Genomic DNA, 114498 nt, shown 5'->3' with positions numbered 1-114498 from the left:
CCGATCATGATGGCGTCGGCGCCGGTGGCGGCGAGCACCTCGCGGGCTTTTTGCGGCGACGTAATGTCGCCGTTGGCGACCACCGGAATGCGCACCGCCGCTTTGACGGCAGCGATGGTCTCGTATTCGGCGTCGCCGTGATACAGGTCGGCGCGGGTGCGGCCGTGCACGGTCAGCATGGAAATGCCGGCGGCCTCGGCTAGACGCGCGACCGTCAAAGCATTTTTGTTCGCGCGATCCCAGCCGGTGCGGATCTTCAGCGTGACGGGCACGGCATCAGGGCCGACGCCCACCGCGCCCACCACCGCCTCGACGATGCGCTGCACCAGCGGTTCGTTCTGCAGCAAGGCGGAACCCGCGGCCACGTTGCACACCTTCTTGGCTGGGCAGCCCATGTTGATGTCGATGATCTGCGCGCCGTTCGCCACGTTGTAGCGAGCGGCTTCGGCCATCATGGCAGGATCGGCGCCGGCGATCTGCACGGCGATCGGCTCGACCTCGCCCGTGTGGTTGGCACGGCGCATGGTTTTTTCGCTTTTCCACAACTGCGCATTCGAGGCGACCATTTCCGACACCGCATAGCCCGCGCCCAGCCGTTTGCACAATTGCCGGAACGGCCGGTCGGTCACGCCGGCCATGGGGGCGACGAACAAGTTGTTACGCAGATTGTGGGAGCCGAGAGTAGGCATGACTTGGACGCGCCTGCGACCGATTGTTCCAGTGTCTTTTCAGATTCTGTCAATCGGAGCGTTCGCGAAATGCGAGGGAAAACCGCTATTTTAGCGTTAACAGATAGCCGACACCTGACTTGCGTCTGCCGTAACTCATTAAATCTTCTATGAAAGTGCCCGATTCATAGAACCGGCACCGCTTGCGCGGCGCCGCTTATGTGCCCAACTACGGCGCCTAAAAAGCCTGCAGCGGCCGTGCAGCCGCGAGCGGGTGGCGCGCTCAACGGCGTTGACCGAACATCATTTGCCGCGCCAGCGCGGTTTTCACCGGCGGCACGAATTCGAGCGCGGTGAGAGCGAGGCCGCGCAGGGCGGCGAGCGGCGGGAAGTCGACGGTGAACAGGCGTGCGAGCGTATCGGTCGCGCCGATCGTCAGGCGCCGGTCGAGCGCGCGGCGTTGCGCGAACGTTGCCAAGGCCAGTGGGGTGGGGCCTTCCGCCGACAAGGCATCGACGAGCGCATGCGCGTCACGTAGGCCGAGATTGAGGCCTTGACCCGCCACCGGATGCAGCGTCTGCGCCGCATTACCGATTGCGACGACATGGCCCTTCACCAGCGTATCGACCGCGTTCAGCCCCAACGGGAACGACGCGCGCCCCTTGATTTGCGTGAAGCGGCCCATGCGGCTGCCGAATGCGGCGCCGAGTTCGCGCAGGAATTCGTCGTCCGTGAGCTGGGCGCGCCGCGCGGCTTCTTCGGGTGCGCAGCACCAGACCAGTGCGTAATTCGCGCCGCGCACGCCGCCCATCGGCAGCAGCGCGATCGGTCCTTGCGACGTGAAGCGTTCCCACGCTACATGCGGCTGCGGCGCCGACACGCTGACCGTGCCGACCAGCGCGGTCTGCCCGTAATCGCGTGTGCCGCCGCCGGCGCTGCTACCCGCGCTCCTGGCGGTTTTCTGGTCGCCGAACAGGCCGCCTTCGGCATTGACCAGAATCCGCGTGCGCAGGTGGCGTGTGATACCCGCGGTTTCGATCGGCAGCGTGACGCCGTCGAGTTCCTGAGTCGGCGCCGCGGCGGAGGTGGAGCGGAACCAGTGCACGGAGGTCGCGTGAACCGCCTCGGCGAGACCGTGCACGATTGCGCCATAACGCAGCACGTAGCCGAGCGCCGGCAAGCCGTGCTCGCCGTGGTCGATCAGCGTGCGGCCGAAATGGCCGCGCTGCGACACGTGGATGCGCTGGATCGCGGTGGCGTCGGCGGGCCAGCGCAGCGGTTCGAGAATCATCCGACTGCCGTGCGACACGGCGATCGCGCGCGGATCGGCAATCGAATCTTCCGGCTCGCGCGCGTCGATCAGTGCGATCTTCAGCGCCTGCGTCGCGCTGCGGCGCGCCAGCCAGCCGGCAAGCGCCAGCCCGACCGGCCCGGCGCCGACGATCGTCACGTCGAAATCGAAGGGGCGGTCGGACACGGCGGGTTTCAGAATCACCGTCGACTGGGGGACGTCGTTCATGGCGGGTTGTTTCCTTGGGTTACTGCCTGGCTTACCGTTTTGTTTGCTGGGCCGCGCGGGCCTGTTGCATCAGCGCCTCGATCTCGTCGGCGGCCACCGGGACGTCGCGCGTGATCAGTTCGCAGCCGGCCGGCGTGACGATCGCGTCGTCTTCGATGCGGATACCGATGTTCCAGTAGCGCTCGGGCACGCCTTCGGCCGGACGGATATACAGACCGGGCTCGATGGTCAGTGTCATTCCTGCCTGCAGCGTGCGCCATGGCAGCGCGCCCGCTTCGTCACGCGGCGCGCCGCGTTCGCGGTAGTCGCCGACATCGTGCACGTCCATGCCGATCCAGTGGCCGGTACGGTGCATGTAGAACGGCGCGTAGGCGCGCTCGGCGATCACCGCGTCGACCGAGGCGAACTTCGTGCGGTCGATGATGCCGGTGTCGAGCAGACCTTGCGACAGCACACGCAGGGCGGCCTGGTGCGGATCGTCGAAGGTGGCGCCGACGCGGGTGGCGTCGACGGCTGCCTGCTGCGCGGCCAGCACGACGTCGTACAACTCGCGCTGCGCCGCGGTGAAGCGGCCGCTCGCCGGGAAGGTGCGGGTGATGTCGGAAGCGTAGCCGTCGAGTTCGCAGGCGGCGTCGATCAGGATCAGGTCGCCGTCCTGGGCAATCGCGTTGCCGGCTGGGTAGTGCAGCACGCAGGCGTTGGCGCCCGCGGCGACGATCGACGTGTAAGCCGGCGCCTGCGCGCCGAATTTGCGGAATGTGTAAAGCAACTCGGCTTCGAGTTCGTATTCGCGCACGCCGGGGTGGCAGGCGGCCATCGCGCGGCGATGCGCTTGCGCCGAAATCTGTCCGGCGCGGCGCATGATGGCGAGTTCGTGGGGATCCTTGATGAGCCGCATCTCGTCGAGCAACGGAATCAGATCACGCGCGACGGTGGGGGCGGCGACGCCGCTGCGGCCTTGCGCACGCACGGCGTCGAGCCAGCCGCGCACCTGTTCGTCCAGTTCCGCCGACGTGCCGAGCGCGTAATGCAGCGCCGGCTTGTCAGCGAGAATGTGCGGCAGTTGCGTATCGACTTCGCCCACGGCGAAGGCGGCGTCGAAGCCGAACGCCTCGCGCGCGCCGTCCGGCCCGAAACGGAAACCGTCCCACGTCTCGCGCTCGACATTCTTCTCGCGGCAGAACAGGATCGAAGCCGGCTCGCCAGGCGCGGCGCTTGCATCGAGCACGAGGCACGCCTCGGGTTCGGTAAAGCCCGTCAGATAGTAGAAGTAGCTATCGTGCCGGTAGGGGTAGTCGGCGTCCCGGTTGCGCAGCTTTTCCGGCGCGGTGGGGACGATGGCGACGCCCGCGCCCGCTGCGCGCAGTGCCGCGAGTACGCGCTCGCGACGCGTGCGATAGACGTCGATGGCGATGGTGGGTTCGGTCGGCTGGTTCATTTTGCGATTGTAGCGCCCAATGCGGAGACTTATTTTGCGCGGATACTGGCGGGGAGGGGGCGCCCCAGCCGCGTTAGCCATTTGGCCGGGTAGACGGCGCGCGGGCGTCGCGGCAATGTTGCAATCCATGCACGGCGAGCATCCGTGCGGCTTGCGAAGTGGCTGCTCTGCGCTCGGGAATGGCGCCAACCACTTATACTTTCGCCGAATTCAAGAAAAGGCAGATGGTCATGATGAAACTCATCGGTTCGCTCGCCAGCCCGTTCGTGCGCAAAGCGCGGATCGTTCTGGCCGACAAGAAGATCGACTACGAACTCGTGCCCGAGAACGTCTGGGCGCCGGATACCGCGATTCACACCTTCAATCCGCTCGGCAAGGTGCCGTGTCTCGTGATGGAAGACGGCGAAGCGGTGTTCGACTCGCGAGTGATTTGCGAATACGTGGATACGCTGTCGCCGGTCGGCAAGCTGATTCCGCCGTCTGGGCGCGAACGCGTCGAAGTGCGCTGCTGGGAAGCACTTGCCGATGGCATCCTCGACGCCGCGGTGCTGATTCGCCTCGAAGGCACCCAGCGCACGCCCGAACAGCGCGTGGACGCGTGGGTCGCGCGGCAGCAACGCAAGATCGACGAAGGCCTGATCGCGATGTCGCAAGGCTTGGGCAGCAAGCCGTGGTGCACGGGCAATCACTACACACTCGCGGACATCGCGGTGGGCTGCGCGCTGGGCTACCTCGATTTCCGCATGCCCGAATTGAACTGGCGCGAAGGGTATCCGAATCTGGATAAGCATTTCCAGAAACTGTCACTGCGCCAGTCGTTTATCGATACGGTGCCGGCCTGAGTCAAGGTCACTGAACGGCGTGTCGCGGCTGCTTGTGTCGTGCAATCGACATCGATCAGCCGGGTTGCTTTCGAATAAAAAACGCGCGCTCGGTTTTTCCCGAAGCGCGCGTTTTTTATGGTGGTTTTTTCGGCCGTGATTGAACAGGGTTTCCGTGTAGAAGCGGCCAGATCGCTTCATCGACGCTTATTGGCAGCTCATTTCTTGCCGTTTTGACGCCGTACGATCCCCGGCCCGAACGCAAACCCGAACGCCAGCAGCAGCAACGAAACAGCCAGCACCGTGTTATTCCCACTCGTCACATAGGGCGTGCTGCCTGAGGTACCCTGCACCGTCACATCGAGCGAGCCGATCGTGTACGGCATCAGGCGTCCGATCACCTTACCGTTGGCGTCGATCGCGGCCGTCATGCCCGTGTTGGTGGCGCGCAGCATCGGGCGCCCAGTTTCCAGTGAACGCATGCGTGCAATCTGCAAGTGCTGATCCAGCGCGATGGTGTCGCCGAACCAGGCGAGATTGGTCGAGTTGACCAGCACACCCGCCGGCGTATCGCTCTCGCGAATGTTCCGCGCAATCTCCTCGCCAAAAATATCCTCGTAGCAGATATCGACCGAGACCGGCTGGTTGTGCACGACGAACGGCTTTTGCACCGGCGCGCCGCGTGCGAAATCGCCGAGCGGAATGTTCATCAGATTCACAAACCAGCGGAAGCCCCACGGCACGAATTCGCCGAAGGGCACGAGATGGTGTTTGTCGTAGCGATACACGTCGCGCGCGCCCGGCGTGACGCCGAACAGGCTGTTCGTATAGTCGACCACCTGGCCTTCCGGCGTGATGGTGCCGCCGATCGCGCCGAACACGATCGCGGTACCCGTGCTATCCGAGAAGTTGCGCACTGCCGAGGCGAACTGCGGCGGCAATTGCTGCGCGAGCACCGGAATGGCGGTTTCCGGCGTGACGATCAGGTCGGCCGGCTTCGACGTAATCATCTGCTGATACTGGTCGATCGCGGCGCGCATGCCGGCTTCTTCGAACTTCATTTCCTGTTTGACGTTGCCTTGCAGGAGGCGCACCGTCAGCGGCGCGTTGGCCGGCAGGGTCCATTGCGCGAGCGGCAGCAACAGGCCGGCCGCGATCAGCGCAACCGCGATTCCCCCTGGCGCCGCGACGCGCGCGATACGGCGTTTAGTCCCACTGCCGGCATTTCCAGCATTTCCAGCATTGCCGACTGCAGCGGCATCGCGTTGCCCGCGCGAGGGCAGCAGCGACAACAGCGCCTGCACGATCAACGCCGCCACCAGCGCCAGCATCCAGCCGACGCCGTACACGCCCGCCACGGGCGCAAACCCGGCGAACGGGCCGTCCACCTGCGCATAACCGCTCGCAAGCCACGGAAAGCCGGTGAACACGGTGCCGCGCAACCATTCGCCGATCGCCCACGCGCTCGCAAAAGCCAGCGCGCCGTGCCAGGTCGGCGAGAACGGTTGGTCGGTATCGGACGCGCCATTGCTCGCGTGCCCCGCGCAGAACGACCAGATGCCAGCAGCGAGCGCCGGATACACCGCCAGATACAGCGAGAACAGCGCGACCGCCGCGCCCGCGAGCGGCGCGGCCATACCGCCGTAGTCGTGCATGCTGACGTACAGCCACCACACACCGGTGACGAAGTTGCCGAAGCCGAAAGCGCCGCCCGTCAGCGCTGCGCTTTTCCAGCCGGTGGTGCGCGTCAGCCACCCAAAGAAGAAGGCGAAGATCACGAGTTCGAGCCAGCCGCCGTGCGGCGTCGGTGCGAACGACAGCGTATTGGCCGCACCGGCGGCCAACGCGACGAGGTAATGCCAGCGGGGCAGTGCGCGGCCGCGCGCTTCTCGGGCGGCAGGGACACTCACGCCGCGGCGCGAACGGGATGTAATCGGGGCGGCCATTGTTGCGCGGTCGGCGTGAGGAGTTGGAGAAGCGAAGAAAGGAAGCGGATCAGGTCTGCACGTGCTGCGCTTCGCGCTCGCGCTGGCCGGCGAGCGGGTCGCGGCGCACCAGCAGCATGTGAATCTGGCGGGCGTCGCCGCGCAGAATCTCGAAGATCAGATCGTCGATGCGGACTTTTTCGCCGCGATGCGGCACCCGTCCGAAATGATGCGTGACGAGGCCGCCGATCGTATCGACTTCGTCGTCCGAGTAATGCGTGTCGAAGACCTCGTTGAACTGCTCGATTTCCGTGAGCGCGCGCACGCGGAAGCGCCCGTCCGGCGAGGCGATGATGTTGCCGCTTTCCTCGTCGAAATCGTATTCGTCTTCGATATCGCCGACGATCTGTTCCAGCACGTCTTCGATCGTAATCAGGCCGGCCACGCCGCCGTATTCGTCGACCACCACCGCGAGATGATTGCGATTCACGCGGAAGTCGTGCAGCAGCACGTTCAGGCGCTTCGACTCCGGGATGAAGACGGCGGGGCGCAGCATGCCGCGCACGTCGAATTCCTCTTCGGCGTAGTAGCGCAGCAGATCTTTCGCGAGCAGCACGCCGATGATGTTGTCGCGATTGCCCTCGTAGACCGGATAGCGCGAGTGCGCTTTTTCCAGCACGTAGGGGATGAATTCGGCGGGATTGTCCGCGATGTTGATCGCGTCCATTTGTGCGCGCGGCACCATGATGTCGCGGGCGCTGAGTTCGGACACCTGGAACACGCCCTCGATCATCGACAGCGAGTCGGCGTCGATCAGGTTGCGCTCGTGCGCGTCCTGCAGGATTTCCAGGAGTTCTGCGCGCGAGTCGGGCTCGGGCGAGATGAAGTCGGTCAGACGCTCGAGGAGTGAGCGTTTTTCCTGTGGTTTGTCGCTAGTTCGGTGTCGACTGGGATACGTGTCGTTCATGGTAGTGCGCCCGGCGAAACTGAGCGCGCTGTTGCAGAGCATTAAGGATACACCAGGCACATGGCAGGACCGTGTCCCGCCTGGCTTGGGCGATGAGTGATGTGACGAAACCGCCCACCCGCGTGCGGCAGGGCGTGGGTCCATCCTAACTGATTACGCGGGGAAAAGCGTTTTCGACCAAAAAAACGCGATTGCCCTCGCGGTTGAAAAACCTCGCGTTTGGCCTCGCGTTTGCCCTCGCGTTTGCCCTATTTCTGCCCGGCCTCGCGGCTTTCCTCACGGCAACGCTCAAGCAGTGCCTCCAGCGCGCGGTCGGGCATGCCGCTTTCGCGCAGCGCATGGACGGTGCGGGTGACATAGTCGAGCGTGGTGCCGTAGCGGCCGCACGCGCAGCCGAGCACGGCTTTGACGACCTCGTCGCGCAGCTTGCCGGTGTAGCTCGGCACGTCGCGGCGCATCACGAACGCGAGCGCGTCGACGCGCCGGCCGTCGGCGAGCACGCAGGGCAGCCAAGCGGGGCGGTACGAACCCATCGGCATTTCACGGCGCCACAACGCTTCCAGATGCGGCATCGCACCCTCCGCGGCGAGGCGGAAGGCGATGCCGGAGCACGAGCCGCCGCGATCGAGCGCGAGTACGAGGCCCGGCTGCTCGGGCGTGCCGCGATTCACGCGCGACCATAGATATAGCCCGCGGTGATAGCCGTGCACTTTCGAACGGGCGGCTTCGACGGTGGGCAGGCCGGGATTCCAGATCAGCGATCCATAGCCGAACAGCCACAGATCGCTTTTGCGGTCCCAGTCGCGCAAGGTGCATTCAAGCGACGCGCGCAACTCCTCGTCCGTCAGCAGCCGCGATTCGCCGAGCGCGGGCGGATAGTCCGTGTAGCGCGTGTTGCGCGTATCGGCTTCAGGGGAGGACGTGCTCACTGTGGTTTCTGACGGAGATGGTAAAGACGTTGGGAAAGATTATTGGTAAGGATCCGGGAAACCGAGCTTGCCGAGGATTTCGGTTTCGATCGCTTCCATCTCCTCGGCTTCTTCCTCGACCTCGTGGTCGTAGCCTTGCGCGTGCAAGGTGCCGTGCACCAGTAGATGCGCGTAGTGCGCGAGCAGCGGCTTGCCCTGTTCGGCGGCTTCTTTTTCCACCACGGGGCAGCACAGGATCAGGTCGCCGGTCACCGGATCGTCTTCCGATTCGGCGTACGCGAACGTCAGCACGTTGGTCGAATAGTCTTTGCCCCGGTAGGTGCGGTTAAGCAGGCGGCCTTCTTCGGCGTCGACGAAACGCACGGTCAGTTCGCCGTCTGCGAAGAGCGCCGCCTTGATCCAGCCGGCCACGGTGGCGCGCGGCAGCAGCGCCTTGTGTTCCGGCCAGGCCTTGGCGGCGGGGAATTGCAGATTCAACGTCAGTTTCGGGGCGCGGCTCATGCGGTGTCGACTTGTTGCTTGGGTTGCTGCGGCATATTCAGTGCGATTTGGCGCTAATTCGCGCCGCAAATCAGCGCCGGAAATTAGCGTGAATCCGCCGGACTGGCGGTTTTCTGCGAATGCGCATCGTACGCCTCCACAATTCGCGCGACCAGCGGATGCCGCACCACGTCGGCGCTCGTGAAGCGCGTGAGCGCAATGCCGCGCACGTCCGCCAGCACCTGCTGTGCCTCGATCAGCCCGCTTCTCGCGCCGCGCGGCAAGTCGACCTGGGTCGTGTCGCCGGTGACCACGGCCTTCGAGCCGAAGCCGATCCGCGTGAGGAACATCTTCATCTGTTCGGGCGTGGTGTTCTGCGCCTCGTCGAGGATGATGAACGCGTGATTCAACGTGCGGCCGCGCATGTACGCGAGCGGCGCAATTTCGATCATTTGCCGCTCGAACATCTTGGCGGTCTTGTCGAAGCCAAGCAGGTCGTACAGCGCGTCGTACAGCGGACGCAGATACGGATCGACCTTTTGCGCCAGATCGCCCGGCAGGAAGCCGAGGCGTTCGCCCGCTTCGACGGCCGGACGCGTCAGCACGATGCGTTTGACCTGGTCACGCTCCAGCGCGTCCACCGCGCAAGCCACGGCGAGATACGTCTTGCCCGTCCCCGCCGGGCCGACGCCGAACGTCACATCGTGCGAAATGATCTGCTTCAGATACTCGCGTTGCGCCGGTGTGCGGCCGCGCAGGTCGGCGCGCCGCGTGTACAGCTTCGGGCCGAGTTCTTCGAGGTCGTCTTCGCCGGCGTCGGCGGGTTGATCGAACGGATGATCCGGGTTGCCGGGGAAACGCGCGTCTGCCGCGTCCGCGCCGTGGCCGTTGCCGTTCGCACGATGGCGCGCCGGGTGGCGCACTTCGACGAGCGCGAGCTGGATGTCGTCGACCGACAGCGGCTCGCGCGCGTTGTTGTAGAAGTTTTCAAGCGCGGTGAGCGCGAGTTTCGCGCCGCGCCCGCGAATCGTGATGCGGTGGCCACGGCGTTGCAGCGTCACGTCGAGCGCCTGCTCGATCTGCCGCAGATTCTCGTCGAGCGGTCCGCAGAGGTTGGCGAGCCGCGCGTTGTCGTCGCGCGGTGCGGTGAATTCCAGATGCTGCTGAGTGGTCTTCAAGGCGGTGGATCGATCCTGTCGGGTTCGTGACGCCGGGCGGGCGTAGCTCAATGAGTGGTCGCGTGTGCGTCGTCGTGCACCAGCACGAGCTCGCCACGTAACGAATGTGGGTACGCATGGACGATTTTCACGTCCACCATCTGGCCGATCAGCCGCGCGTGCGATGCGACAGGCGCCGGGAAATTCACCACGCGGTTGTTCTCGGTGCGGCCTGCGAGTTCGTTCGGGTCCTTGCGTGCCGGGCGCTCGACCAGAATCCGCTCGACCTTGCCGACCATCGAGTCGCTGATGCGCTGCACGTTTTCTTCGATCGTAGCCTGCAGATGTTGCAGACGCTTGAGCTTCACTTCCCGCGGTGTGTCGTCGTGCAGATTCGCGGCTGGCGTGCCCGGACGTGGGCTGTAGATGAACGAGAAGCTGGTGTCGTACTTCATCTCGTGAATCAACGCCATCATCTTGTCGAAGTCTTCTTCCGTCTCGCCGGGGAAGCCGACGATCATGTCGGTCGACAAAGACAGGTCAGGACGGATCGCGCGCAGCTTGCGGATCACCGACTTGTATTCGAGCACCGTGTAGCCACGCTTCATCGCCATCAGGATGCGGTCGGAGCCGTGCTGCACCGGCAGGTGCAGATGGCTGACGAGCTTCGGCACCTTGGCGTAGGTGTCGATCAGGCGCTGCGTGAATTCCTTCGGATGCGACGTGGTGTAGCGAATCCGTTCGATGCCTGGAATATCGGCGACGTATTCGATCAGCTGTGCGAAATCGACGATTTCCGACGAACCGAGCGTGATGCCGGCGCGGTAAGCATTCACGTTCTGGCCGAGCAGCGTGACTTCGCGCACGCCCTGGTCGGCAAGGCCGGCGATTTCGGTCAGCACGTCGTCCAGCGGACGCGACACTTCTTCGCCGCGCGTGTACGGCACGACGCAGTAGCTGCAGTACTTGCTGCAGCCTTCCATGATCGACACGAACGCGCTCGGACCGTCGACGCGCGCCGGTGGCAGGTGATCGAACTTTTCGATTTCCGGGAACGAGATGTCGACCTGGGCGCGGCCGCTTTCGCGGCGCTTGTCGATCATTTGCGGCAGACGGTGCAGGGTTTGCGGACCGAATACCAGATCGACATACGGCGCGCGCGCCACGATCGACGCGCCTTCCTGGCTCGCCACGCAGCCGCCGACGCCGATGATCAGATTCGGATTCGCTTCCTTCAGCTCGCGCACGCGGCCGAGGTCGGAGAAGACCTTTTCCTGGGCTTTTTCGCGCACCGAGCAGGTGTTGAACAGAATGACGTCCGCGTCTTCCGGCGTGTCGGTCTTGACGAGCCCTTCAGCCGCACCGAGTACGTCGACCATTTTGTCGGAGTCGTACTCGTTCATCTGGCAGCCAAAGGTCTTTACATAAACTTTCTTGGTCATCGATTTTCGCCGGTCGCAGTGGTTAACCTGGGGGCGTCGTTTAAAAGGTGAAGAGGGGTCGAACGTACCGGTAGCGTGTGGACGGGCCACGGGGGGGCGGTTGGGCTTGCTTGAGTCCGCCAGGGCCGATTTCGGTCCGCTTTCAATGCACGTTCGCAGCGTAACTAAACATTATAGCCCCTCATCGGATGCGGTTTCTGCCGCGGCCCTTGGCTGCAGCCGCTCCCGAATGGCACCTTGAAGTGCTGCACCGAGGTTATCCATCGCGATATTTCAAAAATATTTGAAAATGCTTCAAATGCTACGCCAATTATCAAATCGACCCGTTCCGCTCACAATGCACTCCTCGTAAACCCTTTGTGCTCCGTGCAGCCCCGCCATGCAACTCGATCACGCAACGATCGTCACCGCTGACCTCGAGACCGCGCGTCGTTTTTTCGTCGACGTCGCCGGACTGACGCAAGGCAAGCGTCCGCCGTTTTCGATCGACGGCTACTGGCTGTGTGCAAGCGGCCGCCCGGCGATTCATCTGATTGACGCGACGGTGCCTGCACAGACGGGAAGGGCTGCGCCACGCATCGACCATATCGCCTTCCGGCTGGAGAGCGCCGACGAATGGCAGGCGTTCTTGCACCGCCTGCACGCGGCGGACATGCCTTACCAGCTCGCCGAAGTGCCCCAGATAGGTCCGCAGCAAGCCGAATTGCAACTGTTCGTCGCGCTCGCGCCGGGAGTGGTCATCGAATTCGTGACGGCGCTGCGTCACGTTCACCGTAGCTAACACGTTTAACTTTAGAACCTGGAGTAGAAAAATGCCCATTCCATTACTGGCGCTAGCGATCAGCGCTTTCGCGATCGGCACGACCGAGTTCGTGATCATGGGCTTGCTGCCCGAGGTTGCGCGCGATCTGGCCGTGTCGATTCCGTCGGCCGGTTTGCTGGTGAGCGGCTATGCGCTTGGTGTCGCGGTCGGTGCGCCGCTGCTCGCGGTGGTCACCAGCAAGATGCCGCGCAAGCTCGCGTTGCAGTTGCTGATGGGGCTGTTCATCGTCGGCAATACGCTGTGCGCGATCGCGTCCAGCTATTCCGTGCTGATGGTCGCGCGCGTGGTGACGTCGTTCGCGCATGGGTCGTTCTTTGGCATTGGCGCGGTAGTGGCCGCTTCGCTCGTGCCGGCTGAAAAGCGGGCGAGCGCCATTGCGCTGATGTTCACCGGCTTGACGCTCGCAAATGTGCTCGGCGTGCCGTTCGGCACTTTCGTCGGCCAGGAGGTCGGCTGGCGTGCGGCGTTCTGGATCGTCAGCGCGTTTGGGGTGCTGTCGCTGGCGGGCGTGTCGTTGCTGGTGCCAAATCGTCACGATTCCGGCCCGGTCGGTTTGGGCCATGAGGTGCGCGTGCTGAAAGACCCGCAAGTCTGGACCGCGCTCGCGATGACGGTGCTCGGCTTTGGCGGCGTGTTCGTCGTGTTCACCTATATCGCGCCGATTCTCGAGCAGGTCAGCGGCTTCTCGCCGCGTGGCGTGACGCTGATTCTGGTGCTGTTCGGTATGGGCCTCACTATCGGCAATACCGTGGGCGGCAAGCTCGCGGACCGCGCGCTGATGCCTTCGTTGATGGGCATTCTGGTGGCGCTTGCGGTCGTGATGGCGATCTTCGCGCGCACCAGTCATTCGCAGGTGGCCGCGGCGATTACCATTTTCGTGTGGGGCATTGCTGCGTTCGCCACGGTGCCTCCGTTGCAGATGCGCGTGGTCGAGAAGGCCGCTGCGGCGCCGAATCTGGCTTCGACGCTGAACATCGGTGCGTTCAACATGGGCAACGCGGCCGGCGCGTGGCTCGGCGGTCTGGTAATCAATCACGGCCATTCGCTCGATACGTTGCCGTGGGTCGCGGCGGCGGTCAGCGTGGCGGCATTGCTGCTCACGTGGTTCGCGGCGCGGATGGATGCGCCGGCATCGGCAGTCGCGCAGCGCGCGTGAGTGTCGGTGCGGCGCATCCGATATCCCGAGATGTGCTTGAGTGTGTGTACGTGCTTGAGCGCATCTGAGGCTGGACACGTCCATTTGAATAATTCGCACAAGCTTTGCGAGAATCGTCATCCGCAATGCTGATAACAGTGTGAAGATAACTTCGTTGGGCGTGGCAGGGCGCGATGCTATCTTGCTTCCACTAACCGCTTGCCCGCCGTCCGGCGGCGCTTCTGGAGGCAATCATGCATTCCCCGCTGGCACTGGTTCGCGATCCCGCGGCTGATATCGATGCATCGCCGCGTGCCGCTGAACCCTTCGATGCTCTTGAACATCTGGTCGGCGTGAATCTCGCCCGTTTGCGCGCCGAGCGCCAACTTTCGCTCGACGCCTTGGCCCGTGCTTCGGGCGTTTCGCGGGCGATGCTCGCGCAGATCGAGTCAGCGCGCAGCGTGCCGTCGATCAAGGTGCTGTGCAAGGTGGCATCGGCGTTGAAGGTCTCGGTGGCCGCGTTCTTGCGGCGTCATGCGATCAACGGCTTCGAGCATTTGCCGGCGGAGCGTTCGTCGCGGCTCGTCAGTTCGAATGGGCGCTTTTCAGCCCGGCCGCTGTATCCGGATGCCGAGCCGACCGCCGCCGAGTTCCACGAGCTGCGTATCGCGCCGCTGCATACCGAGGCCGGTACGCGCCGCGCGCCGGGCACCACGGTGAATCTGGTGGTGAGCGAAGGCACGCTGGAAGTCAGCGTGCACGACCAGCGCCAATTGCTGGCAACCGGCGACGCGATCGTGTTCGACGCCGACCAGCCGCACAGCTTGCGCAATCCCGGTGACACCGAAGCACGCGCGTTTCGCGTGACGCTGAAGGCGGAAACGCCGCCGCGCTGGGACGTGCCTGCGCCGCATGATTTGACGCGCCAGGCAGCGCCGGTTTGACGAATGAGGTTTTTCAGGCGGATGTGCTGTGAGGATCGGCTGTGAAGCAATGTCCGTCTAATCAGTGGGGTTGCGCTGCAGGTTTCGCGCGACTGTTGTATTCTTTGCCAGCCGGTCGATCCGGCAATCAGTGCGTCTTCAGGGCGGGGCGAAATTCCCCACCGGCGGTATGCCGGCAGCGCGAAAGCGTGAGCCGGTGAGCCCGCGAGCGCCCGCGTCGTCAATGTGTTTGGAACTGTGCAACTACGTTGCATGGGACCAGAGTAAGTGCTTTGCATGGGACCAGAGTAAGCGCTAAAGCGCTAACTCTGATCGGCAGCTAAAGCGCTAACTCTGGTCGACAGCACTTGCATGGGACCAGAGTAAGAGCTTTGCATGGGATCAGAGTAAGCGCTAAAGCGCTAACTCTGATCGACAGCTAAAGCGCTAACTCTGGTCGACACGGGGTCAGCAGATCTGGTGAGAAGCCAGAGCCGACGGTTAGAGTCCGGACGGAAGAAGATGTGCAGATAGTCATGTTCGTTTCCGTGGCGCCGCTAGAGGCTGGAGCGGTGCACGAGCGCCGCTTTGCGCGGCGTTCAACGGCGCGTCTTTGTCTATTTGCAATGCCCTGAAACGTTTCTCGCCCAACTTTTGCGATGAGCGTTTCAACTATGTCTTTTGCAACTTTTCCTGCACCGTCGACGATTGCGGACGATGCATTCCTCGATCTTCCCCTGCTCGCCACCGAGCCCGTTCCGCCACGTATCGCCGCCGCCTTGCAAGCCATGCGCGATGGCCGCGCAGTCGTCCTGCAAGACGATCACGACCGCGAGAACGAAGCCGATCTGATCGTTTCCGCCGAGCGTCTTTCCGTCGAAACCATGGCCTTGCTGATCCGCGAATGCAGCGGCATCGTCTGCCTGTGCCTGCCCGACGACAAAATCCGCGCACTCGAACTGCCGCCGATGGCCGTCAATAACGAAAGCCGTCATGGCACCGCATTCACGGTCTCGATCGAAGCTCGCGATGGCGTGACCACCGGCGTGTCCGCACTCGATCGCGTGACGACAATCCGCGCAGCCATCAGCGATACGGCGAAGCCTGCCGATATCGTGCGTCCGGGCCACGTGTTCCCGCTGCGTGCGCAGCCGGGCGGCGTGCTGGCACGTCGCGGCCACACCGAAGGCACGGTCGATCTGGCGATTCTCGCGGGTCTGAAGCCGGCCGGCGTGCTGTGCGAGCTGATGAACGCGGACGGCACGATGACGCGCGGCGCGGATGTGGAGCGCTTCGCTCAACAACACAATCTGCCGATGCTGACGATCGCCGAGCTGGTGGAATTCCGCCAGGCGCTGGCGACGGCGCGCGAATGCGTGGCCGATGAGGCTTGATGCGTTAAGGGTGTGCCGCGTGCGGCGAGGTGATCCGGTTGGCGATTGATCGCGAACGCTTTGTCGCGCTGGACGACGGCGCCGATCAGCGCGAACTCGACGCACTCTCGCGCGCGTTTGAAAAAAACAAAACCCCACCTCGGAAAAGACGTGGGGTTAGTCAGCGGTCTGAAGCCTGAAGCCTGAAGCCTGAAGCCGGCTATTGCAGCCGGCTTTTCTCTTCTCTCACCCGTTAAGACTGCACGTCGCCAAACTCCCCCCGCACGCCGGCTTCGACCAGCGCGGGCAGCTCATCCATATGCTTCATGATGCGTGTCATACCCATCTTGCGCAGCGCATCCGCGTAACCGTCAGGGATATGGCTCGCACCGACGAAGGCAATCGTCTTCATGCCCGCCGCACGCGCGGCATTCAAACCGGCCACGCTATCTTCCACGACGACGCATCGCGCCGGTTCCACACCGAGCGCTTTCGCAGCGAACAGATACACATCCGGAAAAGGCTTCGGGCGCGCCACCTGTTCGGCGCTGAAAATCCGCTCGCCAAAAATCTGCTGCAAACCCGCGCGCCGCACTGAAGCATTCACGCGCGCCATCCGGCTGTTCGACACGACCGCGGCCGGCAGCGTCACGCGTTGCAATGCGTCGCGCACGCCGTTGATCGGGCTCAGCGATGCCGCGAGCGCGAGCTCGACGTTGTGTTCGATCGTATTGAAGAAATCAGCCGGCAGCGTGATGTCGAACGACTTCTCGATACCTTCGAGAAAGCGCGAGGTCTGCTGGCCGAACGCCGTTTTGACAACGGGTTCGAAGTCGAGGCCGGGGAAGGTGGCGGACAGCGTTTCGAGCATTACGCGGTCAGCGATGATTTCGCTGTCGACGAGCACGCCGTCGCAGTCACAGATGAGGTGGTCGATCATGCTTTAAAGCGGAAAGCGAGAGGCGCGCGGGCAAGACAATGGCAAGCTCTTACGCGGAGATTGAAAGCGTCATGATACGTGCTTTGGCGCCACGTGCGCGGCGCCATCGCTTTCCGTCGGCGCTTATTTGCGCCTTGAGCGTGCGCGTAGTGCGGCTCGTGCGCGCGCTATATGCACCCTATATGTGCCCTGTGTGCGCTGCAGGATCAGTGCGCGTGCAAATACAGATACAGCCCCGTTGCCAGCGCGCCGCCAAGCAGCGGGCCGCACACCGGAATCCATGAATAATGCCAATCGCTGTCGCGCTTGCCCGGAATCGGCAGCAGCGCGTGCATCAGACGCGGCGACAGGTCGCGCGCCGGGCTCATCGCGTAACCGGTCGGGCCACCGAGCGAAATACCGATGCCGAGCACCAGCAGGCCGACCGGCAATGCGTCGAGCGCGCCCAGGCCGACTTGCGGCGAAGCCAGGTACAGCACGCCGAGAATCAGCACGAACGTCGCGATCATTTCGGTGAGCAGGTTATGCGGCACGCTGCGAATCGCGGGCGACGTGCAGAACACGCCGAGCTTCACGTCGGCATCGCCTTCTTTCGCGAAGTGTTGACGATACGCGATCCACACGAACAGCGCGCCCGCCATGCCGCCGAGCATCTGCGCCGCGATGTAGCCCGGCGCTTTGGCCCATGCGAATTTGCCGGCCAGCGCGAGGCTGATCGTCACGACAGGATTCAGGTGCGCGCCGCTGTACGATGCCGTGACGTACACGGCGATGAACACGGCCATCGCCCAGCCCATCACGATCACGATCAGGTCCGCACCTTTGCCTTTGGTGCGGGCGAGCAGCACGTTGGCGACTGCGCCGTTGCCGAGCAGCACCAGGAGCGCGGTGCCGATGAATTCCGCAATGTAAGGAGACATGGTTTGTTATCCGAAATATAGTTGTTAGGGAAGCCGCGGGATAAGCGGCTTCGTTATGTCGAAAGGTATTGTGTGAAAGCTGGGATCAGGGCGTGTCGGCCCAGGCCTTCGCGGCGCGAATCGCGCGCTTCCAGCCGTCGAGGCATTCCTTGACGTCGGCGTGCGGCAGGGCAGGCGTGAAACGGCGATCGAGCGCCCATTGGCTCTTCAGTTCGTTCACGTCTTTCCAGTAGCCGACCGCGAGACCGGCCAGATATGCCGCGCCCAATGCGGTCGTCTCCGATACCTTCGGCCGTACTGCGTCGACGCCGAGAATGTCCGCCTGGAACTGCATCAGCAGATTGTTCGCGCAGGCGCCGCCGTCCACGCGCAATTCGCCGATGCGAATGCCGGAATCGGCTTCCATCGCTTTGAGCACGTCGAGCGATTGATAGGCGATCGAGTCGAGCGCGGCGCGGGCGATATGCGCCGCGCTCGTGCCGCGCGTCACGCCGAACAGCGTGCCGCGCGCACGGGCGTTCCAGTGCGGCGCGCCGAGGCCGGCAAACGCGGGCACCAGATACACGCCGTCGCTATGCGCCACGCTGCGCGCCATCGTTTCGATTTCCGCGGCGTTCTTGATGATGCCGAGGCCGTCGCGCAGCCATTGCACCACCGCGCCGCCGATGAAGATACTGCCTTCGAGCGCGTAATTGATCTGATCGCCGATTTGCCAGGCGATCGTGGTGACGAGATTGTTCTTCGATTCGATCGGCTTTTCACCGGTGTTCATCACGAGGAAGCAGCCGGTACCGTAGGTGTTCTTCACGATGCCCGACTCCGTGCACATCTGGCCGAACAGGGCCGCGTGCTGGTCGCCGGCGATGCCCGCGAGCGGAATCCTGGAAGCGAACACGGTGGTCTTGGTCGGCCCGTACACTTCCGAGGACGCACGCACTTCCGGCAGCATGTTGCGCGGAATGTCGAGCGCTTCGAGCAGTTCGTCGTCCCACTTCAGCGTGTGGATGTTGAACAGCATCGTGCGCGACGCGTTGGTCACGTCGGTGACGTGCAGGCCGCCCTTGGTGAAATTCCACACCAGCCAGCTATCCACGGTGCCGAAGGCGAGGCGGCCTTGCCTGGCCTTTTCGCGTGCGCCTTCGACGTTGTCGAGAATCCAGCGGATTTTGGTCGCGGAGAAGTACGAATCGATCGGCAGGCCGGTTTTGGCGCGGACTTTTTCTTCGAGACCCTGCTCTTTGAGCTGATCGCAGAAGTCGGCGGTGCGGCGGTCTTGCCAGACGATCGCGTTATAGATCGGATGGCCGGTTTCGCGGTCCCACACGATGGTGGTCTCACGCTGATTGGTAATGCCGATCGCGGCGATCGAGGTGCCGTTCATGCCGGCCCGAGTGACGGCTTCTGCGGCGACGCCGGCCTGGGTCGACCAGATTTCCTGCGGATCGTGTTCGACCCAACCCGGACGCGGATAGATTTGCTGGAATTCTTTCTGTGCGGTCGACACGATGTTGCCGAGCCGGTCGAACAGCATCGCGCGGGAGCTGGTGGTGCCTTGGTCAAGCGCGAGGATGTACTGATCCTGCATTGTCTCTTCTCCATGCGTTTTATGAATCGCCGGATTGCTGACCGGCGACGGGAACGGCTTGTTGTTTTAAGCGGGCTGCAACAGTTTGAGGTGGTGCGTCCCGGCTTTGTCAGTAGCCGGGGGGGTGAAAATCGATTCGGTTCATGCGGGTTTATCCACGGAGCCGGGCCGCGTTGCTATAGCCTCGTTAAGCGGTCTGGCTAGGTGGCGTAACTAAATGGCCTGGCTAAATGGCCTGACTGAGTGGACCAACCAAGTGCCTTAACTAGGCTAGGCGCTCTGTCGGACCGGCTCGCGGGCAAACCACGCGTCAATCTCGTGTGTGATCGAATCGAGCGTGCCCGGTTCGACGTGCAGGCCGAGTTTCGAGCGGCGCCACAGCACGTCCTGCGCGCTGCGCGCCCATTCGGTGTCGCGCAGATAGGTGAGTTCGGCTTCATAGAGACCTGGCGCGAAAGCGCGGCCGAGGTCGGCCACCGAGCGCGCATTGCCAATGACGTCCTTCACGCGCGTGCCGTACGCACGAGCGAGGCGGTGAGCCAGATCGGCGGGCAGCCACGCGTTCTGCTGCCTGAAGCCGGTGAGGAAGCGCTCGAAATTGGCTTGCGGAATATCGCCGCCGGGCAACGGCGCACCGGCCGTCCACGAAGGCGTGCCCTTATCCAGCGCGTGTGCGAGTTTGCCGACGGCCTCTTCCGCCAGCTTGCGGAACGTCGTGATCTTGCCGCCGAACACAGACAGAAGCGGTGCTTCGCCCGCGGGCGCGTCGAGTTCGAGCGAGTAATCGCGCGTGACCGCCGACGGGTTGTCCGCGCCTTCTTCCTCGAGCAGCGGACGTACGCCCGAGTAGGTCCAGCGCACGTCCTGCGGCGAGATTTTCTGCTTGAAGTAGCGGTTGATCGAGTCGCACAGGTACTGGATTTCGTCGGCGTCGATCGCTACTTGCGACGGATCGCCGCGATATTCGAGGTCGGTTGTGCCGATCAGCGTGTAATCGTGTTCGTACGGAATCGCAAAGATGATCCGCTTGTCCGGATTCTGGAAGATGTACGCGTGATCGTGTTCGAACAGGCGGCGCGTGACGATATGGCTGCCCTTCACGAGGCGCACGCTGTGCGTCGCCTCGCGGCCAAGCGCGCCATGCAGCAGTTCGCCGACCCACGGACCGGCCGCGTTTGCGATCGAGGCAGCGCGCACGTCGAGGATCGTGCCGTCCGCGCGCTTGAGTTGCGCGCGCCATTCGCCGCCGGCGCGCACCGCGCTCAGCAGTTTGGTGCGCGTGAGAATCGTTGCGCCGCGTTCCTGCGCATCCAGCGCGTTCAGCACGACCAGACGCGCGTCATTCACCCAACCGTCCGAATACACGAAACCGCGCTTGATCGAGTCGATCAGCGGTGCGCCGGCAGGATGGTTGCGCATGACGATGCCGCGCGAACCGGGCAGGAGTTCGCGTCTGGCGAGGTGATCGTAAAGGAACAGGCCGGCGCGAATCATCCAGGCCGGGCGCAGATCGGGCATGTGCGGCATCACGAAGCGCAGCGGCCACATGATGTGAGGCGCCGCGCGCAGCAGCGTCTCGCGCTCCTGGAGGGCCTTGCGCACCAGCCTGAACTCGCGGTACTCGAGGTAGCGCAGGCCGCCGTGAATCAGCTTGGTGCTGGCCGACGACGTATGGGCCGCCAGATCGTCCTGTTCGCAGAGCAGCACCGACAGGCCGCGGCCCGCCGCATCGCGTGCGATGCCTGCGCCGTTGATCCCGCCGCCCACGACGAGCAAATCGTATCTCGAGCCTTGCGTCACCTGCTGTGTCCCCTGCGTTGTATCCGGAATGCTGTTTGGAAAGACTATCGAACCGATAGTGTTCGTTTGCGAACTTTAATGAACATATTCGAAAAAGTAAAGTTCGGTTTTCGTAGGCGCCCCTCTAGTGGTTGGCTAAGGTGGTGGCGTAACGCGCGGCCACGGACGATACTCTCGGCAGCAGCCATTGCGAGGTGAATTCATGCGTGGACTTTGGATGATCGGCGCCGCTGCGGTCCTGACGGGATGCGTCAGCTCGCCGAGCTTGAACGGGACGATGGGTGCGCCCTCGTTCGCATCGTTGCAACAGATGTGCAATGCCCAGACAGTCGACTACGGCAACGACGCGCAAGGCGTCTACGCGACGCTGTTCGATGCGTACGTGGCGAACCGGCGCGGCAAGTTGCCGAAGGACGATTACTGCGCGTTCCAGGCGTCGCTTGCGCAGCGCTATACGAGCCAAGGGCTGAGTGCCGATCCGCAGGTGCGTAATCAATGGGTTGTGTTCTTCACCGACCAGCGGGCCAAGGCGTTGAGCTGGCGCGCGGCGGTCGACCCGACGTTGCGCGCGGGCTGAACTTCGCACCAGCTTTTCTCCACCCGGTCCTTCCCGCTGGCTATTCGCGTTGAGTGAGCTGGCGGGCTAACGCGGGGCTAACGCCGGGCTAGCCGCGCTGCGGCTGGGCGCCGCGCCACAACATCTTGCGAATCTGCGCGAACACGGCCTCGCGCGTCGGCGCCTTGCTCCCGGCGGGTTGTTGCGCTTGTGGCAAAGGCAGCTGATTGGCGAGCGCCAGCATAGTGAAGCCGTGCAGGCTTGCCCAGTAGGCGTAGCCGATCAATTGTGGATCGCCTTCCAGAATGCCCGCGGCAACGAGCTGCTCGAAGTGCGCCCCGAGCATGCTCCAGGCGCGGTGCGACGCAGCGCCGAGTGCCGGGTAGGCGCCTTCCTGCTGGGTCATATCGAACATCAGGCGGTAGGCATGCGGCTCGTCGAGTGCGAATGCCACGTAGGCGTCGCTGACGGCGGAGCGGTCGGTGGCGGGAGCCTGTTTCGCCGCCGCTTCGAGTCGCGCCGCGAAGCGGTTGAACGCCGCGGCGCGGACCATCGCCAGAATCTCGTCCTTGTCGCGGAAGTAGCGATAGGGCGTCATTGCGCTGCAACCCAGCTCCTTCGCCAGTTCGCGCATCGTCACGCCTTGCGCCCCGCGCGTGGCGAACGCGTTTTCGGCCACGCGCCGCATGGTTTCGCGGAATTGCTGGATGTCGTTGGCGGAGAGCGTTTTTGGCATGCGCGAAGGCTGAAGGTCCGTCGCGTCAATTTACTGTGTAAATGAATTGGGCACAACACAGTGGCCGTCGGTTACGCGGCAGCTTGGTTTGAGGCAAAAAGAATTTGCGGCAGCTTTACAAAGACGAGGCCGCGCGCGATGTCACCGCGGCGCAACCGCCGTCATGCTGCCGGTCGTCGGCTTCAGACTCTGACGTATTACTAGGAAAAACGTTTGATGGCCCGGAGTGCGCTGTCGCCGGTTTCGGTCACGCGCCATTGTTCGTCGCCCGATGCGAGCCGTTCGAGTTGCACAAGCTGGCGTTCCAGCAGGGCGTCGAGTTCTTCTCGCGCCATATCGACTTGAGTGGGGGCGTCCTTGACGAGCAACAACGTGGCGAATTCATGCGGACTCAGCATCGTTCTCTCCATGTCAAACTAACGCGGACGGCCTTGCTGGCGACTGGCCGAATGCCAGTGAAGTCCGCTAGAGGATCAGGCGGGAGGTGCGGCTATCACGACAGGTTCACGCTGCCGGCGCTCCGCGTAACGCGGAACGGACGCCGGGGAACTGGAGTGTAGTCAACCGCCGGGCAAACGCCAAAGGGACCCCAGTAAATATTCCCTTTGACAATTGGGACCCGCAGAGGCGGTTTGGAGCAGCGGCCAGATCCTTGATTTCACTCGAAGTTTCGCGTGCACTGCAACATGGCCGAAGACGCCTGGATTACTCGGCGATATACACCTGGCAATTGGCGGCAGCGAGCGTTTCGTTCATCTCGGCGGGCGGTGCGGCGTCGGTGAAAAGCGCGTCGATCTGGTCGAGATGACCTTGGCGGACGAGCGCCGGGCGGCCGAATTTGGAGTTGTCGGCGGCGAGAAACACCGTGCGCGCATGCTGGATGATCGCCTCGGCCACACGCACTTCGCGGGTGTCGAAATCGCGCAGCGTGCCGTCCGTTTCAATGCTCGACGTACCGATGATCGCGAAGTCCACCTTGAACTGCCGGATGAAGTCGATCGCCAGTTCGCCGACGATGCCCTTGTCCCATGGCCGCACGATGCCGCCTGTCACCAGCACCTCGCAATCCGGATAGCCGCTCATCATGCTGGCGACGTTCAGATTGTTGGTGATGACGCGCAGGCCGCGATGCCGGTTGAGCGCCCGCGCGACTTCCTCGGTGGTCGTGCCGAGGTTGATGAAGAGGGACGCCTGGTCGGGAATGTGAGTGGCCACTAGCGTCGCGATGCGCCGTTTCTCTTCGTGGAACATCCGCTGACGCGCTGTGTACGAAACGTTCTCGGAGCTGGTCGGCAGACTGGCGCCACCGTGATAGCGGCGCAGCAGGTTCATGTCGGCGAGCCAGTTGACGTCGCGGCGGATCGTCTGCGGGGTCACGTCGAAGTGCGCCGCGAGGTCGTCCACGGTCACGAAGCCGTCGCGTTGCACCCACTCCAGCAGTTCCTGTTGCCGGGCGTTGAGAGTCAGGCGGGGGTCTCGGGTCATGTGTCTCGGGTCGTGGGTTTTTATCGGCGCTGCCTGCTACCGGTGCAATATGCCGAGCCGGAAAACGGGTCATGCGTGAACGAGGGTGTGCGTATTGTAAGACCATCGAACGTCTTGCCTGCCAACTCGTGCGTCATGGTTCGGACTCAGGGCGACCCTGCAGCGGCCCATTCAGGTGATTTATGCATTTATTCATTTGATAAATGAATTTGTTTTTTGTGCCGGATCGCGCTGCAATCCAAGGCTCCGCGTTTTACCCGCGTGTTACTTGTTTCCCCATGGTTTCCGGCGTTCGAGAACGCGCCGGGCCGTGCTATCGAGAGTGTTCGACATGACTGGCTTCAACTGGCAAAACCCCTACCCGACGCCGCGTCTGCCTGTATTCGCGCGCAACATCGTTTCGACTTCGCATCCGCTCGCCGCGCAAGCCGGCCTGCGGATGTTGTGGAAAGGCGGCAATGCCGTCGACGCGGCGATCGCGGCGGCTGCCGCCATCACCGTGGTCGAGCCGGTGTCGTGCGGCCTTGGCGGCGACGCCTTCGCGCTGGTGTGGGACGGCAAGAAGCTGCATGGCCTGAATGCGTCGGGCGTCTCGCCGGCGGCGTGGAATGTCGATTACTTCAAGCGCAAATACGGCGAGGAAAATGGTCTCGCGAAGCAACCCAAGCGCGGTTGGGACGCGGTAACGGTGCCCGGCGTGATCGCGGGCTGGGAAGCATTGCATCAGAAATTCGGCTCGCTGCCGTTCGCCGATCTGATGGAGCCGGCGATCGAGATCGCCGAGCGTGGCCATGCGGTGGCGAGCATCGTGGCCTACAAGTGGGCGGCGGCCGTGCCTGAACTGAAGGACCTGCCGGGCTTCGCGCAAACCTTCATGCCGCGCGGCCGCGCGCCGGACGTCAGCGAACTGGTGCGCTTTCCCGGCCACGCGAAGACGCTGCGCAAGTTGGCAGAACAAGGTCCGCGTGCGTACTACGAAGGCGAGATCGCTGAACAGATCGCGGCGTTTGCGCGTGAAGGCGGCGGCGCGTTGACCCTCGACGATCTGCGCAACTACCGTGCGGATTGGGTCGAGCCGATCGGCAAGGATTATCGTGGCTACACCGTGCATGAAATTCCGCCGAACGGCCAGGGCATCGCGGCGCTGATCGCGCTGGGCATCCTCGAAAAGTTTGACGTGAGAGAACTCGCCGTCGACAACGTCGAGTCGCAGCATGTGCAGATCGAAGCCATGAAGCTGGCGTTCGCCGACGTCTACCGTTACGTTGCCGATCCGCGTTCGATGGAAGTCACGCCCGAACAGATGCTCGGCGACGCGTACCTCACGTCGCGCGCGAAGCTGATCGACCCCAGGCGCGCCATGCGGTTCGACTTCGGCATGCCGAAGGCCGGCGGCACGATCTACATGTCGGTGGCGGACGAGCGCGGCATGATGGTCAGCTTCATCCAGTCGAACTACATGGGCTTCGGCTCGGGCATCGTGGTGCCGGACAGCGGCATCGCGATGCAGAACCGCGGCTGCGGTTTCTCGATGGACCCGAAGTCGCCGAACGTGGTGGAAGGCGGCAAGCGGCCGTTCCACACGATCATCCCGTCGTTCCTGACGCAGCAGGTGGACGGCCGGCAGGAAGCGGTGATGAGCTTCGGCGTGATGGGCGGCGATATGCAGCCGCAAGGCCATTTGCAATCGATCGTGCGGATGCTCGACTACGGTCAGCAACCCCAGGCCGCCTGCGACGCGCCGCGCTGGAAGGTCAACCGCGATTTCACGATCGACATCGAATCGACGCTCGATCCGAAGACCGCCGCGGCGCTGCAGAAGCTGGGCCACACGATCAAGTCGGTCGACGATCCATACATGGATTTCGGCTCCGGCCAGTACATCTGGAAGCTCGACCGTAACGATCCGGAGCGCGGCTACGTGGCGGCGAGCGACAGCCGTCGCGACGGACTGGCAGCGGGGTTTTGAATGAACATCCCCGCGTCGCAACCCGCGACAGCTTCCGCCTATTCCACGCCCGCGCCGTAGCCCGCGACAGCTTCGCTCCATTCCACGCCTGACCGGCACCCTTTTCAAGTCAAAGCCAGCTCGCCGAGCTGGCTTTTTTTGCGCAGTGCGTGCACCGCATGTAACCAACCGAAGCATTCGATTACCGTGAAATTGGAACTGCGGCGGTCCGGCATGGTCTGTGCTGGGTTATCTGCAGAGTTGCTAAACACCGGCTAAGATGCAAGATACAAGGGGTTAACTCTAATTCAAAGCGTTGTATCTGACACGGCGGACCGTCCTTGCGATAGCGGGCGGTTTCGAGCGGGCTCCGCGAGTCGATACAGCTTTCGGAGCAAAGACACAATGCACACTGAGCTGAACCATGTGATGCCCTGGCGGATCGAGGATATCGACCTCACCCGCATAGATCGCCAGAAGGCAGCCGCAAACGAAGACCTGCTGCTTCTGTTGTGCGCCGCTTCGTTTATCGAAAGCGGCACTGATCTTTACACCAGCAATCTGAGCACCTTCTTCAACGGTGACCCCGAAGTCTCGGCTTGGCTCAACCAGGAATGGGAGCCGGAAGAGATGCAGCACGGCCGGGCTCTCAAGACGTATGTCGCCTACGTCTGGCCTGAGTTCGATTGGGACACTGCGTTCCGCAATTTCATGGAAGAGTATTCGCTGACCTGCTCGGTCGAAGACTTCGAAAAGACCCGCGCGCTCGAAATGGTTGCTCGCTGCGTGGTGGAGACGGGCACCGCAACGTTGTATCGAGCGATTGGCGAATGTTCTGACGAGCCGGTGCTCAAGCAGATCACCGACAACATTCGCACTGACGAAGTCCGTCACTACAAACACTTTTTCAGGTTCTTCAAGAAGTACAACAAGATCGAAGGCAATGGCCGTCTTGCGGTTCTCGGTGCGTTGATGCGCCGCGTGCTGGAAATCAAGAACGAAGACTCGGAGATCGCGCTGCGGCATGTCTTCGCGATTCGTTATCCGGAACGCGTGCACGATTCGGCCTATAACCGCGAACGCGCGGCCCGCATCAATGCGCTGGTGCGGCGCAATCTGTCGGCGGACATGTGCGTGAAGATGCTGCTCAAGCCGCTCGATCTGCCGGCCAAGATCCAGCCGGGCGTGCATTACCCGCTCGCCAAGATCACGCAACATGTGTTCTTTCGCTGAAGTTTTGCCGCGGAGTCCACGGCGTACAGATGAAAACGAATGGCCCGCTTGTGCGGGCCATTCGTTTTCCGAGGCATGATTGATCCTGGCGACCCTCGCAACCTGTTTCTGACCGGATCGATACGATGAGCGATTTTCCTTCACCCGAGCGTGCGCTCGAACAGAACGTGTTCGACGAATGGCCTGACGCCGTCCGCACGTTATTCGACGGTTCGTCGCTGGCGAGCAAGACGGGGTTCACCGCGTCGCTGCTCACTGTCGATGCGAACGGCCACGTGCGCACGTCGCTGCTCGGCGTCGGCGAGTTGTACGCGCCTGACTCGCGCTCGCTGTGCATAGCATTGTGGCCGCAGGCCCGGGCGGCGCGCGTGATCGCGCAAAACGGACGGGCCGCACTGACGTTCGTCTGCGAGGAGACGTTCTATCAGGTGCAGTTGCGCTGGACGCCGCTAGCGGGCGTGACAGGCGATGACAGCGGCCTCGTGTACCTGATCGGCTCGATCGACACAGGGGAGGCGCAGAGCGTGCGTTATGCGCGCCTGACAAGCGGCATTACGTTTGAGCTGGAAGCGGAAGGGGAGGCGGTGCTCGATCGATGGGAACGGCAGATCGAGCACCTGAAGCAGGCTGCCGCTGCGGCTAGCCATTAGTCTGGGACTACGGCCAGCGAGCAGGCAGCGCTTAACGCTTAACGGCCGCGCTGGCCGCTGCGCGTCGGCTGGCCGCCACGCGGCGCGTCGTTGCGCGTCTTCGCGCCGCCCAGCAAGGCCCCCGGATTGCCGCCTTGCGGCTTTGCACCCTGCGGCTTGCGCGGCGCATGCTGCGCGGCGCTGCCTTCGTGCGCCGCTGCACGCGGCTGACCGTCATGACGCTGGCCGTCGCGGCGCGGCTGGCCGCCGTTGCCGGCCGGTTTTGCACCTTGCGGCTTCGGCTGCTGCTGACCATTCGCCGGACGCTGACCCGAACGCTGCGCCGGCTTTGCAGACGACGCCCCATCGCGGCGGCCGCCGTCACGCTGGCCACCCTCGCGCTTCGGCGCACCCTGGCTTTGGCGCGGCTGACGATTGCCACCGCCGCCACCACCCTGGCCACGGCGCAGAATCGGTTCCGGCTTCGCAGTCGGATCCGGCTCGAAACCGGCGATCACTTCCTGCGGCACCTGACGCTTGATCAGCTTCTCGATGTCCTTCAGCAGTTGCAGTTCGTCGACGCACACCAGCGAAATCGCTTCGCCCGATGCGCCTGCACGACCGGTGCGGCCGATGCGGTGCACGTAATCTTCCGGCACGTTCGGCAAATCGTAGTTGACCACGTGCGGCAGCTGATCGATATCGATGCCGCGTGCGGCGATGTCGGTCGCGACCAGCACTTGCAGCGTGGCGTCCTTGAACTCGGCGAGCGCACGGGTACGGGCCGACTGGCTCTTGTTGCCGTGAATCGCCAGTGCGCTGATGCCGTCTTTCGTCAGCTGTTCGGCAAGGCGGTTCGCGCCGTGCTTCGTGCGCGTGAACACCAGTACCTGGAACCAGTTGTGTTGCTTGATGAGGTGCGTGAGCAGCTCACGCTTCTTATCGCGGTCAACCGGGTGAATCTTTTGCGCGACCAGTTCAGCCGTCGTGTTGCGGCGGGCGACTTCGATCAGCGCCGGCGAGTCGAGCAGGTTGTCGGCGAGCGTCTTGATCTCGTCGGAGAAGGTGGCCGAGAACAGCAGGTTCTGACGCTTCGGCGGCAACTTCGCGAGCACGCGCTTGATGTCGTGGATGAAGCCCATGTCGAGCATGCGGTCGGCTTCGTCCAGCACGAGAATCTCGAGATGCGACAGGTCGATGGTCTTCTGCTGCATGTGGTCGAGCAAACGGCCCGGCGTTGCGACGACGATGTCCACGCCGCTGCGCAGCGCGCCGATCTGCGGATTGATGCCGACGCCGCCGAACATCACGGTCGACTTCAGCTTCAGATACTTGCCGTAGGCGCGCACGCTTTCTTCGACCTGGGCGGCCAGCTCGCGCGTCGGCGTGAGGATCAGCGCGCGCACGACGCGCTTGCCCGACGCCGTGGTGACAGCGGGCATGGTGTTCAGACGCTGCAGGATCGGTAGCGTGAAGCCGGCGGTCTTGCCGGTGCCAGTCTGCGCGCCGGCCAGCAGGTCGCCGCCGTTGAGCACGGCGGGGATCGCTTGCGTCTGGATCGGAGTCGGGGTGGTGTAGCCGAGTTCGTGTACGGCGCGGACCAACGGTTCGGACAAGCCGAGGGAATCAAAAGACATAAATGCTCTTTGCAATGCAGTTTCGCGGACGGCGCCAGGCGGCACCAATTGGGTCCAAAGCGGGCCCAGGCGGGTACAAGCTGGTACAAGCACGGCATGAACACACCCGCATGGCGCATTCGAGGCCAAAGCCCAGTTCCGTTCGCAGAGAAATCGGCGGCACGCTCAAATGCGTGCCGAATGCTTCAACGCGCTATGCAGACACGTTGACTGGCCTTAAGTTGCATTTCGCCGCCGTGGGATGTCACGCGACGTAGCGCGCAACACTGACGAATTGACACAGACTGCCCGCCAGTACGAACAGGTGCCAGATACCATGTCCGTGCCGGATGCGCTCGTCGTTGATGAAGAAGTAGATACCGGCGCTGTAGATGATCCCGCCGGCCACGAGCCAGGCGGTACCCGCTGCTGGTAAAGCTTGAACCAGCGGGCGGACGGCAACGAGCGCGAGCCATCCCATCAATACATACAGCACCATCGAAACGCTGCGGGTGCGTCGCCCGAGCGTCAGTTCCTGCACGATGCCGAGAGCGGCGAGCCCCCAGCTTACGCCGAATAGCGACCAGCCCCACGGTCCGCGCAAAGTGACAAGCGCGAACGGGGTGTAGCTGCCGGCGATCAACAGGTAGATCGCCGAATGGTCGCATTTTTGCAGAACCGCTTTGACACGCGGGTTGCGCACGCTGTGGTAAAGCGTCGAGATAGCATACAGCACGAACAGCATCGCGCCGTAGACACTGAAACTCACCACCTTGTACGCGTCGCCGTCGAGCGCGCCCATTGTCACGAGCGTAGCCAGCCCCGCCACCGACAGCACGGCGCCGACGAGGTGGGTAATGCTGTTGAAACGCTCGCCGACATGCACGGCTCTTTCCTCCTGCGCGGTTTCATTAGGGTTTATACCACCCACATGATACCGGTCCTGAAAAAACGAAGGGCGCGGCCGCGTTATTTCGCAGGCCGCGCCCCAGGTGCGTCTGACGCTGCTTAGTCGAGCGGCGCCGAACGCAGATCGGACACTTGCTGCGGCGACACAGCCGTACCGTGGTTGCCCCAGGACATACGAATGTACGTCACGACGGCTGCCACTTCCGTGTTCGACAGTGCCTGGGCAAACGGCGGCATGCCGTACGGATGCGGATTGGAGTCGGTGCTCGGCGGGTAACCGCCGTTCAGCACCATACGGATCGGATTGACCGCCGACGGCATCTGGATCGACTGGTTGTTCGCCAGCGGCGGGAAGGACGGCGGCATGCCGAGGCCATTTTCCGCGTGACACTTCGCGCAGTTGTCAGCGTAGATCTTCTGACCTTGCTTCAACAGTTCGCCGCCGAACTTTTCCGAGGTTTCGAGCTGCAGCGGTTCCGGCGCTTCGCTCTTCTGCGGAATCGTCTTCAGGTACGTGGCCATTGCGTTGATGTCTTCGTCCGACATGTACTGCAGGCTGTTGTGAACCACTTCAGCCATCGGACCGAACACCGCGCCGCGGTTCGACACACCGGTCTTCAGCAGATCGGCGATATCTTTGGTTTCCCAGTCGCCGAGGCCGGCTTCCTTGTTCGACGTCAACGACGGCGCATACCAGTTTTGCAGCGGGATCAAGCCGCCGGCGAATGCCGCCGAGCTGACCGGGCCACCCATGGCGTTGATCGACGTGTGGCACATGCCGCAGTGGCCGAGGCCTTCGATCAGGTACGCGCCACGGTTCCATTCGACCGACTTGGTCGGATCAGCCTTGTACTCGCCTTCGCGGAAGAACAGCGTGCGCCAGCCGATCAGCATGTTGCGCTGATTGAACGGGAATTTCAGTTCGTGCGGGCGGCTCGGCACATTGACCGGCGTAACCGAGCGCAGGTACGCGTAGATCGCGTCCGAGTCGGCGCGCGTGACCTTCGTGTAGCTCGTGAACGGGAAGCCCGGGTACAGCAGGCTGCCGTCTTTCGAGCGGCCCGTGTGCATCGCGCGGTAGAAGTCGTCCTGCGTCCACTTGCCGATACCGTACTGGTCGTCAGGCGTGATGTTCGGCGTGAACATCGTGCCGAACGGCGTAGCCATCGGCAGGCCGCCGGCGAACTGCTTGCCGCCGCGCACCGTGTGGCAGGCGATACAGTCGCCGGCGCGGGCGAGGTACTCGCCCTTCTTGATCAGCGCGGCCTCGTCGGCGGGCGTTGCCGCCATAGCCGTGCCGTTATGCAGGTTGTCGCCGCCCGACCACAGGACGGGAACGAGTGCGGCTGCCGCAACGACCACGACTGCCGAGAGGGCGAACAAAGACTTGCGTTTCATTTGAGTGTCTCTCCCGGTGCCTTATTGCGGTTCGCTGCCGCAGGCAAGCGGAGTCTTCATCGAGCGGGCCGGAGCCGGCACGGGGTTTTGTGGGGCCGTTTGCGTGGAAAGCCATGCAGCGACGGCGTTCACATCGTCATCAGTCAGACGCGTGGCGATGGTGTGCATGCAATCCGGTGCGATGGCATGACGCGAGCCCGAACGCCATGCGCCCAACTGCGCGCTGATGTAATCAGCATGCAAACCGACCAGACCCGGGATAGCGGGTTCCATGCCGGTCAGCGCCTTGCCGTGGCAGGCCGCGCAAGCCGGAATCTGTTTCGATGCGTCGCCGTGCAGCACGATCTGCTCGCCGCGCGCAACGATGGCCGCCGACACGGTCGGCTTGGCCGGCGTGGGGTACGGCGGGCGTTGCTGCGAGAAGTACGTGGCGATTTGATGAAGGTAGTCGTCAGAAAGATACGTGACGAGGTAGTTCATCGGCGGGTACTTGCGGCGCCCCTCGCGGAAGTTCTGTAGCTGGTTGTACAGATAGTCGGCCGGCTTGCCCGCCAGACGCGGGAAGTAGTCGTTGTCGGTACCTTGGCCATGCGAGCCGTGACAGGCCGTACAGCCTTGCACGCGCGCTTCCATCGTATCGGGGGCCTTCGGTTGAGTCTGCGCTTTCGCAGCGCTATAGACACCCGCGGAGCCGATCAGCAGAAGGGCGAGCAACGGGCGGAAAATGCGTCTTGAAGACACGCGTAACTCCATCAAAATCGGGGACCTGACCGAACTTCGGGCGGCTCGGTGTGAAGGGCAGCCGGCGCTGCGACGACGCGGAATTCTATCATCGAAGGGTGATGGTGACTATTTGCCACATTAGAGAAGGTTCCGTGTGTCACAGCTATGCGACAGTTTGTCGCGCGCCGCCGCCTGGCAAGTGGGCCGGCCATCCCGATTTTGTCCGAGGAATCGCGGGCGCAAGTGCTGCTCTTGCAGGCTTGCATGACAAAGCGGGTTGAACCGACGCGCACGCCGACCATCGAAGCGTACACTTCCGGGCGCGCTGGCGTCTGTCCGATGCCCACGCCCCTGGCTCAATGTCCACCGTTCTATTTTCCATAAGCTATCGGCCTTACATGAAGCTATTCAATTTTTCCCGTCCGGCGCTGCGTGCGTTGACGTTCGGCGCCGCCGCGCTGGTCATGACGTCCACGGCGTTTGCGCATGCGCATCTGGTGTCGAGCGAGCCGGCGGCGAACGCCGAAGTGGCCGCCGTCACCGAAGTGACGATCCATTTCACTGAGCCGCTCGAGCCGGCTTTCAGCAAGCTTGAACTGAGCGACGCGAGCGGCAAGCCCGCCGCGCTGGCCGCGTCGCAAGTCGACAAAAGTGATGCAAAAGTGATGCATCTGGCGTTGCCGCAGTTGGCGGCCGGCCGCTACGGGGTGCACTGGACGGCGGTTGCCACGGACGGCCACCGTACGCAAGGCGACTTCGCGTTCATCGTCAAATGACCATGGACGGACTGTGGATCGGGCAGGTCGCCATGGCCGCGCTCATGAATGTCGCGTTCGCGTTTGCCGTCGGTTCGGCCTTGCTCGGCGCGTGGCTCGCTAAGGATGCGCAGGCCAAGATCAACCCTGCGCGGCCCGCCTGGCTGCGCGCGCAACGGTCGATGCTGACGGCTAGCGTCGTGCTGGTGCTCGCGGATCTCGGCTGGCTGCTGTATCAGGCGGCGTCGATGAGCGGCGTGGCGTTGCCGGCGGCTATCGGCGTGGTGCCGTCCGTATTGACGCAAACCCATGTCGGTTATGGCTGGAGCGTGGCGTTCGCCGGCGCGCTGGTGTTGCTGGGCACGGCCATGGCCGGTCATACGGGCATGCTGCGCAATGCGCTGCTGTGGCTCGCGGTGATCGCGATTGCGGCGGGCAAGGCGTCGCTCGGCCACGCGGCAGATGCCGGCCCGGTCTCGGCGGCGCTCGGCATGCAGACGCTGCACGTGCTGGTCACGGGCGTCTGGGGCGGCCTGGCGATGGCGGCGGGGCTCGCGGTATTGCCCGCGCTGGGCACGTCGACCGCTCGTGGGATGCTGATCCGCACGGCGACGCAGGTGTCGAACGTATCGCTGGTGGCGGTCGGGCTGGTATTGCTGACGGGCGTCTTCAATGCCGTGCGTGGTTCGGGCGGCTCGTTCGAAGCGATCGAGACGAGCACGTGGGGCCACGTGCTGACGCTGAAGCTTACGCTGATCGCACTCGCACTGGTGCTCGGCGGACTCAACCGTTTCTCGGCGCTGCCGCGCTTGCGCCGCACGGCCTCGACGATGGACGCGCATACCTTCGTCAACGTGCTGTATCTGGAAGCTCTGGCGATGATTGGCGTGTTCGTCGCAGCGGCCGTGTTGTCGCACAGCGTGCCGGCATTTGCCGCGTTGGGCTGAGAAAAAAGCGCCGCACAGTAAAAACGTGCGGCGCAACACACACGGTCGCCCGGCGGTCGCCGGCTGATCCGTTACTGCCCTCTAGGCCGCGAGCGCGTTGCGCGCCCGTTCCAGTGTCTCTTCCGGAAACATCTCCTGCTGCAGTTCGCCGTCGTTGCCGAACCACTGGCAGATCAGCCAGTTGCCCGGCGCAAACAGCACCGGCCCGGTCCAGGTGGCCGTCATTGGACGTCCGCCGGACTTGAGCGTCAGGACGTCGCCGGCGCAGTAGGCGGGTTTCGTGGGCCTCGCAGGTTTCTTTCCCAGTCGCATGGTGAGCATCCGTTCGATGAGCCCGATCATTCGAGGCCGAGCCGATGTCCGAGAATCGGCGCGCAGAAGAGCGCGATCGCGCAGCCCGCTGCTTTGCCTTCCAGTTCCGCGCCTGCGGCATGCGAGCCGACCATATGCGTCAGCAGATCGGAGAGCTGCGGCAGGCAGTACAGTACCGCGGCCGCGACAAAGCACTTTTCGACCACGGAGATGCGCCAGCCGCGTTCATAGGCGAGCATCGCGCCGATGATGCGAAGCACGCCGAACACCACCAGCGCGCCGACGGCGGCCTGTTCGCGGAGCAGATAGTCTGGCAGGAATTCGCCCATGATGTTCCCCGATGCATGTGTCGTTTGCATGCATTTGAGCAAGGAGCGGGCCATGCGTATGTCCGGTGCCGAACCAACGGCGTGAAAGCCTTTCTGGATAAAGTTTTGCGGGCGATGTCGCAGGGCTGGGAAAGCGCCGCGAAGCGCGTGTTCCGGCAGTTTCGGTCCGCGGTGTAACGTAACTGAGACGGCGCGTGCTACGTCTGGCGTAACGTGCGCGCCGGTCAGCCGTGACACATCAAGCTGTCACGCAATTACCACTCCGCGACGCTGCCATCCTCATGGCGCCACACCGGGTTGCGCCAGCGGTGGCCGATCTTCGCCATCTCGCGCACCTTATCTTCGTTCACTTCGATACCGAGCCCCGGGCCTTGTGGAATCGACACGAAGCCGTCTTCGTATTTGAAGACTTCGGGGTTCTTGATGTAGTCGAGCAGGTCGTTGCCCTGGTTGTAGTGAATGCCAAGGCTCTGTTCCTGGATGAACGCGTTGTAGCTCACCGCGTCGATCTGCAGGCAGGTGGCCAAAGCGATCGGGCCAAGCGGGCAGTGCAGGGCGAGCGCGACGTCGTACGCCTCGGCCATCGCCGCGATCTTGCGGCACTCGGTAATCCCGCCCGCGTGCGATGCGTCCGGCTGGATGATGTCGACGTAGCCGCCCGACAGGATGTGCTTGAAGTCCCAGCGCGAATACAGGCGTTCGCCCAAGGCGATCGGCGTGTTGGTCTGGTTGACGATGTCGCGCAAGGCTTCCGCGTTTTCCGACAGCACTGGCTCTTCGATGAAGAGCAGCTTGTACGGGTCGAGCTCCTTGGCCAGCACCTTTGCCATCGGCTTATGCACGCGGCCGTGGAAGTCCACGCCGATGCCGATGTTCGGCCCAACCGCTTCGCGCACGGCGGCGACGTTGTCGATGACGCCTTGCACCTTGTCGAAGGTGTCGATGATCTGCAACTCTTCCGAGCCGTTCATCTTCACCGCCTTGAAGCCGCGTTCGACCACGGCGCGCGCATTGTTCGCAACATCGCTCGGACGGTCGCCGCCGATCCACGAATACACCTTGATCTTGTCGCGCACCTGGCCGCCCAGCAGCGCATGAACCGGCACGCCGTGATGCTTGCCCAAGATGTCCCACAGCGCCTGGTCGACGCCTGCGATCGCGCTCATCGTGATCGGGCCGCCGCGGTAGAAGCCCGCGCGATACATCACCTGCCAGTGATCTTCGATCAGTAGCGGGTTTTTGCCGATCAGATAGTCGGATAGTTCCTCGACGGCAGCCGCCACGGTATGCGCGCGGCCTTCCACCACGGGTTCGCCCCACCCGACGATGCCTGCGTCGGTCTCGATCTTCAGGAAGCACCAGCGCGGTGGAACGATGAAGGTTTCGAGCTTCGTGATTTTCATGGCGTGCGTCTCCTTGCGGCTTGAGTGCCTGCGTGTGCGGGCGATTTCGAGGATTCACATGCTACAACAAAAGCGCGATTAAGTACTATTAATAGTACTATTCGTCAAATAGTGGCCGGGTGTTGGTCCAGATGTTGGCCGGGGCTGCTGGATACTCGCCGGGCGCCGGGCGCCGGGCAACGGGCAACGGGCAACGGGCAACGGGCGACGGGCGACGGGCGACGGGCGACGGGCGACGGCGACGGCGACGGCAACGGCGAGGTCGCGGCCGAGCATGACCAACGCCGGAACGGTGCCGAAGCCATAGGTCGGCAGGTCGGGATGCCGGATAATCGCGGTCGTTCCGATATCAATAGCGCCGAGAGGCTGCTGGGAGAAAGCTATTCAGCACGATCTGCATGGGCGCGTCGCCCATCTGCTGGCGACCGCGATTCTGCGCGGCGACTACGCGCCCGACTCGATCCTGCCGCGCGAGGCGGAGTTGATGGATACCTTCGGCGTGAGCCGGACGGTGTTGCGCGAGGCGCTGCGTACGCTGACGTCGAAAGGGCTGATCGAATCGCGTCCGCGGGTCGGCACCCGCGTACGGCCGAAGCACGCGTGGAATCTGCTCGATGCCGACGTGCTCGACTGGTACTCGCGCGTCGCGGAGCCGATGGCGTTCGCGCTCAAGCTGCAGGAAATGCGCGAGATGATCGAGCCGTACGCCGCAGGTCTGGCAGCGGCCTCGCACACGGACGACACCTTCAATGCGCTGGCGGCAGCCCATGCGTCGATGGTCGCGGCGCGCAATGTCGATGAATGGGTCCGCGCCGATCTGCAGTTCCATCTGAGCGTGCTGACGGCCTGCAGCAACGAATTGCTGATTCCGCTCGGTACGCTGATCGAGCGCACGCTGGAAGCACAGCTACGCCTGAATGCGAAACGCGCGGACGTGTTCAACGCATCGCTGGCCGAGCACACGGCGGTGTTCGAAGCGATCCGCGACCGTGACGCGGTGGCGGCGCGAGAAGCGATGGCAGGCTTGCTGAGCGTGACGCGCGGAAGAATCGAAGGGTGAGTGTGACGCGAGTGCGCCGCCGCTCCTGCTTGACCCATCCATCATCGTGCTCAATCCATCGCCGCATGCGCCATTGACGCATCCGGCGCCTGGCGCGCCGGGCGGATCAACAGCACCAGCGGAATGACCAGCAGCGTGGCCAGGAACATCAGCTTGAAGTCGTTCAGATAGGCGATCATCGAAGCCTGCTGCGTAATCGACGCGTTCAGCGCCGCCAGGTCGTAATTCGAACCGCTGTTGAGCATGGGCTGGATCGCCGGATTGAAGGGCGTGATATTCGCGGCAAGGTCAGCATGCGAAACCTGCGTGTTGCGCGTTATCAGCGTCTGCACGATCGAAATGCCGATACTGCTGCCGATATTGCGCATCAGGCTGTACGTCGCAGTGCCGTCTGCACGCAGTTCAGGCGTCAACGTGGAGAAGGTCAGCGCGCTCAATGGCACAAACACAAGGCCTAGGCCAAAGCCCTGGATTACGCCAGGCCAGACGATATCCGACGCCGACAGCACGATCGTGTAATGCATCATCTGCCACAGCGCGAACGCGGAGATCAGGAAGCCGGCGAGCAGCAACAGCCGCGCGTCGACCCGCTTCGACAGCCGCCCCGCAAACAGCATCGCGACCATGGTCCCCGCGCCGCTCGGCGCCGTGACGAGACCCGTCGTCGCGACCGGATAGTTCATCAGGTTCTGCAGCATCGGTGGCAGCAAGGCGCGCGTCGCATACATCACCGCGCCGATCACGAAAATAAAGAACGTGCCGGTGGCGAAGTTCGGGTCCTTCAGCAACTCATATTTGAAGAACGATTGCTTGCCGACCGTCGCGGTATGCACGAGGAAGAACGCGAAGCTGAGCGCCGCGACCATCGCTTCGATGACGATCTCATGCGAGCCGAACCAGTCGAGCTGCTCGCCGCGGTCGAGCATCGCCTGCAGCGCGCCGATGGCAAGACCCAGGGTGGCAAAGCCGAATGCGTCAAACTTGGCGTCGTGTTTCGGTTCACGCGCCGGCAGGAAGGTGGCCACGCCGAACAGCGCAAACGCGCCGATCGGCACGTTGATGAAAAACACCCAGCGCCAGTTATAGCTATCGGTGAGCCAGCCGCCGAGCGTCGGCCCGAGAATCGGCCCGACCATCACGCCCATGCCCCACACCGCCATCGCCTGGCCCTGCTTTTCGCGCGGATTGATGTCGAGCAGGATCGACTGCGACAGGGGCACCAGCGAGGCCCCGAAAATCCCCTGCAGCAAACGCGACGCGACGATCTGCGTCAGCGTTTCCGACAACCCGCACAGCGCCGAGGCCACCGTGAAGCCGCCGATCGCAAAGATCAGCAACCGCTTGACGCTCAGCCGGTCGGACAGCCAGCCGGTCAAAGGCGTGGCGATCGCGGCCGCGACGATATACGAGGTCAGCACCCACGTGATCTCATCCTGCGACGCGGACAGCGTGCCCTGCATGTGCGGCAGCGCGACATTGGCGATGGTGCTGTCGAGCGTCTGGATCAGCGTCGCGAGCATGATCGAGACGGTGATCATCGGCCGGTTGAGCGGGACGGCGGCGCTCGTCGGCGGGGAGTCGGAGGACATGGGCGAGCGGGATCTTCGATATAGTAAGCATGCTTAGTATATCGGCTGCATGCGCATGCGCCCACCAGGAATTATGCGGAGCCTGAATTGCGCTTGCTTACACCCATTCCGACGACGACAAACGAAGGCCTTTCGTATAATCCGCGCATGAGCATCCAACTCGAAGAGCGTTTCGGCTTTCTGATTTCCGACGTCGGCCGCCTGACAGGCAAGCGTTTCGACGATCTAGCGAAGTCATCGGTCGATCTGACGCGCGCGCAGTGCCGCGTGCTGGCCAACCTTGCCCATTACGGCGACATCAACCAGGCGCGGCTCGCGGACCTGCTCGAAGTCGCGCCGATTTCGGCGGGACGTCTGCTGGACCGCATGGAAGAGGGCGGCTGGATCGAGCGCACGGCCAATCCGCAGGATCGCCGCGAGCGCCAGGTGCGTATGACGCCGAAGGCCGAGCGCACGCTTGGCAAGGCCCGCAAAGTGGGCGATGAAATCGCGCTCGAAGCGCTGAACGGCTTTACCGACGAAGAAGCGAAGCAGCTCATCGCACTGCTGCAACGGGTGCGCGGTAATCTCAGCCGGCTGGTGGATCGCTGAACCCGCTGACATCGCGCTGATGTTCGTATTTACCCGTGGTTGCGGCATTGGACCACGCTGAAGACCGTCCTTGACCTGCCAACATGAGTAGGCAGGGTGTCAGTCGATCTTTCACTCCCTGCAGTTCCTGCCGGGCAGGTGCTACTTCCGCTCAGCCGGGACGCTCAGTCACCACAGGCAGTTGCGCGCGGTGCAGACGGCCTGCAAGCCGACCGACCTGGTCGGGGGGAGTTGGGGATGAAAATCATCTCGGCAAAAACGATCTCGCTCACCTTCGCCGCTGCCTTGGCCGGCTGCGGTGGCGGGGAATCTGGGCAGTGACCCGGCGGCGACACGGCAATTGTTTGACGCGTTGCCACCGGCATTACAGGCAGCGACCTCATTCGCACTCGGCGAGTCGAGGGTATTGACGATGCCGGGCTACATCGACGAGGGGGTGTCTGTATTTGTGGCGGCGAAAGGCGTTCACCAGATACTCGAGCAAAGCCCAGGCGGACGCTCAGCATGCGCAGCAGAGTGCGCTGGTACGACTTCACGCTTGCCGAGGCAGGTGGTTTCTCGCGGCGTTTTGCAGGCCGTGTCGAAACGGGTAAGGACAGCGTCAGCGATCCGGCAATGGGCATAGCGGGTTAGTCAGGGCAATAGCGTTATTCGATCCGTTTCAGAAGATTGGATTTACCGGGCGGGGGGCGCGCAGAGCGTTGCCACTCTGATATAGCGGTTCCGCATACCGGTAACGGAAGTTATGTAATGCGACGATTTACCATCGTTCGTCTTGTGACAAAAAACTACACAATGGACTCGTCGATGATTTTCGTCGATAGAGGTTGTTATGAAATTAATTAGGTCTATAAAATATTTTAAATGTAGTAGAAGGCAACCGTAGAGAGCAACCATGAATCAGGAAGCAATGCAGAAGCCGTCCGTCAACGCGCCGTCCAAGGGACGCAAGCGGCAGCAATCCGTTTCGGCACTGCATGATGCGGAAAGCATCGCACTTTGGTATGACACGCGTGCACTCGAAAACCTGACCGACGTGCAACGCGAAGAGATCATCGGCAAGATCATTGAGAGCGGTTTCAATGGCGTAGTCCTTTATCCGAATAACTGGAGCACGTTTGCCGATCGCTTTCCGCCGACCACGACGCGCGTCGTCGCTTGTGCCGACGCGGCCGATTGGCAGTTGGCGCAGGCGGCCGGTTTCTTCGCTGAGGCGCAAGAGGGCGAAGCCAGGAGCATCGTGTCGAGCGCCGATATCCAGCTATTGGCACAAGCCGCCGATTCGGGCTGGTCGACCTGCTTCCGTACGCATGTCAACGATGCGCGCTCGCTGGGCGACTCGTTCCGCCATGGTGTCCATCACGATTGCGTGATGGTGTCGTTTAAAGATCCGACCAACATTCCACTCGAACTGGTGATCGCCGAGTTGCACACCCAACCGGCGCGTCTCCTCAAGGAAGTCGGCGCGGATGTCGACGACGCGGTGATCGCGCTTGGGGTGCTGGAACTCGGAAGCGACGGCGTAGTGGCGAGTTTCACCGACGTGGCGCAGTTCGACGCCTTCGTCGCAAAGCTCGATGCGGTCCGCAACCCGCCCATGCGTGTTCAGACGGGTGTGGTGAGGGCGACGCGTCATCTCGGCCTTGGCTATCGGGCTTGTATTGACACAACGCACATGTTCGAACCCGACGAGGGCCTGTTGGTAGGGTCCACGTCGACGGGCGGACTGTTGTGCTGCCCGGAAGTCTTCCATCTTCCCTATATGGAACTCCGTCCGTTCCGCATCAACGCAGCTTCAGTACACAGCTACGTCTTTCATGCAAGCGACCGGACCAGCTATATCAGCGAACTCAAGGCAGGCTCGCAGATCACCGCGGTCAATGCGTCGGGCCGCACGCGGCAGATTTACGTGGGACGCGTCAAGACGGAGATCCGTCCGCTGATCCTGATAGAAGTGACGTTCGACGGCGGCGAGAACGTCAACATCGTCATGCAGGACGACTGGCATGTGCGCGTCTTTTCAGATCAGGCGTTACCCCGCCACGTGACCGAACTGCGCCCCGGCGATTGCGTGCTGGGATTCACGACGCAGCCGGGTCGCCATGTCGGCGTCAAGGTCGACGAGCACATCATCGAAGTCTGATTGTTTCGCCGACTTGCTCGCTGGACATCGCATACATATCTTGGTGCGCCGTTAATGTAGGAATGCAGAATGAATAAGATAATTTTGACTGGTGCCACCGGCTTTGTCGGCAGCGCACTTGCTGCGACCTTGTTATCCCGCGGCGCGACCGTGCTCGCGGTGTCCCGCAATGATCAGGATGGCTGCCGCACCGAAACGGCCGTGCGTGAAGCGGCCGCCGGCTGCGGACTTGACCTTGGTGCTGCTATCCGCGATCGCTTGGTAACGTTCGACGCGGGGCAGGGTCCGCTCGCTGACGCGCTCGACGCCGACTCGCTGCAAGCGGCCGACGCCGTCTGGCATTGCGCTGCAGAGATGAGCTATTCGGCGAACAAGCTTGCGCATGCGTATCAAACCAACGTGTGCGGCACCGTGGACCTATATCGGAAGGTCGCTGCGCACGCGCCCGCTTGCAAGCGCTTCTACTACGTGTCGACCGCATACACTGCGGGCATCCGGGGCGGTAATACAGACGAGACATTGCACGTCGGCAATCCTTGCGTGAACAGCTATCAGGTTACGAAATGGTGCGCGGAGCAGTCGCTGTCCGTGCTGCACCAGGAGGGAGCGCTGCCGGTCGCCATTTTCCGGCCGACGATCGTTGTCGGTCACGCGCAGACTGGATGGGCCCGACGCAATGGTTTTGGTTTCTACATGTTCGTCGATGCAATCGAAGCCGTGCGCCGCGCAGGGGCATCCCACGCGCGGCTGAATCTGCCGGGCGACGTCAAGCCCGATCTCGTGACGGTTGATCGCGTCGTCGACGACATGGCGGGACTGACGTCGCGTGAGGATCAGGGTGCCGCTTTTGAGGTGTTCCATTGCTCCGGTGGCCGCGAACTGAACAATCGGCAGCTCCTGTCGATCATCAGCGAGACGACTGGCGTACGCGCGACGCATGGACCGCCGATGACACTGCTCGATCAGCGTATTGATCGTGCGATTGATGCGAATCGCCTGTTTGCGAGCACCGATTGGACGTTCAACCGCACGAGCCTCGATGCGGCACTGAAGCGGGAATCGCGTTCGACGCCTGTTGACAAGGACCTGCTCGCGCGCCTGGTCGATTGGTACCGGTCGGAGGTGCCGCTCAAGATACCTCCGGTCGCAGGGCAGTTGGAAACGCAAGCGTGAGTGTCCTCATGTCTTCGCCGCCTCCCGTCGCCGCGCCGCAGTTTAGCGGCAACCGTGTCGATGCGCTGACCGAAGCATTTGCGGAATTGGTTCGCTACGACAATACCAATACCAACCAGATTCTCGTTCTAGACGGCACGTTGTGCGCAGCACGCCTCGCTGGCGCCGTCACGCGTGCTGCACGGGCCTTCCCGTTGCTTCACGCCGGCTACCCGCCTGATCCTGGCGCGGCGCACGATGTGGACGCGGGGAGCGTCGCGCTGCGTGTCCATCGCTGGAACGGTCGATGCGATTTCGGCGACGCGGGATTTCGCGCGCTGCTCATGAGATTGAACGAGCTCAACAGGCTCGATTGGAAGCGGCGCGCGCCATTTCAGTTGTATCTCGTGCTGGGCCGTGATGCTTCGACGTCGTGCGTCTACCTAAGCAGCGCACACGCTGTCGCCGATGCTCACAGCGATTGTTTGCTGCTCGAACGCATCATGGACGAATATGTGTGCGCCAACGCCAACGCCAACGCCAACGCCAACGCCAACGCCAACGCCAACGCCAACGCCAACGCGCATGCACATGCACATGCACATGCACATGCACATGCACATGCACATGCACATGCACATGCACATGCAGATGCAGATGTCCCAGCCGCGCCGCCAGCTATCCATGACTTCGAGCCGCTTCACCGTATTCGTCCCGAGTGGTATTCGCCGCGTGCCCGTGCAATCCGGCTGGCGCGCGCGGCGCTCAACATCGCGGGCGATCTGCTTCGCCGCAATCGGAATTTCACGAGTCGACGTGCGGCGCTCACTGGTGCGCCAATGCCACAAATCGATTTCTATCACAGCGTGGTGGACAGCGAACTCGAAACGACGGCGAAGCGGATTGCGAAGCACATGGGCGTTACGCTCAATACGCTCTTGACGACGGCACTGGTGCGGTTGACTGAGCGTGGCGGCACGGGCCTCGGCTTCACGCGTGTGACTTGCGCGATCAGCTTGCGGCTAACGCTGGATCCGCGTTACTCGGACACGTTTCGCAACTACCTCGTCCCCGCCGGTCTACGCATTCGCACTGGTCTGCCCGATAGGGTGTTGCTTGCGCACGTGCATGGTGCTGTGCAACGCGCGCGCGAACAGGCGGCCTTGCAACTGGAACTGGGCCGGCTCGAATGGCTTGTGCTGCTGCTCAAGATTCCCGTCCTCTATCCTCTGACACGCGCCATAGTGCGCCGCGCACAGGGGACTAACGCGTGCGTTTCAAACCCCGGCCTGATTCGCGCGGATATGAGGAAACTGGACGCGTGCGTCGAAGGCCCCGCACGCGCGCGTGCGCCTTCCAGCTACGTCGGCTTTGGATGTCTGGTAGAGCCATACGACTTCATTCTTTATACGCCGACTGTGAACGGACGACTGCAGTTTGACGCAGTCTTCCGGCGCTCCGCATTCGACGATTTCAGTACTCAGTTCATGGGGCCGTACTGCGCCGAACTCAGACGCCTGCTGGATAGCCTCGACGGTGCCGAACCTGCAGTGTTGCCTGGCTCAGCCCGCGAGGCACGGGGTGTCGAACGCCGCGGGTAGCGCCGGTTGGCCGTGCATTGGTGGCGCGCGGCGGCAGTTGAACGGCCCGTGGACGTGTCGCCACGACTGATCTTTCACATTGGAATTACCAGGTAAGGAACACGGATGACCTACATTGCACGCAAGCGACGCTGGTCGCGGTTTGTCGATCCGCAAAGCGGATCCGCACTGATCGTGCCGATCGACCACGGTCTGACGATCGGCCCCGTACGCGGTATCGCACGTCTCGAAGACATGGTTGGCTGGGTGTCGCGGGGCTTGCAAACGGGGGTCGTCGTGCACAAGGGACTCGCGGAACGCCTGGGGCTTGTGACCAGCGGCGGAATGATGATTCATCTGAACGGTGCGCTGTCCCTCGACGAACAGCCTGACCGGAAGCGTCTGCTGACATCAGTTGAGGCGTCAATGCGGCTGGGTGCCGATGCGGTTTCGGTGCAAACCAATTTTTTGCCTGCGAACACGGGCTCCAACCTGCGACTGCTCGGCCGCGTGATCGACGATGCGCATCAGTTCGGGCTGCCGGTGCTCGCGATGCTCTATGACAAGACGGGTACCGGTAACGCGAGCGAGCGTATGAGACGGATGCGCCATTTCGTGCGTGCGGCGGTCGAAATGGGAGTCGATGCAATCAAGCTCGGCGTTCCCGATGACCTCTCCGCGATCGCCGAGTTGATTGACGGCGTGCAATCGCACACGAGCGTCGTGTTCGCAGGTGGCGAGCGCAAGTCGGATGAACAGTTGGTCGAACTGGCGCGCGCGATCGTGCAGTACGGCGGGGCGGGTTTGTGCGTCGGCCGTAATGTGTTCCAGCACGACGATCCGTGCAGCATTCTGGCGGAACTGCGCGACGCGTTGCGTACTGCGCGTACCGCATGCGGTGAGCCCGACGGGGCGCGGAGATTTCCGGGCGAGTCGCGACCGCATTTCGAACCGCACGGGCTGTGCAAGCCGGTTAAGGACCCGGCCTGCGTCATAACGACGTAACGAGCCGCGCTAGCCAGCGTCGATGAAGGTAGCGTATTTCGACACGAATAAGGAGACTGTCATGGTATTACCGCTGCTGCAGCGGGCAGGTTGCGTCGAGTCGCTGGTCGACCGGCATGTGCGGGCGGGACGCGGCGAGCGTACCGCGCTAATTGAGTGTTCCAGCGAGGGCCGGCGCAGCCTCAGCTATGCGCAATTGGCCGCCGCTACCATTCGGCTCGCGGGTGAGCTCGACGTGGAGTTGGGCGGATGCCGTGCGCAGCAGCGCATTGCCATCGTCGGAAGCTCGACGCTCGAAACGCTCTGCATCTGGCTTGCGGCGATGCGCGCGGGACACTTGCCGTTTCTTGTCCATCCGGACCTCGGCGACGATGCATACGACCTCCTCTTCAGCGATTTCGATCCCGCACGCGTTTTTCGCGACCGCACCGCGCGGGTACGGCACGGCCTCGATTTGCGGCCGGTCGACGAGGCTGGACTTGAGCGCCGCGAGGTCGCCGCCGCGTGCATGGCCATCCGGCGCGAGCCGGGGGCTGACACCGATACCGGGCCGGACTTGCGTGCCGCATTCTGCCTTGCATCGTCTGGATCGACGGGACGCCCGAAGATCTGCGTGCATTCCCATCACGCGGTGGCTTCATTTGAACGGCACGTGACAGGACCCATGTGGCGGTTGAGAGATGACGATATCGTGTTGGGGACGAGCGGGCCGTACTTTTCGTTTGGGCTGCAAGGCATCCATCCGGCGCTGTCGATCGGCGCCACGTCCGTACTGCTGCCCGGCTGGCAAAGCCACGACGAATTTCTCGCGGCCATCGAAGCGGAGCGAGTCAGTGTGTTCCTCGCGGTGCCGACGCTGTATCACCTGTTGATGGCGCGCGCGAAGCGGCCGTTCAGGCTCGACTCGCTGCGCTTGTGTCTTGCTGCGGGTGAACGGCTGCCGGCTGTAGTGCGTGAGCGTTGGGAGGCGTTCTCGCGCGCACCGATGCTCGATTCAATCGGCACGACGGAAACTTTTCTACCCTATCTGTCTGAAGTCGCTGGTGTTGCGTCCGGTCTGCGCGAGGTCGCGGCATTTGGCTATGAATGGACTGCGGCAGGGGGAGACCCCGACACCGGCGCATACGGGAGCGCAGGCGCGCTCGACGATGCATCGGTGTTGCGCGTCACCGGTGACGCGCTGATGCTAGGGTGTTTCCGACCCGGGGAGAGCGCAGCTTACCAGCCGCAAGGCCCCACTTTCGACCCCGGCGATCTGTTTGCGCGCGCTGGCGACGGCTGGCGCTTCCTGTCACGTCGCTCTGAGCGAACGAAGGTTGCGGGGCATTGGGTGTCACCACAAGATCTGGAAGAGTTCCTGCTCGCCGATCCACGCGTGGTGAAGGCCGCGGCGCTGCCGGTCGAGACGCCCGAAGGGCTGGTGCGGCTACGCGCATTTATCGTGCTGGACGTTCCGGAGTACTGCGCGGCGCATATCGTCGACGATATGATCCGGCGCATCCAGCGTGAACTCAAACCGGGCGCCCTGCGTCCGGACCGAATCGAGGTCGTGCGGGACCTGCAGAGCACGCCGAGCGGCAAACTCAGGCGCGAGGCGTTGCACGTAGCACCGCAGAACGGTACGGGGTGTGTACTGTCTGGCCCGCGGCGTTGAGGGAAATGGATCGCGCCCGGGTATCGGGTTGCATACCGGATAGACAAACCCGTAAACGGACAAAGGGTTACAAGCCAATGACCTGTAACCCTTTGATAACACTGGTGGCGAATCAGGGACTCGAACCCCGGACCTGCGGATTATGATTCCGTCGCTCTAACCAACTGAGCTAATTCGCCGAAAGAAGCGAGATTATGCGGATAGGGCCGGAGGCTGTCAACCCCCGGCGCGCAATTTTTTCAAGTTGCCCCGTCCGCCAGGCGTTTCAGTCCTTCGCGTAAATATCCGAGTCCTTGGTTTCCCTGACGAACAGCACGCCGATCACGAGCGTGACGAGCGCGATCACAATCGGATACCACAGCCCCGAGTAGATGTTGCCCTTGGCCGCCACGATCGCGAAGGCGGTCGCCGGCAGGAAGCCGCCGAACCAGCCATTGCCGATGTGATACGGCAGCGACATCGAGGTATAGCGGATGCGAGTCGGGAACATCTCCACCAGCATCGCCGCAATCGGCCCGTAGACCATCGTCACGTAGATCATCATGATCGTCAGGATCACCACGCTCATCGGCCAGTTGATCTGCGATGGATCGGCCTTCGGCGGATAGCCGGCGGTCTTCAGCGTGGTCGCCAGGGTCTTGTCGAACGCCTTGCCCTGGTCCTTGGCGTCGGCGGCCTTGCCGTCATACGTGTTGATCACCGTATCGCCGACCTTGATCTCCGCCAGCGTGCCCGCCGGCGCCGCGACGTTCTCGTAGTTCAAGCCGGCTTTCGAGAGCGCGCTCTTGGCGATGTCGCAGGAACTCGTGAACTTCGCCGTGCCGACCGGGTTGAACTGGAACGAGCACTCGTCCGGGTTTGCGATCACGACGATCGGAGACTTCGCCGTAGCCGCTTCCAGCGCCGGGTTCGTATAGTGAGCCAGCGCCTTGAACAGCGGGAAGTACGTGCAGGCAGCAATCAGCAGGCCGGCCATGATGATCGGCTTGCGGCCAATGCGGTCCGACAGCGAGCCGAAGAACAGGAAGAACGGCGTGCCGATCAGGAGCGCGATCGCGATCAGGATGTTGGACGTCGCGCCATCGACCTTCAGCGTCTGCGTCAGGAAGAACAGCGTGTAGAACTGGCCGGTGTACCAAACCACGGCCTGGCCGGCGGTCACGCCGATCAGCGCGAGAATCACGACCTTCAGGTTTTTCCACTGACCGAATGCTTCCGACAGCGGCGCCTTCGACGTCTTGCCTTCTGCCTTGATGCGCTCGAACACCGGCGATTCATGCAGTTGCAGGCGGATCCACACCGACACGCCGAGCAGGATGATCGACGCGATGAACGGGATACGCCAGCCCCACGCGCCGAACGCGTCTTCGCCCATGGCCGTGCGCACGCCGAGAATCACCAGCAGCGACAGGAACAGGCCGAGCGTGGCAGTCGTCTGGATCCACGCGGTGTAGAACCCGCGGCGTCCCTGAGGCGCATGTTCCGCGACATAGGTTGCCGCGCCGCCGTATTCGCCGCCGAGTGCGAGGCCCTGCAGCAAGCGCATCGCGATGAAGATCACCGGCGACGCCATGCCGATCGACGCGTAGCCGGGCAGGAAGCCGACCAGGAAGGTCGACAGGCCCATAATCACGATCGTGATGAGGAACGTGTATTTGCGCCCGACCATATCGCCGAGGCGTCCGAATACGATCGCGCCGAATGGCCGCACCGCGAATCCCGCGGCGAAGCTGAGGAGCGTGAAGATGAACGCGGCAGTCGGATTGACGCCGGAGAAGAAGCTCTTGCTGATGAAAATCGCAAGTGAGCCGGCCAGATAGAAGTCGTACCACTCGAAAACCGTACCCAGCGACGATGCGAAGATTACCCGCTTCTCATCGCGCGTCATCGGCACGTGCGAGATTTGCCCGCCAACGGTAGCCATATGTCGTCTCCAATATTGATATGTGCACGCGGTTCGCCGGCAAAGGCGTTCCCGTGCAACCGATTATTGGAGTGGAAACTTACGGCGTACTGACGTGACGGGGTGAAATGGCAGCTTCGGGCGTGTAGGGGAAAATTCAATCAAAAAACGGTAACGTACCGCTAAATTCTTATAAGATTTGCCAAAATTATCTCAATATGGCGGCAGCGCCATGTGCGGGCCGTTGCGCCCTTAGGGTAAGTCCCGTGCCCGTTCGAGTACCTGCAAGCTGACACGCACAAGCGTTCCGGCCAGCCGCGGCGAGGTTTGATAGACGTTATCGTCGATCGTCATTTCTCCGCCGTGCATCGTCGCGATCTCGCGGACGATCGCGAGCCCAAGGCCGCTGCCGTCGCCTTCGCGGCCGAGAATCCGGTAAAAACGCTCGACCACCCGCGAGCGCTCGGCCACCGGAATGCCGAGTCCGGTGTCTTCCACTTCCAGATGCACGCGCCGCGCCGTCGCGTCGTGCCGCACCCGTACGGTGATCCGCCCGCCAGCCGGCGTGTAGCGGATCGCGTTGTCGATCAGATTCGACAACATTTCCCGCAACATGACCGGGTTGCCGTCGACTTCGACGGGTTCTTCGGGCGCTTCGTAGCCGAGGTCCATCTGCTTGGCGAGCGCGGCCTGAACCCAGTCGCGCACGGCGTTGCGGGCCACCTCGGTCACCTCGACCGGCGTGAAAATCTGGCCCGACATGCGGTTTTCCGCGCGCGCCAGCGCCAGCAACTGGGTGACGAGACGCGCCGCATGCTCCGAACTCGTGGCGATCTGTTCGAGCGAGCGGTGAACTTCCGCGGAGGCGTCCTGGCGCAGCGCAAGCTCGGCCTGGGTGCGCAGACCGGCAAGCGGCGTTTTCATCTGATGCGCGGCGTCGGCGATAAAGCGCTTCTGCAACTCCATGTTCTGTTCGAGGCGTGTCAGCAGATCGTTGAACGACGTCACCAGCGGCTCGATTTCCGGCGGCGCGCGGCGGGCTTCGAGCGGCGACAGATCGTCCGGGCGGCGCGCGCGAATATGCGCCTGCAGGGCGTGCAGAGGCGCGAGTCCGCGCGACAGGCCGAACCACACCAGCAGGATCGCCAGCGGCAGGATCACGAACTGCGGCAGGATCACGCCTTTGATGATGTCGTTGGCAAGCTGGCTGCGTTTGTCGAGCGTCTCGGCGACCTGCACCAGCACGGGTTGAGCGCCGCGCGTCTGCGGAAACTCGACGGTCGTATAGGCGACGCGGATATCGTTGCCGCGCAGCACGTCGTCGCGGAATTCGACGAGGCCGGGCGGCGGCCGGTCTTCCTCGTGCGGCAGCGGCATGTCGCGCTCGCCGCCCACCAGTTCGCCGCGCGTGCCGAGCACCTGATAGAACACGCTGTCGACGTTGTCGGCGCGCAGAAAGTCGCGGGTGGAGTCGGGTAGCGACAGCTCCGCCACGCCGTTGATCGGGTGGATCTGGCGGGCGAGCACGTAGGCGTCGGTTTCGAGCGCACGGTCGAACGGGCCGTTGGCGATCGACTTGGCGACCAGGTAGGTGACCGCAAGGCTCATCGGCCAAAGCAGCAGCAGCGGCGCCAGCATCCAGTCGAGAATCTCGCCGAACAGCGAGCGCGGGCGTGCTTCGGCGGCGGCTTCGGTCTCGTCGGGCGGGGCGAACGGATTGGCGTAGCGCTCGTCGCGCGCCTCGTCGAGGTCCGCCGCGTGCGCCGTAGCGCGGTCTGCGCGTGCGGACATGGGCGTCCTCTATTTGTAGTGATGGCTCGCCGGCATCGCGGCCGACGAGGGCGATGCCGGCGGTTCTGGCTCGGCCGGAGCATGCGGCGCGGGCGCGTTGGCGCTCACGTTCGTGTTCGAGGGTAGGGCGGCTTTCTCGAGGCAGTACCCGAGGCCCCGCACGGTGATGATGCGCACGCCGCTCGGCTCGATCTTCTTGCGCAGCCGGTGCACGTAGACTTCGATCGCGTTATTGCTGACTTCCTCGCCCCATTCGCACAGATGGTCGACGAGCTGTTCCTTCGATACCAGCCGCCCGATCCGTTGCAGCAGCACTTCGAGCAGACCGAGTTCGCGCGCCGACAGGTCGATCACCTGCTCGTTGACATAGGCGATCCGGCCGACCTGATCGAACGACAGCGAACCGTGCCGCACCACCGTCGGGCCACCGCCCGCGCCGCGCCGGGTCAGCGCGCGCACGCGCGCCTCGAGCTCGTTCAGTGCGAAGGGTTTGGCCATGTAGTCGTCGGCGCCCAGGTCGAGGCCTTTGACGCGTTCGTCGACGCTGTCCGCGGCGGTGAGGATCAGCACCGGCACGTTCGAATTGCGGGCGCGCAGGCGGCGCAGCACCTCGAGCCCGGACATGCGCGGCAGGCCCAGATCGAGGATCAGCAAGTCGAAAGTTTGCATCGACAGGGCGGTGTCGGCCTCGACGCCGTTCTTCACGTGATCGACGGCATAGGCCGATTGGCGGAGTGATCGAACCAGACCGTCCGCGAGTATGCTGTCGTCTTCGGCAATCAGAATTCGCATGGTGCGCCAACCTGGCGTTGCCGGCGCCGTGGGGTGTCCCCGGCGCACAGCGGTCTCCGAAAATTATTGTGGGTAGTTGGGCAGCGCGACGGTAAAAATGCGCGTTCGCATGAGAATCGCGCTTGCCAAAACTACTGTTTTTTTATACAGTGTCTGGGTTTCGTGTGCTGTCCTTCAAGAATCTTGAAAAGGCGGGCCGCACATCTGCCTCAGACGCCGTTCATCATAGCAAAGGACGATTCATGGAAGAAAGCAAGAAAGGCTCGGCTGGACTGACTGCTGAAAAGAGCAAGGCACTCGCTGCCGCGCTTGCGCAGATCGAAAAGCAGTTCGGCAAAGGGTCGGTCATGCGGCTCGGCGCAGGTGAGGTAGTCGAAGACATCCAGGTGGTCTCAACCGGATCGCTCGGCCTCGACATCGCGCTGGGCGTCGGCGGTTTGCCGCGTGGCCGTGTGGTCGAAATTTATGGCCCGGAATCGTCCGGTAAAACCACGCTGACGCTGCAAGTCATCGCCGAAATGCAGAAGATCGGCGGCACGGCAGCGTTTATCGACGCGGAACACGCGCTGGATATCCAGTACGCGGGCAAGCTCGGCGTGAACGTGAACGACCTGCTGGTTTCGCAGCCGGACACCGGCGAACAGGCGCTCGAAATCGCCGACGCACTGGTGCGCTCGGGCTCGATCGACATGATCGTGATCGACTCGGTCGCGGCACTCGTGCCGAAGGCTGAAATCGAAGGCGAAATGGGCGACTCGCTGCCGGGTCTGCAAGCGCGTCTGATGTCGCAAGCGCTGCGCAAGCTCACCGGCACGATCAAGCGCACGAACTGCCTCGTGATCTTCATCAACCAGATCCGTATGAAGATCGGCGTGATGTTCGGCAACCCGGAAACCACCACGGGTGGTAACGCGCTGAAGTTCTACGCGTCGGTGCGTCTGGACATTCGCCGGATCGGTTCGATCAAGAAGAACGACGAAGTGATCGGCAACGAAACGCGCGTGAAGGTCGTGAAGAACAAGGTGTCGCCACCGTTCCGGGAAGCGATTTTCGACATCCTGTACGGCGAAGGCATTTCGCGTCAGGGTGAAGTCATCGACCTCGGCGTGCAAGCGAAGATCGTCGACAAGGCCGGCGCCTGGTATAGCTACAACGGCGAACGGATCGGTCAGGGTAAGGACAACGCGCGTGAATTCCTGCGCGAAAATCCGGACATCGCCCGTGAGATCGAAAACCGCATTCGTGAATCGCTGGGCGTGAATGCCATGGCAGAAGCGGCGACGGGCGTAAGCGCCGAAGTCGCGGGCGAAGAAGAGTAACCAGCACGTGATACGCAAGGGCCGGCCGCTGTCCAGCGCTGCCAACGCAGGACGCAACGCGGACGGCCCGCGTGACGACGACGCCGATCCTTTCGAGTCGTTCGATGCGCACGATCGCGCCGAAGGTCGTCAGCCGCAGTCTGATTCTTCTGCAGAAGCTGCAGCGGATCCATCCGAAACCACTTACACCCGCTCGCGCCGCACACCTGGCGAGGCGAAGCCGGGGCAGGACGATGCAAAAAAATCCCAACGCCCGGCCCGTTCGCTCAAAGGACGTGCGCTCGGCTATTTGTCGCGGCGTGAATACAGCCGCTCCGAACTGGCGCGCAAGCTGAAGCCGTTCGTCGAAGAAACCGATTCGCTCGACACCTTGCTCGATTCGCTGGAGGCCGAAAACTGGCTGTCCGATTCGCGTTTTGCTGAAAGCCTGGTCCATCGGCGCTCGTCGCGGTTGGGCGCGAGCCGGATTGTCGGCGAATTGAAGCAGCACGCGGTGGACCAAACGCTGGTCGAAGAAGCCAGTGCGCAACTGCGCGAAACCGAACTCGCGCGAGCCCAAGCCGTCTGGCGGAAGAAATTCAGCCAACTGCCCGAAACGCCCGCCGAGCGGGCCAGGCAGGCGCGCTTTCTGGCATCGCGCGGTTTCTCGGGCGCCACGATCGGCAAAATTCTCAAAGGGTTCGACGAGGAATGAAGCGGCGAGTCGCTGCGAGGCCGCGGCAGAACCCCGCCGCCAGCCGCACTTTGAGATAAGGCCGTCCGCGCTGAACCGCCCGCCGGGCGGCCCTGCGCATTCCCACCTGTCTCAAATACCCAGTATGCTAAAATTCGGGGGTTTTCCAAACCGGCCTTCCCTTTCCGCATGCCGCTCTCCCCGCCAGTGTCCCGTCAGTTGCGCCACCGTCGCGCAATCAGAGCGGAAGCCTATGAGCGAGCCGATGGCCTGTGGGATGTGGAAGCGTGCTTGACCGACGAAAAACCGCGCGATGTGGTGCTTGCGTCGGGCGTCCGGCCCAATGGTCAGCCGATCCATGAACTCTGGCTTCGCATCACCATCGATCGCAAGCTCAACGTCGTCGACGCCGAAGCGTCGTCCGACTGGGTGCCCTATCCAGGGTTGTGCCAAGCCAGCAATCCCGCCTACCGTGCCCTCATCGGGCTCAATCTGTTCCGCAACTTCCGTCGCGATGCTGCCCGTTTGCTGGCCGGCACGGCTGGCTGCACGCATCTCACCGAGTTGTGCGCGCTTTTGCCGACCGCTGCAATCCAGGCGTTCGCCGGCGACGTGTGGAACACCAATGAAGACACGCCGGGCGCGACGGCAAAGTCAGGGACCGAGCAGGCCACAAGTGCAGACAGCACAGACGAGCATTCCAACAACAAACCGCCATTCCAGTTGGGACGCTGCCACGCGCTGCGTTTCGACGGCGAGGCGGTGCAACAGTTTTATCCGCGCTGGTATGGCCGCGCTCCGTATACAGCGGATCGCGCGGCATCGTCAGGCGACGGGGCAGTCCGCCAGACAGGTGAGGGCGGCAACGCGTCCGGCATGAACGACGGCAGCGGAAACGATGTTCAATCCAACTCTCAGACTGAAGGGAATCACGCATGAAGATTCACGAGTACCAGGGTAAGGAAATCCTGCGGAAATTCGGCGTCGCGGTACCGCGCGGCAAGCCGGTCTTCTCGGTGGATGATGCGGTCAAGGCCGCGGAAGAGCTTGGCGGCCCGGTATGGGTCGTGAAGGCTCAGATCCACGCGGGTGGCCGTGGCAAGGGCGGCGGCGTGAAGGTCGCCAAGTCGCTGGATCAGGTTCGCGAGTATTCGCAACAGATCCTCGGCATGCAGCTCGTCACGCACCAGACCGGTCCGGAAGGCCAGAAGGTGAATCGTCTGCTGATCGAAGAAGGCGCTGACATCAAGAAGGAACTGTATGTCGGCCTGGTGATCGATCGCGTTTCGCAGAAGATCGTCGTGATGGCATCGAGCGAAGGCGGCATGGACGTCGAAGAAGTCGCGGAAAAGACGCCTGAGCTGATCCACAAGATCGCCGTCGATCCGTCGACCGGTCTGAAAGACGCCGAAGCCGACGAGCTCGCCACGAAGATCGGCGTGCCCGCCGCTTCGCTGCCGCAAGCACGCGCGATCCTGCAAGGCCTGTACAAGGCATTCTGGGAAACCGACGCATCGCTGGCCGAAATCAACCCGCTGATCCTGACCGGCGACGGCAAGGTCATCGCGTTGGACGCCAAGTTCAACTTCGATTCGAACGCACTGTTCCGTCACCCGGAAATCGTCGCGTATCGCGATCTGGACGAAGAAGATCCGGCTGAAGTCGAAGCGTCGAAGTTCGACCTCGCTTACATCTCGCTCGACGGCAACATCGGCTGCCTCGTGAACGGCGCTGGCCTCGCAATGGCAACGATGGACACCATCAAGCTGTTCGGCGGCGAACCGGCGAACTTCCTGGACGTGGGCGGTGGCGCCACGACCGAGAAGGTCACGGAAGCGTTCAAGATCATGCTGAAGAACCCGAACCTGACCGCGATTCTGGTCAACATTTTCGGCGGCATCATGCGCTGCGACGTGATCGCGGAAGGCGTGATCGCGGCGTCGAAGGCCGTGTCGCTGAAGGTGCCGCTCGTGGTCCGCATGAAGGGCACGAACGAAGACCTGGGCAAGAAGATGCTCGCTGAATCCGGCCTGCCGATCATTGCGGCAGACAGCATGGAAGAAGCGGCTCAGAAGGTTGTCGCGGCTGCCTCGGGCAAGGCGTAAGCCGAGCTGGGCGTTTATGAGGCGGCTGTAGCCAGGCCGCTTTTGCCTGGCTGTTTTTACCAGACTGCTTCTACCAGGATTAACCAGGATTACGAATGGCGGCGCGTGAGCGACGCGGGCGGAGAACATCCCGCCTCTCGCGGCGCCATCGCGCGACGCCAAACGAACAGAGGTCAATACATGTCGATTCTGATTAACAAAGACACCAAGGTCATCACGCAGGGCATCACCGGCAAGACCGGTCAGTTCCACACGCGTGCTTGCCGTGAATACGCAAACGGCCGCGAAGCGTTCGTTGCGGGCGTGAACCCGAAGCGCGCCGGCGAAGACTTCGAAGGCATTCCTATCTACGCTAGCGTCGCTGAAGCCAAGGCTGAAACGGGCGCGACCGTGTCGGTGATTTACGTTCCGCCGGCAGGCGCTGCTGCTGCGATCTGGGAAGCGGTCGAAGCCGACCTGGATCTCGCAATCTGTATCACGGAAGGCATCCCTGTCCGCGACATGATCGAGCTCAAGGCCCGCATGCGTGCCGAAAACCGCAAGACGCTGCTGCTCGGACCGAACTGCCCGGGCACGATCACGCCGGACGAGCTGAAGATCGGCATCATGCCGGGTCACATCCACCGCAAGGGCCGCATCGGCGTCGTGTCGCGTTCGGGCACGCTGACCTATGAAGCAGTCGGCCAATTGACGGCGATCGGCCTTGGCCAATCGTCGGCAGTCGGTATCGGCGGCGACCCGATCAACGGTCTGAAGCACATTGACGTGATGAAGATGTTCAACGACGATCCGGAAACGGACGCCGTCATCATGATCGGCGAGATCGGCGGTCCGGACGAAGCGAATGCTGCTGAGTGGATCAAGGACAACATGAAGAAGCCGGTGGTTGGCTTTATCGCTGGTGTTACGGCACCTCCGGGCAAGCGCATGGGCCACGCCGGCGCGCTGATCTCGGGCGGTGCGGACACGGCTGAAGCCAAGCTGGAAATCATGGAAGCTTGCGGCATCAAGGTCACGAAGAACCCGTCGGAAATGGCGCGTCTTCTGAAGGCGATGCTGTAAAAACGAAATTCGCGCGCAGTCATGGCGCGTTTTTGATACGCTTACGAAATCCTTTCGTGAGTGGGCAGTCTTAAAAGCGGGGGAGTGTAGACTCCCCCGCTTTTTTATTGCCCGCGCGTCCGATTCCTTCTTGCTCTTTCACTCATGCTCGAGTTTTTCGCCACGCTCCATTGGGGCGCAGTCGTTCAGATCATCGTCATCGACATCCTGCTGGGTGGCGACAACGCCGTGGTGATCGCGCTTGCCTGCCGCAACCTCCCGGCCGAGCAGCGTACCAAGGGCGTGCTGTGGGGCACGGCCGGTGCGATTTTGCTGCGCGTGGCGCTGATTGCGTTTGCCGTGGCGCTGCTCGACGTGCCGTTGCTGAAATTCACCGGCGGCCTGTTGCTGCTGTGGATCGGCGTGCGCCTGATGGCGCCTGCGCATGACGTCCACGAGAATATCAAGCCGGCCGATAAGCTGATGTCGGCGATCAAGACCATCATCATCGCGGATGCGGTGATGAGCCTCGACAACGTGATCGCAATTGCTGGCGCGGCTGAGGCGGCCGACCCCGAACATCGCCTCGCGCTAGTGATTTTCGGCCTGGTGGTGAGTATTCCGCTGATCGTGTGGGGCAGCCAGTTGGTGCTGAAGCTGCTCGACCGTTTTCCGATCGTCATCACGCTCGGCGCTGCGCTGCTCGGCTGGATCGCGGGTGGCCTGATTATCAACGACCCGGCCGGCGACCGTTGGCCGATCCTCGATGCGCCGGTGGCCGAGTACGGCATGAGCATCGCGGGCGCGCTGTTCGTCGTGATCCTCGGTTATCTGCTCAAGCGCCGCAACGCGAAGCGAGCGGCGGCTTAAGCTGACCTCAGCCGGAACCCTGGCCGATGCGCCACGGCAACGGTGCGGTGGCCTGAACATGGAACCGCACCAGCACCGACTTCCGCTGCACTAGCGCAACGTTAGCCATTCGGCTGACTGTGTGGAACGCGCACCGCTGGCTACGATTGAAACGCCTGTCCCCGATTCGAGGGGCAGGCGTTTTTCGTTTCAGGAGCCTGCCGATGATCGTTACTTTGCCTTACTGCCCTTATTCACAGTCCACGCTTTCTCCGCGGAACGCGTTCGAACGAGCGCGCTGGACCGAGCGGCTCGCACGTGCCTGCCGCTGCTTTAGTTTCGGCTTCACGCTGATCGAGTTGATGATCGTGCTGGCGATTGTCGGCGTAATCGCCGCCTATGCGATTCCGGCATATCAGGACTATCTGGCCCGCAGCCGCGTAGGGGAGGGTCTCTCGTTAGCTGCATCCGCGCGGCTCGCGGTGTCCGAAAACGCCGCTAGCGGGAATGCGTTCGGCGGCGGTTATGCGTCACCGCCTGCTACCCGCAACGTCGAATCTGTTCATGTCGACGACGACACCGGCCAGATCACCGTTGCTTTCACGACGCGCGTCGCGTCTTCCGGTTCGAACACGCTGACCCTGGTACCCTCGGTGCCGGACAATGCCGACGCACCGACTGCGCGGATCGCCTTGAGCAAGGGCGCCGTGCAGGCGGGTGCGGTCACCTGGGAGTGCTTCGCCGGCGGCAAAACGGCTTCGTCGTTGCCTGCGCCAGGCGCCGGGCCCGCACCGGCCGATGCGCCGTCCTTGCCGTCGAATCTTGCGCCGCCGGAGTGCCGTTCGTAAGCCACGGTGCGGGTGATCGGATGAGTTGTTATCCGGACGTAAAACACTGATTTTCGGGATATTTCAGCCCAGCCGGCGCACAGCAGGAGAATTTTTTTGTATAGTGCGCCGGTTGCTGACGCCCTCCGGTTACTCGATGCCCACCCCATTTGCGCGCTACCTGTCTCTCATTCTGTTGGCTCTCGCGTTGGTGCTGCCTTATGCAGTTGCCAACCACACGTATCCGATTCCGACCTTCTACGCTGAATTCACGGCGCTCGCGTTGTATTTGCTGACGGGCGCGGGTGTCGTGCTGCTAGTGGGGACGGCCAGGCCGCGCGTGGTCTTCGCGTCGCCGGTTGTCGCGCTGGTGCCCTTGCTGTTCGGGCTGGTGCTGGTGGCGCAGTCGGTGCTGCTGCCGGTCTCGCAGCCCTCGATGAACTGGCTCGGCGGCGGTTACCTGCTCGCCGCGTTCATGGCGACACACGCCGGCTACGGTTTCACACGCGCCAAGCTGAACGAAACGGCGCTGCGCTGGGCGGCTGGGGCGTTGATCGTCGGTGGCCTGTTCGCGGTGTTCTGCCAGGTGATCCAGTTGTTTCACCTCGAAACGCGCGTGTCGCCGCTGGTCGTCGCCTATAACGTGACCGTCGAGCGGCGGCCGTTCGGCAATATGGCGCAGGCGAATCACCTCGCCACCTATATCGCCTTCGCGATGGCCGGTGCGCTGTTCCTCGTGCAGACACGGCGCATTGCCGTCAGCATCTGGCTGCTCGTGTCGACGATTTTCGCCATTGGACTGGCGTTGACCGTGTCGCGCGGCCCCTGGCTGCAGATGGGCGTGATCGTGTTGGCGGGTCTCTGGATGGCCTTCGCGCAGACGCGCAGTCACCCGCATCTGCGCCGCGGCAATCGCGAATGGCTGATCCCGATTGCGTTGGCGATGCTGTTCTTCGTCGTTAATGCATTGATCCGCTGGGCTAATGTGCACTATCACCTGGAACTTGGGCAGTCGGCGGCTGAGCGTTTCAAGGACGCTGGCCAGATCGCGCCGCGCCTCGCGCTGTGGAAATACGGCTGGACGATGTTCAAGACGCATCCGCTGCTGGGTGTCGGCTGGGGCGAGTTTCCGAGCTACCAGTTCGAGTATGCGAAGTCGCTGGGCGGCGTCGAGATTGCCAATAATTCTCACGACATCTTCATCGATCTGCTCGCGAAGACCGGCTTGATCGGCCTCGCAATCGTGCTGTTCGGCCTGATCACGTGGCTGGTGCGCGTGGTCCGCGCGCCGCAGAGCGCCGCGCGCGTGTTCGGCATCGCGCTGATCGGCGTGCTGGTCATGCATGCGCTGGTCGAGTATCCGCAGCAGTACATGTTCTTCCTGCTGCCGGCAATGTTCGTGTTCGGCTTGCTCGAGACACGGCCGCTGCGCCTCGTGCCTGGACGCCTTTCATTTGGCGCGTTCGTGGTGGTGGTGTTCGGCGGGTTGGCCGCGCTGTATCCGGTGTACAAGGATTACACGCGCTCCGAGGTGCTGTATTACGGCTCGCGTCCGGCAGAGCAATATCGGGCGGATCCGTCGTTCCTGTTCCAGGCGTGGGGCGAGTATGGTCTTGCGACGTTGGAGCCCATGAATTCGATGAACCTGCAGCACAAGCTCGCCATGCACAAGCAGGCGATGGCGCTGCTGCCCGGCGAAACCGTGCTGCGCCGGTACGCGGTGCTGCAGGCGCTGAGCGGCGATACGGCGGGGGCGTTCGACACTGTCGAGCGTCTGAAGATCTTTGCTCAGGAGTTGAAGGACTGGCCGTCGCAGTTGGCCTATGTGTATGAGCTGTGCGACGAGCAGAAGACGCTGGCCGGTTTCAAGGCGGAACTGCTCAAGCGCTATGGCATGCCGGCGGCCGACGTCAATCAGGACGACGACAGCGACGAGGATTGACCGGCAATGCCGCTGTCCGGGCGCGTTGATGCGCCTGGACAGAGGCGCCATCGGGTCAACCGGCGGCGACGTTCTGGGTAAACTGCAGGATGATAAATTCGGCCGGGCGGACCGCCGCCATGCCCACCTTGACAATCATTTTTCCTTGGGCGATGTCGTCAGCTGTCATCGAGGTGCCTTCGCCGATCGCCACGAAATAGGCATCTTTCTCGGTTGTGCCGACCAGCGCGCCCTGTCGCCAGAGGCTATGTAAATAATTGGTGACGGCGCTGCGCACTTTCTCCCAGGTCGGCGAATTATTGGGCTCGAATACCATCGGCTGCATTGCGTTTTTTATATCCCGTTCCGCACTATTGAACAGGCGCCGTACGGAGATATAGCGCCAGTCGTCACTATCTTCCAGTGTGCGTGCACCCCATATCACAGGACCCCGTCCGTCGAGATCCCGGATCATGTTGATCGCCTTGCCCTGGTTGTATTGCCCCTGTAAATCGTCGCTGACTTTAAATAAAGGCTTGTAATTGCCTGCGATCGAGATATTTGCAGGCGCTTTCCATACGCCGCGTGTGCGGTCTGATTGGCAGTAAAGGCCGGCCGCCACTGCGCTGGGAGGAATTCCACCCGTGGTCCAGTCTACTGACAACCAAGGGTAATAAACCGCTGCATGCGGAGTGGAAGGAAAGTTACTTGCCGCATTGCCATCAGTAATTTCTGCTTGTGGGCCGTCGAATATCGCAAACAATCCTGAGCCTGATGTGCAAAGGGCGGTGACGGCTGAGTTGATATCCCGGCCCGCAGCGACAATCAGTGTAATGTCGCTATATTTCGGTACTTCAGTTGCTAAATTGCCATAATTGACTACATAGCAGGGGCCGCCTCCGCTTTCAAAATAGGCCCTTACGGATAGCAGATTCATGTCGGTGGTACCTGAACCCCACGAACCTATCGATGATATAAATTCAAGATAACTATTGAATTTTACTGCTGCGCTTTTCCAACTATTTACGGCAATTATCGGGACCGCGGTTGCGCTGGCGCTGACGGAAAGCGACGGCGATGCATCTTCCTCGATGTAGATGCCCGGATAGCTGACGGTAGTCGGCATAATCTTTCCTCATCATTGAATAGGGAATAACTTGCTTTACCAAACACCAAGGCCGTGCAAATCACTGTTCGTCGGCTTACCTCGTGTTGAAAGCATTCGGCGAACGTGGCGTGCAGTCAGATAAGTGAAGCACTCGAGCGGATATCGGGGAGGGCGAAGCGTAACGTTCACCCTGAGGGGAGTATTGGACAGATCAATGGCGCTTGTCAGCGTGGTGAAACGCCACAGATCAGACAGTTGTCGTCGCGGTGCCCGACAAGCCGCGGGAATTGAGCGTGTCGTCGTCGCTCAATCGTGGGCGCCGCGCCACGTTAAAACGGTGTAACAGCATTTAGCTGTATTAGCCCGCCACCCAATCCCCCGACTTCCCGCCGTGCTTCTCCAGCACCTTCACATCGGTGATCGTCATGCCGCGATCCACCGCCTTGCACATGTCTGGATGCCGTTCGTAGCCTTATGTGACGGTCTTATAAATCAATGACTTACGAGCGCCGCAGCATTCGATCTCGACCAATCCAGTTGGTTGAGTGGAGCGGCGTTGGAGCAGACTTGGAACAAGAAAATCTGCGCTTCCAACGCCAGCCGTAAGTTTACGCGATCCGCCGTATCCTTGGACATGCGCCGAAGCGTGGCGACATGCTGCACAGGCACTATGTGAGTCTCGATGCGCAAGATGTCGGCGGTCCGCTCGCTGAGATTCAGGCAACCTTGTGCTCATTTGCGTCTTCATAGCTTCATAAGGGACGCGTCAGAAGGGAAGGCTTGATGCGTTGATTTACTTGCTCATTTGGTAGGCGTGAGCAAGAATCGCGTAGCACATAAACAATCAGAAATTTGCATCGGGGAAGGTTATGCTCAAACGCTCATTGCTGTGCCTTGTCGTCCCGCTGGCACTCGCTGGCTGCGCCAATCCATACGCGCAGTATTACAACGATAGGACCGGCGGCATCGACATCACGAAAGCGCCGGGAATTATTGTCAGCCACAACCCACCAGTTGTACTGCGCGGTAGCGATCCCGAGACGGACTATCAGGCAATGTTTGGTGATGGCTTCAGGCTGTTAGGTTACTCATCCTTCAACGGCAAGGAAGCATCTGAACGTCAAGTGAAGCAGCAAGCCGAAACAGTGAAGGCGGACCGGGTTCTTGTGTATGCGAAATACTCGGGCACCGAGCAGGGTGCCGTGCCGCTGACGCTGCCTAATACCGCAACGGCGATAACCAACTATTATGGTTCGGGCGGCTATGGCAGCGCGACGACAACCGTGAATGGTACTACGACCACGATGGTACCGATTTCGGTTCGGCGATACGACCAAATGGCTACATTTTGGATTCGTGCAATCCCAAATCCAATTCTTGGGATTGACATTCGTGACTTGACCCCGCAGCAACGGGCCACCTTTCAGACAAACAAAGGCGTAACTGTAAATGCAGTGCAGAAAGACACGCCTGCCTACGACGCCGACTTGCTAAAGGGGGATGTGCTGAAATCCGTGGGGTCAGTTGAGGTTACTGACGGACACGAACTACAGAAATTGCTTCAGAAATTCGCCGGTCAGCAAGTGAAGATCGAATTTATTCGAGACGGGAAGTTACTCAGCAAGGAAGTAAAACTTAATCCAATTCCGTAATTGGCATGGGGTGAAAATGGACCGTTGCACAGTATCATGGACCTGATGGCGACGCCGTTGATACCCATGTTACTGTTGCAATCTTCGTGACGGTTGGGCGACTGATCGTTGCACTGTCCCGGCTGTCGCGGTCGGTGGGTGAATCATACTGCAACATCGACTTTTCTGAATTATCTTTGTGACGGGTTGGGATATGAGGCTATACAAGGCTGCATTAGCATGCATTCTTTTTGTTTTTTCGATCAATTCTTTCTCAGAGTCCACATACAAATGGATCGAACTCTGGAAACCAAGGCGTGGCGAATTCAAGTTTGAATTCAAATCAAACTCATTCGAAAAAATGGAAAACATCCTTGGCTCAAACACAATATCAATATTGATGAGGATAACCACGACCAACGGAAAGGTTTCGTTTGTTAAGTATTCGGTGGTGGAGCCTGACTGCGCAAAGGGTTATGGAAATTTGGTGTCAGATTCTATGGATGGCAGTCCGCAAGATAGCGTTCCATTTGTCATCGGTGGTGGAAACGGGGATTCTATTATTGCAGAAGAGATTTGCAGTCTAGATAAGAGCGCATCTCCGGCCCAATAGATAAAGTGAAGCACTAAATTTTCCGGGTAGGCGTTTGATGAGTAATTATTTCGATTTTATAAGCCAAGAGTTGCTTGGCAAACTTCGGCAGGTAAAAGTCTACATCAAAAAGCACAACCCAACTATTGGGCTTTTAACTGAGGAAATATTAAGAGATTTCCTGCGAAAACATCTACCAAAGGTTGTTAGTGTTGAGCAAGGCTTCATCATCGGCAACAATAATGAAATGTCTAGGCAATGCGACATCATAATTTACGATTCGCAAGCCTACGCGCCATTTTACAGAATTAACGATGTGGTTGTTGTGCCTGCCGAATCGGTGCTTGCGGTAATTGAGGTAAAAACATCGATCACCAAGAAAATATTCCATGATGCTATAAATTACTTCTTTGAGCTTCGAAATTTTGGAAGCGCGAGAACATATCTCTTCATATTCAATTCGCTGAATATAAGAAAAATCGGCGATTTTTTGAATTCGTACAAACATCCCGGGGATTATCATGAATTCGATTGGGATACTTTCCAGTGGTTGCCAGACGAAATAACGGGGGTTAACAGTTCATTCCATCTTAAAAAAGATATGGTCATTGATGATCGTGATATGATGGGGTATACGTCCATCTACTACGAAGGGTTAGATGGAGATGAAATAAGTGCCCTAGAAAACTTTTTCCTATCAATATATGGTGTCGTCGAAAATCACATCAAAACAAATTATTTCAGAAGCGAAAACATGAAAAAAAGGGAGGATTATAATAAAAGAAAACTCCATTCCATTTTAGCGATACCACTTTTCCATATGTAATGCTGGTGATTTCAATAAAGTCTTGAACACCTTAAAGCCTTCTGGGAGCTTTGACTGATACTGATTGTTAGCGATTCTGGGCATACGGATTAGACCGAACATTCGCTACAGTCGGCACCAATGGACCTGCGATGGCGCGACGGTTGGTGGCGGACGGCGACAATCTTCAGGTGCAATCGTATGCAGCGGCGACCATTGGTACTGCTTCTACCGTTGCATTGGTGGAAGCAGTCGGACCGTCGCCACCATTGCACTGTAAGACTGGTAGGTTCTCGGTGCTGACTGTTGCTGTCTGGGATGACCAATGCATTTCTATTGTTCGACTGTCAGCGACCATAGCCACTGTCACTGTGGGTGACTGTTAGGGCCGTTGGTGATCCGTTCGCATTGTGCGTTCACTGTTACACAGCCGGGTCCGACTGGTAGCAGCGGGCTGAATGGTGCCGCTGACCAGTGAGTTCAATTGGCCGACTGCATGCAATTGGCGCTGACTACTGGCCCACTAGACTGTGGGCCACTATCAGTCCTGTGCCGATGCTAGGCCGACTGTTCGCCAACTGTAGCAACGATTGCAGCGGCACCCAATTGCACCGCCCTGACTATTGCAGGCTGGCGACTGCAATGACGGCGCACTGTCGATGGATGCCGCCGACTGTAGCAATGGATTAGACCGGACCCACAGTCGCAGCAGTGCATTGCAATGGGCCAGTGGTCGGTGGTGGGCTACAACGACATTCGGAATGTCAGTCACATTGGCGCGGACTGTCATGCACCATTGTTCGACGCAATTCGCATTGAAGGTTGCATCACGAATGGTGCCGACTGTAGCCACCGCGACTGTAGGCAAAGACCGAACCCACAGTCGCTACAGTCGTCCAATGGTTTAGTGCCACGGTGGCACTGTTGGTGGCCGACTGTTTCAGTCATCGAATGCTGACCGTCAGTCGGTCAGACACTCTTCGGAAGTGATGGCATCGACTGCAATGATTCGTGTGCCTTTTTCGTCAAGGTGGCGTTCCAGTGCGGTCATATCGAACACTAGGTAAGTCTGCGTCGAGATTTTACCTTTCTCGAACTTGACTGTTGCTTCGATCCAGTCAGCACCATTGCTGACCAGTTCGTCCGCGATCTGTTTCTGCCGTTCGGAACCCTTTACCTGATGGCCGGTCAGTCCCAACTGTTCTGTCAGGTCCTTCGGCATCAACTGTACGAAGCCGCGTTCCCGGACGCATGCAAGGGCTTCTGGCGTGACGAGTGTTACCGATTGCTTGAAATACTGTTCGAACGGGAAGAATCCCGCCACTTCGGTATTGATTGAAAGATTCTCATTCGCGAATACGTAAATGTCCTTTTTCGGCCCATGAACCGGGCGTGCGCGACCGATGGCCTGAAGGGTTTCGGACTGCGACGTGTGTTCATAGACAACCTGATGCCAAGGGTCTTTCGCGATCTGGCTGTTCAGGCGGAACGTGCCGCCGTCCTTCATGCGAACTGGCAAATCGGCATAAATCCGTTTCTCCGGGGGTGCATCGGTTCCAAAAAGGGCGCGGGCATAGTCCTGTATCGATTTCGGTGGGAGTGCATGTCGGCCCACCACCAGCAGACAGTCCACGTCTTTCATCGCGTCGATGCCACGCAGGTCGCCGAAATGTGCGCAGACCGTTGCGCCGATTTTCCCTGCGAGCGTCCCCGCGAACTGGTCGTCGTCGCCGATCCGCTTATAGGTAATCAAGCCGACATTCGTGTACGGCTTCGCGATTTCCATCAGACTATCAACTAGTGTTGCGATGTTCGCGGGCTTTTCCGCCAACCATCCCTTCGTGATCGTTTTGTTCGATAACTGGAACAGACAAACGTCGTCATGCTGGCGGACGGCTATGGCGTGAAACTGAACGTCCGGAAGCAGACGTTGAACGACAGCCGGGTGTGCAGTCGCATCGAGATACAGCGTAGGAATGCCTTCGTACCGTTCAGCCGGTGCCGGTAACGGCAACCACTTGATCTCATTGTCTTCGACCCACATGCCGTCAAGCAGCTTGGGATCATCGGATCGGATGTAGCTTTCAAGTCGCGCTACGATTTCCGAATATTGGCTATCGGCTTGGTTTTTCAGATAGACCTTGCGGTATTTAGCGAGCGGCAGAGTCAGTGGCGGCGTTTCGGGCTTTGCGTTGTTCGCGGCGTCACGTAAGACATGTTCGTAGTGAATCCAGATGGTATCTTGCAACGCGCTTCCGGCGTGGACACTGGCGATGATCCGAGCTATCGAAGGGAACCGTTGCGATGCGGGTTCTTTCTGTACGTTGCCAAGTCTTAGGATGTCTTCGTCAATGACGATGTAGTCTGGCACCCACGGGGACCGATTGCCGTTGGGTTCGGTGCCGCCCTTGTCTGTCATCCGGCTACCGTTGAACCACGCCGACTGTTCGTTGATCCATTCGTTGTGCGTCATCACGCGGATGTTGGCGGTCGTGCCGAACTGCGCGGTGTATTCGCAGTTGCCTTGGAACGGGCACTGGGACAGGCAGTATTTAAGAGGAATGCTGACGCCGTATTCTTCAAGGTTCTCGCGGGCTTGCTCATTCTCGCAGAGCGTTTTCCGTGAGTAAAACTGGACGATGGTCGGACGTTGCAACTTGCCGCGCAGCATATCTGCACTGGCAATGTCAGCGGCACGGATTTCGTTGTATGTCTGGATGATCTGGTCGATTAGATCGTGCGTCGGAACGAGAAACAGAATCTTCGCGTTGTGGCCGACTTCTCGCGACAATGCTTCAAGCACGGTGCGGGTCTTTCCGGCACCAGTCGTGACCTTGACGAAGTGTGACGCCTTGCCGGTAACGAACTCACGGATGATCGACTGTAGTTTGGCCGTGGCTTCTTGGGGCGTGGAAAGGGGTTCAAGGGCATAGTCGCACGGCATCGGTTGGACTTTGCGTCGTGCCGTGCCACCTGTGGACGGCGTGTAGTTGCCGTACTCTGTTGCATACGACTGCAACAGGTAGAGATTGCCGAATGTCGCGCCACGCAAGGCGTCGTCAAGGTCGCGTGCCAGTTTCGCTAGATCATCTGTCTGCCAGTGGTCCTTCAGCAGTTGAATGCCTGAACGGCCAAGCATGAACAGGACGCAAGCGTTAACCTTGAAGCGGTCGTCATAGGGCAGATCACGCGGGATGTGGTCAAGCAAAATCTGGACGGACGTGATGTCTGCCATCGTCTCGGTGATCGGTGCAGGCGGCAATACGTGGCACTGGTCGTTCACGGCCAAGGGCGTGCAGTCAGCGCGGAAGAACGCGTGGGGGTCGTGAGACAAGAAGCATGACTGGCGAATCCTAGATACGGCGTCATCGTCGTTGAACCGGATGCGGCAATACTGCCGAATGAGTCGCAGGCAATGACTGTATGCGATCTTGAACCGCTGTTTCGTGATGTCGATGGCTTCGCCGGATGCGCGGGCAAAGTCGGTCAACAGGCCGAACTTCAGTCCGCCTGATGGCGACGAGAACGCATACATGCACGCCGGGTGCTGTATTACCGCATCTTGTAACGTCTGAAGGTCAACTCCGGAATTGTCTTTCTTGTCGATGTCGAACTGGACGATGCCGGTCGGTTGGCTATCTTCGGCGAGACGGGTATCGCTACCCGGTTGCACGGACGGATAGAAGACCGGCAGTGTGTCTTGTTTCAGTTTCTTGCGTTTGGCTTCGTCTTTTGTGGCGCGAATACGGCTGACGACTTCATGGTAGCTTCCGTCACGGACGGATTCGATGATTTCTTCGATGGATTGTCGTGCCGATTCCTGCGTCGGACGCATGGACGGCGCAACGCACGTATAAATAGTTGCACTCATGGGGTTGGTCGCTTTGTGGGTATCGTGGCCCCACTGGATGCGTGTCCAGTGGGGTCTTTTCTTTGGTGCTGCCGTTTACTTATGCGTCGTCGGAGAGACCGACAGCGGCGCACCTTTGGACGATAGAAAGGGGGTGAACTATTCCCACTAATGGGTGTTTCTTCTATTAATTATTATATAGAAATGACGCCCATTTGTGGGGTATGACTGATGACATGCGAACCTGTGATCCGCGAAGCGACGCGACCGAAGGGAGCGTTACATGATGTTCAACTGGTGCAGTTGGGTATGCATCAAGCGAACTGCTGCATCGCTGCGGCAGACTGATGCGATATATGGCCTTAGCCAACCGAAACACTGATGCCTTGCGAATCATTCATCCGAAGCGACGGTACTGATTCATATGCATCGCTGCCAACTTGTTCAGAAACCGGATCAGGCTGTTGGCGCACACTCCGCACAAGCCCGTTTAACAGTGGCAGTGCCGACGCTGAACTGTTCCGCCGTCTGCCTGATGCTCGCGCCATGTTCGGCACGCCATGCCCGGATAGCGCCGTAGTCGTCAGACCGTTCACGTCCGGTGTACTTGCCCGCAGCCTTGACGATAGCCACGCCACGCCGTTGCATTTCTGCTCGATTCTTATAGTCCGCTTCACCTTGTGCCGCCGTGCAAATCAAAAAAACAACGCGGTCGTCTGCCTTACACCGCATCGCCTTCAAAGTAATCGGAATCGACCTTCTTTACATGGAAGGTGCTGACGGTCGAAACGCCGACGTTGTGATCGACCATCAGTTTGACCAGTTGATCGCCGTCCACAAGGATAATCTTCGATGAGATGACGCCCGTATATTCTTTCGCTTCGCGGGTAAATGTGGACGTGGTAATGAAGACCCCCTTGTTTGCACGCTGACCTTGCAAGGCACCGGCGAACTTCTGTATTTCTGGACGGCCCACCGTGTCTCCCCATCTCTTCGCCTGAACGTAGATCACATCCAGACCGAGTTTGTCTTCCTTGATAGTGCCGTCGATGCCGCCATCGCCGCTACGCCCGATGACGCTGCCCGCGTCTTGCCGAGAACCACCGTATCCCATTGCGACTAGCAGGTCGATCACCAGCCTTTCGAAGAAGCCAGGCGTTGACGATTTGACTTGGTCCAGCAACTCGGCTTCGAGACTGCTCCGAAGGCGCATATATGCTTCGGCGAAAGACTCTTCAGGCGTTGATTCATCAATCTCCGCTGCAATCTGTCCGGCTTGCGACAGTGCCACGACAGGAGTCTGCGCTTCACTGGCTTTCTTCTGCCTGAACGCGACGAACTCTGGGTACTGATTGAGCGTGGCGTTATCAATCCGCGCCGGACCTTTCGATAGCAAGGATTTTCCGCGTTCCGTGATGTTCAGATAACCGCGTTTCCTTGATTCGATCACGCCCGCTTGTTTCAAGTAAGTGCGCGCCCAGCCCACCCGATTGGAGAATAACGGCCCCCCACTAGGTATGAGCGTGTTCCGTTCTTCGTCGCTGAGTTGGTATTCGTCGGCGAGCTTCTCGACCACGTTGCGAAAGCGATGTTCCTGATCGTCGTTGACAGCACGAAGGACCGGCAGCATTAGAGTTTGGTAATCGGGTATCGGCATGTGTTCTTTGCTCTTCTCTGGTTCGTGCTAGATGCTACCGGACCGTGGTTTGAATTTCATCACCGATGGCACACCGTTCGCGCCTGTCCGAAAACGAGCGATTACGGACTGCCGTGATGAAGATGTCCAAAAGTGTGCTTGTAAACCTATTGGACACCTGGTAACATTCGTACATCTGTTTCGGACACATGGGGTGTGGATGTCACGACTATTCGCGTACTGCCGGGTCTCAACGACGGACCAGACGACCGACAATCAGATCAAGGAAATTGAAGCTGCGGGATTCTCCGTCGCGAAGCAACGTATCGTTGCTGAGACCGTCTCCGGTTCGGTTGCCGCGTTCGAACGCAAGGGCTTTGCCAAGCTTCTCGACAAGCTTGAAGATGGCGATGTCCTGATTGTCACCAAGCTGGATCGTCTCGGACGGAACGCGATGGATGTGCGGGCAACTGTCGAACGTCTGGAAGCCATCGGGGTTCGCGTCCACTGTCTCGCGCTTGGTGGCGTTGACCTGACCAGTCCAGCAGGGAAGATGACAATGCAGGTCATCAATGCCGTCGCCGAGTTCGAGCGCGACTTGCTGATCGAACGGACACATGCCGGTATCCGCAGGGCGAAAGCGGAAGGCAAGGCATTTGGCAGACCTGCGGCGTTGACGGACGCGCAGCGTGCTGTCGTGGTGGAGAGCCTGAATGCTGGCATTCCCATTGCGCAGATTGCACGCGAGATGAAAACCAGCCGTCAGACCATCATGCGCGTTCGTGAAGGTCGATTGATGGCAAGTCCCGAGTTGGATGTCAGCGTCGGCGTTCCGCATCGGGATCAGGAAGACGAATCTATCGAGCAGGGCCAACTTGGCCCGGACGGTGTGCCTTGTGCGTTGATCGACTGGTCGGACCTTCGCGCATCCCGCAAGAAGGCAGCAAACACGCCTGAATGACGAATCGGCAGTGCTGTATCGCGCAGCTTGTTATTTTTTACGATAGTCTTTGCTTAACGGTTGGTCCGCCGCACTTCGTGGAATGGACTGGGGAGATTTGAGCCTGCTTGCCGTCCCCGACGACCTGTCGAATTCGGCTAAAACGGAGATCAATATGCCTGACAGCAACGGCACCGCACGCGTGTCCATACCGCGTGGCACCAGCATCTCGATGGTCACTGACGAAGCCTTGATTAAGCACGGCTTCGACCTAATTCACTTCCCGTCTTATCTCGCGAGAAAGGTCGCACCGCGTGTTCGCGTCGAAATCTCAACTGAATGCCATGACGATCATGATCTGACGGGCTGGTATCAGGATGACCAGAAGACTCGGAGTTGGAAGTGCGCGAAGCTGATTGCCGATGAAAATGGCTGCGTGACTGACAGCGATGCTTTTTATCACCTGGCCCATGCGGCATTCAGCGCAAATGCAGACGCATTGACGTACATCGGATTCGTCCGCAGCGGACGACCGCCAGATGCACCACTTTTTGCGCTGGCGATGATGTACCAGAAGTACGGTCGCGGCATCTACTTGGCCGGTGAGTTGCTGCCTGACCTGTGGCCGCAATCTTCGTCTGCATGGCTGTTTTCGTTGCGATGATGAAACGGACGATACGTGGGAGATCGGTGCGCCAAGTTGCAAGGCAGCCGTCCAACGCAGCGGCCCCATATCATAGCTTTGCTTCATCCATCAACGACGCCATGCTGATCTGTAGGGCGTCGGCGATCCGCTTCAGGGTGAGTAGGGCTGCTGCGTTGTCACCCCGTTCGACTCTTCCCAAATAACTCACGTCAACTTCCGCCGATAGGGCAAGTTGTTCTTGCGAAAGACCGCGTTCTCGCCGAACGCGGCGGATCGCTGCCCCAAGGGCGACAAGCGTTGGATTCTGGCGGTGGCTGCTTAGGTTTGGCACCCCCGCATCATTCCGATATGATGCTGTGGGCACTAGGGTACATGTACCTTGTTTCTTGATTACAAAGATTTTTCGCATCTGTGGCGATGTCTTCGGCATCGCTGCTTTGACCAAGCTAAGGGGTTGACTGATGGATGACCAAATCAGGCGGTACGAAGAAGATCGGCTTCGTAGGGAAAAGCTGGCGTATTTTCAGGCGGCACGAAATGACCGGGAGCGCAGGGGACAAGAGCAAGCTGCGCAACAAACCGTCGAGTTGGGCGGATTGATAGCGCTTGGTATAGTCGGCGCGGTGGGTGGTGTGCTGTGGGGGCTTTTGGGCACGAAGATTGGCCGGGTTATCACTCTACTTCTGTTGCTTGCCGGTGGCACCCTATTCGGGCTTTACTGGCTGCAAAATGATGCCGCAGTGCGTGCGCAAGCACAGCGGACACAACAGCCGCAGAACATCGCGACGCCACAAGCCGGTGTTGACACGTCATCGGGTTCGGAGAAGGCGGCTCAGCAGCTTGCCGCGACAAACATCGGCCCTGACGCGGCAGCATCACCGGCCACGTCAGGACTTGATACTGCGGTACTGGCGGCAAACACCTTGGCAAGTGAGACGGCCATTGCGGTGTCCGGTCAAGCGGGTTCGTCGGACCTTGCAAGCGCCGCACCGGTTCCGTCTCTGGCCGCAAGTGCGCCGACCGAAGGCACTGCTGTCCGTTCCGATGTCGGTATTGTGGCTGCCGCGTCGGCGTCAGTTGTCGTGCCAATCGTCGCAAGCTTCGACTGCGCTAAAGCGGCATCGGACATCGAGAAGCTAATATGCTCGTCTCCCGAGACTGCTGATTCAGATCGGCGGCTGGCTGCTGCTTATGCCGCAGCGCGGTCCAAGGCGAGCGATCAAACGGCACTGAAGCAGGGCCAACGAGCGTGGATGAAGCAGGAGCGCGATGTCTGCACCGACGCCGCTTGCCTTCTGCGAGTGACTGATGCTCGCATTCAGACGCTCGCGGGTATTTGACGAATCTCTTGCCGCTGTATCGAAGCTCAATACCTTGCTGAAGCTGTCGTGCAGACACTGCGCGGCGTGTGTTGGTGGGCCGTCGCTTGTTTGGACGGCCTTTTTTTATTTGCGTGGTCAGTGCGGTTGCGCCGTCGCAACGTGCGGCGATCAAATGTTCCGCGACGTTACACGTCGGACACCACCATCGAAAGCCAACTACATCGCATCGCATGCGACTCGGAAAAAAACAAATGGAACAAGAAACAGGCTTCGTAGGGTTGCGCGACGTGGCAGATGCACGGATCGCGGGGTTAATTGGTCTCCTTTGCGGCGACGCGCTCGGCGTGGGGTTTGAATTCAAGAAGCCCGAACAGATTCGGTCACGCGAGCAGATTGAAATGACCACGGCTGTTGGCTTCAGGCGCTCACATGCCGGTGTGCCGGTCGGTACGTGGTCCGACGATGGCGCACAAGCACTCTGCCTGTTTGACAGCCTGCTTCTATGTGGCCGCTTCAAGTTAACCGACTTCGCGAGCAGACTGCTGAGATGGCTGGACGACGGCTATTTTGCGGTCGATGGGGATGTGTTCGATGTTGGCATTCAAACCGCCGACGCGTTGGGCAGGTTGCGCGACGGTATCCCGCCGCGTGAATCGGGCGGCGCGTCAGTGATGGATAACGGTAACGGGTCACTGATGCGGGTCCTACCGTTGGCACTGTGGCACACCGGAACTGATGATGCGCTGGTCCGTGACGCACACCTGCAATCGATGCCAACACACGCACACCCGCGTTCACTTGTTGCCTGCGCGTTCTACTGCCTTGTCGCACGCGGATACTTGGGAAATCTTGCCGACCCTTGGTCATCAGCGGACCAACGTCTCGAAGAAATTTATGCTGTGTGGTCCGACCAACCGACACAGAAGGCGCTTCTGGTCGAACTGGACGTGCTGAGACGATTCCCGAAAACAGACCAGCCGCGTGGCACTGGATACGTGCTTGATACGATCTGGTCTGCCCGTCAGGCAATGGAAGAAGGCTCGTTTGAGGATGTGATTCGAACGGCGATTAGCTTCGGGCACGACACTGATACAACAGCCGCCGTTGCCGGTGGTCTCGCGGGCATTCGGTTTGGGCTTGCAGGAATTCCTATAAGCTGGCTACAGCAATTGCGCGGCTACGATCTTGTTGAACCATTGATTAGCTTGATTGCAGCGGACAATAAAGCCAATACGGCGCATGGGACCTGACGAACGACTGCGATGAAGATCGACGCAACTCGCCAGCCGATGACGATTCGACGTGGCTGCTGCGGAAGGCATCGCGGTTATTGAATAATGGCGTGTTGCGCATCGGGGTTTATTGAACGCGTTTTAGGCGATATTGTGTACCCGAGCAAATGGTGCCAACATGTCTGCATAAATTTTACGGGAGTGGTTGTGAAAGGAAAAACGATAGCAATTGGAATCGTTGGTTTTGTTGTTGCGCTATTTTTAAGTGGAATCATCCACAACACTGTTTACCCGGAAAAAACGGCGTTACCGTCTCCAACGCCCGATAGCGTTCGAAAGGAAATGCAGGCGCAGGTTGATACTGATGCTGCTGCTACCAAAGCAATAGAGCGATCAAAAGCAGAAAAGATGGTCGCCCTTGGCGTGGTCAGTAAGACCTATGATGCTATGCGCGATCAACAATCGATGACCGTATCAAGTTTGGGGGTGATTGATAAGCCTGAAGCTATGACCGCTTGCTTGGCTTATGCGGCTAAAAATGGATTTGGTGGAATTGATCGTGGAACAGCCGTTTGGCAACTTAAAAAAGGTGGAGTATTCAAATTCGCAATCGACAACAATGCATTGTGGAATAAAGAGTGCGGCAACAAAGAGTCTGACGATTACACAAGTGTAGGTCGTTACGTGTTGGAAGAATTGCAGAAAAAGGGTTAGGGCTGCCGGTCGCCTTATAAAGCAGCAACGCCGCTTCTGTGAACTACAGTTCAGTCACATTCAGCTTTGCCAACTTCACCCTGTGGTTCGCACGGCCATCTGACGCACTGGCTTCAACGGCTTCGGGGCTTCGACCTTGTCGAACCGCTGGTCGCGCAGTTCACGGCAAAGTTGTACGAGAAGCGGGCCGGTTAAACAGATCGGTTGATGGTAGCTGTCTCTGTCCCCGATCTGTTGCAGGATTAAATTCGCGGGCCGCGCAGTAAGGGAATTCTTCGTCAGTACGCGGCATCATCCTGACGGGTTCAGCCAAGCTTTCGCGCCAAATCGGCGGCAGACGGATGGTAGTACCGCTTCAGCATCCCTAAGTTCCTGTGTCCCGACACCGCCGCGAGTTCGATCAAATTTGGCAACTTTTGCGCCAGTCGTGTGATGGCCGTATGCCGCAGGTCGTGCCAGTGGAAGTCCGTGATCCCTGCACGTTTGCACGCCTTCCTGAAGGCCGCGTGTAGCGTGTTGCCTTTGACCGGAATTACCGTGCCATCAATGGAACGGGGTAGGTCGGCCAAGATGCTGACTGCCTTCTTGGACAACGGGACGGTTCGCGCTGTCCCGTTCTTCGTGATCGGCAAGTACGCGGTCTGGGCTTCGAGATTGACGTTCGACCACCGCAATTCAATCAACTCGCCGCGTCTCATGGCCGTTTCCAAGCTCAGGATTGTTGCCGGAAGCAGCCATATGCTCCGCCTTTCGGTCGGAATCATTGCAGCAAGAAGGAGCGTTTCTTCGTCGGTGGTGAGCACACGATCTCGACCTTGGGGCGAAGGCGGTTTACGAACCAGTGTGACCGGGTTCGCAATGTTGATGTCCCACTCACGACGGGCGTGATTGATGATCGCCGATAGGTACGCCAGTTCCCGAATTACCGTGGCTGGCTTCACTTTTTTCAGCCGTTCGTCCCGATAAGCCGCAACTGCCTTCGGGGTCAACGCGGCCATGCTGAGTTTCGCGAGTCTGGTGCGGCAGGTAGCGCGAAGCCGCGATATTTCGTCCGCACCGCTGCGTCTTGTGGGGCAAACGTCGGTGATGTAGTGCTCAATGATGTCTTCGAGCGTGTTCGCTTCGGCTTCACTGCGACTAACGAAACTCCCACGATCCATCTCGGTTTCGACGGATCGCGCCCACTGTTCTGCATCGGCGCGGGTATTGAAGGTCTTTACTTCGACCGGAAACCCCTTCCGGCGAATGCGTACCTGCCATTTGTCCTTTCTGCGGTGTATAGCGGCCATTCCTGTTCCTAAGTGGAGCAGGATTGGAGCAAGATCGATTTTTCGTATGCCAGCAGTCAGACTTGTAGCGATTCTGTCAGGCGATGGCTTCGTTGCAGCATCAAGCGCAGCGTTGAATTAAGACTTATAAAACAGTGCCTTAACTCTCCGCCACCCAGTCGCCCGACTTCCCGCCATGCTTCTCCAGCACCTTCACATCGGTGATCGTCATGCCGCGATCCACCGCCTTGCACATGTCGTACACCGTCAGCAGTCCGACCTGCACGGCGGTCAGCGCTTCCATTTCCACACCCGTGCGTCCCAGCGTTTCCACCTGCACAGTGCAATGCACGCCGGGCAGTTTTTCATCCAGGTCGAAGTCCACTTTGACGCGCGTCAGCGCCAGCGGATGACATAGCGGGATCAGATCGGCGGTGCGCTTCGAACCTTGAATCGCAGCGATGCGTGCGATCCCGATCACGTCGCCCTTCTTGGCGTTGCCGTCGCGGATCAGCACGAATGTCTCCGGCAGCATGCGAATCGAGCCACGCGCGACCGCGATGCGCCTGGTCTCCTGCTTACCGCCGACGTCCACCATATGCGCCTGGCCGGCGGCGTCGAAATGAGTGAGTTCAGGCATGGTTGGGCTCCTTCAGAGGGCGCCTATCATAGCAGTGTGGTTCGACGGGCCGGGATGATTACAATTGGCCCATGCCCGCTATCTTAGTCCGAGCGGCGGGCGTCGCTTTTCGACTTCGTCATATCGACCTCGCGATGCGTTCGAAACGGTTTCTTGCTGCGTTATTGTCTGTCGTGCTCGCGGCGCCGCCGGGCGCGTTTGCGCAATCGCGCACGGCTTCGAGCACGAACCTCGCGCTCAACATGCCGTCCGCGGAACCGCCGCTGGTAAGCGGTCCGGTTGAAGCTTTCGCCGACCCCATCGTGCCGCCGGGACTCGCCCAAGGCGTGTTCGGCGTCTATGGCGGCGCACAGAGCCGCTTTTCCGGTAGCGCTGGCGCGAGCACCAGTTGGCGCGCCCCGATCGTCACGCAGCAACTGCCCGACCTCGGCAACGGCGGCTCCGGCTCGCTCACGCCGCAAGCCGAGCGCAAGCTCGGCGAGCGCGTGATGCGCGAGGTGCGCCGCGACCCCGACTATCTCGACGACTGGCTGGTGCGCGACTACCTGAACTCGGTCGCCGCGAAACTCTCTGCGGCGGCGAGTGCGCTATACATTGGCGGCTATCGTCCGGACTTCGAGCTGTTCGCGGTGCGCGACGCGCAGATCAACGCGTTCTCGCTGCCGGGCGGTTTTATCGGCGTGAACACCGGTTTGATCGTGACGACGCAAACCGAGTCCGAACTCGCCTCCGTGCTCGGCCACGAGATGGGGCACGTCTTGCAGCGGCATATTTCGCGCATGATCACCGCCGGCGAACGCGGCTCCTATGCCGCGCTCGCCGGCCTGTTGTTCGGCATTCTGGCGGGCGTGCTCGCGCACAGCGGCGACCTTGGCAGCGCGATTGCGATTGGCGGCCAGGCCTATGCGGTCGACAACCAGTTGCGTTTCTCGCGCTCCGCCGAGCAGGAAGCGGATCGCGTCGGTTTTTTGCTGCTGGCCGGCGCCGGCTACGACCCCTACGCGATGACCACGTTTTTTGGCCGTCTCGATCGCGCGGCAATGAACGACACAGGCATACCGGCCTACGCGCGCACTCATCCGCTGACTGGCGAACGGATTGCCGACATGGAAGACCGTGCGCGCCGAGCGCCTTACCGGCAGCCGCATCAGACGTCCGAATACGGTTTTGTGCGGGCGCGGGCGCGCTTGCTGCAGGACCGCTCGCGCAGCGAATACGCCGATGAGATTTCGCGCCTGCGCTCCGAAATCGAGGACCGTACCGCAGTGAACGTCGCGGCGAACTGGTACGGGATTGCGTATGGGCAGATGCTGCTCGAACGTTACGACGATGCGGCGGCATCGCTGGCTGCGTCGCGCGCTGCGTTTGCAGCCGGCGAACGCGGTGAAGGTGAGCCCATGCGCAGTTCGCCGAGTCTCGATGTGCTGGCGGCCGACATCGCGCGCCGCGCCGGGCGCGATGACGAGGCGGCTCGTCTGGCCGAGTTCGCACAGAAGCGCTGGCCGCAGTCGAACGCCGCGATCGACATGCATATCCAGACCTTGCTGACCTTGAAGCGATTCGCCGACGCGCAGGCTTTGGCTTTGAAGGAAACGCGTGCACAACCCGATCAGCCTGCCTGGTGGATGTATCTCGCGCAGTCAAGCGCCGGCAGTGGCGATGCGTTGACGCAGCATCGGGCTTTGGCCGAAAAATTCGCGCTGGAGGGGGCTTGGCCGTCGGCCATCCGGCAACTGAAGGAAGCGCGGGATCTGAAGACGATCGGCTACTACGATCTCGCGACCGTCGATGCCCGGTTACATGAAATGGAGAGCCGCTATAAAGAGGAGCGGCTTGACGAGAAGAGTTAGGGGCTGCCGGCTTGCGCTATCTGACACGGAACGTGGGCTGCGCAAAAAACCAGGCGATAAGTAAGCCGGCAAATAAGCCGGCAAACGACCTAGACATTCGCCGCCGGACTATCGACAAACCCGAACCGCGCGGCAACCTCATTTCGCTGCACCCCCTGCAAGGGCAACACAACTCCATTGTTCCAGCGGAACGCCCCGCTCATCGAGTCATCGCCCAGCGCTGCGTGGTCGGAAAAAACCTCGAGGTCATGATCGTGCAAAACAGCGACTCGCAGTGGCGCGGAGGCATCGACAAACAGAACCCCACCTTCGTCGTCGACAAACACAGCCGAAGGCTCGAAAGCCCCACCGGCCTGGTCAGTCAAAGCAAGCACCCCAGCGGCATCGGCTGACAACCGCACCACCCACGGCGTATAACCCAACTCGATATAGACCCGCTGCGGTCCATTCTGAAAAAACCACTGCCCGCGTTCATCGGCGTCGTAATTCCGATTGATGAATCCGAGCAACGCCTCATGCCGAATCGGCGTACCGGGCGCACCGCTGGCCTGAGCGGCTTCATCCCGCATGCGCCAGTTGCCGCGCCGGTCCAGCATCAGCCATCCCGTGCAACTCGGCACGTTCGGCCATTTGGCCAAAGCCTGCTTGACGACGTCATCCATGATCGACGTACCGCTCCAGATAACCGAACACGCGCCGCGACAACCAGTCGATGCGGCCCGGGAAGGGGCCGGTCATAAAGCCAGCGTGGCCGCCGTGCCGGGGTTGATCGAGTTCTACAAATTCCGACACCTCGTGCGGCGCCGGTAACGCCTCGGCCGGCAGGAACGGGTCGTTGCGCGCGTTCAGCACCAGTGTCGGCACGGCAATGCCAGGCAACAACGGCCGTGTGGTCGCGCTGCTCCAGTAGTCGTCGGTATCGCGGAAGCCGTGCAGCGGCGCCGTCACCACGTTGTCGAAGTCGTACATCGTGCGGCTCGCCAGCATGGCGTCGCGGTCGAACAGTCCGGGAAACTGCGCCAGCTTCTGTTCGGCCTTCTGTTTCAGCGTCTTCAGGAAACTGCGCGTGTAGACCATGCCGAAGCCCTGCGACAACGCGCGGCCGCCGGCATGCACGTCGATCGGCGTCGAAATTGCCGCGGCGGCCGAGAGCACCGGCGACGCATCTTCGCGCCGTTCGCCGAGCCAGCGCAGCAGTACATTGCCGCCGAGCGACACGCCCGCCGCCACGATCGGCCCCCGATGCGTGGCGCGCAGGCGGCGGAGGATCCAGTCGACTTCGTTGCTGTCGGCGAGATGATAGAAGCGCGGCAACAGATTCAGCGGTCCGCTGCAACTGCGAAAGTGCGGCACGACGCCGTGCCAGCCGTACTCGCGCGCGGCCGCCATCAACGTGGCGGCATAGTGCGACGTGGAACCGCCTTCGAGGCCGTGAAACAGGACGAACAGCGGAGCGTTGTCGGCGGGAAGGCTAAACGAGGAGGCGGGGGCGAGCGCAGAGGCGGCTCCGCCGTCATGCACCACCCAATCGAGATCGATGAAATCGCCGTCCGGCGTATCCCAGCGTTCGCGCCGGAACGTGATGGCCGGGCGGCGCCCGAACAGCGCAGGGACGATGGTCTGCACGTGCCGGTTCGGCAGCCAGAGGGGCGCACGGTAGAACAGATCCACGGTGGCCGTGGCGCGTGCCGCGCCGGTGGAAGCGGATTGATTGTGTGCCGTCCCCCAATCCCCCGATCCCCTATGGGGACTTCCGTCGGGACGGTGGACTTCCTGCGGGGCGAGGGACTTCCTGCGGGGCGTGCTCATGCCAGTGTCGAAGCAAAAAGGTAAAACCGGTATAACAGATGAGAAACGCAGATGAAACGCCCGTCAGGCATCAGTGCAACGACCCCTGGCCATGTCGCATCTTCGTGGCGAACTGACTGGCGGCCTCATTCGGCATCGGACTCGCGTGAATATGAGCGATCCGCCACTCGCCGCGTTCGTGGACCATGACGTAAGTGGTGAACACCATGGTGGGGGGAGCCTTTGGATCGGCCGGGCGGTGCGCTTCGGCGATCGCATAGACAACTGTGCCGAGGCTGTCGTAGACGCGAATATCGAGCGGTTCAATCGAAACGGGCGCGGTTTCGAGCTGGATCTGCAAGCCGGCGCGAATGCTGTCGAGGCCGTGCAGGTGGGAGCCGTCGGCGCAGATGCAGCTAACGAACTCCTCATCGATCCACAGGCCCATCAAACTATCGATATTGACCTCGGCGATGGCCTGGTAATAGGCGTTCAGCGTATCGGCGGCGGCTTCGAAGATATGGGCAAAACGTGGCATGGCTCGTCAGTCTCTTGTGCGTGGCGCGCGGTTGCGGGGCGGCGGTCAGCGGGACAGTCCGGAGCACCGGACAATCGCACCCAAGCGCGAGGATGCCCGCGCCGCAAGGCGCGAACATGACGCGACGCGCTCAGAGGCGTGCGGTGTTGCGTGCAAGTATCAGTCGAATCAGTTTGGCTCAACGTTGCGCCAGCAACATGCCGCGCAAATCGCCGAATACCTGCTCGGCGCTCAACTGCTTCAGGCAGTTCAGATGCCCGAGCGGACACTCGCGCTGAAAACAGGGGCTGCATTCGAGATGAAGCCATTGTACCTTCGCAAGCTCGGACAAGGGCGGCGTGTGGCGCGGATCGGTCGAACCATACACGGCCACCAGCGGACGGCGCAGCGCGGCGGCCACGTGCATCAAGCCTGAATCGTTGGTGACGACTGCGTTGGCCCGCGAGATCAGCGCGCAAGCCTCACCCAGCGCGGTTTGGCCGCACAGGTTACGCACGTTTGGCGCTCTCTCGGCGATGGCCTGAGCAAGCGCCGCGTCTCTGGGCGAGCCGAGCGCGATGATCTGCGTGTACGGGAACGACTGACCGACGATCTGCGCGAGCGCTGCGAAATGCTCCGGCGGCCAGCGCTTGGCCGGACCGTACTCGGCGCCAGGGCAGAACACCAGCAGTGGCACGCGCGTGTCCAGATTGAAGCGTGCCGATACGCGCGACGCTTCGTTCAGGTCAGCATCGAGCCGCGGCATCGGCAGGTCGTCGGGGATCCTGGCGCCTGGCGCGTAGGCGAGGGCGGCGTAGTGGCCGACCATCGGCGGCCGCTCGTCCTTGCGCGGATTCGCGTGGCGCACGTTCAGCAAGCCATAGCGGCTTTCGCCGGTATAGCCGATGCGTAGCGGAATGCCCGCCATCCACGGAATCAGCGCCGACTTGAGCGAATTCGGCAGGACATAGGCCGCGTCGTAGCCGACATCGCGCAAGTCGCTCGCCAGTTGCCAGCGGCGCAGCATCTGCAGCTTGCCGTGCGCGAGGTCCGTTGCGTAGACGTCGCGGATCTCGGGCATGCGTTCGAGCACAGGTGCAACCCACGAGGGCGCGACCGCGTCGATCACGATGCGCGGATGCAATTTCACGAGGCGCGCAAACAGCGGCTGCGCCATCAATGCGTCACCGATCCAGTTCGGTGCGATAACCAACGCGCGACGCATCAGAGTGAGTGTCCGGTATCGAAATGAAGCGCCGCGCGCGCTATGCGCGTGGCGTTCGATTGTGTCAAAAGGGAAAAGCCGCGAGCTTGCAATGCGGATCAGGTAAGGCCGGCCCCGCCGCGGCTGCGGCTTTGCTGCGAAGCGCTCGCCTGACCGCCACCTGCTGCAATAGCAAAGCCGGCCCGTCACGTGACGAACCGGGCAGCGGGTGGCCCGGCAAAGAGCGTAGCAAGCGATCAGCGCTCAGTGCGCAATGATCAAGGTTAGTGACCCTTGACCACCTCGCCGTCACGCAGCTTGTAGCGCGTGCTGCAATACGGGCATTTGGCTTCGCCGTGCGTGACGTCGATAAAGACGCGCGGATGCGCGCTCCAGCGCGGCATGGCCGGATTCGGGCAATACGCCGGCAGGTCTTTTGCCGACAGTTCGACCAGCGGCATTTCCTTGATTTCGCTCATGGGGACTTTCTCAATTTATACAGGGTCGTGCATCGCACCGCCCAAAGGCCGAGGACTCAAGGGCGGGGCAGCGCGCGTTAGATCTTGGTCAGCCAGTGCGCGTACTTCTCGCTCTTGCCGTTCACGATGTCGAAGAAGCCCGATTGCAGCTTCTCGGTGATCGGGCCGCGTGCGCCCGAGCCGATCGTGCGGTTGTCGAGTTCGCGGATCGGCGTGACTTCGGCGGCGGTGCCGGTGAAGAACGCTTCGTCGCAGGTATAGACTTCGTCGCGCGTGATGCGCTTTTCGATTACCTGGATGCCCGCGTCGCGCGCCAGCGTGATGACCGTGTCGCGCGTGATGCCGTCGAGGCACGACGACAGATCCGGCGTGTACAGCTTGCCGTTGTTCACGAGGAAGAAGTTTTCGCCGGAGCCTTCCGACACGTAGCCGTCCACGTCCAGCAGCAGCGCTTCGTCGTAACCGTCGGCAATTGCTTCCTGGTTGGCGAGGATCGAGTTCACGTACCAGCCCGAGGCCTTGGCGCGGACCATCGACACGTTCACGTGATGGCGCGTGAACGACGAGGTCTTCACGCGGATGCCCTTGGCAATACCGTCTTCACCGAGGTAAGCGCCCCACGGCCAGGCGGCGATCGCCACGTGGATCGTGTTGCCCTTGGCCGACACGCCAAGCTTTTCCGAGCCGACCCAGATGATCGGGCGCAGGTAGCAGGATTCCAGCTTGTTTGCACGGACCACTTCGCACTGCGCGGCGGCCAGCGTTTCGTGGTCGAACGGCACGTCCATCTGGAAGATCTTGGCCGAGTTCAAGAGGCGCTTGGTGTGCTCCTGGAGGCGGAAAATCGCCGTGCCGCCGTCCGCCGTCTTGTAGGCGCGCACGCCTTCGAAAACGCCCATGCCGTAATGCAGCGTGTGGGTGAGCACGTGGATCTTGGCGTCGCGCCAGTCGATGAGCTTGCCATCCATCCAGATCTTGCCGTCGCGGTCGGCCATTGACATACGATTCTCCAGCAGTGCGGTGAAAGAGCGTCATTTTAGCGTCTTTTGCACACGAAACGGGCATTTGGCCGCACACCGGGCGCTATAATTCGGCGCACGCATAATTCAAATCCGGATGCGCCAGCGGGTGCTTGACGACCTGGCGCCGACTTCCCTTCGTTGCGGCGCCGCCCGGCGCCCGCGTTTCGCCTCATGCTCGCTCGCCTGTCAGATACCGATCGCCGTGCCTTCCGTGAGGGCGCGCGCGACTATTCGCCCACGCTAATGGCAATTTTCTCCTGGGGCCTCGTCACCGGCATTGCAATGAGCAAGTCGGTGCTCACGCTGCCGCAGGCGCTCACCATGTCGCTGCTGTGCTACGCCGGATCGTCGCAACTGGCCGTGCTGCCGCTGCTGGCCGCCAAGCTGCCGATCTGGACCGTGCTGCTCACCGCCGCCATGGTCAATACGCGTTTCGTGATCTTCAGCGCCGGTCTTGCGCCGCATTTTTCCTATCTGCCAATGTGGCGGCGCATCGTGTTGGGCTACTTCAACGGGGACGTGATCTATCTGCTGTTCCAGAAGAAGAGTTTCCAGAGCGGCTACGTGCCGGGCAAAGAGGCGTACTTCTGGGGCATGGCGGTGTGCAGCTGGCTGTCGTGGCAGGTGTCGTCGATCGTCGGCATCCTGCTGGCGAGCCTGATTCCGGACAACTGGGGCCTCGCGCTCGCGGGCACGCTGGCGCTCTTGCCGATCATGGTGTCGGCGATCGCCACGCGTTCCACGCTGGTTGCCGTCAGCATCGCGGGCCTGGTGTCGCTGCTCGCTTTCGACCTGCCGTACCGGCTTGCGCTGCCGCTCGCGGTGATCGCGGCGATTGTCGCGGGCAGTGCCGCCGACCTGATGGTCGAGCGCGCCGACTTGCGCCGCATCCGTAACAGCGCCGGAGGTACCCAATGACATCCACGCAGATCTGGCTGGCCATTATCGGCATGACCTTCGTCACCGCCGTGACACGCGCCATGTTTCTAATCGGCGGCGAGCGCACGGTTTTGCCGGCGCGCGTGCAGCGGATGTTGCGCTATGCGCCGGCCGCGGCGCTTGCCGCCGTCGTGCTGCCCGATGTGCTGGCGACGCCGGACGGGCTCTCGTTTGCGCTGTCGAACCACGAGTTTTACGCGGCGCTGGCCGGTCTTGCGTGGTTTTTGTGGCGGCGCACCATGCTCGGCACGATTGTGGTGGGAATGGTCGTGTTCACGCTCTTGCGCCTCGTTATGTAATTGATCGAGGCGGGAATGCTGCATTGCGACATGCGCGGCGCATTCTTCAAATACGGGACATTCGCCGGTTGCGGGTTAGAAGGTCGTGTGGATCAGTTAAAATGGCCGTTTCCGGGATAAGCGCGCCGGTGCATGGCGCGACAGCCGCGGCCATGCCGCCGGCGCCCGATTCAGTGGAACCGCTGCCGTGCCAAAGCGCTGGAGTTTGCCGCGCCTGGATGCCAGCGCGTCATCCGCCACCGCCTTCTCATCAACTCGCACATACACGCCCATGAACAAGGTATTGCGTCTCTCCGATCTGATCGCCGAAGGCAAGCTAGCCGGCAAACGCGTGTTTATCCGCGCCGATCTGAACGTGCCGCAGGACGATCACGGCAACATCACCGAAGACACCCGCATCCGCGCCTCTGTGCCGGCGATCAAGGCAGCGCTGGACGCAGGCGCCGCCGTGATGGTCACGTCGCACCTGGGCCGCCCCACTGAAGGCGAATTCAAGCCGGAAGACTCGCTTGCGCCGGTTGCGAAGCGTCTGGCCGAGCTGCTCGGCCGTGACGTGCCGCTGCTCGCCAACTGGGTCGAAAACGGCGTGAACGTCGCGCCGGGCCAGGTCGTGCTGCTGGAAAACTGCCGCGTCAACAAGGGCGAAAAGAAGGATTCAGACGAGCTCGCGCAAAAAATGGCGAAGCTCTGCGACGTCTACGTGAACGACGCGTTCGGCACCGCGCACCGCGCCGAAGCCACCACGCACGGCATCGCCAGATATGCGCCGATCGCCTGCGCCGGCCCGCTGCTGGCCGCTGAACTCGAAGCGCTCGGCAAGGCGCTGGGCGCGCCGAAGCGTCCGCTGGTGGCGATCGTCGCCGGCTCGAAGGTGTCCACCAAGCTGACCATTCTGAAATCGCTGGCCGACAAGGTCGACCAGCTGATCGTCGGCGGCGGCATTGCCAATACGTTCATGCTGGCGGCTGGCCTGAAGATCGGCAAGTCGCTCGCCGAAGCCGATCTGGTCAACGAGGCCAAGGCCATCATCGACGCAGCGAAAGCCCGCGGCGCCTCGGTGCCGATCCCGACCGACGTGGTCACGGCCAAAGAGTTCTCGCCGACCGCCAAGGCTGAAGTCAAGGCAGTGGCCGACGTGCAGGACGACGACCTGATCCTCGACATCGGACCGGAAACCGCCAAGGTGCTCGCCGCACAGCTGGAAAAAGCCGGCACGATCGTGTGGAACGGGCCGGTCGGCGTATTCGAATTCGATCAGTTCGGCAACGGCACCAAGACCCTGGCTGAGGCGATCGCCAACTCGGCGGCTTTCTCGATTGCAGGCGGCGGCGACACGCTCGCGGCGATTGCCAAGTACGGCATCCACGACAAAGTCAGCTACATCTCGACGGGCGGCGGCGCCTTCCTCGAGTTCCTCGAGGGCAAGACACTGCCCGCTGTCGCAGTTCTGGAATCGCGGGCTTAACGTGGTGACGCGCTCCCCCTCAGCGAAGTCTGCAAAAGCGCAGGGCGGTCAGCGCGGCAGCAAGTCGCCGCGCAACGCCGCAGCAGCAACGGCAGGGGAGCGCGAAGCGCGCTCCGCCGCCACCACGGCCGCAGCCGGATCTGTTGAATCTGTGATTGCGCAGCAGGAAGAATCCGGGTCGCCCCCAGCGCTCGCGGAGTTGACCACTGCCAACGAGACCGCGGAATTGTCCAACGGACAAGCCGCCCACTCGCCGGCGGAACTCCCGGACGAAGAGGTCGCGCTCGCACCCCCACCGGCCCCCCCCGTGCTGGTGTCGAATACCGCTTCACCCCATAAAGCGACGCTGGTTTCAATCGGCGCGCAGCCCCCCGTAGCACCCTTCGGTGCGCAGCCTCCGCATCCGACTCGCAGCGCTCATTCCAGCGATCCCATCCAGACGAGGAGACTCATGCATCGCGCTACCAAGATTGTCGCTACCATCGGACCGGCTTCCAGTACGCCGGAAATTCTGCTGCAAATGATTCGAGCAGGGTTGGACGTGGTGCGGCTCAATTTCTCGCACGGCACCGCCGACGACCACCGCCAGCGCGCCGAATTCGTGCGCGAGGCGGCCCGCCAGGCCGGCCGTGAAGTCGCCATCATGGCCGATCTGCAAGGACCGAAGATCCGGGTCGGCAAATTCGAAAACGGCAAGATCATGCTGGCCGCCGGCGAGCCGTTCGTGCTCGACGCCGACTGCGAACTCGGCAACCAACAACGCGCCGGTCTCGACTACAAAGACCTGCCGCGCGACCTGAAGCCGGGCGACGTGCTGTTGCTCAACGACGGCCTGATCGTGCTGGACGTCGAGCGCGTGATCGGCAGCGAAATCCACACCACCGTGAAGATCGGCGGCGAGCTGTCGAACAACAAGGGGATCAACCGCCAGGGCGGTGGCCTGTCGGCGCCGGCGCTGACCGCGAAAGACATGGAAGACATTCGCACGGCGATGTCCCTCGGCGTGGATTTCGTCGCGGTATCGTTCCCCAAGAACGCCACCGACATGGAAATGGCCCGCCAGCTCGCGAACATCGCGGGTGCGCCGTACGGGATCAAGCCGAAGATGATCGCGAAGATCGAGCGGGCGGAAGCGATTCCGGCGCTGCAAGGCATCCTCGACGCATCGGACGGCATCATGGTCGCGCGCGGCGATCTGGCCGTGGAAGTGGGGAATGCGGCAGTTCCCGCGCTGCAAAAGCGCATGATTCGGATGGCGCGCGAATCGAACAAGTTCGTGATCACCGCGACCCAGATGATGGAGTCGATGATCTACGCGCCGGTGCCGACGCGCGCCGAAGTGTCGGACGTCGCCAACGCGGTGCTCGACGGCACGGACGCGGTGATGCTGTCGGCCGAATCCGCAGCGGGCAAGTACCCGGTGCAGACCATCGAGACGATGGCGGCGATTTGCCTCGAAGCCGAGAAGTCGGAGCAGTCGGAGCTGGACAAGGATTTCCTCGACCGCACGTTCACGCGAATCGACCAGTCCATCGCCATGGGCGCGCTGTTCACGGCTTATCACCTGGGTGCGAAGGCGATCGTCGCGTTGACCGAATCGGGTTCGACCGCGCTGTGGATGTCGCGTCACTGGACGCATGTGCCGATTTTCGCGCTCACGCCGCGCGTGGGCAGCGAACGGGCGATGGCGATCTACCGCAACGTCACGTCGCTGCATCTGGACACCAGCAGCGACCGCGATACCGCGTTGCAGCAGGCGCTGGAGACCGTGGTCGGCAAGGGCTACGCGTCGCGCGGCGACATGGTGGTGCTCAGCGTCGGCGAGCCGATGGGCCAGGCAGGCGGCACGAACACGCTGAAGATCGTGCGCGTCGGCGAGCCGTATTGATTTGGCGGCAAGCATCCTGCGTGGGATCGGAGTAAGAGCTATGGGACCTGAGTAAGAGCTTTGCTTGGGATCAGAGTAAGAGCTTTGCATGGGATCAGAGTAAGCGCTGAAGCGCTAACTCTGATCGACAGCTAAAGCGCTAACTCTGATCGACAGCTTTGCATGGGACCTGAGTAAGCGCTAAAGCGCTAACTCAGGTCGACACAGGCTTGGCCCAAGCGAAGCAGGTTGTCATGTCCCGCGAGAGGCGGCGCACAGACTCCAATCGCGCGTGAAGGAAAACGCGCTTTAGGGAATGTGTGAACGGGTATGCAGCTTGCTTCGCGATAAAATCGCCAAAAAAAGATGCCGACGGCACAGAATTCGTTTCAATCTAAGGAGTTACAGCATGCCTCTCGTATCAATGCGTCAATTGCTGGATCATGCCGCCGAAAACGGTTATGGCATTCCAGCCTTCAACGTGAACAACCTGGAGCAGGTGCAGGCGATCATGGCCGCGGCCGACAAGGTCAACGCCCCGGTCATCATGCAGGCATCGGCCGGCGCGCGTAAATACGCGGGCGAGCCGTTCCTGCGTCATCTGATCGAAGCCGCGGTCGAGTCGTACCCGCATATTCCGGTCGTGATGCACCAGGATCACGGCCAGTCGCCGGCGGTCTGTATGGCGGCGATCCGCAGCGGTTTCACCAGTGTGATGATGGACGGTTCGCTCGAAGCCGACGGCAAGACGGTGGCTTCGTACGAATACAACGTCGAAGTCTCGCGCAAGGTGGTTGAAGCGGCGCACTCGATCGGCATCACGGTGGAAGCGGAACTGGGCGTGCTCGGTTCGCTGGAAACCATGAAGGGCGACAAGGAAGACGGCCACGGCGCGGAAGGCACGATGACCCGCGAACAACTGCTGACCGACCCGGAGCAGGCCGCCGACTTCGTCAAGCTGACCCAATGCGACGCACTGGCGATCGCGATCGGTACGTCGCACGGCGCGTACAAATTCAGCAAGAAGCCCACGGGCGACATCCTGTCGATCCAGCGCATCAAGGAAATTCACCAGCGCATTCCGAACACGCACCTGGTGATGCACGGTTCGTCGTCGGTGCCGCAGGAACTGCTCGCGGAAATCCGCGAATTCGGCGGCGACATGAAGGAAACCTACGGCGTGCCGGTCGAGGAAATTCAGGAAGGCATCAAGAACGGCGTGCGCAAGGTCAATATCGACACCGACCTGCGTCTGGCGATCACCGGTGCGATCCGCCGCTACATGGCGACCAATCCCGGCAAGTTCGACCCGCGCGATTACCTGAAGCCGGCGCGCGAAGCGGCGATGAAGATCTGTCTCGAGCGCTTCACGCAATTTGGCTGCGAAGGCCAGGCTGGCAAGATCAAGCCGGTTTCGCTTGATAAAATCGCGGAGAAGTACAAATCGGGCGAACTCGCGCAAGTCGTCCGCTAAGCTATAACCAAGCTCTACATCTGGCTGATTGGCCAGGTTGTCGTTCGATCGCCGTTCCCGCATCATCCGGGGAACGGCGTTTCCCTTTTGTTCCGGTCACACTTTTTGCCCCACTTTTAGCGAACCACGACGATGTCTACCCTTTACGAATCCACGCTCCACTCGCTGCCGCTGCTTGGCCGCGGTAAAGTCCGCGACAATTATGCGGTGGGCAACGACCAGTTGCTGATCGTCACGACCGACCGTCTGTCGGCGTTCGACGTCATCATGGGCGAGCCGATTCCGAATAAGGGCCGCGTGCTCAACGAAATGGCGAACTTCTGGTTCGAGAAGCTGAAGCATGTGGTGCCGAACCACCTCACGGGCGTGGCGCCCGAATCCGTGGTGGCGGCTGACGAAGTCGAGCAGGTCAAGGGCCGTGCAGTGGTGGTGAAGCGCCTCGAGCCGATCCTGGTCGAAGCGGTGGTGCGCGGCTATCTGGCCGGCAGCGGCTGGAAAGACTACCAGGCAACCGGTTCGGTGTGCGGTGTCGAACTGCCGCCGGGCCTGCAAAACGCGCAAAAGCTGCCTGAGCCGATTTTCACGCCGGCAGCCAAGGCCGAAATGGGCCACCACGACGAAAACATCACGTACAACGAGATGGAACGCCGCATCGGCACCGAACTGTCGGCCACGATCCGCGACATCTCGATCAAGCTGTACAAGGAAGCTGCTGACTATGCCGCAACGCGCGGCATCATCATCGCGGATACGAAGTTCGAATTCGGTCTGGACAATCACGGCCAGCTGTACCTGATGGACGAGGCGCTGACTGCCGACTCGTCGCGCTTCTGGCCGGCTGACCAGTATCAGGTCGGCACCAACCCGCCGTCGTTCGACAAGCAGTTCGTGCGCGACTGGCTCGAAACCCAGCCGTGGAAGAAAGAGCCGCCCGCGCCGAAGCTGCCGGACGACGTGGTCACGAAGACGGGCGAGAAGTACCAGGAAGCGCTCGAACGCCTGACTGGACACAAGCTCGCCTGATTGCGCGTAGCTGGGTACACCCGCGCTGCGTGAGAAAACGCAGGACCACCCCAAGTTGTCCGCTCAGGAGGAAGTCCCCTTGGGGGATCACCCCCCTCGGGGAGCCTGGCGCGAAGCGACAGGTCTGCGGGCGCTCTCAAGAAACAAGGAAGCCGTAAGATGAGTGAAGTCCAGACTGCCCATACGCATGCCGCGCCGGTTGTTGGCGTGCTGATGGGGTCCAGTTCCGACTGGGAAGTGATGAAGAACGCGGTTGCGATTCTGCAAGAGTTCGGCGTGCCGTACGAAGCCAAGGTCGTGTCGGCGCACCGGATGCCCGACGAGATGTTTGCGTATGCCGAACGCGCGCGCGAGCGCGGCATTCGCGCGATCATCGCGGGTGCGGGCGGCGCGGCGCATCTGCCGGGCATGCTGGCCGCCAAGACCACGGTGCCGGTGCTCGGCGTGCCGGTGGCGAGCAAGTATCTGAAGGGCGTCGATTCGTTGCACTCCATCGTGCAGATGCCCAAGGGGGTGCCGGTCGCCACGTTTGCAATCGGCGAAGCGGGCGCGGCGAATGCGGCGCTGTTCGCGGTGTCGATTCTGAGCGGCACGAGCCCCGAGTATGCGGAAAAGCTGGCTGCGTTCCGCGTGCGCCAGAACGAAGCGGCCCACGCAATGGTGCTGCCGGCGCTGTAAGCGCCAAGGCTGATTGTTTTTAGACGTCCCCTCATGTCCGACCCCCGGCCGGATGCCGCTAATGCACGTTTTGCATGCGCATCCGGCCGTGACCGACCACTAAGATGAACCCTGACAACACACCGGTTTCACCGATTCTGCCCGGCGCATGGCTTGGCATGGTCGGTGGCGGCCAACTCGGCCGCATGTTCTGCTTTGCCGCTCAGGCGATGGGCTATCGCGTCGCCGTGCTCGACCCGGACGAAAACAGTCCCGCGGGCGCGGTTGCCGACCGCCACATCCGCGCGCCTTACGACGACGAAGCGTCGCTCACCGAACTCGCGCGGCTGTGCGCGGCGGTCTCGACCGAGTTCGAGAACGTGCCGGCGGCGAGCCTCGATTTCCTCGCGAAAACTACATTCGTGAGCCCGGCCGGCCGTTGTGTCGCGGTGGCGCAGGACCGGATCGCCGAGAAGCGTTTTATCGCGTCGTCGGGCGTGACGGTGGCGCCGCACGTGGTAATCGAATCGTCGGACGCGCTGGCCGCGCTCGACGATGCGAAACTCGAAGCCGTGCTGCCGGGTATTCTCAAGACTGCACGCATGGGCTACGACGGCAAAGGCCAGATCCGCGTGCGCAACGCCGAGGAAGTGCGCGAGGCGCATGCGTCGCTGGCGGGCGTTCCGTGCGTGCTGGAAAAGCGCTTGCCGTTGAAGTTCGAAGTCTCCGCGCTAATCGCGCGCGCGGCGAACGGCGCGTCGGTGGTGTATCCGTTGGCGCAGAACACGCATCGCGACGGCGTGCTGTCGCACACCATCGTCCCCGCGCCGGATGCAAGCCCGACGCTGGTCCAGCAAGCGCAACAGGCCGCGCTGCAAATCGCGGACAAGCTCGGCTATGTCGGCGTGCTGTGCGTCGAGTTCTTCATTCTCGAAGACGGTTCGCTCGTCGCCAACGAAATGGCGCCGCGTCCGCACAACTCCGGCCATTACACCGTCGACGCCTGCGCGACCAGCCAGTTCGAACAGCAGGTCCGCGCGATGACCGGCATGCCGCTTGGCGACACGCGCCAGCATTCGCCGGCGGTCATGCTGAACATCCTCGGCGACGTCTGGTTCCCGGGCGGCCCGAAGGGGGCGGCGGTCACGCCGCCGTGGCACGAAGTCGCCGCCATGCCGGCGGCGCGTTTGCATCTGTACGGCAAGGAAGAAGCACGTTGCGGCCGCAAGATGGGTCACGTGAACTTCACGGCCGCGACGCTTGAAGAAGCCCGCACGGCGGCGCGCGATTGCGCGCGGCTCCTGCACATCCTCACGAGCTGACGCGAACGCCATGCCGGATCAAAGCAAACCTGCCGAAGGGGGCGCCGCGAGCGCCTTGCCTGTGAGCGCCGAGCAGATCGGGCACGCCGCCGCGCTGCTCGACGCGGGCGGCCTCGTCGCGTTCCCGACGGAGACGGTCTACGGACTCGGCGGCGACGCTGAAAATCCGGACGCGGTTGCGCGTATTTACGCAGCGAAGGGCAGGCCGGCGAATCATCCGGTGATCGTGCATCTGGCGCCGCAGGGCGATCCGAACTATTGGGTCGAGCATTTGCCCGCGGAGGCGCAGCGCTTGATCGATGCGTTCTGGCCGGGGCCGCTCACGTTGATCCTGAAGCGCGCGGCGCGAATTAATGCGGCGGTGAGCGGTGGGCAGGATTCGGTGGGTTTGCGCTGCCCGTCGCATCCGGTTGCTCAGGCTTTGCTGGAAGCGTTCAGCGCGTTGCGCGGTGGGCATGGTGGTGTTGCCGCGCCGTCGGCGAATCGTTTTGGTCATGTGAGCCCGACGACAGCGCAGCATGTGCGCGACGAATTCGGCAGCGCGATTCATGTGCTGGACGGCGGCGCATCGGATGTCGGAATCGAATCGACGATTCTGGATTTGTCGCGCGGGTTTCCGGCGCTATTGAGGCCGGGGCGGGTCACGCCACAAGATATCGCCGATGTGCTCGGTGAAGCGCCACGTCTCGCTGACGGGTCAGATGCGACGGCACCGCGGGCTTCGGGCACGCTGAAGGCGCATTACGCGCCGCGCACGCCGTTGGCTTTGCTGCCTTTTGATGCGTTGCAGACTTTGCTCGCGGCGCGCCAGGGCGATGAACGCGTTGCCTTGGTGGCGCGGGCTTCCCGCGCAGGGGAATGGGCTCATGCTGAAGGCGTGCATTTCATTGCCGCGCCTGAAGATCCGCACGTTTATGCGCGTGAGTTGTATGGCCTGCTAAGGGCGCTCGACCGCGCGGACGTAAGCCGGATTCTCATCGAGAAGCTCCCGGATACGATTGAGTGGATTGCTGTGAACGATCGGCTGGGCAGGGCCGCGGCGGCTTTCGAGGCGCTAAGTTAGGCTTCGCTTTTTGCCTGCAGGCACGGCGCAGACTATGCCGTCACGCAGGAAAAATTCAGTAAAGTCCTACCGTCTCAGGTGACCCATAAGAAAGCCTCACCCTCGCAGGCGCACAAACAACGGCGCCTCGGCCACAATAGAAAACGCCCAGCTTGACCAGCAAGCCGGGCGTTCGCAAAATCCAAAAACCACCGCCGCCAAGCCGGCAAACCAGACTTACTTGCCGAGCCCGCTCGCAGCCACCTGCTGCTCCACATACTGTGCAAAAAGTGCATGCACGTGCGTGGTCGGATGTACTAGGTCAGCAAACATATAAGTCTGGTCTGCGCCAGCGACCGTATAAGTCTCTGGGGAACAGAACAACGAGGACGCAAATGCCGTCGGATCAGGCTCGCCGAATTTGGCCGCGGCCGTTGCCATCGCGGTCAAATTACACGCCGTGCCCGTGTTCGTCACGGTGAAGCCGCTGGCCGCTGCATTGGCCATCAGCTTGTCCTGCCACGTGAACGCATCGATCGGAATGATTTTGCTGTAGATGCCGCCCTGCTGCAACGCGCCGGTCAATGCAGCGTTGTACACCTGCGTGATCCCCGTAATCAAAGCCGGAGCCTGTGCACCCAGGGTCGCGACCTGCTGCAGCGCCAACGGCGTCGAGCCGATATCCGGCACATTCGACACCACCACATGTGTCGCGCCGCTCTGCAAGATCAAGCCAACCTGCTGAGCCAATGCGGCCGCCACCGGCCCAAGCGTCTTGAGCGTTTCCGTTTGCACCGCCACCTGTTCGTTCATGCCGCCGGCGATGTCCGTCGTGATCGCCGTCGCCAGCGCCGGGAGTTGCTCGAAAATGTCGTTGGCACCGCCGTTGACCAGCACCAACTGGTCCGAGTTGAAGCTGCCGTGCGCCGTCAGATAGTTCTGTACCTGTGCCACGATCGGCGTCGTGGTGGCCTGTGCATAGTCAGGCTGGCCGGCCGGTGCGTGCCCTTCGCCATTCGGGTCTACCACGCGCGCTCCACCTTGCGCATAACCGTTACCCGACGTGTTCACGAGCGGTTGACCAAAGCCGCCGAGCGCCGCCGCCGACAACGTGCCGCCGTAGTACTCGGCAACCTTCTGGGTCCACACCTCACCCGGATTCGTCGTGAAGCGGCCACCGCCGAAGTTCGCCTGAATCACCGGCGCGTACGTACCGACATCCGACAAGCTGTCGCCGAACGATACGACCTGCAATTTCACGCCGCCCGCCGGCGTGCTGCTCGAGCTGTTGTTATCGCTGCCGCCGCCGCAAGCCGCGAGCAGCGCAAACGCGGCACTTGCTGCGGCGATCTGCGTGACGCGTACGAAACTGCGTTTCTTCGATGCTGTTTGATTCATGTTGACTACATCTCCTCGTATGGGTGGCCCTGATGCCATGTATTGCAGGCAGCGCCCACCGCGTCGGCGGCGTGGCGACAGCTTACAGAATCTTCTACGGCCTGCGCGGTGTTTGAAACGCGGCCGTATGGTTTTCTTCAATGCCCGTATCTTCGCCGGATGCCGCGGCATTGGCGCTCGCGCCGGCGGCGCGGCGCGCATGATAATTCGCGGCCCATGCGGGCGGTGCGAACAGCGCGCGCCACTTGTTGCGCCAGCCTCGCACGCTCACGAAATCGGCGGCCATCGACGCCCATTCATGAAACGTCGCCTTCAGCGGGTTATACGTATGGAGCGGCTCCACGATGCCGTAATCCGGCGCTTCGTGCGGATCTTCCTCGACATAGCTGCCGAACAGGCGATCCCAGATCACCAGCACGCCGGCATAGTTGCGGTCGATATAGCGGCCGTTGCGCGCGTGATGCACGCGGTGAATCGACGGCGTGTTGAACACGTATTCGAGCCAGCCGAGTTTGCCGATCGTCTGGGTGTGCACGAAAAACTGGAAGCCGAGGTTGATCAGCACGATGGCCACGATCTGCTTCGGCGGAAAGCCGAGCACAGCGAGCGGAATCCAGAACAGCCACATGCCGGCAATCGGATACATCAGGCTCTGGCGGAATGCGGTCGAAAAATTCATCCGCTCCGACGAGTGATGCACGACATGCGCGGCCCATAGCCAGCGCACGCGATGGCTGCAGCGGTGGAACCAGTAATAGAGCAGATCTTGAGCGACGAACAGCACGACGAACGACACCCAGCCCGGCCGCCACGTGGTGACGCGATAGTGATCGTAGAAAAACGCATAGACGGGGATGATCGCGAGCCACGCAAGCTTGTCGGCGGCTTGCTGCATCAGTGCGAGCGCGGCGTTGCAGAACGTGTCGCGCCAGCTATAGAGTTGCGCGCCGGGGCGCGTGCGCCGCAGGTGCCACGCCTCCCAGCCAATGCATGCGAGAAAGACTGGCGCCATGGCGAGCAGCAGCAATTCGGCATCGAATTGCATGGTGTCTTCCTCCGTGGTCCCTGACCGCTGCGCTTGCCGCAGCGGACGTTGTCGTTTTCGTTTGATCGGGCCACGTGACCGTAACGGGTGCGCGGCTCGTGCGCTACGTGTTACGTTTTACGCGCTCCTCAAACACTGCCCGACAGCGTACACGCTTGGGCGCGTTGCGGCGCGCGGGTTCTATAGAAGGAATCTTCAATGGGCGCCGCGCTTGTGCGGGTTTTTCCTGGGCTTGCGGCTGCGCGGTTCGGCGACGCGCTCGGAGACCTTCGTGAATCCCTGGGACGGTCCCTGATACACCCATTCGAGCAAGGCGTCGTGCGCGGCGCGCGCGGCCTCCGAATGCGGGTCGTTGATCAGGCTCACCACCACGTAGCTGTTGCCATCCGCCGAGGCCACATAGCCCGCGATCGCACGCACATCGCGCAGCGTACCGGTCTTGATGTGCGCGTTGCCGCCCGCGCCCTGGTTGGTCAAGCGGTTGCGCATCGTGCCGTCGACGCCCGCAATCGGCAGCGACTCCACGAATACCTGGGCGACCGGACTCGCATTGGCCCGCTGCAGCAGATCGGCGAGCGAGAGCGCGGTAACGTGCTCGTCGCGCGACAGACCCGAGCCGTTGTCGAGCGTCAGGTATTGCATGTCGACGCTGTCGCGGCGCAGAAACGCCTCGATGGCGCGCGCCGATTTCGCGGGCGTGGCGGGCGGGTTTTCTTCCTTCGCGCCGATCGTCAGGAACAGATTGCGCGCCATGGTGTTGTTGCTGAACTTGTTGATGTCGCGAACGATGTCGGCGAGCATCGGCCCCTGGTGCGTGGCGACGAGGCGCGCGCCGGCCGGCACCGGGCCTTCGCGGGGTGCGCCGCTGAAGGTGCCGCCGGTTTGCTGCCACAGGGCGAGGAAGCCGCCTGCGAAGAACGCGGAGTGGTCGAGTACCGCGACGTTGATCGTGCGCGGGCCGCAGCGCACCGAGTAGTCGCCGTCGAACGACGCCACCACAGTGCCGTTGGGCTGCGGCGTCACGGTGGGCGAGACGGAGGCGGCGTCGCCGCGGCACGGGCCATTGACGGCGTGCATCTGATTGTCGATATGCAACTGCGAGAGCGCCGGCAGCACGTCGATGGCGACGCTGCCGTCCGGGGCAGGCGTCAGTGTGAACGACAGCGATTTGAAGGCGTACAGCAGCGGATCGGGGCCGACGTTGTATGGTGCGGTGGCGTCGTCGTCGAACGGTGGCAGGTCGCGCGTGGAGGCATCGAAGTAGCGCTTGTCGAGCACCAGCGCGCCGTCGACGCCGTTGATCCCCGCCTTGTGGATCTTCTGCACGAGGTCGATCAGTTCCTCGGGAACGAGTTTCGGATCGCCTGTGCCCTGAATGTACAGATTGCCATGCAGCACGCCATTGGCGTCAAGCGTGCCGTCCGCGTACGCGCTCGTGCGCCAGCGATAGTCCGGGCCGAGGATCGACAGGCCGGAGTAGGTGGTGACGAGCTTCATCGTCGAGGCGGGCATCATCGGCGTGCCGGCGTTCAGCGCGACGATCGGCGTGCGGTCGCCGACTTTTTCGACCACCACGCTGATCGACGACAAGGGCACGTGTGCGCGCTGCAGGCCGATCATGACCGGCTGCGGCAGCACCGTGGTGACGTTGACGTTCGGATGCGTGGCCTTGACGCGCGCCTGCGCGGCAAGCGGCAGCGCGGCTCCGCAGCCGAGCGCGGCGCAGGCAAGCAGCAACGCCGCGGTGCGCGGCGCGAACCGGCGAGGCAGGGAGTCGACGGAAGCAGAGGAGCGTGGTCGCAGCGCCACACGGCGTGCGAGAGAGGGCAAAAAAGCAGGCAAACAAGCGAGCGTCATGAAAAGGCGAAGAAGCGAGATTTCGGGGCGCGGTGGCGCGCGGCAATCCAGAGTGTGTCGAAGCGTCGCGTGACGCGCGGAAAACCGCGGCGCGGCGCAAAGCGCTCATTGTAGAGACATGCCGCCAGGCTGCGGTGAAAAAGCGTCGCACGGCGCGCATGCCGGGGCCGGGCGCTAGAATGCGGCATCATCGAATGTTTCGGGACCGTACCAACCATGCGCATATTGCTAGTCGAAGACGACCGGATGATCGCCGAAGGCGTGCGCAAGGCGCTACGCGGCGAAGGCTTTGCGGTCGACTGGGTGGAAGACGGCGACGCGGCGCTCAGCGCGGCGACCGCCCAACCTTACGATCTGGTGCTGCTCGATTTGGGCCTGCCCAAACGCGACGGGCTCGACGTGCTGCGTACGCTGCGCGCGAAAGGCAACGCGATTCCCGTGCTGATCGTGACCGCGCGCGATGCGGTCGCCGATCGCGTCAAAGGCCTCGACGCCGGCGCCGACGATTACCTCGTCAAACCTTTCGATCTCGACGAACTCGGCGCCCGCATGCGCGCGCTGATCCGCCGCCAATCGGGCCGCAGCGATTCGACGATTCGCCACGGTAACCTGACGCTCGATCCCGCGTCGCATCAGGTCACGCTCGACGGCGCACCGGTCGCGTTGTCGGCGCGTGAATTCGCGCTGCTCGAAGCGTTGATCGCACGGCCCGGTGCGGTGCTCTCGAAGAGCCAGCTCGAAGAAAAAATGTACGGCTGGGGCGAGGAAATCGGCAGCAATACCGTCGAGGTCTACATTCACGCCCTGCGCAAGAAGCTCGGCGCGGACCTGATCCGCAACGTGCGCGGTCTCGGCTACATGATCGCCAAGGACGCCTGAGCCGATGCGTTCGATTCGCCGTCAATTGTTGGTCTGGCTGCTGGCGCTGGTGTTGCTCGGCGTCGGCATTGCGGGTTGGCTGATCTACCGGCAAGCGCTTGCCGAAGCCAATGAACTGTTCGATTACCAGTTGGAGCAGATCGCCGCGGCACTGCCGTCGGAACCGTTCTCGCAGGTGCTCGGTTCGCGCGACACCGGCGACGAAGGCATCGTGCTGCAAATCTGGAACCGCAACGGCGTGCTGATGTACTACTCGCGACCGCGTGCGCCACTCGCGCCGCGCGCCGAACTCGGCTTTTCGACCGAGCATACGGAGCGCGGCGACTGGCGTGTGTACGGCGCGATCGTCGGCGATAACGTCGTGCAGTTGGCGCAACCGGTTTCGGTGCGCAACCGGCTCGCGGCGAACGTCGCGTTGCGAACCCTGTGGCCGTTGATCGTTCTGCTGCCGTTTCTGGGGCTGGCGGTGTGGGTGATCGTCGGGCGCGGACTGCGGCCGTTGCGGCGCGTGACCAGCGCGCTCGACACGCGTCACCCCGAGGCCCTCGATCCCTTGCCCGACCAACGTCTGCCGCTCGAAGTGCAGCCGCTGGTGCGCGCATTGAACGGCCTGCTCGAACGGCTCGCCACCGCGCTCGATATCCAGAAGGCATTCGTCGCCGATGCCGCGCACGAATTGCGCACGCCGCTCGCCGCCGTGCAGATCCAATCGCAACTGGTGGCCCGCGCGAAAGACGACGCCGCCCGTAGCGACGCGCTGGCCGACCTGCAGGCGGGCGTCACGCGCGCCACGCGTCTCGCCGAACAATTGCTGGCGCTCGCACGATCGGAACCGGACGGCCTCGCCGCCACCAACGCGATCGATCTGCGCGCGTTGCTGCAAGACTGTGTCGTAGCGTACGCGCCGCTTGCGCAGAATCGCGGCGTCGATCTCGGTATCGAGGCGAGCGAACCTGCTGCGGTGACCGGCGACGCCGACGCGCTGCGGGTCATGTTCAATAACCTCGTTGATAACGCAACCAAATACACGCCGCGAGGCGGCCGGGTCGACGTCAGTCTGTATGTCGACGAAGGGCATCCGGTGGTGCGGATTGCCGACAGCGGGCCGGGCATCGAGCCCGCTGAACGCGACCGCGTGTTCGATCGCTTCTACCGGGCCGGCGCCGGTGCGAACCGCGCGCGCACCGACGTGGCGGGCAGCGGTCTCGGCCTCGCGATCGTGCGCCGCATTGCAACGCAGCACCATGCGGCGGTGAGGCTCGACGAATCTCCGGCGGGTGGTTTGCAGGTCGAAGTGCGCTTTTGAATGCGCTTCTGAATGCGCTGCTGAGCGTGCTTTGAAAGATGAGGCTTTCTGTTCGTAAAGCGGCTCGAACGTGGCCCAGGCGTGGCTCAGGCGTGGCTCAGGCGTGGCTCAGGCGTGGCTTAAACAAGCCTTAAACAAGCCTCAAACAAGCCTCAAACAAGCCTCAAACAAGCCTCAAACAAGCCTCAAACACTGGTTAGAAGCGATCTGGCGCTGCTTAAGACTCTTTTAAGCGATGCGACGTACGCTTCATCTCATTCCAAAGCCTCTTTCTCCCAGTCAGGAGTACACGATGAACGCGAAAACCTTGTCCCGCAGCGCTGTTGCAGTGGCTGTCGCCGTGGCGCTTTCCGCCGGCTATGTGGCGGGGCATCGCGACGTCCCCGCGCCGCAGGTGATCGCGCCGGCGCAGGCTGCGATGATGCCTGCTGAAGCCGCGGCGAAAACCGGCATCCCCGATTTCTCCGGTCTGGTCGAAACCTATGGCCCGGCCGTCGTCAACATCAGCGCAAAGCACGTGGTTAAGGAGACGGCGTTGCGCGGCAACGGCGGCAACCAGTTGCCGATCGATCCGAGTGATCCCTTCTATCAGTTCTACAAGCACTTCTTCGGCGGCATGCCGGGCATGCAAGGCGGCGACGGCGGCGATGCGCCCGATCAACCGAGCGCGAGCCTCGGTTCGGGATTCATCGTCAGCAGCGACGGCTACATCCTGACCAATGCCCACGTGGTGGACGGCGCGAACGTCGTCACCGTGAAGCTGACCGACAAGCGTGAATTCAAGGCGAAAGTGATCGGCGCCGACAAGCAGTCCGACGTCGCCGTGCTGAAGATCGACGCGAGCAGTCTGCCGACCGTGAAGATCGGCGATCCGCGTCAGAGCAAGGTCGGCCAGTGGGTGGTCGCGATCGGCTCGCCTTACGGTTTCGACAACACGGTGACCTCGGGCATCATCAGCGCGAAGTCGCGTTCGCTGCCGAACGAAAACTACACGCCATTCATTCAGACCGACGTGCCGGTGAACCCGGGTAATTCCGGCGGCCCGCTGTTCAATCTGCAAGGCGAAGTGATCGGCATCAACTCGATGATTTATTCGCAGACGGGCGGCTTCCAGGGCCTTTCGTTCGCGATCCCGATCAATGAAGCGATCAAGGTCAAGGACGACATCGTCAAGACCGGCCACGTGAGCCGCGGGCGTCTCGGCGTCGCGGTGCAGGGCATGAACCAGACGCTGGCCGATTCGTTCGGCATGCAGAAGCCGCAGGGCGCGCTCGTCAGCTCGGTCGATCCGGGCGGCCCGGCCGCCAAGGGCGGTTTGCAGCCGGGCGACGTGATTCTGTCGGTGAATGGCGAGCCGGTCGGCGACTCGTCGGATCTGCCGTCGCAGGTCGCCGGTCTGGCGCCAGGCAGCAAGGCCACCGTGCAAGTGTGGCGCGACAAGGCCACCAAGGACCTGACGGTAACGATCGGTTCGTTGTCGGATGCGAAGGTCGCCTCGGACAAGGCCGATCAGCCGACCCAGTTGCAAGGCCGTCTCGGTGTGGCGGTGCGGCCGCTGACGCCGGAAGAGAAGAGCAGCGCGTCGGTGTCGCATGGTCTGCTGGTCCAGCAATCGGGCGGCGCGGCTGAAAGCGCCGGCATCCAGCCGGGCGACGTGATCCTGGCGGTCAACGGCCGGCCGGTCGCGAGCGTCGATCAGTTGAAGCAGATGATCGCCGGCGCGGGCAACAGCATTGCGTTGCTGATCCAGCGCGATAACGCGCAGATCTTTGTGCCGGTCGATCTCGGCTAACGGGAACTTGAACTCATTGAAGTAACGGTTGCCGGTCCTTGCACATATTGCTCACGGACCGGCATTTTTTTACCCGTTCAAAAAGCCGTGAAGAAGGGCGCTCTGCGCCGCATGGCGTGGCGCAGCAGCGGTTTCCAGACGACGCAAACTGATGCTTGGCACGCGGGTTGCGTCAACCTTGGTCCGGGACCCATCAAGGGCTTCCGGACGGCAAGGACCTTGAGAAGGAGCGAACCGATGAAATCCCAACGCAATCAGCGAAGGATCGTAGCCGCCGCGGTATGCGCAGCGCTCACGCTCGGTCTGGCGGGCGGCGCGTATGCACAGGCGAGTGATGTTACGGGCGGCACGACCACGGACAGCAGCAGCGCAGGCAACGCCAATGGCGGCGGTCTGCCGCAAATCCAGCAGAAGGGCGACGTCTCGTTCGTGTCGGGTGGCGTCGGTGTCGATGAGTCCACGGCGCTGCAGCACGCGCAAAGCGAGTGGCCGCTGTCGCTGCGCTTCACGGGCCCCGGCTCCGATTTTCTCGCCGACGTCCACGTGCGCGTGGTCGACGCGCACGACGACGAGGTGCTGAGCGCCACGTCGCGTGGGCCGTATATGCTGGTCAAGCTGCGCCCCGGCCGCTACACCGTGCATGCGCAATACAAGGATCGCGACCAGGCCAGGTCGGTGACGGTCCCGGCCAAAGGCACTGCCAAGGCGGCGTTCTACTGGAATACGCAATAAGCGTCTTGCCTTTCCGAGCGGCGCTGGGCGAGACACCCAGGCGGCACTCAGGAAGGCCGCGCATTCGGCTCGCGTTTGGCCGATAATGAAGCCACGGGCGCCCCCCGTGGCTTTACTGTTTGCACGACCGCACACGAATTGCTCAACACAACGGAGCCGAGACATGAGCGATGCCTTGACACCCCACGGAAACCCTGGCGCGAGCACGGGCGGGCACACCATCGCGATCAGCGGCAACCACCACCGGGTGCGGGTGATTCATGGCGGCGTGACCATGGCCGACACCCAGTCGGGCCTGACGCTCAAGGAGACCGGTCTGGCGGATGTATTCTATTTCCCGCGTGGCGACGTGAACATGGCGCGCCTTGAACGCTCCACACATACTTCGCACTGCCCGTTCAAGGGCGAGGCTTCCTATTTCCATCTGCGCACCGAAGACGGTCTGATCGAAAACGCCGTGTGGAGCTATGAGACGCCGCTCGAGCCGGCTGCAAAAATAAAAGGGTATCTCGCGTTTTACGCATCGCGCGTCGACCGCATCGATCAGACATCCTGACCGGCGGTCGCGCGTTCATCGGGGAGGCTGCCATGGAACTGAACGACGCGTTACGGATTCCGCTTGCGCCGTCCGACGTTTGGGACGCGTTGCAGGACCTCGCCTTGTTGCGTGCCAGTCTCGACAATTGCGAGTCGTTCACGCGGCTTGGCCACGGCGAATTTGCGCTCGTCATGACCGTGCCGCTCGGGCCGTTGCGCGCGCGTTACGAAGCGCGGGCCCACGTCGCCGGTCAGGATTCCGGACCGGCGGACGCGCAGCGCCGCACCATTAATTTCAAGGCGCGAGCCGAGGGCATCGGCTCATTGCGCGGACAGATCGAAGTGAGGTTGCGCGCTGAGGATGGCTCGCATGGCATCGGCAGGGAGCGGGGCACGCGAATCGATTACACGATCTGGGCGACTTCGTCCGGGCCACTCGCCGAACTGCCCACGCGCCAGCTCGAAAACGCGCTGCATCAGCTGGCCGACGATTTTTTCGACGAATTCGGCGCGGTCGTTCGCGCCAAGCATGGGCAAGGGCCGAACCGTGCGCGTGGTTCGGCGACGCGGCGGCAGCACGTGTTTCTGCGGCCGATCGCGCTCAGCGGCATCGCGCGGCGGACCCGCACAGATCATGGAAATGCGCTGACCGGGCGGGCGGCGAGCGCGTCGCATGGGGCGTCCCATGGTGTGTCGCATGGGGTCTCGCATCGCGAGCCCGGTCCGCATGTGGTTCCGCATTGGGCATGGGCGGCGATGATTTTTCTGGTGGCGCTGCTGTTGTATGTGGCGCGTTGGATTAGCGAACACTGACGGCTTGGCTTGGCTTGGCTTGGCTTGGCTTGGCTTGGCTCGGCTCGGCGCTGTCGTGCCGGCGCGACTACGAAATCCTGGTGGGTTACTACGAAACGCCGTCGGCCACGCGGCGTTTGCGGCCACTGAACGTTCTATGCGCTCTTGCCGGTCTCACGCACGCTCACACGCAGACTGTCAGCCTGCCGTCTTTTCCTTGCGCAAGGCCGGACTCAGCCGCAGCGCATCGAACATCCCTGCGACCATCCGCTCCGCATGCGTGCCGAAATCGGTCGCCTCCGGCAGAAACAGCATGTCGCGCAGCGAGCCGCTGACGAACGCATGCACCATCGCCGCCGCGATCCTGGTGTCGAGATCGGCTGGCAGTTGCCCTTTGGAGATCGCATTGCGCAGACCGCCTTCGATCTTCTTCAGCCCTTCGCGCATATTGGTCTGATAACGGACCATCACCGGCCCCATCTCTTCGACCAGCTCGCACTTCAGAAAGAGGATGTCGAACACCCGCCGGCGACGCGGTTCGTTGGCGGTGTCGCGCAGGCAGACCGTGCAGATTTCCCGCAGGCGCCCGAGCGGGTCGGGCTCATTGGGGTCTAGCGAGGCGGCCTTGAGTTCGTCCAGCGGCAGCAGCACGCGGTCGAACATTTCGGTAAACAGATCGCTTTTGTGCGCGAAATGCCAATAGATTGCGCCGCGCGTGACGCCGGCGGCCTGTGCGATGTCGGCGAGCGACGTGCGCGATACGCCCTTCTCGAAGAAAACCCTTTCGGCCGCGTCGAGAATGCTGTTGCGCGTCTCCTGCGCCTCTTCTTTGGTTCTTCGGACCATATAGGTGTGACCTGCCCTGATTGTGGGGTTTTCCCGGGCCTTGTTAAGCACGCCCGATGACAATCTGTCTGCCGTTAAGCCATTTGCGAAGCGATCTTGCAGGTCCCCTGCCCGCCAAGGCGTAAACGCACTTTTACATGCATTCGTGGATGTATATATAATAGCATCCCACGATCGGATAGCCCAAGCCGTGACGACCGGTTAATATCCGTCACTGTTGCCTTTCAAAATGCTCTTGCGCCGCGCCGTGTGGCATTTCCCCGGTATGGCGCATTTCGCTCAGGATGCCCCTGCAGGTGCGGTTTGCATCCCCGGGCTTCCGGTCACGCGTCGCAAGACGCATGTGTGCGCTGTCGTCCCCGGGGTAGGGATGCGCGCACTTTTTCATTCTCAGTCTTTGACAGAGGTCGCTCCATGCGCGTCGAACGGGTTCCATTCCGCTTAATCAGTGCCGCGACGGCTGCCGTATTGCTGGCAGCGTGCGGACCAAAACAATCTGCCCCGCCGCAACAAACGCCCGAAGTGGGCGTCGTCACCGTCCAGCCCACGGCTGTGCCCGTCGTCACCGAATTGCCCGGCCGCACCAGTGCCTTCCTCGTCGCGCAAGTGCGTGCACGGGTCGACGGCATCGTGCTCCGCCGCGAATTCACGGAAGGCGGTGAGGTCAAGGCCGGCCAGCGTCTGTACAAGATCGACCCGGCGCCCTACATCGCCGCGCTGAACAACGCAAAGGCAACCCTGGCGAAGGCCCAGGCCAATCTCGCGACAACCACCGCGCAAGCCAACCGCTACAAGGTGCTGGTTGCCGCCAACGCAGTCAGCAAGCAGGACTACGACAACGCGGTGGCCGCGGAAGGCCAGGCCGCGGCTGATGTGGCCGCCGGCAAGGCAGCGATCGACACGGCGCAGATCAACCTCGGCTACACCGACGTGACCTCGCCGGTGACCGGCCAGATCGGCGTATCGCAAGTCACGCCCGGCGCGTATGTGCAGGCGAGCGCCGCCACGCTGATGGCCACGGTCCAGCAACTCGATCCGGTCTACGTGGACTTGACGCAATCCAGCCTCGACGGTCTGAAGCTGCGCCGCGAAGTGCAGGAAGGGCGTCTGAAGACGAGCGGCCCGGACGCCGCCAAGGTCTCGCTGATTCTCGAAGACGGCCGCACCTATTCGGAAAAGGGCAAGCTGCAGTTCACCGACGTGACTGTCGACCAGAGCACTGGCTCGGTGACGGTTCGCGCGATCTTCAAGAACGCGGACAAGGTGCTGCTGCCGGGCATGTTCGTGCGCGCGAGGATCGAGGAAGGTGTCAACGACAACGCGCTCGTCGTGCCGCAAGTCGGCATCACGCATGACCAGAAGGGTCAGCCGACCGCGCTCGTGGTCGGCGATGACAACAAGGTCGCGTTGCGTCAGCTCGTCACCTCGGGCACGTACGGTTCGAACTGGGTGGTGGAAAGCGGCCTGAAGGCGGGCGACCGCGTGATTGTCCAGGGCACCGACAAGGTCCGCCCGGGCGCGCAGGTCAAGGCCGTTGCCGCGCAACTTCCCGCCACACCCGCTTCCGGCGTATCCGCTCAGGGTGCGCCGGCCGCCAGCGGTGCGACGCAGACGGGTCGACCCGCTTCTGCTGCATCGGGCGCGTAATAACAGGGAGCCCGCCTCATGGCAAAGTTCTTTATTGATCGCCCAATTTTTGCATGGGTGATCGCCATCATTCTGATGCTCGCGGGTATCGCGTCGGTCTTCACATTGCCGATCGCGCAATACCCGACCATCGCGCCGCCGGCCGTGCAGATCAGTGCAACGTACCCGGGCGCATCGGCGAAGACGGTGGAAAACACCGTCACGCAGGTGATCGAGCAGCAGATGAGTGGTCTCGACCACTTGCTGTACCTGTCGTCCACTTCGGACGACTCGGGTACGGCAACCATCACGCTGACGTTCGCAGCCGGCACCAATCCTGACATTGCGCAGGTGCAGGTGCAGAACAAGCTGCAGCTCGCCACGCCGCTGTTGCCGCAAGCCGTGCAGCAGTTGGGCACCAAGGTCACGAAGTCGAGCAGCAGCTTCTTGCTGGTGTTGGCGTTCGTGTCCGAAGACGGCAGCATGAGCAAGTACGACCTGGCGAACTACGTCGCGTCGAACGTCCAGGACCCGATCAGCCGGATCGACGGTGTGGGTACGGTGACGCTGTTCGGCTCGCAGTACGCGATGCGGATCTGGCTGGATGCGAACAAGTTGACCAACTTCGGCCTGACGCCGGTGGATGTGCAGACCGCGCTGCTCGCGCAGAACGTGCAGGTCGCGGGCGGTTCGCTCGGCGGCACGCCGTCGGTGCCGGGCCAGGTGCTGCAGGCCACCATCACGGAAGCCACGCTGCTCAATACGCCTGAACAGTTCGGCAACGTGCTGCTGAAGGTGAATACGGACGGTTCGCAAGTCCGTATCAAGGATGTGGGCCACATCGAGCTCGGCGGCGAAAACTACAACTTCGACACCAAGTACAACGGTGCGCCGACGGCAGGCTTCGGGATTCAGCTGGCCACCGGCGCGAACGCGCTGGCAACCGCCAAGGCGGTGCGCGCGAAGATCGACGAACTGTCGAAGTACTTCCCGCATGGCCTCGTTGTGCAGTATCCGTACGACACCACGCCGTTCGTGCGCGCGTCGATTGAAGAAGTGGTCAAGACGCTGCTCGAGGGTATCGTGCTGGTGTTCCTGGTCATGTACCTGTTCCTGCAGAACCTGCGCGCCACGCTGATCCCGACGATCGCCGTGCCGGTGGTGCTGCTGGGCACGTTCGCGATCATGGGTGTGGTGGGCTTCTCGATCAACACGCTGTCCATGTTCGGGCTCGTGCTGGCGATCGGCTTGCTGGTGGACGATGCGATCGTGGTGGTGGAAAACGTCGAGCGGGTGATGGCGGAGGAGGGCTTATCGCCTCGCGACGCCACCCGCAAGGCAATGGAGCAGATTACCGGCGCGCTGGTCGGCGTGGCGCTCGTGCTGTCGGCGGTGTTCGTGCCGGTGGCGTTCTCGGGCGGTTCGGTCGGGGCCATTTACCGGCAGTTCTCGCTGACGATCGTGGCGGCGATGGTGCTGTCCGTGCTGGTCGCGTTGATTCTGACGCCGGCGCTGTGCGCGACGATCCTCAAGCCGATTCCGAAGGGGCATCACGAAGTCAAGACGGGCTTCTTCGGCTGGTTCAACCGGACCTTCGAAACGAGCCGCGACAAGTATCACTCGGGCGTTCACCACGTGATCAAGCGCTCGGGCCGTTGGCTGATCATCTATATGGTGGTGATCTTCGCGGTCGGCCTGCTGTTCGTGAAACTGCCGAAGTCGTTCCTGCCTGATGAAGACCAGGGCACGATGTTCGTACTGGTGCAAACGCCGTCCGGCTCGACCCAGGAAACCACGGCGCGCGCGCTGAAGGACGTCTCCGACTACCTGCTCAACACCGAGAAGAGCATCGTCGAATCGACCTTTACGGTGAACGGCTTCAGCTTCGCCGGCCGCGGTCAGAACGCGGGTCTCGTGTTCGTGCGGATGAAGGACTACGCGGCGCGTCAGCACTCGGATCAGAAGGTGCAGGCGCTGGTTGGCCGCCTCTTCATGCATTTTTCGAGCTACAAGAACGCGCTGGTGTATCCGGTGAATCCGCCGTCGATTCCTGAGCTCGGCACGGCCGCCGGCTTCGACTTCGAATTGCAGGATCGCGCGGGTGTCGGCCACGAGAAGCTGATGCAAGCTCGCAACATGCTGCTGGGTATGGCCGCGAAAGATCCGACGCTGGCTCAGGTGCGTCCGAACGGCCTGAACGATACGCCGCAGTTCACCGTGAACATCGACCACGAGAAGGCTTCCGCGCTCGGCGTGTCGCTGTCCGTGATCGACCAGACGTTCTCGATCGCATGGGCGTCGCAATACGTGAACAACTTCCTCGATACCGACGGCCGGATCAAGAAGGTGTATCTGCAGGGCGACGCACCGTTCCGGATGAAACCGGAAGACCTGAACGCCTGGTACGTGCGCAATACGGCCGGCGGCATGGTGCCGTTCTCATCGTTCGCCAGCGGTACGTGGTCCTACGGTTCGCCGAAGCTCGAGCGCTACAACGGTATCTCGGCGGTGGAAATCCAGGGCGCGGCTGCCCCGGGCAAGTCGACCGGCCAGGCCATGACGGCCATGGAAGCACTCGTGGCGAAGCTGCCGGCGGGTATCGGCTACGAATGGACGGGCCTGTCGTTGCAGGAACGCCAGTCCGGTTCGCAGGCGCCGATTCTGTACGGCATTTCGATTCTGGTGGTGTTCCTCTGTCTCGCGGCGCTGTATGAAAGCTGGTCGATTCCGTTCTCGGTGATCATGGTGGTGCCGCTTGGCGTGATCGGCGCACTGCTGGCCGCTACGCTGCGCGGGCTTGAGAACGACGTGTTCTTCCAGGTGGGTCTGTTGACCACGGTGGGGCTGTCGGCGAAGAACGCGATTCTGATCGTGGAATTCGCCCGCGAGCTGCAGCAGGGTCAAGGGATGGGACCGGTCGAGGCCGCGCTGGAAGCCGCGCGTCTGCGGTTGCGGCCGATTCTGATGACCTCGCTCGCGTTCATTCTCGGCGTGATGCCGCTCGCGATCAGTAACGGCGCGGGCTCGGCCAGCCAGCACGCAATCGGTACCGGCGTGATCGGCGGGATGTTGACGGCGACCTTCCTCGCGATTTTCATGATCCCGATGTTCTTCGTCGTGATCCGCGCGAAATTCGGCGGCGAGCAGGAAGACCCGGATGAGGCGCTCGAACACTACAACCAGCACCATCCGCATGATCCGCAAGGTGGCGGGTCGGCCGGCAATGGCTCGGGCAAGGACGGACATTGAGATGCAAAAACACTCTTTGATTGCAGTGGCGGTTGCGCTGTTCGCCGCGGGTTGCACGATGGCGCCGAAGTACCATCGCCCGGCCGAACCCGTGGCGGCGACTTTCCCGACCGGCGGCGTGTACGACACGCAGCCGGGCGCGGCGAGTGCCGCGCGGACCGCGAACGGCCAGGCGGCGGCCGATATCGGCTGGCGTGATTTCTTCGCCGATGCGCGTTTGCAGCGGCTGATCGAAATCGCGCTGAAGAACAACCGCGATCTGCGCGTGTCGGTGCTGAATATCCAGGCATCGCAGGCGCAGTACCAGATCACTCGCGCGGCGCTGTTCCCGACGCTGAACGCCGCGGCGTCACAAAGCAAACAGCGCACGCCGAAAGATTTGACGGCCACCGGCTTGACGATCACCAACACGTACTCGGTGGGTCTGAACGCTTCCTGGGAAATCGATTTCTTCGGGCGGATTCAAAGCCTGAAGGATCAGGCGTTGGCTCAGTACCTGGCCACCGCGCAGGCGCGCAAGGCCGCGGAAATCGCGTTGGTCTCGCAAGTGGCTAGTCAGTACATGACGGTGCTCGAGGTGGACGATCTGCTGAAGGTCACGCAGAACACGCTGAAGACTGCCCAGGAGTCGTACCGGATCACCAAGCTGCAGTTCGACAACGGCACGGGTTCGGAACTGGATCTGCGGCAGGCGGAAACGGTGGTCGAGCAGGCGCAGGCCAACCTGCAGTCGCAGGCGCGTCTGCGGGCGCAGGCGGATAACGCGCTCGTGCTGCTGGTCGGCGAGCCGTTGCCGGACGATCTGCCATCAGGCATGTCGTTGGACAATCAGAACCTTCTGACGGATATCCCGGCGGGATTGCCGTCCGATCTGCTGACGCGCCGTCCGGACATCATGGAGGCCGAAGAGAACCTGCTTGCTGCCAATGCGAACATCGGCGCGGCGCGCGCAGCGTTTTTCCCGAAGGTCTCGCTGACCGGCAGTTTCGGCACGCTCAGCCCGTCGCTCGGCGGTCTGTTCAAGCCGGGTTCGGCGGCGTGGAGCTTCGCACCGTCGATCACATTGCCGATCTTCGAAGGCGGCCAGAACAAGGCCAATCTCGATCTCGCCACCGTGCAGAAAAACATCCAGATCGCGACGTATGAAAAGGCGATCCAGACGGCCTTCCGCGAAGTGGCGGACGGACTGGCGGCACGCGGCACGTACGATCAGCAGATCGAGGCGCTGGAGCGCAATACTTTTGCCGAACAGCGCCGGCTGGATCTGTCGAACCTGCGTTATACGAACGGCGTCGACAGCTATCTGTCGGTGCTGACCGCGCAGAACGATCTGTACGTATCGCAGCAGTTGCTGGTTACCGCGCGCATGCAGCGTCTGCAGAACCTGGTCACGCTGTATCAGGCGCTCGGCGGCGGCTGGATCGAACGGGCCGGCGAGCAGCCGCGCCCGGCCGACGCGCCGGTCGATTACGGTGCGGCGAGCGCGCCGGTGGCGGCTTCGGCAGCAACGGCGGGTTGAGTCTCTTTTAGTCTCGTAGTAGCAGGCGCGCAGGCCGGTTTTCGGTTTCAGGGAAGCCGCCCTTCGCAGCCGGTAATAACAAAAACGCCACGGCATGCCGTGGCGTTTTTGTTGATGCTCAGATCTGATCAGATCAACCCATCGCAACTCAACTCAGATCAGATCAGATCAGCCCGACTCAGCGCTTGCGCTCAGCGCGATCTCTGGCGCGCGGCGCGGGTTCCAGTCAGATGCTCAGTGCACATCCGCGGCACGCAGCATCTCGTCGCCGCCCTTCGGCTCATTACCGCCGCGTCCGTCGAAATCATGTCCGGCCTTGCGAATTTCGCACTGTGCCTTCTTCTCGCTCTTCACACCGTTGAAGACCAGGTTCAGCACCACCGCCGACACCGACGCCAGCAAAATCCCGCTATGCAACAGCGGTGACAGCGCCGGCGGCAGCTTCGAGAAAAATTGCGGCGACACCACCGGCACCAGACCCATGCCGATACTGACCGCGACGATGAACAGGTTATGGTGGTTCTTCACGAAGTCGACTTTGGCCAGCACCTTGATGCCATTCGCCGCGACCATGCCGAACATCACGATGCCCGCACCGCCCAGCACGAAGGCCGGCACCGACGCAACCACTTGCGCCATCTTCGGGAACAGGCCCAGCAGCACCAGGATCACGCCGCCCATCGCGCAGACAAAGCGGCTCTTCACGCCCGTCACGCCGATCAGGCCAACGTTCTGCGAGAACGAGGTATGCGGAAACGAGTTGAAGATGCCGCCGATCAGCGTGCCCAGACCATCGACGCGCAGACCGCGCACCAGCGTCTTCTGATCCACCGGACGATCGACCATGTCGCCGACAGCGAGGAACATGCCGGTCGATTCGATGAAGGTGACGAACATCACGGTGACCATCGTCGCGATCGCAAGCGGATCGAAATGCGGCAGGCCGAAGTGGAACGGCATCACGATGCCGACCCACGGTGCGTGCGTGACACCGTCCATGTTGACGCGGCCGAGCGCCAGCGCGATCACGAAACCCGCGACGATCCCGAGCAGCACCGAGATATTGGCGAGGAAGCCCTTGGCGAACTTGTTGATGAGCAGAATCAGCATCAGCACGAGGAGCGACAGGCCGAGATAGACCGGATTACCGTAGTCAGGGTTGCCGACACCACCGGCTGCCCAGTTGATGCCCACTTCCATCAGCGACAAACCGATCACCGAGATCACCACGCCGATCACCACCGGCGGGAAAAAGCGCAGCAGCTTGCCGACCGCCGGCGCGAGAAGGATGCCGATAACGCCGGCCGCGATCGTCGAGCCGAAGATGTCGAGAATACCGAGCGATGGATTCGTGCCGATCGCGACCATCGGACCGACAGCTGCAAATGTGCAGCCCATGATGACCGGCAGACGAATGCCGAAGATCCACAGACCGAGCGTCTGAATCAGCGTAGCGATGCCACAGGAAAACAGATCGGCGCTGATCAGGAATGCGATCTGGTCTTTCGGCAATTTCAGCGCCGCACCGATGATCAGCGGCACCGCAACTGCGCCTGCGTACATCACCAAAACGTGCTGAATGCCGAGCGTCAGCAACTGGCCCGCGGGCAGTCGCTCGTCGCACGGGTGAACCGTGTTCGATTGCATTTTGTCTCTCTCCACCATCTCGTTTTGGGATGGCTCCAAGGTATGCGGAACGATAAAGTGCAACAAGACCACTGGGGCCTATTCCGGCATTCCCGGTGACGATATGCATGATGCCCATTTGAAAGCCAAAAGAAATGCGCGCCCCGCACAAATCGGCTGTGAGCCCCATGCAGCGGCGAGGCGCGTCCGTGCGCGGCGCGGCGTCGCTTCAGGTCATATGTGTTAAAGACAATGAGGTGTATCTCGCTCGGCGCATAGTGCTGTTTTCGCCTCGCGTCCCGTTTGAAGGGGTTAACCCGTAAATTGAGGGTTTTCACTTAGACTCCCGCGTGGTTGCCGGCGCGCCACGAAAGCCTGTCTTCGATGATGGAAAATACAGCGCTAGCCGCACTTTCCGAGTGCGTTTTCCCATGCCTCACTAGATGTTCTATCGCTCATGACTTTTCTTGGCATCGATCTCGGCACCGGCTCCCTCAAAGTCGTTATCGTCGACGATAACGGCCGCGAGCAGGCGGCCGCGAGCGTCGCTTATGCGCTCGAAACGCCGCACGCAGGTTGGGCGGAAATGTCGGTGCAGACCTGGTGGCGTGCGCTCTGCGAGGCTGCGGCGCGACTGCCCGCCGACGCGCGGCGGGAGGTCGAGGCGATCGGCTTTTCCGGGCAGATGCACGGGGTGGTCATGGTGGCTGCCAATGGCGAAGCGGTGCGGCCGGCGATGCTCTGGCCCGACACGCGCGCATTGGGTTTGCTCAATCAGTGGCCCGAGCCGCAGCCGAATCCCGTTGCGCCCGGCATGGCTGGTCCTTTGCTGCGTTGGATCGTGCAGAACGAACCGCAAACCGCGCGCAAGACGCGTTGGGCGCTGCAACCGAAAGACTGGCTGCGTGTGGCGCTGGGTGGCGCGGTGGCAACCGACCCCTCCGATGCCTGTGCGACGGCGCTTGCCGATCCGGCCGGCGTGTGGGATCGCGCGCTGCTCGACCGCCTCGAACTGCCGCACGAATGGTTTGCACCGTTGGCGCCATCCTATGCGGCGGGCGGAGTGTTGTCGGAGAAAGCCGCGCAAGCGCTGGGTCTGCGCGCCGGTATCGTGCTCGCGATTGGCGCCGCCGATACGCCATGCGCGGCGCTTGGCAGCGGTCTCGCTCGCGACGGCGACGCGTTGCTCACCACCGGCACCGGTGGGCAGATCGTCGTGCTCGCGGAACACGCACCGCAAGCCGCGAAAGGCCTGCATCGCTACCGCGCTGCGAGTGATCACTGGTACCGGATGGCGGCGATGCAAAACGTCGGCGTCGCGCTCGAACGCGTGCGGGGCTGGCTGTCGTATGAATGGGCCGATGCCTATCGTGAAGCGTTCGGTGATGCGTCCGGCGGTGTGTCCGGCGGTGTGTCGAGCATTGCGTTCGGCAATGCATCCGGCAATGCATCCAGCAGTGCATCCGGCAGTGCATCGGGCAGTGCATCCAGCACTGCATCCGGCAATGCCGCAGGCAACGTATCAGGTGGCGCTCTTGGCGATGTAACAGGCGCTGCCCCAAGCGCCGCAGCGGGCCTGACTTTTCTGCCCTATCTCACAGGCGAGCGCACGCCATGGCTCAACCCGGCCGCGCGCGGCGGCTGGCTCGGCCTTGCGCTCGATCACACGCGCGGCACGATGATGCGGGCCGCCTTCGAAGGCGTGGCGTTCTCGCTGCGCGCCGGTCTCGACGCGATTCGCGCGAGCGGCGCGAACGTGAACACCTTGAAGCTCGCTGGCGGCGGTTCCGTGGATGCGCGCTGGCGGCAGTTGCTCGCCGATGCGCTCAACGTCGAGTTGTATGCGGTCGATTGTCCGAACGCGGCGCCGCGCGGAGCGGCCATCCTCGGCGCACTGGCAAGCGGGCACTGGCACGCGAGCGATCTCGCGGCGCTTGCGCCAGGCGCGACGCGCGTTGCCAGTCCGCAAAACGATGCGGCGCTCGCGCAACGGTACGCGCGTTTTCTCGATCTGTATGGCCGGGTCGAGACATGGTTCGGTGAGGATGAAGGCGAACGCGAACGCGAACGCGAACGCGAACGCGAACGCGAACGCGAACGCTCGTAGCCGAGCCGATGTCACCTACAGACAATGCCCAATGTC

Annotated in this window: 98 protein-coding genes, 1 tRNA gene and 3 pseudogenes (1 of these 102 only partly in view); 55 read left to right on the top strand and 47 right to left on the bottom strand. The window is 61.9% G+C overall.

Annotated elements, in window-relative coordinates; translation table 11 throughout:
* From dusB to AYM40_RS17420, 3 genes are all read right to left on the bottom strand, one after another.
* Positions 1-689, bottom strand: partial view of a tRNA dihydrouridine synthase DusB gene (dusB, locus tag AYM40_RS17430; protein ID WP_063497308.1) — the 5' portion only. The gene continues 379 nt to the left of window position 1, outside the view; the window shows 689 of its 1068 coding nt (coding positions 1-689); it begins with the start codon at positions 687-689; its stop codon lies off the left edge, out of view.
* Between the two features lie 262 nt (positions 690-951).
* On the bottom strand, positions 952-2187 hold the full coding sequence (locus tag AYM40_RS17425) for a UbiH/UbiF/VisC/COQ6 family ubiquinone biosynthesis hydroxylase (RefSeq protein WP_063497307.1): 1236 nt from the start codon (positions 2185-2187) through the stop codon (positions 952-954).
* Between the two features lie 31 nt (positions 2188-2218).
* Complete coding sequence (locus tag AYM40_RS17420; RefSeq protein WP_063497306.1) at positions 2219-3625, bottom strand: aminopeptidase P N-terminal domain-containing protein; 1407 nt, start codon at positions 3623-3625, stop codon at positions 2219-2221.
* Between the two features lie 230 nt (positions 3626-3855).
* On the opposite strand from AYM40_RS17420, the gene AYM40_RS17415 reads away from it, so the two are divergent.
* A complete protein-coding gene (locus AYM40_RS17415) occupies positions 3856-4467 on the top strand; it encodes a glutathione S-transferase C-terminal domain-containing protein (RefSeq protein WP_181448380.1) in 612 nt (203 codons plus the stop codon).
* A gap of 197 nt (positions 4468-4664) precedes the next feature.
* Here AYM40_RS17415 and lnt read toward each other — a convergent pair whose 3' ends face one another.
* From lnt to miaB, 6 genes are all read right to left on the bottom strand, one after another.
* On the bottom strand, positions 4665-6392 hold the full coding sequence (gene lnt / locus AYM40_RS17410) for an apolipoprotein N-acyltransferase (RefSeq protein WP_063497305.1): 1728 nt from the start codon (positions 6390-6392) through the stop codon (positions 4665-4667).
* 49 nt (positions 6393-6441) lie between these two features.
* Positions 6442-7338 (bottom strand): HlyC/CorC family transporter, encoded by an 897-nt coding sequence (locus AYM40_RS17405; RefSeq protein ID WP_063498085.1) that lies wholly within the window; start codon positions 7336-7338, stop codon positions 6442-6444.
* 248 nt (positions 7339-7586) lie between these two features.
* The gene (locus tag AYM40_RS17400) at positions 7587-8267 is read right to left on the bottom strand and encodes a gamma-glutamylcyclotransferase (RefSeq protein WP_063497304.1); all 681 of its coding nucleotides are present in this window, start codon (positions 8265-8267) and stop codon (positions 7587-7589) included.
* Positions 8268-8306: 39 nt separating this feature from the next.
* On the bottom strand, positions 8307-8768 hold the full coding sequence (ybeY, locus tag AYM40_RS17395; RefSeq protein ID WP_063497303.1) for an rRNA maturation RNase YbeY: 462 nt from the start codon (positions 8766-8768) through the stop codon (positions 8307-8309).
* An 83-nt stretch (positions 8769-8851) separates the two neighbouring features.
* On the bottom strand, positions 8852-9925 hold the full coding sequence (locus tag AYM40_RS17390; protein WP_063497302.1) for a PhoH family protein: 1074 nt from the start codon (positions 9923-9925) through the stop codon (positions 8852-8854).
* Positions 9926-9972: 47 nt separating this feature from the next.
* Complete coding sequence (miaB, locus tag AYM40_RS17385) at positions 9973-11346, bottom strand: tRNA (N6-isopentenyl adenosine(37)-C2)-methylthiotransferase MiaB (RefSeq protein WP_063497301.1); 1374 nt, start codon at positions 11344-11346, stop codon at positions 9973-9975.
* Between the two features lie 379 nt (positions 11347-11725).
* Here miaB and AYM40_RS17380 point away from each other — a divergent pair, with 379 nt between their 5' ends.
* From AYM40_RS17380 to ribB, 4 genes are all read left to right on the top strand, one after another.
* Positions 11726-12127, top strand: a complete 402-nt coding sequence (locus AYM40_RS17380; RefSeq protein ID WP_063497300.1) for a VOC family protein — start codon at positions 11726-11728, stop codon at positions 12125-12127.
* A gap of 31 nt (positions 12128-12158) precedes the next feature.
* Positions 12159-13325, top strand: a complete 1167-nt coding sequence (locus AYM40_RS17375; protein ID WP_063497299.1) for an MFS transporter — start codon at positions 12159-12161, stop codon at positions 13323-13325.
* A 233-nt stretch (positions 13326-13558) separates the two neighbouring features.
* Positions 13559-14248, top strand: a complete 690-nt coding sequence (locus AYM40_RS17370; protein WP_063497298.1) for a helix-turn-helix domain-containing protein — start codon at positions 13559-13561, stop codon at positions 14246-14248.
* Positions 14249-14901: 653 nt separating this feature from the next.
* The gene (gene ribB, locus AYM40_RS17365; protein ID WP_063497297.1) at positions 14902-15621 is read left to right on the top strand and encodes a 3,4-dihydroxy-2-butanone-4-phosphate synthase; all 720 of its coding nucleotides are present in this window, start codon (positions 14902-14904) and stop codon (positions 15619-15621) included.
* Between the two features lie 232 nt (positions 15622-15853).
* Here ribB and AYM40_RS17360 read toward each other — a convergent pair whose 3' ends face one another.
* The 4 genes from AYM40_RS17360 to glpD form a co-directional block, all read right to left on the bottom strand.
* Positions 15854-16540, bottom strand: coding sequence for an HAD family hydrolase (locus AYM40_RS17360; protein WP_063497296.1), 687 nt, complete (start codon positions 16538-16540; stop codon positions 15854-15856).
* Between the two features lie 206 nt (positions 16541-16746).
* Positions 16747-17460: an MIP/aquaporin family protein gene (locus tag AYM40_RS17355; RefSeq protein WP_063497295.1), complete on the bottom strand. Its 714-nt coding sequence runs from the start codon at positions 17458-17460 to the stop codon at positions 16747-16749.
* 85 nt (positions 17461-17545) lie between these two features.
* On the bottom strand, positions 17546-19045 hold the full coding sequence (glpK, locus tag AYM40_RS17350; RefSeq protein ID WP_063497294.1) for a glycerol kinase GlpK: 1500 nt from the start codon (positions 19043-19045) through the stop codon (positions 17546-17548).
* Between the two features lie 270 nt (positions 19046-19315).
* Positions 19316-20845, bottom strand: a complete 1530-nt coding sequence (gene glpD / locus AYM40_RS17345; protein WP_063497293.1) for a glycerol-3-phosphate dehydrogenase — start codon at positions 20843-20845, stop codon at positions 19316-19318.
* 202 nt (positions 20846-21047) lie between these two features.
* Between glpD and AYM40_RS17340 the strand changes: the two genes are divergently transcribed.
* Entirely contained in the window at positions 21048-21422 is a 375-nt protein-coding gene (locus tag AYM40_RS17340; protein ID WP_082855119.1) for a hypothetical protein, read from the top strand.
* A gap of 88 nt (positions 21423-21510) precedes the next feature.
* Here AYM40_RS17340 and AYM40_RS17335 read toward each other — a convergent pair whose 3' ends face one another.
* From AYM40_RS17335 to AYM40_RS17325, 3 genes are all read right to left on the bottom strand, one after another.
* Positions 21511-22137 carry a TetR/AcrR family transcriptional regulator gene (locus AYM40_RS17335; protein WP_063497291.1) on the bottom strand — a complete coding sequence of 209 codons (627 nt, stop codon included), beginning with the start codon at positions 22135-22137 and terminating at the stop codon, positions 21511-21513.
* A 200-nt stretch (positions 22138-22337) separates the two neighbouring features.
* Positions 22338-22535 (bottom strand): hypothetical protein, encoded by a 198-nt coding sequence (locus AYM40_RS17330; RefSeq protein WP_063497290.1) that lies wholly within the window; start codon positions 22533-22535, stop codon positions 22338-22340.
* Between the two features lie 307 nt (positions 22536-22842).
* Positions 22843-23622 (bottom strand): DeoR/GlpR family DNA-binding transcription regulator, encoded by a 780-nt coding sequence (locus AYM40_RS17325; protein WP_063497289.1) that lies wholly within the window; start codon positions 23620-23622, stop codon positions 22843-22845.
* 331 nt (positions 23623-23953) lie between these two features.
* On the opposite strand from AYM40_RS17325, the gene AYM40_RS17320 reads away from it, so the two are divergent.
* From AYM40_RS17320 to AYM40_RS17310, 3 genes are all read left to right on the top strand, one after another.
* Positions 23954-25591 carry a gamma-glutamyltransferase family protein gene (locus AYM40_RS17320; protein WP_063497288.1) on the top strand — a complete coding sequence of 546 codons (1638 nt, stop codon included), beginning with the start codon at positions 23954-23956 and terminating at the stop codon, positions 25589-25591.
* 384 nt (positions 25592-25975) lie between these two features.
* Positions 25976-26803 carry a ferritin-like domain-containing protein gene (locus AYM40_RS17315; RefSeq protein ID WP_063497287.1) on the top strand — a complete coding sequence of 276 codons (828 nt, stop codon included), beginning with the start codon at positions 25976-25978 and terminating at the stop codon, positions 26801-26803.
* A gap of 125 nt (positions 26804-26928) precedes the next feature.
* Positions 26929-27453, top strand: coding sequence for a pyridoxamine 5'-phosphate oxidase family protein (locus AYM40_RS17310; RefSeq protein ID WP_063497286.1), 525 nt, complete (start codon positions 26929-26931; stop codon positions 27451-27453).
* Positions 27454-27491: 38 nt separating this feature from the next.
* On the opposite strand, the gene AYM40_RS17305 is transcribed toward AYM40_RS17310, so the two are convergent.
* From AYM40_RS17305 to AYM40_RS17290, 4 genes are all read right to left on the bottom strand, one after another.
* Positions 27492-29069 carry a DEAD/DEAH box helicase gene (locus AYM40_RS17305; protein ID WP_063497285.1) on the bottom strand — a complete coding sequence of 526 codons (1578 nt, stop codon included), beginning with the start codon at positions 29067-29069 and terminating at the stop codon, positions 27492-27494.
* Positions 29070-29313: 244 nt separating this feature from the next.
* On the bottom strand, positions 29314-29934 hold the full coding sequence (gene trhA, locus AYM40_RS17300; protein ID WP_063497284.1) for a PAQR family membrane homeostasis protein TrhA: 621 nt from the start codon (positions 29932-29934) through the stop codon (positions 29314-29316).
* A 122-nt stretch (positions 29935-30056) separates the two neighbouring features.
* Entirely contained in the window at positions 30057-31355 is a 1299-nt protein-coding gene (locus AYM40_RS17295; protein ID WP_063497283.1) for a c-type cytochrome, read from the bottom strand.
* A 21-nt stretch (positions 31356-31376) separates the two neighbouring features.
* Complete coding sequence (locus AYM40_RS17290; RefSeq protein ID WP_063497282.1) at positions 31377-32108, bottom strand: c-type cytochrome; 732 nt, start codon at positions 32106-32108, stop codon at positions 31377-31379.
* 368 nt (positions 32109-32476) lie between these two features.
* On the opposite strand from AYM40_RS17290, the gene copC reads away from it, so the two are divergent.
* Positions 32477-32854 (top strand): copper homeostasis periplasmic binding protein CopC, encoded by a 378-nt coding sequence (gene copC, locus AYM40_RS17285; protein ID WP_063497281.1) that lies wholly within the window; start codon positions 32477-32479, stop codon positions 32852-32854.
* Positions 32851-33780, top strand: a complete 930-nt coding sequence (locus tag AYM40_RS17280; RefSeq protein ID WP_063497280.1) for a CopD family protein — start codon at positions 32851-32853, stop codon at positions 33778-33780. Before copC ends, AYM40_RS17280 begins: the two co-directional genes overlap by 4 nt.
* Before the next feature lie 81 nt (positions 33781-33861).
* Here AYM40_RS17280 and AYM40_RS17275 read toward each other — a convergent pair whose 3' ends face one another.
* From AYM40_RS17275 to dgoD, 3 genes are all read right to left on the bottom strand, one after another.
* On the bottom strand, positions 33862-34122 hold the full coding sequence (locus tag AYM40_RS17275) for a YodC family protein (RefSeq protein WP_420488454.1): 261 nt from the start codon (positions 34120-34122) through the stop codon (positions 33862-33864).
* On the bottom strand, positions 34119-34421 hold the full coding sequence (locus tag AYM40_RS17270; RefSeq protein ID WP_063497279.1) for a hypothetical protein: 303 nt from the start codon (positions 34419-34421) through the stop codon (positions 34119-34121). The genes AYM40_RS17275 and AYM40_RS17270 overlap by 4 nt, the downstream gene beginning before the upstream one ends.
* A 254-nt stretch (positions 34422-34675) precedes the next feature.
* The gene (gene dgoD / locus AYM40_RS17265) at positions 34676-35824 is read right to left on the bottom strand and encodes a galactonate dehydratase (RefSeq protein ID WP_063497278.1); all 1149 of its coding nucleotides are present in this window, start codon (positions 35822-35824) and stop codon (positions 34676-34678) included.
* Between the two features lie 352 nt (positions 35825-36176).
* On the opposite strand from dgoD, the gene AYM40_RS17260 reads away from it, so the two are divergent.
* On the top strand, positions 36177-36884 hold the full coding sequence (locus AYM40_RS17260; RefSeq protein WP_236720963.1) for a FadR/GntR family transcriptional regulator: 708 nt from the start codon (positions 36177-36179) through the stop codon (positions 36882-36884).
* 50 nt (positions 36885-36934) lie between these two features.
* Here the strand turns inward: AYM40_RS17260 and AYM40_RS17255 are convergent, their stop codons facing one another.
* Entirely contained in the window at positions 36935-38473 is a 1539-nt protein-coding gene (locus tag AYM40_RS17255; protein WP_063497276.1) for a DHA2 family efflux MFS transporter permease subunit, read from the bottom strand.
* A 147-nt stretch (positions 38474-38620) separates the two neighbouring features.
* Between AYM40_RS17255 and AYM40_RS17250 the strand changes: the two genes are divergently transcribed.
* From AYM40_RS17250 to AYM40_RS17225, 7 genes are all read left to right on the top strand, one after another.
* Positions 38621-39064, top strand: a complete 444-nt coding sequence (locus tag AYM40_RS17250) for a MarR family winged helix-turn-helix transcriptional regulator (protein WP_063497275.1) — start codon at positions 38621-38623, stop codon at positions 39062-39064.
* A 504-nt stretch (positions 39065-39568) separates the two neighbouring features.
* Positions 39569-39697 (top strand): hypothetical protein, encoded by a 129-nt coding sequence (locus AYM40_RS43265; protein WP_256390485.1) that lies wholly within the window; start codon positions 39569-39571, stop codon positions 39695-39697.
* A gap of 262 nt (positions 39698-39959) precedes the next feature.
* Positions 39960-41207 (top strand): 3-dehydroquinate synthase II, encoded by a 1248-nt coding sequence (locus AYM40_RS17245; RefSeq protein WP_236720860.1) that lies wholly within the window; start codon positions 39960-39962, stop codon positions 41205-41207.
* A gap of 69 nt (positions 41208-41276) precedes the next feature.
* Positions 41277-42380: an SDR family oxidoreductase gene (locus tag AYM40_RS17240; RefSeq protein WP_063497274.1), complete on the top strand. Its 1104-nt coding sequence runs from the start codon at positions 41277-41279 to the stop codon at positions 42378-42380.
* A gap of 8 nt (positions 42381-42388) precedes the next feature.
* A complete protein-coding gene (locus tag AYM40_RS17235) occupies positions 42389-43960 on the top strand; it encodes a hypothetical protein (RefSeq protein WP_063497273.1) in 1572 nt (523 codons plus the stop codon).
* Positions 43961-44065: 105 nt separating this feature from the next.
* Positions 44066-44944: a class I fructose-bisphosphate aldolase gene (locus AYM40_RS17230; RefSeq protein ID WP_063497272.1), complete on the top strand. Its 879-nt coding sequence runs from the start codon at positions 44066-44068 to the stop codon at positions 44942-44944.
* A gap of 61 nt (positions 44945-45005) precedes the next feature.
* On the top strand, positions 45006-46598 hold the full coding sequence (locus AYM40_RS17225; protein WP_158515287.1) for an AMP-binding protein: 1593 nt from the start codon (positions 45006-45008) through the stop codon (positions 46596-46598).
* Between the two features lie 102 nt (positions 46599-46700).
* Here the strand turns inward: AYM40_RS17225 and AYM40_RS17220 are convergent.
* The 4 genes from AYM40_RS17220 to AYM40_RS17205 all read right to left on the bottom strand — a co-directional run bounded on the left by AYM40_RS17220 (position 46701) and on the right by AYM40_RS17205 (position 51084).
* Positions 46701-46777, bottom strand: a tRNA-Met gene (locus tag AYM40_RS17220).
* 86 nt (positions 46778-46863) lie between these two features.
* Positions 46864-48522, bottom strand: coding sequence for an MFS transporter (locus tag AYM40_RS17215; protein WP_063497270.1), 1659 nt, complete (start codon positions 48520-48522; stop codon positions 46864-46866).
* A 231-nt stretch (positions 48523-48753) separates the two neighbouring features.
* Positions 48754-50292 (bottom strand): sensor histidine kinase, encoded by a 1539-nt coding sequence (locus AYM40_RS17210; RefSeq protein WP_063497269.1) that lies wholly within the window; start codon positions 50290-50292, stop codon positions 48754-48756.
* A gap of 9 nt (positions 50293-50301) precedes the next feature.
* A complete protein-coding gene (locus AYM40_RS17205; RefSeq protein ID WP_063497268.1) occupies positions 50302-51084 on the bottom strand; it encodes a response regulator transcription factor in 783 nt (260 codons plus the stop codon).
* A 242-nt stretch (positions 51085-51326) separates the two neighbouring features.
* Here AYM40_RS17205 and recA point away from each other — a divergent pair, with 242 nt between their 5' ends.
* The 8 genes from recA (at position 51327) to AYM40_RS17165 (ending at position 59840) form a co-directional block, all read left to right on the top strand.
* Entirely contained in the window at positions 51327-52403 is a 1077-nt protein-coding gene (recA, locus tag AYM40_RS17200; protein ID WP_063497267.1) for a recombinase RecA, read from the top strand.
* A gap of 7 nt (positions 52404-52410) precedes the next feature.
* The gene (gene recX, locus AYM40_RS17195) at positions 52411-53097 is read left to right on the top strand and encodes a recombination regulator RecX (protein WP_063497266.1); all 687 of its coding nucleotides are present in this window, start codon (positions 52411-52413) and stop codon (positions 53095-53097) included.
* Positions 53098-53265: 168 nt separating this feature from the next.
* Positions 53266-54015, top strand: coding sequence for a DUF2889 domain-containing protein (locus AYM40_RS17190; RefSeq protein WP_063497265.1), 750 nt, complete (start codon positions 53266-53268; stop codon positions 54013-54015).
* Positions 54012-55181 carry an ADP-forming succinate--CoA ligase subunit beta gene (gene sucC, locus AYM40_RS17185; protein ID WP_063497264.1) on the top strand — a complete coding sequence of 390 codons (1170 nt, stop codon included), beginning with the start codon at positions 54012-54014 and terminating at the stop codon, positions 55179-55181. Before AYM40_RS17190 ends, sucC begins: the two co-directional genes overlap by 4 nt.
* Before the next feature lie 180 nt (positions 55182-55361).
* Positions 55362-56243, top strand: coding sequence for a succinate--CoA ligase subunit alpha (gene sucD, locus AYM40_RS17180; protein WP_063497263.1), 882 nt, complete (start codon positions 55362-55364; stop codon positions 56241-56243).
* A gap of 144 nt (positions 56244-56387) precedes the next feature.
* On the top strand, positions 56388-57092 hold the full coding sequence (locus AYM40_RS17175) for a TerC family protein (RefSeq protein WP_063497262.1): 705 nt from the start codon (positions 56388-56390) through the stop codon (positions 57090-57092).
* A 203-nt stretch (positions 57093-57295) separates the two neighbouring features.
* On the top strand, positions 57296-57919 hold the full coding sequence (locus AYM40_RS17170; protein WP_063497261.1) for a pilin: 624 nt from the start codon (positions 57296-57298) through the stop codon (positions 57917-57919).
* Positions 57920-58055: 136 nt separating this feature from the next.
* On the top strand, positions 58056-59840 hold the full coding sequence (locus tag AYM40_RS17165) for a PglL family O-oligosaccharyltransferase (RefSeq protein WP_063498082.1): 1785 nt from the start codon (positions 58056-58058) through the stop codon (positions 59838-59840).
* 55 nt (positions 59841-59895) lie between these two features.
* Here AYM40_RS17165 and AYM40_RS17160 read toward each other — a convergent pair whose 3' ends face one another.
* Together AYM40_RS17160 and moaC (AYM40_RS38680) are read right to left on the bottom strand one after the other, a co-directional pair.
* A complete protein-coding gene (locus AYM40_RS17160; protein WP_063497260.1) occupies positions 59896-60945 on the bottom strand; it encodes a phage tail sheath family protein in 1050 nt (349 codons plus the stop codon).
* A 340-nt stretch (positions 60946-61285) separates the two neighbouring features.
* Positions 61286-61381 (bottom strand): annotated as a pseudogene (gene moaC, locus AYM40_RS38680) (cyclic pyranopterin monophosphate synthase MoaC); the annotation flags it as partial.
* A gap of 415 nt (positions 61382-61796) precedes the next feature.
* On the opposite strand from moaC (AYM40_RS38680), the gene AYM40_RS17155 reads away from it, so the two are divergent.
* The 3 genes from AYM40_RS17155 to AYM40_RS17150 all read left to right on the top strand — a co-directional run bounded on the left by AYM40_RS17155 (position 61797) and on the right by AYM40_RS17150 (position 63976).
* Positions 61797-62579 carry a PDZ domain-containing protein gene (locus AYM40_RS17155; protein WP_063497259.1) on the top strand — a complete coding sequence of 261 codons (783 nt, stop codon included), beginning with the start codon at positions 61797-61799 and terminating at the stop codon, positions 62577-62579.
* Positions 62580-62772: 193 nt separating this feature from the next.
* On the top strand, positions 62773-63171 hold the full coding sequence (locus AYM40_RS40335; RefSeq protein WP_148662195.1) for a hypothetical protein: 399 nt from the start codon (positions 62773-62775) through the stop codon (positions 63169-63171).
* A gap of 37 nt (positions 63172-63208) precedes the next feature.
* The gene (locus AYM40_RS17150; protein WP_063497258.1) at positions 63209-63976 is read left to right on the top strand and encodes a DUF6602 domain-containing protein; all 768 of its coding nucleotides are present in this window, start codon (positions 63209-63211) and stop codon (positions 63974-63976) included.
* A 940-nt stretch (positions 63977-64916) separates the two neighbouring features.
* Here AYM40_RS17150 and AYM40_RS17145 read toward each other — a convergent pair.
* The 3 genes and pseudogenes from AYM40_RS17145 to AYM40_RS17135 all read right to left on the bottom strand — a co-directional run bounded on the left by AYM40_RS17145 (position 64917) and on the right by AYM40_RS17135 (position 69462).
* Positions 64917-67826 (bottom strand): BT4734/BF3469 family protein, encoded by a 2910-nt coding sequence (locus AYM40_RS17145; RefSeq protein WP_082855118.1) that lies wholly within the window; start codon positions 67824-67826, stop codon positions 64917-64919.
* 435 nt (positions 67827-68261) lie between these two features.
* Positions 68262-68498: pseudogene (locus AYM40_RS42535) on the bottom strand (recombinase family protein); the annotation flags it as partial.
* Positions 68499-68526: 28 nt separating this feature from the next.
* Positions 68527-69462, bottom strand: a complete 936-nt coding sequence (locus AYM40_RS17135) for a restriction endonuclease (protein WP_063497256.1) — start codon at positions 69460-69462, stop codon at positions 68527-68529.
* A gap of 199 nt (positions 69463-69661) precedes the next feature.
* Here AYM40_RS17135 and AYM40_RS17130 point away from each other — a divergent pair.
* Together AYM40_RS17130 and AYM40_RS17125 are read left to right on the top strand one after the other, a co-directional pair.
* Positions 69662-70228 (top strand): annotated as a pseudogene (locus AYM40_RS17130) (recombinase family protein); the annotation flags it as partial.
* A 271-nt stretch (positions 70229-70499) separates the two neighbouring features.
* Positions 70500-71045 carry a hypothetical protein gene (locus AYM40_RS17125; RefSeq protein WP_063497255.1) on the top strand — a complete coding sequence of 182 codons (546 nt, stop codon included), beginning with the start codon at positions 70500-70502 and terminating at the stop codon, positions 71043-71045.
* Positions 71046-71115: 70 nt separating this feature from the next.
* Here the strand turns inward: AYM40_RS17125 and AYM40_RS38675 are convergent, their stop codons facing one another.
* The gene (locus AYM40_RS38675; RefSeq protein ID WP_236720859.1) at positions 71116-71436 is read right to left on the bottom strand and encodes a helix-turn-helix domain-containing protein; all 321 of its coding nucleotides are present in this window, start codon (positions 71434-71436) and stop codon (positions 71116-71118) included.
* Between the two features lie 52 nt (positions 71437-71488).
* Here AYM40_RS38675 and AYM40_RS17120 point away from each other — a divergent pair, with 52 nt between their 5' ends.
* From AYM40_RS17120 to AYM40_RS17110, 3 genes are all read left to right on the top strand, one after another.
* Positions 71489-72367: a lysozyme inhibitor LprI family protein gene (locus AYM40_RS17120; RefSeq protein WP_063497254.1), complete on the top strand. Its 879-nt coding sequence runs from the start codon at positions 71489-71491 to the stop codon at positions 72365-72367.
* A 233-nt stretch (positions 72368-72600) separates the two neighbouring features.
* Complete coding sequence (locus tag AYM40_RS17115; RefSeq protein WP_063497253.1) at positions 72601-73599, top strand: ADP-ribosylglycohydrolase family protein; 999 nt, start codon at positions 72601-72603, stop codon at positions 73597-73599.
* Between the two features lie 189 nt (positions 73600-73788).
* Positions 73789-74295, top strand: coding sequence for a hypothetical protein (locus AYM40_RS17110; protein WP_148662194.1), 507 nt, complete (start codon positions 73789-73791; stop codon positions 74293-74295).
* Between the two features lie 305 nt (positions 74296-74600).
* Here AYM40_RS17110 and AYM40_RS17105 read toward each other — a convergent pair whose 3' ends face one another.
* Together AYM40_RS17105 and moaC (AYM40_RS17100) are read right to left on the bottom strand one after the other, a co-directional pair.
* Positions 74601-75584, bottom strand: a complete 984-nt coding sequence (locus tag AYM40_RS17105; protein WP_063497251.1) for a tyrosine-type recombinase/integrase — start codon at positions 75582-75584, stop codon at positions 74601-74603.
* A 139-nt stretch (positions 75585-75723) separates the two neighbouring features.
* Positions 75724-76203, bottom strand: coding sequence for a cyclic pyranopterin monophosphate synthase MoaC (gene moaC, locus AYM40_RS17100; protein ID WP_063497250.1), 480 nt, complete (start codon positions 76201-76203; stop codon positions 75724-75726).
* A 134-nt stretch (positions 76204-76337) separates the two neighbouring features.
* Between moaC (AYM40_RS17100) and AYM40_RS17095 the strand changes: the two genes are divergently transcribed.
* Positions 76338-78053, top strand: coding sequence for a M48 family metalloprotease (locus AYM40_RS17095; protein WP_063497249.1), 1716 nt, complete (start codon positions 76338-76340; stop codon positions 78051-78053).
* An 89-nt stretch (positions 78054-78142) separates the two neighbouring features.
* On the opposite strand, the gene AYM40_RS17090 is transcribed toward AYM40_RS17095, so the two are convergent.
* The 6 genes from AYM40_RS17090 to AYM40_RS17065 all read right to left on the bottom strand — a co-directional run bounded on the left by AYM40_RS17090 (position 78143) and on the right by AYM40_RS17065 (position 83042).
* Positions 78143-78715: a DUF2946 family protein gene (locus AYM40_RS17090; protein ID WP_063497248.1), complete on the bottom strand. Its 573-nt coding sequence runs from the start codon at positions 78713-78715 to the stop codon at positions 78143-78145.
* Entirely contained in the window at positions 78708-79862 is a 1155-nt protein-coding gene (locus AYM40_RS17085) for a YheT family hydrolase (protein WP_236720858.1), read from the bottom strand. Before AYM40_RS17085 ends, AYM40_RS17090 begins: the two co-directional genes overlap by 8 nt.
* Before the next feature lie 70 nt (positions 79863-79932).
* The gene (locus AYM40_RS17080; protein ID WP_063497246.1) at positions 79933-80379 is read right to left on the bottom strand and encodes a nuclear transport factor 2 family protein; all 447 of its coding nucleotides are present in this window, start codon (positions 80377-80379) and stop codon (positions 79933-79935) included.
* Positions 80380-80557: 178 nt separating this feature from the next.
* Entirely contained in the window at positions 80558-81583 is a 1026-nt protein-coding gene (gene waaF / locus AYM40_RS17075) for a lipopolysaccharide heptosyltransferase II (protein WP_063497245.1), read from the bottom strand.
* Between the two features lie 263 nt (positions 81584-81846).
* Complete coding sequence (locus tag AYM40_RS17070; protein ID WP_007180502.1) at positions 81847-82041, bottom strand: zinc-finger domain-containing protein; 195 nt, start codon at positions 82039-82041, stop codon at positions 81847-81849.
* A 77-nt stretch (positions 82042-82118) separates the two neighbouring features.
* The gene (locus AYM40_RS17065; protein ID WP_063497244.1) at positions 82119-83042 is read right to left on the bottom strand and encodes a branched-chain amino acid transaminase; all 924 of its coding nucleotides are present in this window, start codon (positions 83040-83042) and stop codon (positions 82119-82121) included.
* A 192-nt stretch (positions 83043-83234) separates the two neighbouring features.
* Here AYM40_RS17065 and AYM40_RS17060 point away from each other — a divergent pair, with 192 nt between their 5' ends.
* The 9 genes from AYM40_RS17060 (at position 83235) to AYM40_RS17020 (ending at position 93172) form a co-directional block, all read left to right on the top strand.
* A complete protein-coding gene (locus tag AYM40_RS17060) occupies positions 83235-83981 on the top strand; it encodes an AzlC family ABC transporter permease (protein WP_063497243.1) in 747 nt (248 codons plus the stop codon).
* A complete protein-coding gene (locus AYM40_RS17055; RefSeq protein ID WP_063497242.1) occupies positions 83978-84301 on the top strand; it encodes an AzlD domain-containing protein in 324 nt (107 codons plus the stop codon). Before AYM40_RS17060 ends, AYM40_RS17055 begins: the two co-directional genes overlap by 4 nt.
* Positions 84302-84572: 271 nt before the next feature.
* The gene (locus AYM40_RS17050; protein ID WP_063497241.1) at positions 84573-85766 is read left to right on the top strand and encodes a phosphoglycerate kinase; all 1194 of its coding nucleotides are present in this window, start codon (positions 84573-84575) and stop codon (positions 85764-85766) included.
* A 451-nt stretch (positions 85767-86217) separates the two neighbouring features.
* On the top strand, positions 86218-87654 hold the full coding sequence (gene pyk, locus AYM40_RS17045; protein ID WP_063498081.1) for a pyruvate kinase: 1437 nt from the start codon (positions 86218-86220) through the stop codon (positions 87652-87654).
* Between the two features lie 388 nt (positions 87655-88042).
* Positions 88043-89107 carry a class II fructose-bisphosphate aldolase gene (gene fba, locus AYM40_RS17040; protein WP_063497240.1) on the top strand — a complete coding sequence of 355 codons (1065 nt, stop codon included), beginning with the start codon at positions 88043-88045 and terminating at the stop codon, positions 89105-89107.
* Between the two features lie 132 nt (positions 89108-89239).
* A complete protein-coding gene (locus AYM40_RS17035) occupies positions 89240-90130 on the top strand; it encodes a phosphoribosylaminoimidazolesuccinocarboxamide synthase (protein ID WP_028196245.1) in 891 nt (296 codons plus the stop codon).
* Between the two features lie 159 nt (positions 90131-90289).
* Entirely contained in the window at positions 90290-90808 is a 519-nt protein-coding gene (gene purE / locus AYM40_RS17030) for a 5-(carboxyamino)imidazole ribonucleotide mutase (protein ID WP_063497239.1), read from the top strand.
* 104 nt (positions 90809-90912) lie between these two features.
* Positions 90913-92109 (top strand): 5-(carboxyamino)imidazole ribonucleotide synthase, encoded by a 1197-nt coding sequence (locus AYM40_RS17025; protein ID WP_063497238.1) that lies wholly within the window; start codon positions 90913-90915, stop codon positions 92107-92109.
* Positions 92110-92119: 10 nt separating this feature from the next.
* The gene (locus AYM40_RS17020; RefSeq protein ID WP_063497237.1) at positions 92120-93172 is read left to right on the top strand and encodes an L-threonylcarbamoyladenylate synthase; all 1053 of its coding nucleotides are present in this window, start codon (positions 92120-92122) and stop codon (positions 93170-93172) included.
* Between the two features lie 216 nt (positions 93173-93388).
* On the opposite strand, the gene AYM40_RS17015 is transcribed toward AYM40_RS17020, so the two are convergent.
* The 3 genes from AYM40_RS17015 to dacB form a co-directional block, all read right to left on the bottom strand.
* Complete coding sequence (locus AYM40_RS17015; protein ID WP_063497236.1) at positions 93389-94549, bottom strand: SGNH/GDSL hydrolase family protein; 1161 nt, start codon at positions 94547-94549, stop codon at positions 93389-93391.
* 94 nt (positions 94550-94643) lie between these two features.
* Positions 94644-95594, bottom strand: a complete 951-nt coding sequence (locus AYM40_RS17010) for a sterol desaturase family protein (protein ID WP_063497235.1) — start codon at positions 95592-95594, stop codon at positions 94644-94646.
* Between the two features lie 195 nt (positions 95595-95789).
* Entirely contained in the window at positions 95790-97451 is a 1662-nt protein-coding gene (gene dacB, locus AYM40_RS17005; RefSeq protein ID WP_063497234.1) for a D-alanyl-D-alanine carboxypeptidase/D-alanyl-D-alanine-endopeptidase, read from the bottom strand.
* Positions 97452-97667: 216 nt separating this feature from the next.
* Between dacB and AYM40_RS16995 the strand changes: the two genes are divergently transcribed.
* The 6 genes from AYM40_RS16995 to AYM40_RS16970 all read left to right on the top strand — a co-directional run bounded on the left by AYM40_RS16995 (position 97668) and on the right by AYM40_RS16970 (position 103510).
* Entirely contained in the window at positions 97668-98330 is a 663-nt protein-coding gene (locus AYM40_RS16995; RefSeq protein ID WP_063497232.1) for a response regulator, read from the top strand.
* A 4-nt stretch (positions 98331-98334) separates the two neighbouring features.
* Positions 98335-99636 (top strand): ATP-binding protein, encoded by a 1302-nt coding sequence (locus tag AYM40_RS16990; RefSeq protein ID WP_063497231.1) that lies wholly within the window; start codon positions 98335-98337, stop codon positions 99634-99636.
* A gap of 292 nt (positions 99637-99928) precedes the next feature.
* Positions 99929-101428, top strand: a complete 1500-nt coding sequence (locus AYM40_RS16985) for a DegQ family serine endoprotease (RefSeq protein ID WP_063497230.1) — start codon at positions 99929-99931, stop codon at positions 101426-101428.
* Positions 101429-101665: 237 nt separating this feature from the next.
* Positions 101666-102160 (top strand): hypothetical protein, encoded by a 495-nt coding sequence (locus tag AYM40_RS16980; RefSeq protein ID WP_063497229.1) that lies wholly within the window; start codon positions 101666-101668, stop codon positions 102158-102160.
* A gap of 163 nt (positions 102161-102323) precedes the next feature.
* Entirely contained in the window at positions 102324-102716 is a 393-nt protein-coding gene (locus AYM40_RS16975) for a DUF427 domain-containing protein (RefSeq protein ID WP_063497228.1), read from the top strand.
* Positions 102717-102748: 32 nt separating this feature from the next.
* Positions 102749-103510, top strand: a complete 762-nt coding sequence (locus tag AYM40_RS16970; RefSeq protein ID WP_063497227.1) for a CoxG family protein — start codon at positions 102749-102751, stop codon at positions 103508-103510.
* A gap of 177 nt (positions 103511-103687) precedes the next feature.
* Here AYM40_RS16970 and AYM40_RS16965 read toward each other — a convergent pair whose 3' ends face one another.
* Positions 103688-104335: a TetR family transcriptional regulator gene (locus AYM40_RS16965; RefSeq protein WP_063497226.1), complete on the bottom strand. Its 648-nt coding sequence runs from the start codon at positions 104333-104335 to the stop codon at positions 103688-103690.
* A 414-nt stretch (positions 104336-104749) separates the two neighbouring features.
* On the opposite strand from AYM40_RS16965, the gene AYM40_RS16960 reads away from it, so the two are divergent.
* Genes AYM40_RS16960 through AYM40_RS16950 form a run of 3 tightly spaced genes read left to right on the top strand, consistent with a single transcriptional unit; the run spans position 104750 to position 110729 of the window.
* Positions 104750-105982 carry an efflux RND transporter periplasmic adaptor subunit gene (locus AYM40_RS16960; protein ID WP_063497225.1) on the top strand — a complete coding sequence of 411 codons (1233 nt, stop codon included), beginning with the start codon at positions 104750-104752 and terminating at the stop codon, positions 105980-105982.
* Positions 105983-106000: 18 nt separating this feature from the next.
* Positions 106001-109210 (top strand): efflux RND transporter permease subunit, encoded by a 3210-nt coding sequence (locus AYM40_RS16955; protein WP_063497224.1) that lies wholly within the window; start codon positions 106001-106003, stop codon positions 109208-109210.
* A 1-nt stretch (position 109211) separates the two neighbouring features.
* The gene (locus tag AYM40_RS16950) at positions 109212-110729 is read left to right on the top strand and encodes an efflux transporter outer membrane subunit (RefSeq protein WP_063497223.1); all 1518 of its coding nucleotides are present in this window, start codon (positions 109212-109214) and stop codon (positions 110727-110729) included.
* 234 nt (positions 110730-110963) lie between these two features.
* Here the strand turns inward: AYM40_RS16950 and AYM40_RS16945 are convergent, their stop codons facing one another.
* Positions 110964-112376, bottom strand: a complete 1413-nt coding sequence (locus AYM40_RS16945; protein WP_063497222.1) for a nucleobase:cation symporter-2 family protein — start codon at positions 112374-112376, stop codon at positions 110964-110966.
* A gap of 436 nt (positions 112377-112812) precedes the next feature.
* On the opposite strand from AYM40_RS16945, the gene AYM40_RS16940 reads away from it, so the two are divergent.
* On the top strand, positions 112813-114462 hold the full coding sequence (locus AYM40_RS16940; protein ID WP_063497221.1) for a xylulokinase: 1650 nt from the start codon (positions 112813-112815) through the stop codon (positions 114460-114462).
* Positions 114463-114498: the final 36 nt, after the last annotated feature.

This window comes from Paraburkholderia phytofirmans OLGA172 (assembly GCF_001634365.1).
In the GTDB taxonomy this organism is placed as follows: domain Bacteria; phylum Pseudomonadota; class Gammaproteobacteria; order Burkholderiales; family Burkholderiaceae; genus Paraburkholderia.
Note: the sequence above shows the minus strand (reverse complement) of the source record. Positions and strands in the feature narration are given on the sequence as shown.

What these genes read in the sequence shown, in the direction of transcription:
- AYM40_RS16965 (WP_063497226.1), bottom strand. Translation starts at nt 104,335, where the DNA reads ATGGTCCGAAGAACCAAAGAAGAGGCGCAGGAGACGCGCAACAGCATT.
- AYM40_RS17160 (WP_063497260.1), bottom strand. Translation starts at nt 60,945, where the DNA reads ATGCCGACTACCGTCAGCTATCCGGGCATCTACATCGAGGAAGATGCA.
- ribB (WP_063497297.1), top strand. Translation starts at nt 14,902, where the DNA reads ATGTCTTTTGCAACTTTTCCTGCACCGTCGACGATTGCGGACGATGCA.
- AYM40_RS17335 (WP_063497291.1), bottom strand. Translation starts at nt 22,137, where the DNA reads ATGCCAAAAACGCTCTCCGCCAACGACATCCAGCAATTCCGCGAAACC.
- AYM40_RS17425 (WP_063497307.1), bottom strand. Translation starts at nt 2,187, where the DNA reads ATGAACGACGTCCCCCAGTCGACGGTGATTCTGAAACCCGCCGTGTCC.
- AYM40_RS17025 (WP_063497238.1), top strand. Translation starts at nt 90,913, where the DNA reads ATGAACCCTGACAACACACCGGTTTCACCGATTCTGCCCGGCGCATGG.
- sucD (WP_063497263.1), top strand. Translation starts at nt 55,362, where the DNA reads ATGTCGATTCTGATTAACAAAGACACCAAGGTCATCACGCAGGGCATC.
- AYM40_RS17270 (WP_063497279.1), bottom strand. Translation starts at nt 34,421, where the DNA reads ATGGGCGAATTCCTGCCAGACTATCTGCTCCGCGAACAGGCCGCCGTC.
- AYM40_RS17245 (WP_236720860.1), top strand. Translation starts at nt 39,960, where the DNA reads ATGAATCAGGAAGCAATGCAGAAGCCGTCCGTCAACGCGCCGTCCAAG.
- glpK (WP_063497294.1), bottom strand. Translation starts at nt 19,045, where the DNA reads ATGCAGGATCAGTACATCCTCGCGCTTGACCAAGGCACCACCAGCTCC.
- AYM40_RS17145 (WP_082855118.1), bottom strand. Translation starts at nt 67,826, where the DNA reads ATGAGTGCAACTATTTATACGTGCGTTGCGCCGTCCATGCGTCCGACG.
- AYM40_RS17080 (WP_063497246.1), bottom strand. Translation starts at nt 80,379, where the DNA reads ATGCCACGTTTTGCCCATATCTTCGAAGCCGCCGCCGATACGCTGAAC.
- AYM40_RS17375 (WP_063497299.1), top strand. Translation starts at nt 12,159, where the DNA reads ATGCCCATTCCATTACTGGCGCTAGCGATCAGCGCTTTCGCGATCGGC.
- AYM40_RS17240 (WP_063497274.1), top strand. Translation starts at nt 41,277, where the DNA reads ATGAATAAGATAATTTTGACTGGTGCCACCGGCTTTGTCGGCAGCGCA.
- dacB (WP_063497234.1), bottom strand. Translation starts at nt 97,451, where the DNA reads ATGACGCTCGCTTGTTTGCCTGCTTTTTTGCCCTCTCTCGCACGCCGT.
- AYM40_RS43265 (WP_256390485.1), top strand. Translation starts at nt 39,569, where the DNA reads ATGCGCAGCAGAGTGCGCTGGTACGACTTCACGCTTGCCGAGGCAGGT.
- AYM40_RS17290 (WP_063497282.1), bottom strand. Translation starts at nt 32,108, where the DNA reads ATGGAGTTACGCGTGTCTTCAAGACGCATTTTCCGCCCGTTGCTCGCC.
- pyk (WP_063498081.1), top strand. Translation starts at nt 86,218, where the DNA reads ATGCATCGCGCTACCAAGATTGTCGCTACCATCGGACCGGCTTCCAGT.
- AYM40_RS17380 (WP_063497300.1), top strand. Translation starts at nt 11,726, where the DNA reads ATGCAACTCGATCACGCAACGATCGTCACCGCTGACCTCGAGACCGCG.
- AYM40_RS16955 (WP_063497224.1), top strand. Translation starts at nt 106,001, where the DNA reads ATGGCAAAGTTCTTTATTGATCGCCCAATTTTTGCATGGGTGATCGCC.
- AYM40_RS17330 (WP_063497290.1), bottom strand. Translation starts at nt 22,535, where the DNA reads ATGCTGAGTCCGCATGAATTCGCCACGTTGTTGCTCGTCAAGGACGCC.
- AYM40_RS17035 (WP_028196245.1), top strand. Translation starts at nt 89,240, where the DNA reads ATGTCTACCCTTTACGAATCCACGCTCCACTCGCTGCCGCTGCTTGGC.
- AYM40_RS17215 (WP_063497270.1), bottom strand. Translation starts at nt 48,522, where the DNA reads ATGGCTACCGTTGGCGGGCAAATCTCGCACGTGCCGATGACGCGCGAT.
- copC (WP_063497281.1), top strand. Translation starts at nt 32,477, where the DNA reads ATGAAGCTATTCAATTTTTCCCGTCCGGCGCTGCGTGCGTTGACGTTC.
- AYM40_RS17150 (WP_063497258.1), top strand. Translation starts at nt 63,209, where the DNA reads ATGAGTAATTATTTCGATTTTATAAGCCAAGAGTTGCTTGGCAAACTT.
- AYM40_RS17170 (WP_063497261.1), top strand. Translation starts at nt 57,296, where the DNA reads ATGATCGTTACTTTGCCTTACTGCCCTTATTCACAGTCCACGCTTTCT.
- AYM40_RS16995 (WP_063497232.1), top strand. Translation starts at nt 97,668, where the DNA reads ATGCGCATATTGCTAGTCGAAGACGACCGGATGATCGCCGAAGGCGTG.
- AYM40_RS17050 (WP_063497241.1), top strand. Translation starts at nt 84,573, where the DNA reads ATGAACAAGGTATTGCGTCTCTCCGATCTGATCGCCGAAGGCAAGCTA.
- AYM40_RS16975 (WP_063497228.1), top strand. Translation starts at nt 102,324, where the DNA reads ATGAGCGATGCCTTGACACCCCACGGAAACCCTGGCGCGAGCACGGGC.
- AYM40_RS17280 (WP_063497280.1), top strand. Translation starts at nt 32,851, where the DNA reads ATGACCATGGACGGACTGTGGATCGGGCAGGTCGCCATGGCCGCGCTC.
- AYM40_RS17250 (WP_063497275.1), top strand. Translation starts at nt 38,621, where the DNA reads ATGAGCATCCAACTCGAAGAGCGTTTCGGCTTTCTGATTTCCGACGTC.
- recA (WP_063497267.1), top strand. Translation starts at nt 51,327, where the DNA reads ATGGAAGAAAGCAAGAAAGGCTCGGCTGGACTGACTGCTGAAAAGAGC.
- AYM40_RS17210 (WP_063497269.1), bottom strand. Translation starts at nt 50,292, where the DNA reads ATGTCCGCACGCGCAGACCGCGCTACGGCGCACGCGGCGGACCTCGAC.
- AYM40_RS17315 (WP_063497287.1), top strand. Translation starts at nt 25,976, where the DNA reads ATGCACACTGAGCTGAACCATGTGATGCCCTGGCGGATCGAGGATATC.
- AYM40_RS17120 (WP_063497254.1), top strand. Translation starts at nt 71,489, where the DNA reads ATGGATGACCAAATCAGGCGGTACGAAGAAGATCGGCTTCGTAGGGAA.
- AYM40_RS17020 (WP_063497237.1), top strand. Translation starts at nt 92,120, where the DNA reads ATGCCGGATCAAAGCAAACCTGCCGAAGGGGGCGCCGCGAGCGCCTTG.
- AYM40_RS17305 (WP_063497285.1), bottom strand. Translation starts at nt 29,069, where the DNA reads ATGTCTTTTGATTCCCTCGGCTTGTCCGAACCGTTGGTCCGCGCCGTA.
- AYM40_RS17060 (WP_063497243.1), top strand. Translation starts at nt 83,235, where the DNA reads ATGCTCGCTCGCCTGTCAGATACCGATCGCCGTGCCTTCCGTGAGGGC.
- AYM40_RS17340 (WP_082855119.1), top strand. Translation starts at nt 21,048, where the DNA reads ATGCGTGGACTTTGGATGATCGGCGCCGCTGCGGTCCTGACGGGATGC.
- AYM40_RS40335 (WP_148662195.1), top strand. Translation starts at nt 62,773, where the DNA reads ATGAGGCTATACAAGGCTGCATTAGCATGCATTCTTTTTGTTTTTTCG.
- AYM40_RS17115 (WP_063497253.1), top strand. Translation starts at nt 72,601, where the DNA reads ATGGAACAAGAAACAGGCTTCGTAGGGTTGCGCGACGTGGCAGATGCA.
- AYM40_RS17295 (WP_063497283.1), bottom strand. Translation starts at nt 31,355, where the DNA reads ATGAAACGCAAGTCTTTGTTCGCCCTCTCGGCAGTCGTGGTCGTTGCG.
- moaC (WP_063497250.1), bottom strand. Translation starts at nt 76,203, where the DNA reads ATGCCTGAACTCACTCATTTCGACGCCGCCGGCCAGGCGCATATGGTG.
- AYM40_RS16940 (WP_063497221.1), top strand. Translation starts at nt 112,813, where the DNA reads ATGACTTTTCTTGGCATCGATCTCGGCACCGGCTCCCTCAAAGTCGTT.
- AYM40_RS17175 (WP_063497262.1), top strand. Translation starts at nt 56,388, where the DNA reads ATGCTCGAGTTTTTCGCCACGCTCCATTGGGGCGCAGTCGTTCAGATC.
- AYM40_RS17275 (WP_420488454.1), bottom strand. Translation starts at nt 34,122, where the DNA reads ATGATCGGGCTCATCGAACGGATGCTCACCATGCGACTGGGAAAGAAA.
- ybeY (WP_063497303.1), bottom strand. Translation starts at nt 8,768, where the DNA reads ATGAGCCGCGCCCCGAAACTGACGTTGAATCTGCAATTCCCCGCCGCC.
- AYM40_RS17015 (WP_063497236.1), bottom strand. Translation starts at nt 94,549, where the DNA reads ATGAATCAAACAGCATCGAAGAAACGCAGTTTCGTACGCGTCACGCAG.
- sucC (WP_063497264.1), top strand. Translation starts at nt 54,012, where the DNA reads ATGAAGATTCACGAGTACCAGGGTAAGGAAATCCTGCGGAAATTCGGC.
- AYM40_RS17135 (WP_063497256.1), bottom strand. Translation starts at nt 69,462, where the DNA reads ATGCCGATACCCGATTACCAAACTCTAATGCTGCCGGTCCTTCGTGCT.
- AYM40_RS17090 (WP_063497248.1), bottom strand. Translation starts at nt 78,715, where the DNA reads ATGGATGACGTCGTCAAGCAGGCTTTGGCCAAATGGCCGAACGTGCCG.
- AYM40_RS16960 (WP_063497225.1), top strand. Translation starts at nt 104,750, where the DNA reads ATGCGCGTCGAACGGGTTCCATTCCGCTTAATCAGTGCCGCGACGGCT.
- AYM40_RS17415 (WP_181448380.1), top strand. Translation starts at nt 3,856, where the DNA reads ATGATGAAACTCATCGGTTCGCTCGCCAGCCCGTTCGTGCGCAAAGCG.
- AYM40_RS17235 (WP_063497273.1), top strand. Translation starts at nt 42,389, where the DNA reads ATGTCTTCGCCGCCTCCCGTCGCCGCGCCGCAGTTTAGCGGCAACCGT.
- purE (WP_063497239.1), top strand. Translation starts at nt 90,290, where the DNA reads ATGAGTGAAGTCCAGACTGCCCATACGCATGCCGCGCCGGTTGTTGGC.
- AYM40_RS17355 (WP_063497295.1), bottom strand. Translation starts at nt 17,460, where the DNA reads ATGTCTCCTTACATTGCGGAATTCATCGGCACCGCGCTCCTGGTGCTG.
- AYM40_RS17370 (WP_063497298.1), top strand. Translation starts at nt 13,559, where the DNA reads ATGCATTCCCCGCTGGCACTGGTTCGCGATCCCGCGGCTGATATCGAT.
- AYM40_RS17320 (WP_063497288.1), top strand. Translation starts at nt 23,954, where the DNA reads ATGACTGGCTTCAACTGGCAAAACCCCTACCCGACGCCGCGTCTGCCT.
- AYM40_RS17165 (WP_063498082.1), top strand. Translation starts at nt 58,056, where the DNA reads ATGCCCACCCCATTTGCGCGCTACCTGTCTCTCATTCTGTTGGCTCTC.
- AYM40_RS17310 (WP_063497286.1), top strand. Translation starts at nt 26,929, where the DNA reads ATGAGCGATTTTCCTTCACCCGAGCGTGCGCTCGAACAGAACGTGTTC.
- AYM40_RS17205 (WP_063497268.1), bottom strand. Translation starts at nt 51,084, where the DNA reads ATGCGAATTCTGATTGCCGAAGACGACAGCATACTCGCGGACGGTCTG.
- AYM40_RS17420 (WP_063497306.1), bottom strand. Translation starts at nt 3,625, where the DNA reads ATGAACCAGCCGACCGAACCCACCATCGCCATCGACGTCTATCGCACG.
- AYM40_RS17190 (WP_063497265.1), top strand. Translation starts at nt 53,266, where the DNA reads ATGCCGCTCTCCCCGCCAGTGTCCCGTCAGTTGCGCCACCGTCGCGCA.
- AYM40_RS17405 (WP_063498085.1), bottom strand. Translation starts at nt 7,338, where the DNA reads ATGAACGACACGTATCCCAGTCGACACCGAACTAGCGACAAACCACAG.
- AYM40_RS17070 (WP_007180502.1), bottom strand. Translation starts at nt 82,041, where the DNA reads ATGAGCGAAATCAAGGAAATGCCGCTGGTCGAACTGTCGGCAAAAGAC.
- AYM40_RS17225 (WP_158515287.1), top strand. Translation starts at nt 45,006, where the DNA reads ATGGTATTACCGCTGCTGCAGCGGGCAGGTTGCGTCGAGTCGCTGGTC.
- AYM40_RS17055 (WP_063497242.1), top strand. Translation starts at nt 83,978, where the DNA reads ATGACATCCACGCAGATCTGGCTGGCCATTATCGGCATGACCTTCGTC.
- AYM40_RS17105 (WP_063497251.1), bottom strand. Translation starts at nt 75,584, where the DNA reads ATGGCCGCTATACACCGCAGAAAGGACAAATGGCAGGTACGCATTCGC.
- AYM40_RS16985 (WP_063497230.1), top strand. Translation starts at nt 99,929, where the DNA reads ATGAACGCGAAAACCTTGTCCCGCAGCGCTGTTGCAGTGGCTGTCGCC.
- fba (WP_063497240.1), top strand. Translation starts at nt 88,043, where the DNA reads ATGCCTCTCGTATCAATGCGTCAATTGCTGGATCATGCCGCCGAAAAC.
- AYM40_RS16990 (WP_063497231.1), top strand. Translation starts at nt 98,335, where the DNA reads ATGCGTTCGATTCGCCGTCAATTGTTGGTCTGGCTGCTGGCGCTGGTG.
- lnt (WP_063497305.1), bottom strand. Translation starts at nt 6,392, where the DNA reads ATGGCCGCCCCGATTACATCCCGTTCGCGCCGCGGCGTGAGTGTCCCT.
- AYM40_RS17065 (WP_063497244.1), bottom strand. Translation starts at nt 83,042, where the DNA reads ATGTCAATGGCCGACCGCGACGGCAAGATCTGGATGGATGGCAAGCTC.
- AYM40_RS17155 (WP_063497259.1), top strand. Translation starts at nt 61,797, where the DNA reads ATGCTCAAACGCTCATTGCTGTGCCTTGTCGTCCCGCTGGCACTCGCT.
- AYM40_RS16945 (WP_063497222.1), bottom strand. Translation starts at nt 112,376, where the DNA reads ATGCAATCGAACACGGTTCACCCGTGCGACGAGCGACTGCCCGCGGGC.
- AYM40_RS17360 (WP_063497296.1), bottom strand. Translation starts at nt 16,540, where the DNA reads ATGATCGACCACCTCATCTGTGACTGCGACGGCGTGCTCGTCGACAGC.
- waaF (WP_063497245.1), bottom strand. Translation starts at nt 81,583, where the DNA reads ATGCGTCGCGCGTTGGTTATCGCACCGAACTGGATCGGTGACGCATTG.
- AYM40_RS17255 (WP_063497276.1), bottom strand. Translation starts at nt 38,473, where the DNA reads ATGTCCTCCGACTCCCCGCCGACGAGCGCCGCCGTCCCGCTCAACCGG.
- AYM40_RS16980 (WP_063497229.1), top strand. Translation starts at nt 101,666, where the DNA reads ATGAAATCCCAACGCAATCAGCGAAGGATCGTAGCCGCCGCGGTATGC.
- AYM40_RS17325 (WP_063497289.1), bottom strand. Translation starts at nt 23,622, where the DNA reads ATGACCCGAGACCCCCGCCTGACTCTCAACGCCCGGCAACAGGAACTG.
- AYM40_RS17085 (WP_236720858.1), bottom strand. Translation starts at nt 79,862, where the DNA reads ATGAGCACGCCCCGCAGGAAGTCCCTCGCCCCGCAGGAAGTCCACCGT.
- AYM40_RS38675 (WP_236720859.1), bottom strand. Translation starts at nt 71,436, where the DNA reads ATGCGAAAAATCTTTGTAATCAAGAAACAAGGTACATGTACCCTAGTG.
- AYM40_RS17095 (WP_063497249.1), top strand. Translation starts at nt 76,338, where the DNA reads ATGCGTTCGAAACGGTTTCTTGCTGCGTTATTGTCTGTCGTGCTCGCG.
- miaB (WP_063497301.1), bottom strand. Translation starts at nt 11,346, where the DNA reads ATGACCAAGAAAGTTTATGTAAAGACCTTTGGCTGCCAGATGAACGAG.
- AYM40_RS16970 (WP_063497227.1), top strand. Translation starts at nt 102,749, where the DNA reads ATGGAACTGAACGACGCGTTACGGATTCCGCTTGCGCCGTCCGACGTT.
- dgoD (WP_063497278.1), bottom strand. Translation starts at nt 35,824, where the DNA reads ATGAAAATCACGAAGCTCGAAACCTTCATCGTTCCACCGCGCTGGTGC.
- AYM40_RS17010 (WP_063497235.1), bottom strand. Translation starts at nt 95,594, where the DNA reads ATGCAATTCGATGCCGAATTGCTGCTGCTCGCCATGGCGCCAGTCTTT.
- AYM40_RS17230 (WP_063497272.1), top strand. Translation starts at nt 44,066, where the DNA reads ATGACCTACATTGCACGCAAGCGACGCTGGTCGCGGTTTGTCGATCCG.
- AYM40_RS16950 (WP_063497223.1), top strand. Translation starts at nt 109,212, where the DNA reads ATGCAAAAACACTCTTTGATTGCAGTGGCGGTTGCGCTGTTCGCCGCG.